At 41.0% G+C, this 112,736-nt stretch carries 120 protein-coding genes (2 of these 120 running past the window's edge); 60 read left to right on the forward strand and 60 right to left on the reverse strand.

Annotation, left to right across the window (positions count from 1 at the left end):
* The 9 genes from ACFOWS_RS05270 to pyrF form a co-directional block, all read left to right on the forward strand.
* Positions 1-497 carry the 3' end of an AIR synthase related protein gene (locus tag ACFOWS_RS05270; protein ID WP_379762912.1) on the forward strand. Its footprint begins 682 nt before the window's first position, so only the last 497 of its 1,179 coding nucleotides appear in the window; its start codon lies off the left edge, out of view; the stop codon is at positions 495-497.
* Between the two features lie 46 nt (positions 498-543).
* Positions 544-984, forward strand: a complete 441-nt coding sequence (locus ACFOWS_RS05275) for a QcrA and Rieske domain-containing protein (RefSeq protein WP_379762913.1) — start codon at positions 544-546, stop codon at positions 982-984.
* A gap of 19 nt (positions 985-1,003) precedes the next feature.
* Entirely contained in the window at positions 1,004-1,441 is a 438-nt protein-coding gene (locus tag ACFOWS_RS05280) for a thioredoxin family protein (RefSeq protein WP_379762914.1), read from the forward strand.
* Positions 1,442-1,476: 35 nt separating this feature from the next.
* A complete protein-coding gene (locus ACFOWS_RS05285; RefSeq protein WP_379762916.1) occupies positions 1,477-2,436 on the forward strand; it encodes an FAD:protein FMN transferase in 960 nt (319 codons plus the stop codon).
* A gap of 9 nt (positions 2,437-2,445) precedes the next feature.
* Positions 2,446-2,658, forward strand: a complete 213-nt coding sequence (locus ACFOWS_RS05290) for a DUF4266 domain-containing protein (RefSeq protein WP_366587595.1) — start codon at positions 2,446-2,448, stop codon at positions 2,656-2,658.
* A 92-nt stretch (positions 2,659-2,750) separates the two neighbouring features.
* The gene (locus tag ACFOWS_RS05295; protein ID WP_379764476.1) at positions 2,751-3,989 is read left to right on the forward strand and encodes a DUF3570 domain-containing protein; all 1,239 of its coding nucleotides are present in this window, start codon (positions 2,751-2,753) and stop codon (positions 3,987-3,989) included.
* Between the two features lie 64 nt (positions 3,990-4,053).
* Entirely contained in the window at positions 4,054-5,130 is a 1,077-nt protein-coding gene (prfA, locus tag ACFOWS_RS05300) for a peptide chain release factor 1 (protein WP_379762918.1), read from the forward strand.
* A 29-nt stretch (positions 5,131-5,159) separates the two neighbouring features.
* A complete protein-coding gene (locus ACFOWS_RS05305; protein WP_379762920.1) occupies positions 5,160-5,501 on the forward strand; it encodes a hypothetical protein in 342 nt (113 codons plus the stop codon).
* A gap of 25 nt (positions 5,502-5,526) precedes the next feature.
* Positions 5,527-6,351, forward strand: a complete 825-nt coding sequence (gene pyrF, locus ACFOWS_RS05310) for an orotidine-5'-phosphate decarboxylase (RefSeq protein ID WP_379762922.1) — start codon at positions 5,527-5,529, stop codon at positions 6,349-6,351.
* Between the two features lies 1 nt (position 6,352).
* On the opposite strand, the gene ACFOWS_RS05315 is transcribed toward pyrF, so the two are convergent.
* The gene (locus ACFOWS_RS05315; protein WP_366587603.1) at positions 6,353-6,547 is read right to left on the reverse strand and encodes a hypothetical protein; all 195 of its coding nucleotides are present in this window, start codon (positions 6,545-6,547) and stop codon (positions 6,353-6,355) included.
* A gap of 206 nt (positions 6,548-6,753) precedes the next feature.
* Between ACFOWS_RS05315 and ACFOWS_RS05320 the strand changes: the two genes are divergently transcribed.
* Positions 6,754-7,257, forward strand: a complete 504-nt coding sequence (locus tag ACFOWS_RS05320) for a hypothetical protein (protein ID WP_379762923.1) — start codon at positions 6,754-6,756, stop codon at positions 7,255-7,257.
* A gap of 211 nt (positions 7,258-7,468) precedes the next feature.
* On the opposite strand, the gene ACFOWS_RS05325 is transcribed toward ACFOWS_RS05320, so the two are convergent.
* Both ACFOWS_RS05325 and purU read right to left on the reverse strand, forming a co-directional pair.
* Positions 7,469-8,173 (reverse strand): DUF4197 domain-containing protein, encoded by a 705-nt coding sequence (locus tag ACFOWS_RS05325; RefSeq protein WP_379762924.1) that lies wholly within the window; start codon positions 8,171-8,173, stop codon positions 7,469-7,471.
* A gap of 70 nt (positions 8,174-8,243) precedes the next feature.
* Positions 8,244-9,092, reverse strand: a complete 849-nt coding sequence (gene purU, locus ACFOWS_RS05330; protein WP_379762926.1) for a formyltetrahydrofolate deformylase — start codon at positions 9,090-9,092, stop codon at positions 8,244-8,246.
* A gap of 142 nt (positions 9,093-9,234) precedes the next feature.
* Here purU and ACFOWS_RS05335 point away from each other — a divergent pair, with 142 nt between their 5' ends.
* On the forward strand, positions 9,235-12,693 hold the full coding sequence (locus ACFOWS_RS05335; RefSeq protein ID WP_379764478.1) for a methylmalonyl-CoA mutase family protein: 3,459 nt from the start codon (positions 9,235-9,237) through the stop codon (positions 12,691-12,693).
* A gap of 7 nt (positions 12,694-12,700) precedes the next feature.
* Here ACFOWS_RS05335 and ACFOWS_RS05340 read toward each other — a convergent pair whose 3' ends face one another.
* Positions 12,701-13,102, reverse strand: a complete 402-nt coding sequence (locus tag ACFOWS_RS05340; protein ID WP_366587611.1) for a hypothetical protein — start codon at positions 13,100-13,102, stop codon at positions 12,701-12,703.
* Positions 13,103-13,224: 122 nt separating this feature from the next.
* On the opposite strand from ACFOWS_RS05340, the gene ACFOWS_RS05345 reads away from it, so the two are divergent.
* Positions 13,225-13,677: an Lrp/AsnC family transcriptional regulator gene (locus ACFOWS_RS05345; protein ID WP_366587613.1), complete on the forward strand. Its 453-nt coding sequence runs from the start codon at positions 13,225-13,227 to the stop codon at positions 13,675-13,677.
* A 67-nt stretch (positions 13,678-13,744) separates the two neighbouring features.
* Entirely contained in the window at positions 13,745-15,160 is a 1,416-nt protein-coding gene (locus ACFOWS_RS05350) for an alpha/beta hydrolase (protein ID WP_379762927.1), read from the forward strand.
* Here ACFOWS_RS05350 and ACFOWS_RS05355 read toward each other — a convergent pair.
* Entirely contained in the window at positions 15,147-15,881 is a 735-nt protein-coding gene (locus ACFOWS_RS05355; protein ID WP_379764480.1) for a DJ-1/PfpI family protein, read from the reverse strand. The two genes, ACFOWS_RS05350 and ACFOWS_RS05355, sit on opposite strands and share 14 nt — an antisense overlap.
* Before the next feature lie 62 nt (positions 15,882-15,943).
* On the opposite strand from ACFOWS_RS05355, the gene ACFOWS_RS05360 reads away from it, so the two are divergent.
* Positions 15,944-16,582, forward strand: a complete 639-nt coding sequence (locus tag ACFOWS_RS05360; RefSeq protein ID WP_379762928.1) for a DUF1684 domain-containing protein — start codon at positions 15,944-15,946, stop codon at positions 16,580-16,582.
* 62 nt (positions 16,583-16,644) lie between these two features.
* On the opposite strand, the gene ACFOWS_RS05365 is transcribed toward ACFOWS_RS05360, so the two are convergent.
* The 4 genes from ACFOWS_RS05365 to crcB form a co-directional block, all read right to left on the reverse strand.
* Positions 16,645-17,703: an outer membrane beta-barrel protein gene (locus ACFOWS_RS05365; protein ID WP_366587619.1), complete on the reverse strand. Its 1,059-nt coding sequence runs from the start codon at positions 17,701-17,703 to the stop codon at positions 16,645-16,647.
* 132 nt (positions 17,704-17,835) lie between these two features.
* Complete coding sequence (locus ACFOWS_RS05370) at positions 17,836-19,116, reverse strand: ammonium transporter (RefSeq protein ID WP_366587621.1); 1,281 nt, start codon at positions 19,114-19,116, stop codon at positions 17,836-17,838.
* Between the two features lie 30 nt (positions 19,117-19,146).
* Positions 19,147-19,485 carry a P-II family nitrogen regulator gene (locus ACFOWS_RS05375; RefSeq protein WP_067037582.1) on the reverse strand — a complete coding sequence of 113 codons (339 nt, stop codon included), beginning with the start codon at positions 19,483-19,485 and terminating at the stop codon, positions 19,147-19,149.
* Between the two features lie 269 nt (positions 19,486-19,754).
* Positions 19,755-20,129, reverse strand: a complete 375-nt coding sequence (gene crcB, locus ACFOWS_RS05380) for a fluoride efflux transporter CrcB (RefSeq protein WP_379762929.1) — start codon at positions 20,127-20,129, stop codon at positions 19,755-19,757.
* Positions 20,130-20,667: 538 nt separating this feature from the next.
* Here crcB and ACFOWS_RS05385 point away from each other — a divergent pair.
* Positions 20,668-21,054, forward strand: a complete 387-nt coding sequence (locus ACFOWS_RS05385) for a pyrophosphohydrolase domain-containing protein (protein ID WP_379762930.1) — start codon at positions 20,668-20,670, stop codon at positions 21,052-21,054.
* A 34-nt stretch (positions 21,055-21,088) separates the two neighbouring features.
* On the opposite strand, the gene ACFOWS_RS05390 is transcribed toward ACFOWS_RS05385, so the two are convergent.
* The gene (locus ACFOWS_RS05390; RefSeq protein ID WP_379762931.1) at positions 21,089-22,156 is read right to left on the reverse strand and encodes a branched-chain amino acid aminotransferase; all 1,068 of its coding nucleotides are present in this window, start codon (positions 22,154-22,156) and stop codon (positions 21,089-21,091) included.
* 106 nt (positions 22,157-22,262) lie between these two features.
* On the opposite strand from ACFOWS_RS05390, the gene ACFOWS_RS05395 reads away from it, so the two are divergent.
* The 10 genes from ACFOWS_RS05395 (at position 22,263) to ACFOWS_RS05440 (ending at position 31,741) form a co-directional block, all read left to right on the forward strand.
* Positions 22,263-22,733, forward strand: a complete 471-nt coding sequence (locus ACFOWS_RS05395; protein WP_379762932.1) for a DUF4920 domain-containing protein — start codon at positions 22,263-22,265, stop codon at positions 22,731-22,733.
* A gap of 2 nt (positions 22,734-22,735) precedes the next feature.
* Positions 22,736-23,398, forward strand: coding sequence for a tRNA (5-methylaminomethyl-2-thiouridine)(34)-methyltransferase MnmD (gene mnmD / locus ACFOWS_RS05400; RefSeq protein WP_379762933.1), 663 nt, complete (start codon positions 22,736-22,738; stop codon positions 23,396-23,398).
* Between the two features lie 137 nt (positions 23,399-23,535).
* The gene (locus ACFOWS_RS05405; protein WP_379762934.1) at positions 23,536-24,498 is read left to right on the forward strand and encodes a TIGR01777 family oxidoreductase; all 963 of its coding nucleotides are present in this window, start codon (positions 23,536-23,538) and stop codon (positions 24,496-24,498) included.
* A 132-nt stretch (positions 24,499-24,630) separates the two neighbouring features.
* Positions 24,631-25,206, forward strand: coding sequence for a nucleotide exchange factor GrpE (locus tag ACFOWS_RS05410; protein WP_366587641.1), 576 nt, complete (start codon positions 24,631-24,633; stop codon positions 25,204-25,206).
* Positions 25,207-25,212: 6 nt separating this feature from the next.
* Positions 25,213-26,331 carry a molecular chaperone DnaJ gene (gene dnaJ, locus ACFOWS_RS05415; protein WP_379762935.1) on the forward strand — a complete coding sequence of 373 codons (1,119 nt, stop codon included), beginning with the start codon at positions 25,213-25,215 and terminating at the stop codon, positions 26,329-26,331.
* A gap of 183 nt (positions 26,332-26,514) precedes the next feature.
* On the forward strand, positions 26,515-27,453 hold the full coding sequence (locus tag ACFOWS_RS05420; protein ID WP_379762936.1) for an ABC transporter ATP-binding protein: 939 nt from the start codon (positions 26,515-26,517) through the stop codon (positions 27,451-27,453).
* Entirely contained in the window at positions 27,443-28,774 is a 1,332-nt protein-coding gene (locus ACFOWS_RS05425; protein WP_379762937.1) for an ABC transporter permease, read from the forward strand. Before ACFOWS_RS05420 ends, ACFOWS_RS05425 begins: the two co-directional genes overlap by 11 nt.
* A gap of 4 nt (positions 28,775-28,778) precedes the next feature.
* Positions 28,779-29,666: a mechanosensitive ion channel family protein gene (locus tag ACFOWS_RS05430; protein WP_379762938.1), complete on the forward strand. Its 888-nt coding sequence runs from the start codon at positions 28,779-28,781 to the stop codon at positions 29,664-29,666.
* A gap of 114 nt (positions 29,667-29,780) precedes the next feature.
* Positions 29,781-30,566: a DUF6268 family outer membrane beta-barrel protein gene (locus ACFOWS_RS05435; RefSeq protein ID WP_379762939.1), complete on the forward strand. Its 786-nt coding sequence runs from the start codon at positions 29,781-29,783 to the stop codon at positions 30,564-30,566.
* Positions 30,567-30,577: 11 nt separating this feature from the next.
* Positions 30,578-31,741 carry a sigma-54-dependent transcriptional regulator gene (locus ACFOWS_RS05440; RefSeq protein ID WP_379762940.1) on the forward strand — a complete coding sequence of 388 codons (1,164 nt, stop codon included), beginning with the start codon at positions 30,578-30,580 and terminating at the stop codon, positions 31,739-31,741.
* On the opposite strand, the gene ACFOWS_RS05445 is transcribed toward ACFOWS_RS05440, so the two are convergent.
* On the reverse strand, positions 31,742-32,455 hold the full coding sequence (locus ACFOWS_RS05445) for a hypothetical protein (RefSeq protein ID WP_379762941.1): 714 nt from the start codon (positions 32,453-32,455) through the stop codon (positions 31,742-31,744).
* Positions 32,456-32,636: 181 nt separating this feature from the next.
* On the opposite strand from ACFOWS_RS05445, the gene ACFOWS_RS05450 reads away from it, so the two are divergent.
* Together ACFOWS_RS05450 and ACFOWS_RS05455 are read left to right on the forward strand one after the other, a co-directional pair.
* Positions 32,637-33,518, forward strand: coding sequence for a PPK2 family polyphosphate kinase (locus ACFOWS_RS05450; RefSeq protein WP_379762942.1), 882 nt, complete (start codon positions 32,637-32,639; stop codon positions 33,516-33,518).
* Complete coding sequence (locus tag ACFOWS_RS05455; RefSeq protein WP_379762943.1) at positions 33,518-34,915, forward strand: M28 family peptidase; 1,398 nt, start codon at positions 33,518-33,520, stop codon at positions 34,913-34,915. Before ACFOWS_RS05450 ends, ACFOWS_RS05455 begins: the two co-directional genes overlap by 1 nt.
* Before the next feature lie 9 nt (positions 34,916-34,924).
* Here the strand turns inward: ACFOWS_RS05455 and ACFOWS_RS05460 are convergent, their stop codons facing one another.
* Both ACFOWS_RS05460 and ACFOWS_RS05465 read right to left on the reverse strand, forming a co-directional pair.
* On the reverse strand, positions 34,925-35,353 hold the full coding sequence (locus ACFOWS_RS05460; protein ID WP_379762944.1) for a DUF1801 domain-containing protein: 429 nt from the start codon (positions 35,351-35,353) through the stop codon (positions 34,925-34,927).
* 32 nt (positions 35,354-35,385) lie between these two features.
* Complete coding sequence (locus tag ACFOWS_RS05465; protein ID WP_379762945.1) at positions 35,386-35,991, reverse strand: PepSY domain-containing protein; 606 nt, start codon at positions 35,989-35,991, stop codon at positions 35,386-35,388.
* 301 nt (positions 35,992-36,292) lie between these two features.
* On the opposite strand from ACFOWS_RS05465, the gene ACFOWS_RS05470 reads away from it, so the two are divergent.
* A complete protein-coding gene (locus ACFOWS_RS05470) occupies positions 36,293-37,225 on the forward strand; it encodes a peptidylprolyl isomerase (protein ID WP_379762947.1) in 933 nt (310 codons plus the stop codon).
* A 465-nt stretch (positions 37,226-37,690) separates the two neighbouring features.
* Here ACFOWS_RS05470 and ACFOWS_RS05475 read toward each other — a convergent pair whose 3' ends face one another.
* Both ACFOWS_RS05475 and ACFOWS_RS05480 read right to left on the reverse strand, forming a co-directional pair.
* Positions 37,691-37,885: a cold-shock protein gene (locus ACFOWS_RS05475; RefSeq protein WP_036379291.1), complete on the reverse strand. Its 195-nt coding sequence runs from the start codon at positions 37,883-37,885 to the stop codon at positions 37,691-37,693.
* Between the two features lie 87 nt (positions 37,886-37,972).
* Entirely contained in the window at positions 37,973-38,611 is a 639-nt protein-coding gene (locus ACFOWS_RS05480; RefSeq protein WP_366587672.1) for a peroxiredoxin, read from the reverse strand.
* A 165-nt stretch (positions 38,612-38,776) separates the two neighbouring features.
* Here ACFOWS_RS05480 and ACFOWS_RS05485 point away from each other — a divergent pair, with 165 nt between their 5' ends.
* On the forward strand, positions 38,777-39,319 hold the full coding sequence (locus ACFOWS_RS05485) for a YfiT family bacillithiol transferase (protein WP_379762948.1): 543 nt from the start codon (positions 38,777-38,779) through the stop codon (positions 39,317-39,319).
* A gap of 1 nt (position 39,320) precedes the next feature.
* Here the strand turns inward: ACFOWS_RS05485 and ACFOWS_RS05490 are convergent, their stop codons facing one another.
* From ACFOWS_RS05490 to ACFOWS_RS05515, 6 genes are all read right to left on the reverse strand, one after another.
* Entirely contained in the window at positions 39,321-39,848 is a 528-nt protein-coding gene (locus tag ACFOWS_RS05490) for a GNAT family N-acetyltransferase (RefSeq protein WP_379762949.1), read from the reverse strand.
* On the reverse strand, positions 39,845-40,168 hold the full coding sequence (locus ACFOWS_RS05495; RefSeq protein ID WP_379762950.1) for a cupin domain-containing protein: 324 nt from the start codon (positions 40,166-40,168) through the stop codon (positions 39,845-39,847). Before ACFOWS_RS05495 ends, ACFOWS_RS05490 begins: the two co-directional genes overlap by 4 nt.
* A gap of 11 nt (positions 40,169-40,179) precedes the next feature.
* Positions 40,180-40,740: a thioredoxin family protein gene (locus tag ACFOWS_RS05500; protein WP_379762951.1), complete on the reverse strand. Its 561-nt coding sequence runs from the start codon at positions 40,738-40,740 to the stop codon at positions 40,180-40,182.
* Between the two features lie 61 nt (positions 40,741-40,801).
* Positions 40,802-43,330: a M14 family metallopeptidase gene (locus tag ACFOWS_RS05505; RefSeq protein ID WP_379762952.1), complete on the reverse strand. Its 2,529-nt coding sequence runs from the start codon at positions 43,328-43,330 to the stop codon at positions 40,802-40,804.
* Between the two features lie 85 nt (positions 43,331-43,415).
* Positions 43,416-43,790: a PUR family DNA/RNA-binding protein gene (locus tag ACFOWS_RS05510; protein WP_379762953.1), complete on the reverse strand. Its 375-nt coding sequence runs from the start codon at positions 43,788-43,790 to the stop codon at positions 43,416-43,418.
* A 78-nt stretch (positions 43,791-43,868) separates the two neighbouring features.
* Positions 43,869-45,620 (reverse strand): ABC transporter ATP-binding protein, encoded by a 1,752-nt coding sequence (locus ACFOWS_RS05515; RefSeq protein WP_379762954.1) that lies wholly within the window; start codon positions 45,618-45,620, stop codon positions 43,869-43,871.
* 180 nt (positions 45,621-45,800) lie between these two features.
* Between ACFOWS_RS05515 and nusB the strand changes: the two genes are divergently transcribed.
* From nusB to ACFOWS_RS05535, 4 genes are all read left to right on the forward strand, one after another.
* Positions 45,801-46,748: a transcription antitermination factor NusB gene (gene nusB / locus ACFOWS_RS05520; protein ID WP_379762955.1), complete on the forward strand. Its 948-nt coding sequence runs from the start codon at positions 45,801-45,803 to the stop codon at positions 46,746-46,748.
* A gap of 38 nt (positions 46,749-46,786) precedes the next feature.
* Positions 46,787-47,266, forward strand: coding sequence for a DUF1573 domain-containing protein (locus ACFOWS_RS05525; protein WP_366587690.1), 480 nt, complete (start codon positions 46,787-46,789; stop codon positions 47,264-47,266).
* Between the two features lie 12 nt (positions 47,267-47,278).
* Positions 47,279-47,569, forward strand: a complete 291-nt coding sequence (gene yajC, locus ACFOWS_RS05530; RefSeq protein ID WP_366587693.1) for a preprotein translocase subunit YajC — start codon at positions 47,279-47,281, stop codon at positions 47,567-47,569.
* Positions 47,570-47,655: 86 nt separating this feature from the next.
* Positions 47,656-49,005 (forward strand): Gfo/Idh/MocA family protein, encoded by a 1,350-nt coding sequence (locus tag ACFOWS_RS05535; RefSeq protein ID WP_379762956.1) that lies wholly within the window; start codon positions 47,656-47,658, stop codon positions 49,003-49,005.
* A 171-nt stretch (positions 49,006-49,176) separates the two neighbouring features.
* Here the strand turns inward: ACFOWS_RS05535 and ACFOWS_RS05540 are convergent, their stop codons facing one another.
* The 6 genes from ACFOWS_RS05540 to pepT all read right to left on the reverse strand — a co-directional run bounded on the left by ACFOWS_RS05540 (position 49,177) and on the right by pepT (position 53,396).
* Positions 49,177-49,791 carry a hypothetical protein gene (locus tag ACFOWS_RS05540; RefSeq protein WP_379762957.1) on the reverse strand — a complete coding sequence of 205 codons (615 nt, stop codon included), beginning with the start codon at positions 49,789-49,791 and terminating at the stop codon, positions 49,177-49,179.
* Between the two features lie 181 nt (positions 49,792-49,972).
* Positions 49,973-50,575 (reverse strand): short chain dehydrogenase, encoded by a 603-nt coding sequence (locus ACFOWS_RS05545; RefSeq protein ID WP_379762958.1) that lies wholly within the window; start codon positions 50,573-50,575, stop codon positions 49,973-49,975.
* Entirely contained in the window at positions 50,572-51,018 is a 447-nt protein-coding gene (locus tag ACFOWS_RS05550) for a GNAT family N-acetyltransferase (RefSeq protein WP_379762959.1), read from the reverse strand. Before ACFOWS_RS05550 ends, ACFOWS_RS05545 begins: the two co-directional genes overlap by 4 nt.
* A 43-nt stretch (positions 51,019-51,061) precedes the next feature.
* Positions 51,062-51,367, reverse strand: coding sequence for an ArsR/SmtB family transcription factor (locus tag ACFOWS_RS05555; RefSeq protein WP_449267389.1), 306 nt, complete (start codon positions 51,365-51,367; stop codon positions 51,062-51,064).
* Positions 51,368-51,573: 206 nt separating this feature from the next.
* The gene (locus ACFOWS_RS05560) at positions 51,574-52,164 is read right to left on the reverse strand and encodes a YdeI/OmpD-associated family protein (RefSeq protein WP_379762960.1); all 591 of its coding nucleotides are present in this window, start codon (positions 52,162-52,164) and stop codon (positions 51,574-51,576) included.
* Between the two features lie 2 nt (positions 52,165-52,166).
* Positions 52,167-53,396, reverse strand: a complete 1,230-nt coding sequence (gene pepT, locus ACFOWS_RS05565) for a peptidase T (protein WP_379762961.1) — start codon at positions 53,394-53,396, stop codon at positions 52,167-52,169.
* A gap of 99 nt (positions 53,397-53,495) precedes the next feature.
* Here pepT and ACFOWS_RS05570 point away from each other — a divergent pair, with 99 nt between their 5' ends.
* The 4 genes from ACFOWS_RS05570 to ACFOWS_RS05585 all read left to right on the forward strand — a co-directional run bounded on the left by ACFOWS_RS05570 (position 53,496) and on the right by ACFOWS_RS05585 (position 56,515).
* Complete coding sequence (locus tag ACFOWS_RS05570) at positions 53,496-53,915, forward strand: hypothetical protein (protein WP_379762962.1); 420 nt, start codon at positions 53,496-53,498, stop codon at positions 53,913-53,915.
* 54 nt (positions 53,916-53,969) lie between these two features.
* Entirely contained in the window at positions 53,970-55,010 is a 1,041-nt protein-coding gene (locus ACFOWS_RS05575) for a quinone-dependent dihydroorotate dehydrogenase (protein WP_379762963.1), read from the forward strand.
* Positions 55,011-55,086: 76 nt separating this feature from the next.
* Complete coding sequence (locus ACFOWS_RS05580; protein WP_379762964.1) at positions 55,087-55,950, forward strand: hydroxymethylglutaryl-CoA lyase; 864 nt, start codon at positions 55,087-55,089, stop codon at positions 55,948-55,950.
* A gap of 70 nt (positions 55,951-56,020) precedes the next feature.
* Positions 56,021-56,515, forward strand: a complete 495-nt coding sequence (locus ACFOWS_RS05585; protein ID WP_379764482.1) for a hypothetical protein — start codon at positions 56,021-56,023, stop codon at positions 56,513-56,515.
* An 8-nt stretch (positions 56,516-56,523) separates the two neighbouring features.
* On the opposite strand, the gene ACFOWS_RS05590 is transcribed toward ACFOWS_RS05585, so the two are convergent.
* The gene (locus ACFOWS_RS05590) at positions 56,524-56,874 is read right to left on the reverse strand and encodes a DUF6686 family protein (protein WP_379762965.1); all 351 of its coding nucleotides are present in this window, start codon (positions 56,872-56,874) and stop codon (positions 56,524-56,526) included.
* 144 nt (positions 56,875-57,018) lie between these two features.
* Between ACFOWS_RS05590 and guaB the strand changes: the two genes are divergently transcribed.
* Together guaB and ACFOWS_RS05600 are read left to right on the forward strand one after the other, a co-directional pair.
* Entirely contained in the window at positions 57,019-58,491 is a 1,473-nt protein-coding gene (gene guaB, locus ACFOWS_RS05595; protein WP_379762967.1) for an IMP dehydrogenase, read from the forward strand.
* 100 nt (positions 58,492-58,591) lie between these two features.
* A complete protein-coding gene (locus tag ACFOWS_RS05600; protein WP_379762968.1) occupies positions 58,592-61,069 on the forward strand; it encodes a hypothetical protein in 2,478 nt (825 codons plus the stop codon).
* Here ACFOWS_RS05600 and ACFOWS_RS05605 read toward each other — a convergent pair whose 3' ends face one another.
* From ACFOWS_RS05605 to lysA, 3 genes are all read right to left on the reverse strand, one after another.
* Positions 61,070-61,585, reverse strand: coding sequence for a thioredoxin family protein (locus ACFOWS_RS05605; protein WP_379762970.1), 516 nt, complete (start codon positions 61,583-61,585; stop codon positions 61,070-61,072).
* A 68-nt stretch (positions 61,586-61,653) separates the two neighbouring features.
* Positions 61,654-62,067: a DUF3995 domain-containing protein gene (locus ACFOWS_RS05610; RefSeq protein ID WP_379762971.1), complete on the reverse strand. Its 414-nt coding sequence runs from the start codon at positions 62,065-62,067 to the stop codon at positions 61,654-61,656.
* Between the two features lies 1 nt (position 62,068).
* Positions 62,069-63,307, reverse strand: coding sequence for a diaminopimelate decarboxylase (gene lysA, locus ACFOWS_RS05615; protein ID WP_379762972.1), 1,239 nt, complete (start codon positions 63,305-63,307; stop codon positions 62,069-62,071).
* Positions 63,308-63,468: 161 nt separating this feature from the next.
* On the opposite strand from lysA, the gene ACFOWS_RS05620 reads away from it, so the two are divergent.
* The 4 genes from ACFOWS_RS05620 (at position 63,469) to ACFOWS_RS05635 (ending at position 66,547) form a co-directional block, all read left to right on the forward strand.
* Complete coding sequence (locus ACFOWS_RS05620) at positions 63,469-64,107, forward strand: LON peptidase substrate-binding domain-containing protein (RefSeq protein ID WP_379762973.1); 639 nt, start codon at positions 63,469-63,471, stop codon at positions 64,105-64,107.
* A 129-nt stretch (positions 64,108-64,236) separates the two neighbouring features.
* On the forward strand, positions 64,237-65,430 hold the full coding sequence (sucC, locus tag ACFOWS_RS05625; RefSeq protein ID WP_379762975.1) for an ADP-forming succinate--CoA ligase subunit beta: 1,194 nt from the start codon (positions 64,237-64,239) through the stop codon (positions 65,428-65,430).
* A gap of 171 nt (positions 65,431-65,601) precedes the next feature.
* A complete protein-coding gene (locus ACFOWS_RS05630) occupies positions 65,602-66,003 on the forward strand; it encodes a TerB family tellurite resistance protein (RefSeq protein WP_366587737.1) in 402 nt (133 codons plus the stop codon).
* Positions 66,004-66,121: 118 nt separating this feature from the next.
* Positions 66,122-66,547 (forward strand): Hsp20/alpha crystallin family protein, encoded by a 426-nt coding sequence (locus ACFOWS_RS05635; RefSeq protein ID WP_366587739.1) that lies wholly within the window; start codon positions 66,122-66,124, stop codon positions 66,545-66,547.
* A gap of 123 nt (positions 66,548-66,670) precedes the next feature.
* Here ACFOWS_RS05635 and uvrB read toward each other — a convergent pair whose 3' ends face one another.
* Genes uvrB through ACFOWS_RS05655 form a run of 4 tightly spaced genes read right to left on the reverse strand, consistent with a single transcriptional unit; the run spans position 66,671 to position 72,216 of the window.
* A complete protein-coding gene (uvrB, locus tag ACFOWS_RS05640) occupies positions 66,671-68,659 on the reverse strand; it encodes an excinuclease ABC subunit UvrB (RefSeq protein ID WP_379762976.1) in 1,989 nt (662 codons plus the stop codon).
* A gap of 50 nt (positions 68,660-68,709) precedes the next feature.
* Entirely contained in the window at positions 68,710-70,446 is a 1,737-nt protein-coding gene (locus ACFOWS_RS05645) for a T9SS type B sorting domain-containing protein (protein ID WP_379762977.1), read from the reverse strand.
* Positions 70,447-70,473: 27 nt separating this feature from the next.
* Entirely contained in the window at positions 70,474-71,307 is an 834-nt protein-coding gene (locus ACFOWS_RS05650; protein ID WP_379762979.1) for an ABC transporter permease, read from the reverse strand.
* A gap of 12 nt (positions 71,308-71,319) precedes the next feature.
* Positions 71,320-72,216 carry an ABC transporter ATP-binding protein gene (locus tag ACFOWS_RS05655; RefSeq protein ID WP_379762980.1) on the reverse strand — a complete coding sequence of 299 codons (897 nt, stop codon included), beginning with the start codon at positions 72,214-72,216 and terminating at the stop codon, positions 71,320-71,322.
* 244 nt (positions 72,217-72,460) lie between these two features.
* Between ACFOWS_RS05655 and ACFOWS_RS05660 the strand changes: the two genes are divergently transcribed.
* The gene (locus ACFOWS_RS05660) at positions 72,461-73,537 is read left to right on the forward strand and encodes a hypothetical protein (protein ID WP_366587749.1); all 1,077 of its coding nucleotides are present in this window, start codon (positions 72,461-72,463) and stop codon (positions 73,535-73,537) included.
* A gap of 96 nt (positions 73,538-73,633) precedes the next feature.
* Here ACFOWS_RS05660 and ACFOWS_RS05665 read toward each other — a convergent pair whose 3' ends face one another.
* From ACFOWS_RS05665 to ACFOWS_RS05690, 6 genes are all read right to left on the reverse strand, one after another.
* The gene (locus tag ACFOWS_RS05665) at positions 73,634-74,692 is read right to left on the reverse strand and encodes a nucleoid-associated protein (protein ID WP_379762981.1); all 1,059 of its coding nucleotides are present in this window, start codon (positions 74,690-74,692) and stop codon (positions 73,634-73,636) included.
* 78 nt (positions 74,693-74,770) lie between these two features.
* Complete coding sequence (locus tag ACFOWS_RS05670) at positions 74,771-75,268, reverse strand: IS1096 element passenger TnpR family protein (RefSeq protein WP_366587753.1); 498 nt, start codon at positions 75,266-75,268, stop codon at positions 74,771-74,773.
* Positions 75,269-75,311: 43 nt separating this feature from the next.
* Positions 75,312-76,325, reverse strand: coding sequence for a COX15/CtaA family protein (locus tag ACFOWS_RS05675; protein ID WP_379762982.1), 1,014 nt, complete (start codon positions 76,323-76,325; stop codon positions 75,312-75,314).
* The gene (locus ACFOWS_RS05680) at positions 76,322-77,752 is read right to left on the reverse strand and encodes a CCA tRNA nucleotidyltransferase (protein ID WP_379762984.1); all 1,431 of its coding nucleotides are present in this window, start codon (positions 77,750-77,752) and stop codon (positions 76,322-76,324) included. Before ACFOWS_RS05680 ends, ACFOWS_RS05675 begins: the two co-directional genes overlap by 4 nt.
* Entirely contained in the window at positions 77,753-78,313 is a 561-nt protein-coding gene (locus ACFOWS_RS05685) for an L-threonylcarbamoyladenylate synthase (RefSeq protein ID WP_379762985.1), read from the reverse strand.
* 3 nt (positions 78,314-78,316) lie between these two features.
* On the reverse strand, positions 78,317-79,132 hold the full coding sequence (locus ACFOWS_RS05690; protein ID WP_379762986.1) for a zinc-binding alcohol dehydrogenase: 816 nt from the start codon (positions 79,130-79,132) through the stop codon (positions 78,317-78,319).
* 66 nt (positions 79,133-79,198) lie between these two features.
* Between ACFOWS_RS05690 and ACFOWS_RS05695 the strand changes: the two genes are divergently transcribed.
* Positions 79,199-80,032: a glycosyltransferase family 2 protein gene (locus tag ACFOWS_RS05695; RefSeq protein ID WP_379762987.1), complete on the forward strand. Its 834-nt coding sequence runs from the start codon at positions 79,199-79,201 to the stop codon at positions 80,030-80,032.
* Here the strand turns inward: ACFOWS_RS05695 and ACFOWS_RS05700 are convergent.
* Both ACFOWS_RS05700 and ACFOWS_RS05705 read right to left on the reverse strand, forming a co-directional pair.
* Positions 80,014-80,817 (reverse strand): glycosyltransferase family 2 protein, encoded by an 804-nt coding sequence (locus tag ACFOWS_RS05700; RefSeq protein ID WP_379762988.1) that lies wholly within the window; start codon positions 80,815-80,817, stop codon positions 80,014-80,016. The genes ACFOWS_RS05695 and ACFOWS_RS05700 overlap by 19 nt on opposite strands.
* A gap of 268 nt (positions 80,818-81,085) precedes the next feature.
* Positions 81,086-81,901: a 2,3,4,5-tetrahydropyridine-2,6-dicarboxylate N-succinyltransferase gene (locus tag ACFOWS_RS05705; protein ID WP_379762989.1), complete on the reverse strand. Its 816-nt coding sequence runs from the start codon at positions 81,899-81,901 to the stop codon at positions 81,086-81,088.
* 100 nt (positions 81,902-82,001) lie between these two features.
* On the opposite strand from ACFOWS_RS05705, the gene ruvX reads away from it, so the two are divergent.
* Genes ruvX through ACFOWS_RS05720 form a run of 3 tightly spaced genes read left to right on the forward strand, consistent with a single transcriptional unit; the run spans position 82,002 to position 83,504 of the window.
* Positions 82,002-82,412 carry a Holliday junction resolvase RuvX gene (ruvX, locus tag ACFOWS_RS05710; RefSeq protein WP_379762990.1) on the forward strand — a complete coding sequence of 137 codons (411 nt, stop codon included), beginning with the start codon at positions 82,002-82,004 and terminating at the stop codon, positions 82,410-82,412.
* A 3-nt stretch (positions 82,413-82,415) separates the two neighbouring features.
* Positions 82,416-83,006: a peptide deformylase gene (gene def / locus ACFOWS_RS05715; RefSeq protein ID WP_379762991.1), complete on the forward strand. Its 591-nt coding sequence runs from the start codon at positions 82,416-82,418 to the stop codon at positions 83,004-83,006.
* 54 nt (positions 83,007-83,060) lie between these two features.
* Positions 83,061-83,504, forward strand: a complete 444-nt coding sequence (locus tag ACFOWS_RS05720) for a DUF5606 family protein (protein ID WP_379762993.1) — start codon at positions 83,061-83,063, stop codon at positions 83,502-83,504.
* On the opposite strand, the gene ACFOWS_RS05725 is transcribed toward ACFOWS_RS05720, so the two are convergent.
* Genes ACFOWS_RS05725 through ACFOWS_RS05735 form a run of 3 tightly spaced genes read right to left on the reverse strand, consistent with a single transcriptional unit; the run spans position 83,505 to position 86,640 of the window.
* Positions 83,505-85,079, reverse strand: a complete 1,575-nt coding sequence (locus ACFOWS_RS05725; RefSeq protein ID WP_379762994.1) for a family 20 glycosylhydrolase — start codon at positions 85,077-85,079, stop codon at positions 83,505-83,507. It abuts the gene before it with no gap.
* 15 nt (positions 85,080-85,094) lie between these two features.
* Positions 85,095-85,739, reverse strand: coding sequence for a GDSL-type esterase/lipase family protein (locus tag ACFOWS_RS05730; RefSeq protein ID WP_379762995.1), 645 nt, complete (start codon positions 85,737-85,739; stop codon positions 85,095-85,097).
* 25 nt (positions 85,740-85,764) lie between these two features.
* Positions 85,765-86,640, reverse strand: a complete 876-nt coding sequence (locus ACFOWS_RS05735; protein ID WP_379762996.1) for an alpha/beta hydrolase — start codon at positions 86,638-86,640, stop codon at positions 85,765-85,767.
* Positions 86,641-86,802: 162 nt separating this feature from the next.
* Here ACFOWS_RS05735 and mazG point away from each other — a divergent pair, with 162 nt between their 5' ends.
* Positions 86,803-87,576 (forward strand): nucleoside triphosphate pyrophosphohydrolase, encoded by a 774-nt coding sequence (mazG, locus tag ACFOWS_RS05740; RefSeq protein WP_379762998.1) that lies wholly within the window; start codon positions 86,803-86,805, stop codon positions 87,574-87,576.
* A gap of 87 nt (positions 87,577-87,663) precedes the next feature.
* On the opposite strand, the gene ACFOWS_RS05745 is transcribed toward mazG, so the two are convergent.
* Positions 87,664-88,935, reverse strand: coding sequence for an AbiH family protein (locus ACFOWS_RS05745; RefSeq protein WP_379762999.1), 1,272 nt, complete (start codon positions 88,933-88,935; stop codon positions 87,664-87,666).
* A gap of 300 nt (positions 88,936-89,235) precedes the next feature.
* Between ACFOWS_RS05745 and ACFOWS_RS05750 the strand changes: the two genes are divergently transcribed.
* From ACFOWS_RS05750 to ACFOWS_RS05765, 4 genes are read left to right on the forward strand one after another with little or no spacing between them, the layout of a single operon-like run.
* A complete protein-coding gene (locus tag ACFOWS_RS05750; protein ID WP_379763000.1) occupies positions 89,236-90,636 on the forward strand; it encodes an MATE family efflux transporter in 1,401 nt (466 codons plus the stop codon).
* Between the two features lie 3 nt (positions 90,637-90,639).
* Positions 90,640-90,867: a hypothetical protein gene (locus tag ACFOWS_RS05755; protein WP_366587797.1), complete on the forward strand. Its 228-nt coding sequence runs from the start codon at positions 90,640-90,642 to the stop codon at positions 90,865-90,867.
* Positions 90,867-91,436 carry a phosphatase PAP2 family protein gene (locus ACFOWS_RS05760; protein WP_379763001.1) on the forward strand — a complete coding sequence of 190 codons (570 nt, stop codon included), beginning with the start codon at positions 90,867-90,869 and terminating at the stop codon, positions 91,434-91,436. The genes ACFOWS_RS05755 and ACFOWS_RS05760 overlap by 1 nt, the downstream gene beginning before the upstream one ends.
* The gene (locus tag ACFOWS_RS05765; RefSeq protein ID WP_379763003.1) at positions 91,433-93,091 is read left to right on the forward strand and encodes an ArnT family glycosyltransferase; all 1,659 of its coding nucleotides are present in this window, start codon (positions 91,433-91,435) and stop codon (positions 93,089-93,091) included. The genes ACFOWS_RS05760 and ACFOWS_RS05765 overlap by 4 nt, the downstream gene beginning before the upstream one ends.
* Here the strand turns inward: ACFOWS_RS05765 and ACFOWS_RS05770 are convergent.
* Genes ACFOWS_RS05770 through meaB form a run of 3 tightly spaced genes read right to left on the reverse strand, consistent with a single transcriptional unit; the run spans position 93,088 to position 95,979 of the window.
* Positions 93,088-93,957 carry a lysylphosphatidylglycerol synthase transmembrane domain-containing protein gene (locus tag ACFOWS_RS05770; RefSeq protein WP_379763004.1) on the reverse strand — a complete coding sequence of 290 codons (870 nt, stop codon included), beginning with the start codon at positions 93,955-93,957 and terminating at the stop codon, positions 93,088-93,090. The two genes, ACFOWS_RS05765 and ACFOWS_RS05770, sit on opposite strands and share 4 nt — an antisense overlap.
* Positions 93,938-94,900, reverse strand: a complete 963-nt coding sequence (locus ACFOWS_RS05775; RefSeq protein ID WP_379763005.1) for a glycosyltransferase family 2 protein — start codon at positions 94,898-94,900, stop codon at positions 93,938-93,940. The genes ACFOWS_RS05770 and ACFOWS_RS05775 overlap by 20 nt, the downstream gene beginning before the upstream one ends.
* 35 nt (positions 94,901-94,935) lie before the next feature.
* On the reverse strand, positions 94,936-95,979 hold the full coding sequence (gene meaB / locus ACFOWS_RS05780; protein WP_379763006.1) for a methylmalonyl Co-A mutase-associated GTPase MeaB: 1,044 nt from the start codon (positions 95,977-95,979) through the stop codon (positions 94,936-94,938).
* A gap of 208 nt (positions 95,980-96,187) precedes the next feature.
* Here meaB and ACFOWS_RS05785 point away from each other — a divergent pair, with 208 nt between their 5' ends.
* The 4 genes from ACFOWS_RS05785 to ACFOWS_RS05800 all read left to right on the forward strand — a co-directional run bounded on the left by ACFOWS_RS05785 (position 96,188) and on the right by ACFOWS_RS05800 (position 99,310).
* A complete protein-coding gene (locus ACFOWS_RS05785; protein ID WP_379764484.1) occupies positions 96,188-96,613 on the forward strand; it encodes an organic hydroperoxide resistance protein in 426 nt (141 codons plus the stop codon).
* A gap of 151 nt (positions 96,614-96,764) precedes the next feature.
* Positions 96,765-97,307, forward strand: coding sequence for an RNA polymerase sigma factor (locus ACFOWS_RS05790; protein WP_366587808.1), 543 nt, complete (start codon positions 96,765-96,767; stop codon positions 97,305-97,307).
* Positions 97,291-97,896, forward strand: a complete 606-nt coding sequence (locus tag ACFOWS_RS05795) for a hypothetical protein (protein WP_379763007.1) — start codon at positions 97,291-97,293, stop codon at positions 97,894-97,896. The genes ACFOWS_RS05790 and ACFOWS_RS05795 overlap by 17 nt, the downstream gene beginning before the upstream one ends.
* A complete protein-coding gene (locus ACFOWS_RS05800; RefSeq protein WP_379763008.1) occupies positions 97,868-99,310 on the forward strand; it encodes a hypothetical protein in 1,443 nt (480 codons plus the stop codon). Before ACFOWS_RS05795 ends, ACFOWS_RS05800 begins: the two co-directional genes overlap by 29 nt.
* Before the next feature lie 99 nt (positions 99,311-99,409).
* On the opposite strand, the gene msrA is transcribed toward ACFOWS_RS05800, so the two are convergent.
* The gene (gene msrA, locus ACFOWS_RS05805) at positions 99,410-100,102 is read right to left on the reverse strand and encodes a peptide-methionine (S)-S-oxide reductase MsrA (RefSeq protein WP_379763009.1); all 693 of its coding nucleotides are present in this window, start codon (positions 100,100-100,102) and stop codon (positions 99,410-99,412) included.
* Between the two features lie 406 nt (positions 100,103-100,508).
* Here msrA and ACFOWS_RS05810 point away from each other — a divergent pair, with 406 nt between their 5' ends.
* On the forward strand, positions 100,509-100,745 hold the full coding sequence (locus ACFOWS_RS05810; protein WP_366587818.1) for a hypothetical protein: 237 nt from the start codon (positions 100,509-100,511) through the stop codon (positions 100,743-100,745).
* 157 nt (positions 100,746-100,902) lie between these two features.
* Here the strand turns inward: ACFOWS_RS05810 and ACFOWS_RS05815 are convergent, their stop codons facing one another.
* The 7 genes from ACFOWS_RS05815 to ACFOWS_RS05845 form a co-directional block, all read right to left on the reverse strand.
* The gene (locus ACFOWS_RS05815) at positions 100,903-101,877 is read right to left on the reverse strand and encodes a sensor histidine kinase (RefSeq protein ID WP_379763010.1); all 975 of its coding nucleotides are present in this window, start codon (positions 101,875-101,877) and stop codon (positions 100,903-100,905) included.
* A gap of 410 nt (positions 101,878-102,287) precedes the next feature.
* Entirely contained in the window at positions 102,288-105,650 is a 3,363-nt protein-coding gene (gene secA, locus ACFOWS_RS05820; RefSeq protein ID WP_379763011.1) for a preprotein translocase subunit SecA, read from the reverse strand.
* Between the two features lie 135 nt (positions 105,651-105,785).
* Positions 105,786-106,010: a DUF2795 domain-containing protein gene (locus tag ACFOWS_RS05825; RefSeq protein WP_013551418.1), complete on the reverse strand. Its 225-nt coding sequence runs from the start codon at positions 106,008-106,010 to the stop codon at positions 105,786-105,788.
* A gap of 125 nt (positions 106,011-106,135) precedes the next feature.
* Complete coding sequence (locus tag ACFOWS_RS05830; RefSeq protein ID WP_379763012.1) at positions 106,136-106,693, reverse strand: cob(I)yrinic acid a,c-diamide adenosyltransferase; 558 nt, start codon at positions 106,691-106,693, stop codon at positions 106,136-106,138.
* Between the two features lie 254 nt (positions 106,694-106,947).
* Entirely contained in the window at positions 106,948-107,448 is a 501-nt protein-coding gene (locus tag ACFOWS_RS05835; RefSeq protein WP_379763013.1) for a hypothetical protein, read from the reverse strand.
* 3 nt (positions 107,449-107,451) lie between these two features.
* A complete protein-coding gene (locus tag ACFOWS_RS05840; protein ID WP_379763014.1) occupies positions 107,452-109,323 on the reverse strand; it encodes an ABC-F family ATP-binding cassette domain-containing protein in 1,872 nt (623 codons plus the stop codon).
* Between the two features lie 23 nt (positions 109,324-109,346).
* Positions 109,347-110,510 (reverse strand): lipoprotein N-acyltransferase Lnb domain-containing protein, encoded by a 1,164-nt coding sequence (locus tag ACFOWS_RS05845; RefSeq protein ID WP_379763015.1) that lies wholly within the window; start codon positions 110,508-110,510, stop codon positions 109,347-109,349.
* 100 nt (positions 110,511-110,610) lie between these two features.
* Here ACFOWS_RS05845 and ACFOWS_RS05850 point away from each other — a divergent pair, with 100 nt between their 5' ends.
* Together ACFOWS_RS05850 and ACFOWS_RS05855 are read left to right on the forward strand one after the other, a co-directional pair.
* A complete protein-coding gene (locus ACFOWS_RS05850) occupies positions 110,611-111,342 on the forward strand; it encodes a CDP-alcohol phosphatidyltransferase family protein (protein WP_379763016.1) in 732 nt (243 codons plus the stop codon).
* Between the two features lie 4 nt (positions 111,343-111,346).
* The gene (locus ACFOWS_RS05855; protein ID WP_379763017.1) at positions 111,347-111,766 is read left to right on the forward strand and encodes a PH domain-containing protein; all 420 of its coding nucleotides are present in this window, start codon (positions 111,347-111,349) and stop codon (positions 111,764-111,766) included.
* Here the strand turns inward: ACFOWS_RS05855 and lptB are convergent.
* A complete protein-coding gene (lptB, locus tag ACFOWS_RS05860; RefSeq protein ID WP_207097074.1) occupies positions 111,763-112,503 on the reverse strand; it encodes an LPS export ABC transporter ATP-binding protein in 741 nt (246 codons plus the stop codon). The two genes, ACFOWS_RS05855 and lptB, sit on opposite strands and share 4 nt — an antisense overlap.
* A 57-nt stretch (positions 112,504-112,560) precedes the next feature.
* Positions 112,561-112,736, reverse strand: partial view of a carboxymuconolactone decarboxylase family protein gene (locus tag ACFOWS_RS05865; RefSeq protein WP_067033472.1) — the end only. It continues 178 nt past the right edge of the window; only the last 176 of its 354 coding nucleotides appear in the window; its start codon lies off the right edge, out of view; the stop codon is at positions 112,561-112,563.

Consider the following 112,736-nt stretch of genomic DNA (forward strand, 5'->3'; position numbering starts at 1 on the left):
CGGAAAGCTATGATGCCTCTGTTCCAGCAGAATTGGTCTATTCCGGAAAATCAAAATTGACCGATGAAGTTCCAGGCTCTCCATTGGATGCCGGGAAATTGGTGCTATCGCCAACCCGTACCTATGCACCCATCATCAAAAAAATATTGGAGCAACACAATTCAGAGCAAATCCATGGTATGGTGCATTGCAGTGGTGGGGCTCAGACCAAGATTCTTCATTTTGTAGATAACCTACACATCATAAAGGATAACTTATTTGAGATTCCTCCACTTTTTAAGCTCATACAGGAGCAATCTGGTACCGATTGGAAAGAAATGTACCAAGTCTTTAATTGTGGTCATCGCATGGAACTTTATGTGAATGAGCAAGTTGCTGAAGACATTATTACTATTTCCGAGAGTTTTAATGTTGATGCGCAGGTTATTGGGCGCGCAGAAGCCTCGCCAAATAAGAGATTGACCATACAAAGTACGTATGGTAAGTTTGAATATTAGCATACGAATCAGTGTATTTTAACGTTCTTTCTATAAACCTCTCGCTATGGAAAGAAAAGAATTTCTAAGAAGTTTGGGTGCAGGCGCTGCTTTTGCCCTTACTTTTCCTTGCCTGCACGGCTGCTCTAAAGATGAAATTGACGGTAACATTGTTGAAGAACCCACTGGAGTGGACTTTACTGTGGACTTGACATCTCAGGAAGCCCAAGCCTTGGTTCCCAATGGAGGTTTTATTCTAAAGAATTTAGTTGTCATCGCGAAAAACTTGGATGGGGAATATGTAGCTGCAAGTCAGGTTTGTAGTCATGAATCGTACGATCAAGTCCGTTTTGTGAATCAAAACGGTGGGATTTTCTACTGTGATGTCCATGGTTCCCGTTTTGATCAAGATGGTACTCCCTTGAACCAAGTTGACAGTAATCCGGCAAGACAATTAAAAGTTTACAATACCGAACTCAATGGCTCCATTTTGCGGGTTTTTGAGTAATCAGACCGGCCCAAATCATATGAAAAAGGTCTTGACCATAGCATTTTTATCCCTAATTGGAACCATTCATGCCCAAAAATGGCAGAATAGTTTCGATGAAGCTGTGGATTTGGCCAATAAAGAAAATAAGCCTATTATCTTGGTTTTTTCTGGGTCTGATTGGTGTGCACCGTGCATCCGGTTAAAACGAAGCATTTTGGATTCTGACGAATTTAAAAGCTATGCTTTTTCCAATTATGTGCTTTATAATGCCGATTTCCCCAAAAAAAAGAAGAATCAACTTCCCGAAGAAAAATTATCGGTCAACAAGACCCTAGCCGAAAAGTACAATCCAAAAGGATACTTTCCATTGGTTGTAGTTTTGGATAAAAACGAGACCGTTTTGGGGAAAACCGGTTTCCATGTAAAAACATCTCCCAAAAAATATATTGCTACCCTCAACGGATTTGTAAGATGAGAATGTTAACGGTCCTTTTTTGCAGCTTATTGTGTATGCTGTCGCAAGGACAGTTGATGCATAGGGATATTACGGTAAAAAAGACCCTAAAACTCATGGGGACCCGGTTTGAGATTACCGTGGTAGCTCCAAATGAGGAAATTGGGTATTTGGATATTGATGAGGCGGTCTCCGAAATTGAGCGAATTGAAAAGATGATCTCCTCATGGGATGAAAACTCGGAAACCTCCAAAGTCATCAAAAATGCGGGAATAAAACCCGTAAAAGTAAGCCCCGAGTTTTTTAGGTTGATTGAACGCTCCATAAAAATCTCTGAGATTACCGATGGGGCTTTTGATATTACCTATGCTTCCATGGATAACATCTGGAAATTCGATGGCAGTATGGACCGTATGCCATCTGAAGAAGACATTCAAAAATCCATTTCAAAAATAGGCTACAAGAAAATAATATTGGACCCCGATGCACAAACCGTTTTTTTAAGTGAACCGGGTATGCGGATTGGATTTGGAGCCATTGGTAAAGGCTATGCAGCTGACAAGGCTAAAGAACTCTTGACCTCCAAACAGGTCAAAGGGGGTATCATCAATGCTTCCGGCGACCTCACCACTTGGGGTACAAAAGCAACCGGAGAAAAATGGTTGGTAGGCATTGCCAATCCCTTGAGTAAGGATAAAGTGTTCAGTTGGTTGCCCATAGTGGAATCTTCAGTGGCCACCTCGGGCAATTATGAAAAATACATCACCCTAAATGGAAAAAAATACTCACACATCATTGACCCGCGAACAGGCTATCCCACAAGGGGGATGAATAGTGTATCTGTCTTTGCAAAGCAAGCGGAATTGTGTGATGCTCTGGCCACAGCAGTCTTTATTATGGGCAGGGATACGGGTATTCACATGATCAACCAGATGGATGGGGTGGAGGTAGTGGTTGTGGACTCCGACAATAAAATTCATAAGAGTTCGGGAATCATTTTCGATACGAATCAGTAAATTTACTGCATGGGAAAAGCTGTTTTTTTTCTTCTCTTTTTAGTACTGTTCTCCAGTTCATGCGTAGCGGTCCGGGAATATGAAAAAGTGTATGTCAATGATGTTGAAATGCAACTCGGTGCGAGACCATCTGAGCGTTTTGAAACCAATTTCCAGATTTATAGAGAGGCTTCATCAGGGGCCAATGGTGGTAAAACGGGCGGCGGCTGCGGATGTAATTAAAGCGACGAGTTCCCATGACCACAAAAAACCAAACCTCGTCACCGCGCAAAACACTACAAAAATTAATAACATGTACTCTTTGTCTGTTTGCAATGGTTTCTGGAAGGGCACAACAGACGGATACTTCCTATAAAAAAAGAGCCTTGGAAACCAGTGAAGTTGACATGCTGTTCAGTTTTTACAATCAAGATGGGCAAAACGCTGCTGTTACAGGTGGCGAAGGTACTGAGGAATTAACCGACGCCACGTCATCAATCGTTTTACGGATGCCAATGAATGCAGATGATATCCTCACGGTGGATGTGGGATTATCAGCTTATACATCTGCCTCTTCCAGTAATGTAAATCCATTGGATGGTGGAATCAATGTAACACCATTTGATGCTTCATCGGGCGAATCTCGAAAAGATTTGTTGGCCTATATCAACCCCAGCTACCAGCATAGTTCAGATGATCGAAATTCCATTTGGAGTGCCAACATTTATTTTTCTTCCGAATATGACTATTTTTCCTTTGGCTTTGGAGGGAGTTATACAAGATTGTTCAATGAAAAGAATACCGAACTTACCCTTAGTGGGCGTGTTTTTCTGGACAAATGGAACGCGATTTATCCCATTGAACTTCGTGCTGGGTTTTTTGATGACCGAATTACGGGAACCGGGACCTATAATCCCAATTTTTCGGAGTTTGGTAAGGAGAATAGAAACTCGTACACCGTATCCTTGAGTTTTTCGCAAATTTTGAGTCAGAAGTTACAAGGAGCACTTTTTGTGGACCTTGTGACGCAAACCGGATTGTTGAGCACTCCGTTTCAACGGGTGTATTTAGCCGATGCCAATGACTTTTTTATTGATGATTTTCAATTGGCCGATAACGTGGAACAATTACCAGATAGCCGATTGAAAGTGCCTGTGGGTGGTCGGTTGAATTATTATGTGAACGACTTGTTGGTGCTACGTTCCTATTACCGTTTTTATTGGGATGATTGGGGAATCATTTCGCATACGGCCAGTTTGGAAACACCTTTTAAGTTGACGGATAGGTTTACGCTGTACCCATCCTATCGCTATTATACCCAAACTGCCGCAGATTATTTTTATCCCAAGGAAACGGCCTTTTCCAGCTATGATTTTTATACTTCAGATTACGATTTGTCTGAATATGATGCTCATCAATATGGTTTCGGCATCCAGTACAAGGATATTTTTACAAGGGCCACAATTTTTAACTTCGGTTTAAAGACCATCGATTTGCGCTTCAGTCAATATGATAGGAGTGATGGACTGAATGCATTCATTATTACTCTGGGAACAACTTTTATAAGTAACTGACCCATTCAATAGAAAAAAAAATCCAATCAAATATTGTAAATTCGCAGTCTTAGCGGATGGAGATATGCTCGATAAACTTAATATTGTAAAGCAACGTTTTGATGAGGTTGCGGACCTTATCATTCAACCAGATATCATATCGGACCAAAAAAGATATGTTAAGCTGAACAAGGAATACAAAGATCTTAAAGTATTGGTCGATAAACGGGACCACTACATAGAACTTACCAATAATATCAATGAGGCAGAGGAAATCATTGCCGATGGCAGTGATGCTGAAATGGTGGAAATGGCCAAAATGCAGTTGGACGAAGCCAAAGGAGCCATGCCTAAATTGGAGGAAGAAATCAAGTTTCTTTTGATTCCCAAAGATCCCGAGGATGAAAAGGATGTAGTGATGGAAATCAGGGCAGGGACCGGAGGCGATGAAGCCAGTATTTTTGCTGGGGATTTGTTTCGGATGTACACCAAGTATTGCGAATCAAAAGGTTGGAAAACCAACATCATCGATTTGAACGAGGGAACCAGCGGGGGCTATAAAGAAATTCACTTTGAAGTTTCTGGGGAGGATGTGTATGGTACCTTGAAGTTTGAAGCTGGCGTCCACCGTGTACAGCGTGTGCCACAAACTGAAACGCAAGGAAGGGTGCACACTAGCGCCGCCACGGTCATGGTGATTCCAGAAGCTGAGGATTTTGATGTTCAGATAGACCCAAAGGATGTCCGGATTGACTATTTCTGCTCGTCAGGCCCAGGGGGACAGTCCGTGAACACTACCTATTCCGCAGTTCGGTTGACGCACGTTCCTACAGGGATTGTAGCGCAATGTCAAGATGAAAAATCACAGCACAAGAACAAAGATAAAGCCTTTAAGGTTTTACGTTCACGTTTATACGATATGGAATTGGCCAAAAAACAGGCTGAAGATGCAGCAAAACGAAATTCCCAGGTGAGCAGCGGTGACCGTTCCGCAAAGATCAGAACCTACAACTATCCACAAGGAAGGGTAACGGACCACAGAATTGGCCTTACGCTCTACGATTTACAAAATATAATTAACGGCGACATCCAAAAAATCATAGACGAACTGATGATGGTGGATAACACAGAGAAGTTGAAGGAAGCTTCGGAGATATTTTAAAAAATCAAAGCAAAAATAAACCCCACTTTATGAAAAGAATTGCAATATGGTTAAGTATTGTAATGCTGGCACAAAGTTGTCAAGTATATCGGAATGTAGAGTTATCCGAGATTAAAAAAAATAAAACCTATAGAATTCATTTAAACAATGGACAGGACATACAGGGGATATGTGAGAGTGTGGATGGAAATCAAGTGGCTTTACGTGTGAATGAGAATGTTGTGGAATTTCCCAAAACCAACATTGATAGTGCAGAAAGGCATAAGGTTTCTATATTAAAGATGGCAGGGGCAGCAGTCTTAATTACAGCTGGTACGCTATTGATGTTGGACATTGCCAAAAAAGATACAGGATCAATTAATAACCCTTAAATTAGACTGGCCTTAAAATCAATCAATGGAGATAACAAAACTCATTGAGCAAATTAGTCAGAAAAAGTCCTTTCTCTGTGTCGGTTTGGATACCGATTTAGAGAAAATTCCAAAACACCTTTTACAGGAAGAAGACCCTATTTTCGCTTTTAACAAGGCGATTATTGATGCTACCCATCCCTTTTGTGTGGCCTACAAACCAAACATTGCGTTTTATGAGGCCTATGGTTTGCAAGGTTGGAACTCTTTGGAACGTACAATGGCTTATTTAAATGAAAAGTACCCAGAAATCTTCACGATTGCAGACGCAAAACGAGGCGATATTGGTAACACTTCCACACGGTATGCAAAGGCTTTTTTTGAAGCGCTCAGTTTTGATTCAATTACAATTGCTCCATATATGGGCAAGGATTCTGTAGAACCTTTTTTGGAATTTGAGGGCAAGCACACCATCTTATTGGCATTGACCTCCAATGAAGGAGCTTTCGACTTTCAAACAAAAGAAATAGAAGGGGTTGAGCTCTACAAAGAAGTACTAAAGGTTTCCAAAACCTACAAAAATGCCGAACGATTAATGTATGTTGTAGGCGCTACAAAAGCAACGTATCTAAAAGAAATACGGGAAATAGTTCCGGAAAGTTTTCTATTGGTTCCGGGGGTAGGTGCACAAGGTGGCAGCTTGCAGGAAGTCTGTGCCTACGGAATGACCAAAAATGTAGGTCTGTTGGTCAATTCATCCCGCGGAATACTGTACGCTTCAACCGGCGATGACTTTGCAGAAGCTGCTACGAAAGAGGCCCAAAAAATTCAAGCTGAAATGGAGATTCAATTGGAAAAAATCCACAACTGATCTATCCCAAGCTTTCCAATACTTTTTTGATGCTCTGTGCCTTTCGCTTGAAAAATTCAACCAAGTGCGTATCGGCATTGGATACGTTGGCCGCTTTCTCAATAAAATTTTTATATCTGAACTCCAAAATGGTAATCGCTTGGCTTCCGCTAGTGATTGGAGTTACTGTTCCTACTCTACAATATTGATTGTTCATAACTCAAGATTTGTTATACCAAAGATACGTTGAAAAGTGAGCGATGGATTATGCGATAGTGGGGTATACGTCTAGAAATCAGGTTATTTATCTAAAAATTAACAGTATCGCTGCCTTTTTCACCGCAACCTTACTATTTGCATATGAAAAATTAACGTACTTTTAAAAGAATGGCCTTGTGCTTGGCAAGGCGCAAATGGTATGAGATGAAAAAACTTTTATTGATGTCTGCTTTGTTCGCCTTTGCGTTGGTGAATGGTCAAGATAGTTCAAGCTGTAATTGCTGTTCAGAGAATCAGAAAGCTTTCGACTTTTGGATAGGGGATTGGGAAGTAACCAGTTTAACCAATGGGGCTGCAGCCGGGACGAGTAAGATAAGCAGGGAAGAAGATGGTTGTGTTATTCGCGAAAACTGGACCAGTGCAACTCCAGGGTATACTGGAACCAGCTTGAACTTCTACAATTCACAAACGAACCAATGGGAACAGTTATGGGTAGATAATACAGGGGCACATCTAAAGCTCAAAGGAAATCGGGAGGGTAACCAGATGATTTTAACTTCAGATGAATTTACAAGAGATGATGGCAAAACCTACAGAAACCGTATTACTTGGACCAAAAATGACGATGGAACCGTGAGGCAACATTGGGAAGTGCTCCAAGGCGAAGAAGCCACTACTGCATTTGATGGACTTTACAAGCCACAATAGCATTTTCTACAACAAAAAAACCGGTGCGAACACCGGTTTAAACTAACTAACTCAAAAAAATGCTAACTCAGATAATTTCTGTGACAAAATTCCTGTTTAACCTTCAGGTCAAGGTTAATTTAACTTTAGGAATTTGTTATAATTGTCTCGATTAATTGATTTTATAACGATAAGATTTTCAACTTATTGCACTATTCTGAAAAAATTATGATTAATCTTGAAGAGCAAACACTTTTTTTAACAAATCTGTTGTTCGTGAAGAAATTTTTGTGCGGATTTCTTGCTCTTCCACGGCTATCATGGTATAGACGCCTTCAAGCGCTTGATTGGTGGTATAGTCCGTTAAATCAGGGTTGACATCATTGGTAAGTGGAAGGTTGTTGTACCGGGTAATGATGTTGCTCCAGATTTGGTCGGCACCAACTTTTTGAAATGAATTTTTAATGATAGGATTGAACTTGTTGTACAGTTGGGTCTTTGTTGAATTCTCCAAATATTGAGTTGCCGCATTATTGCTTCCCAAAAGAATTTGGCGCGCGTCATTAAAAGTGATTCCCTTTACGGCATCGACAAAAATGGGAGTGGCCTCGCCAACAGCATCTTCCGCCGCTCGGTTGATGATTCGGAGACCTTCATCGGCCAAATTGCCAAGGCCCACATCACGTAGGGTTTTGTCTACTTTCTGAAGTTCCTCCGGAAGGAGAATTTTAACCAATTCATTTCTAAAGAAGCCATTTTCCAAGGCCAGTTTGTTCACTTGTTTTTCAATGCCCATATTCAATGCTTCTCTCAGTCCTTGGGCAATTTCAGCATTACCAATTCCAGTGGGGCCTTGGGGCAATTGGTTCACTACTTGTTGCAGTTCTGTACAAGCAACCAGTTGAAAAACCAATACCAATAGCAGTGTTCGTTTCATGGTGAATTTTTTATAGTTCGACTGAAATTTAGGTAGAAACGGTAAAAAATTGCTTTTTTATTCGATATAATTAAGAGAAAATAACGGTCTTGTTATTATAGACCATGGTTTTACGGGCCACATGGAGCTGCACGGCCCGCGAAAGTACAATCCGCTCTAAATCCCTTCCTTTGGCTATGAAGTCTTTAATGGAGTGTGAATGCGAAACTGCCGTCACGTCCTGTTCAATAATGGGTCCGGCATCCAGTTCTGAGGTCACATAATGACTAGTGGCCCCAATAATTTTCACACCACGCTCAAAGGCAGCATGGTAAGGTTTGGCACCCACAAAAGCCGGAAGGAAAGAATGGTGGATATTGATGATTTTCTGCGGATACACGTCAATCAGCTTAGGGGACACAATCTGCATGTATCGGGCCAATACAATGAAGTCCACCTCGTGTTTTTTGAGCAATTCCAGTTGTTTCTCCTCTGCTTCTTCTCGGGTATCTTTGGTAACGGGTACATGATAGAATGGAATCTGAAACTGTTCCGCGACATATTCCAAATCTCTATGATTGCTCAAAATAAAAGGAATGTCCACAGAAAGTTCCTCAGAATTGTATCGACTCAACAAATCATATAGGCAATGGTTATATTTCGATACAAAGATGGCCATTTTGGGTCGGTAGGCACCCAAATAAATATCCCACTCCATCTGAAACTGTTGCGCCAATTCTTGTTCAAATCCTTTTTTAAAAGCCTCCAAAGAAACTTTTTTTTCAAACTCACTCTCCAATCGCATGAAAAATACACCCACCTGCTTGTCTACATGTTGATCTAAATAAACCACATTGCCCTCTTGCTGATGCACAAAAGTGGTTACAGATCGTATAATACCGGATTGGTCAGGACAATGGATGAGAATGGTAAGCTTCATACTATATTTTTGGCCGCGTAAAATTAGGGCATTCAAAAAAGGAAGGCCAAGGTTTTTGAATTTTTTGTAATATCCTGAACAAAATCGAATTTGACTTGCATTTTCTGTAAATTGCATGGCGAAAACAGACCTTTTATTGCAAATGGAACAACAGAAGCCTTACAAGCCCAAACATAAAATAAGGATAGTGACAGCTGCCTCACTCTTTGATGGTCATGACGCTGCCATTAATATTATGAGACGTATTATCCAAGCCACTGGGGTTGAGGTGATTCATTTGGGGCACGATAGGAGCGTAGCGGAGGTGGTGGATTGTGCCATTCAAGAAGACGCCAACGCCATTGCCATGACCTCTTACCAAGGGGGGCACAACGAATATTTCAGGTATATGTTCGATTTGCTGAAGGAGAGAGGTGCAGGCCACATCAAAATTTTTGGTGGTGGTGGCGGGGTTATCCTTCCTGAGGAGATAAGGGAGCTGATGGAGTATGGCATCGAACGGATTTATTCTCCAGATGATGGCCGTGAAATGGGGTTGCAGGGGATGATCAATGATTTGGTGGAACGATGCGATACTGCCGTTCCCAATTTGCAAATACCTAAAGACGAAAGGTTGGAAGGTTTGCTGCCTGAAAAAGACTCCAATACTGTTGCCCGTTTGATTTCCCTTGCTGAAAACCGACACGAGGAATTCGAAAAGTATGTAGATGCGATAAGCAGCTTGGAAAAAGAGGTTCCCGTGCTTGGAATTACAGGTACCGGCGGTGCTGGAAAATCCAGTTTGGTGGATGAACTCGTACGCCGTTTTTTGATTGATTTTCCCAAAAAGCATGTGGGCATTATATCCGTAGACCCCTCTAAACGAAAAACGGGAGGTGCATTGTTAGGAGACCGCATCCGTATGAATTCCATTAACAATGAAAGGGTGTACATGCGCTCGTTGGCAACCCGACAATCCAATTTGGCCTTGTCCAAACATGTTTCCGAAGCTGTTCAAGTGCTCAAATCGGCTAATTATGACCTAATTATTTTGGAGACTTCGGGAATAGGGCAATCCGATACCGAAATCCTGGAACATAGCGATGTTTCACTGTATGTAATGACACCCGAGTTTGGCGCGGCAACCCAATTGGAGAAAATTGATATGCTGGATTTTGCGGATTTGGTGGCCATCAACAAGTTTGATAAAAGGGGAGCTTTGGATGCGCTTAGAGATGTAAAAAAACAGTACGCACGGAACCATGGATTGTGGCACGCAAATGAGGATGAGTTGCCTATTTATGGTACGATTGCTTCGCAATTCAATGACCCGGGGATGAACAACCTATACCGAAAAGTGATGGATACGCTGGTGGAAAAAGCAAACTCCAAATTGGTCTCCACTTTTGAAGTTAGTGAGGAAATGGCGGAGAAAATCTTTGTCATTCCACCTTCGCGAACACGATATTTATCCGAAATAGCTGAAAACAACAGGTCTTATGATGACAAGGCTAAAGAACAATCCAAAATTGCACAACAGTTGTATGGTATTTTCTTGACCATTTCTTCAATTTTACAACTGGATTCAGGGAAGGCTGAGGAACAACTCTTGGATAAGTCCGGTTTGAATGAGGATACGGTTTTTTCCAAAGCCAAAAATGCCGAAGAAAAAGAGTTGATCAGTCTATTGGTTAAGGAATTTGATAAAATCAAAATCAATTTGCTGCCCCAGCATTGGGACACCCTTTTAAAATGGAAAGAAAAAGTAAATCGGTATAAATCTGATGTGTACTCGTTTAAAGTACGCGATAGAGAGGTGAATATTAAAACCCACACGGAATCGTTGTCCCATAGCCAGATACCCAAAGTGGCATTGCCCAAATACAAGGCGTGGGGTGATATTCTCCAGTGGATTTTACAAGAAAATGTCCCGGGGGAGTTTCCATACACAGCTGGATTGTACCCGTTCAAAAGGGAAGGGGAGGACCCAACCCGAATGTTCGCCGGTGAAGGAGGTCCGGAACGCACCAACCGACGATTTCACTACGTGAGTTTGGATATGCCGGCCAAAAGACTGTCCACCGCATTTGATTCGGTTACCCTTTATGGAAGTGACCCAGACCATAGACCGGATATTTACGGCAAAATTGGAAATGCTGGGGTGTCCATTTGTTGTTTGGATGACGCCAAAAAATTGTATTCGGGGTTTGACTTGAGCAACCCAATGACTTCGGTGAGTATGACTATCAATGGTCCTGCGCCCATGCTTTTGGCCTTTTTTATGAATGCGGCCATTGACCAAAACTGCGAGAAGTATATCCAAGAAAATGGCTTGGAGAAAAAAGTCGAGGAAAAAATTAAAGCACTTTTTAAAGAAAAAAAGACAACTCGACCAGTATATTACGGAGAGCTTCCCGAAGGGAATAATGGATTGGGACTTATGCTTCTGGGTGTTACGGGTGATCAGGTATTATCTGAAGAGACCTATACCAAAATCAAGGCCGAAACCCTAAATCAAGTTCGAGGTACCGTGCAAGCTGATATTTTAAAAGAGGACCAAGCACAAAACACCTGTATTTTTTCAACAGAATTTGCTTTGAAGTTGATGGGAGATGTGCAGGAATATTTCATTGAACAGCAAGTCCGGAATTTTTACTCTGTCTCCATATCGGGTTACCACATCGCTGAGGCGGGGGCGAATCCCATTACGCAATTGGCGTTCACCCTTTCCAATGGTTTTACGTATGTGGAGTACTATTTGAGTCGGGGCATGGACATTAATAAATTTGGTCCGAACCTGTCCTTCTTTTTTTCCAATGGGGTTGATCCTGAGTATGCCGTTATCGGTAGGGTGGCACGAAGAATTTGGTCCAAGGCTCTCAAAGAAAAGTATGGGGCCGACCCAAGGGCACAAATGTTGAAATATCATATTCAAACTTCGGGTAGAAGCTTGCACGCCCAAGAAATTGATTTTAATGATATCCGAACGACTTTACAGGCACTGTATGCCATCTATGACAATTGTAATTCCTTGCACACCAATGCTTATGATGAAGCTATAACCACACCAACAGAAGAATCGGTGAGGAGGGCGATGGCCATTCAATTGATCATTAATAAGGAGTTGGGGTTGGCCAAAAATGAAAACCCCATTCAAGGTTCATTCATTATTGAGGAGCTTACCGATTTGGTGGAAGAAGCAGTTTTGTTGGAGTTTGACCGAATCACGGAACGCGGTGGTGTGTTAGGCGCCATGGAAACCATGTACCAGCGCTCCAAAATACAGGAAGAAAGTTTACATTATGAGACTTTAAAGCATTCGGGGGATTATCCAATCATTGGGGTGAATACTTTTTTAAGCTCAAAAGGTTCTCCGACCATTTTACCTGCGGAGGTCATTCGGGCGACAGAAGAAGAAAAGAAAAATCAAATCAAGACCCTTCTAAATCTGCATCAGCGAGAAAAAGAAAGAGCCGAAAAGCAGTTAAAAGAATTGCAGCAAACGGCCATCAACAATGAAAATATCTTTGAGAAGTTGATGGAAGTGACCAAATATTGTTCATTGGGGCAAATCACAAAGGCCCTATTCGAAGTTGGAGGACAGTACAGAAGAAATATGTAAAAAGAGCTTAATCGTTTCTGTTGTGAAATGACTTTCTCCATTTTTTAAAGGAAGTTCTGAAGATTTTGATTTCCCTTCGGAGTAGGTTCAGATACTCTTTTTCTTTGACACCATCACGCTCCAAACCATTGCAATAGGCCAAAATATTTCGGGTCATTATATTGATGAAGGTCAAGCTTCGCATCCGAACAGAATAGGAATTGCTTAACGCTGCTTGCTCTATCTCTTTTGTGATTAGGGAAGCATCATTCATCAAGGATGCAGTGATGTCATCACGAAAACTATCAATTTTTCGCCACGACAATTTTTCCCGATTGTGCGAGAAATAAGCGGCCACAGCTTCGCTCATATCGCGAAGGGCCAACGATTTGCGGTAAACGACCAAAGAATTTAGAGAGTTTCTCTCCATGTTTTCAAAGCAATTTTGAATACTAAAATTACATATGAATTGAATATTTCAACTTTTGTTTTGAAATTGAAAAATAGATTATACCTTTAAAATTAAAATTTTAATGTGTAATTTCTTTTAATATGAAGATAGATGCACTGAATTGGCAAATACTGGGTCATTTGCAAAAGAATGCAAGGGAATCTTTTTCCCATATTGGCCGAGAAGTGGGCCTTACGCCGCCCGCTGTAGCCGAACGGGTAAAGAAGATGGAGGACCTTGGAATTATTGAAGGTTATGGGGCCAAAATCTCTTATGTGAAAGCAGGACATCAGTTTAAGGCGATTATCATGTTGCGGGCCTTCATGGGGAAACTGAAACCCTTTTTGGATAAGGTGAAATCACTGGAAGAAGTGGTTAATTGTTATCGAATTACTGGGAACGAGAACATAATTATGGAGGTGGTGCTTCGGGATCAATCCCACTTGGAAAAGTTTATCGATGAGCTTATTGTCTATGGCGAGTGCAGAACCCACATTGTATTATCAAACGTGGTTGCCCACGCGCCCATAAAGAGTGGAATTAAAAGCAAGTAAAAATCCATTAACTTTAGGGGACTGGAACAAAGAATTGTTTTGGCCAGATTTTTGCTATGAAAGAATTATGAAAAAAACACATCTACTATTTTTTCTCTCCCTGGTTTGTTTGGCTTCGACTTCGGCACAACAAAGGGTACTTAAAAAGGGAGAGATTATGGACTCCATTGCTGTTCAAGATTCCTTATCCAGTGCTTATTCCTTGTACTTGCCCCGTGATTTTACTACGGATAAAAAATGGCCTTTACTTCTTATTTTCGACATGGAGGGCAGAGAAAGACAGGCAGTTTCCATATTTGTGGGTCCTGCCGAGGAGGAGGGCTATATTTTGGCGGCACCAAAGGTGAAGGACACGGTATCATTGACCACCAATATGATTATGACCAACAATGTGTTGGAAGAAATAGTAAATATATTGCCAATTCAAGCGGGGCGGGTGTATACTGCAGGTGCTTCCGCTGGGGGGCGTTTTGCAGGTCTGGTGCCGATTTTTATTAAAGGGATAAATGGTGTCATTTCCATGGGAGCATCCTTGACCAATACCGACCTATTGAATGTGAGACGTCCATTCCATTTCATTGGTATGGTCGGTAAAAAGGATTACAACTATACCACCATGCTGGATGACGAGAAATTGTTGGATCGGTATAAATTTCCCAATCAAGTATTGTTACATGATCAAAATAGTGCCTGGCCAGATGTCGCCTATCTACAAAAAGGACTACAACTGTTCACCTTGGCCGCCATGGGCAGAAAATTGATTCCCAAAGATTCCATGTATGTGGAAAATGCCTTTAATGAAGATTTGGCCAAAGTAAATCTCTTGAAAAATTCGGGTGAGTTGATTTGGGCCGAACAATACATGGGAGAAATGATGTCCATGTATGGCGCCCACAAGAATCTGGATTCTCTTCGAGAAGTACAAAAAGAATTGCGTAGGGACAAACAGTTTAGAGCTATGCGCCGTGCTGAGAATGCAGCTTTTTCCAAGGAAATATTGATGAAGGAGAATTATCAGTACGACATGGAGGAAGATATGTTTGCCCATAACTTTAAGAATTTGGGGTGGTGGAACTACCAGATGGATGAGTTGGATAAGTTGATTAATGGTTCCAATATCCATGAACAGGAAATGGGTCATCGTCTAGTGGGCTTCTTGAATGCTTTGGCGGAGGACAATATTGCTCTAGTGAAGTCTGGTCAGATGATTGATGAGGATGCTTTGGCCTTTTTATATATGCTCAAGACCATCTTGGATCCTGATGATTTTGAGTTTTACCTGAAAACGATTTCTCTGAGCGCCAAGAACGAGGACTTTGGAACGGCCTTGTTTTATTTGGAAGAGGCCCTCAAACGGGGGTTTAAGGATAAGGACAAGTTGTACAATTTGGAAGACACTGCCCTGTTACGTATCACGCCAGAGTTCAATAAAGTAGTTGAAAAATACCTTGAGGATTCCCGATACGAAATTATTGAGCAATAAATTTAGGAACATCGCTCAAATTCCAGTCGATGACCAATCCGCCAGCGATGGATTCTGTAATTTCTTTACCGTATAAATACTCGCAGAGATAAAGAGCAGCCTCAAAACTTTTGGCTCCGCCTGCGGAAGTGATGTATTTGCCATCGTGCACAAATAGCACACTATCCTTAACGTTCAGTTGGGGGAACATCTTCCTGTAAGTTGAAATATCGCTTGGAAACGTAGTGGAAGCTACTTCGTCCAAGAGTCCAGCTTTGGCCAAAACAAAGGCACCATCGCAATGCGAAGTGACAAAAAGGGCGTCTTTGGCCACTTTTTTCACAAAATTCAGCATAAGGGTATCCTGTAAATCTGAATCCAAATGATGCTCCGCACTGGGGACGACCAAAATATCAATATCAGGGATGGAATCTTGGGTGTAATCAAAGTCAGGGAGGATTCTAACCCCTTCAAAAGTGGTGATAGGCTCCAATGTATTGGCCACGGTAAAGGTATTCATGGCCTTGATGCCTTCCCGGTATTGGGTGTGTTGAAAAATATCAAAAGGAGCAGTGAATTCGGTGTTGAAGACGCCATCCATTATCAAAAATGCCGTGTTGTAACGGTTGGGTTGTATGTTGGACAACGTTCGCGCAACAGTTTTGGTGGGCTCATCGGCTGTTTTCTTTTCTGAACAGGCAGAAAGGAGTGCAAGGCAACTAAATAGGAGTGCTTTTTTCATCATCATGTTGCTAAGGTAGCATTAAGAATGATTTCTACTAATTTTGTTGTAAAATCACGCGCATGAAATATCCATTTTTGATTTTAGTTTTGATAATGCTCTCCTGCGGAAGAGGGAAGAAGTATCATGATGAAACAGCAGCAGAGCAACCGGAATCTGAATTGATTGCCGATATTTTAGTGTATCAGAATGAACAAAACGAAAGTTTCAAAGACCCTGTAACCTCTCCGTTACCGGATAGATTTCGTAAGGATTTTGAGAGCCTGGATTTTTTTGAGCCGGATACGTCCTATGTGGTCAAGGCTAGATTTGTGCGCACTCCAGATGCGGTACCCTTTTTAAATCCCACTACAACTGAACGAAAAACAGAGGAAGTGGTCTACGGCATTGCCCATTTTACGTTGAATGGGGCCGAACATCAATTGGAAGTATACCAAAGTTTGGATTTGTTGGATCAGGACGAATATGAAGATTATCTGTTTTTACCCTTTTTGGATGAGACCAACGGAAATGAAACCTATGGTGGTGGGCGTTATATTGATTTGACCATTCCCGAGGGCGATACCTTGGTCATTGACTTTAATAAGGCCTACAATCCGTATTGTGTGTATAATAAAAAGTACTCCTGCCCTCTAGTGCCAAGGCAAAATTATTTGAGAACTAATGTGAGAGCAGGAGTGAAAAACTTTTTAAAAGACTAAAAAAGCCTTAATCCCGAAGGAGTAAGGCTTTCTATTAGCATTAAAATTTAAATTTCTTGGGCCTAGAAAGAGTAGATTGCAGCAAACAATACAGAGGCCAAGCTTCCGGTTGGGTCCATGTCATTGTCAATGAATGCATCTTCAGCAGAGCTATCCAAACGAATTTCTGGCTTAAGAATTAAATCTCCGATAGTTGCACTACCTGTTAGAGTGACGGCAAAAACGCTTCCATCTCCATCAGCGTCTGAACCAATTCCAGCAGCATCACCAAAGAAATCACCGGTCATAAAATATTCACCTCTTAGACCAATAGTAAAATTTTCAGAAGTGGCCAATTGTGGGTAAAGGGCAACACCTGTAAAGCTTCCTCCATCATCTTCTTGGCTAAAGTGGGCGGCATTGATTCCCAAGAAGAAATCTTCCGAAACATCAAATCCACCTGTATAATCTACTTCAAATCCACCTTGGCTGTACAAGAAGTTCAAGAATTGTCCTGAGTACCCTAGTTGAGCACCTACGGCATAATCGCCAGTTCCGTTCAATTCGGTCAAATCAGTTGGATTCATAACGGCTAACATAGCAGACCAATCGCTTCCCAAATCAAAATCAGCTTTTAAACCAGTGTGGCTAAAAGGACCATAGGAGAATAGATAAGAGGTGCTGTAGTTAAAGTTGGCTACGGGAGAAATAACTTCGTATCCCAAGAACGTATTGAAGTTACCAAATGTCAACGTTACAGCATCACTTACATTCCAGTACACGTACAATTGGTTAACAATGTCACCGGTTGCAGAATACATGGGAGAAGCAAAAATAGCGTCCGTACCTCTAGGGCCAAAGACCAAATCAGCAACAAAACCTACTTTTTCACCTTCATAAGCTCCAATTATGTTGGCCATACCAAGGGCAAAACCATCAAGATTGGCAAAAGAAGACCCAGGTGCTATGGCATCCTCTCCGTTAGGGGCCGTTAAATTAGTTCTATAATAGGCATCAACGGAACCGCTGAAACTAAATTTTGGAGTTTCTTCCTCTTCCTGTGCAAAAGCACTAACAGAAATCAATGCCAATGCGGCGAAAGCTAAATTTTTTACGAAATTTGTTTTTATAATCGTTTTCATATCATAATCATTTTAAGTTGTCCTTGTTTTAGGACGGTGATGTTTACTAGTGAGTTGTGTTTGAAAAGGTTATTTAACGGAGCGTTCTGCCAAACGCTCCGTTTCCTTTTATAATGAGTTGTGTTTGAATTTTTATTTGTCTTGGGAAATGTGCTCAGGATAAGCTTCAATTCCGTGCTCATGAATATCCAATCCTTCAACTTCTTCTTTTTCAGAAACGCGAAGTCCGATGGTTTTCTTCAAGATGAACAATACAATGAATGAAGCAGCGGCTGCCCATAGAATGTAGGACAGGGAGCCGTAAGTCTGTACCCAAAGGAGTTTTGCTCCTCCTCCGTAGAACAATCCACCATCCAAAGCAAATAGTCCGATCAATACAGTTCCTAGGAAACCACATACACCGTGTACGGAAATGGCACCCACAGGATCATCGATTTTCAATTTCTTATCAATGAACTCGATGGACAATACCACTACAATACCACATAGAAGTCCTATGGCCAACGCGCCCCATGCGTTAACAGCACCACAACCGGCGGTTATACCTACCAACCCGGCCAGGGCTCCGTTCAAGGTCATGGAAATATCAGCCTTACCATATTTTGCCCATGTAAAGAATAGGGCTCCTATGGCACCAATAGCAGCAGCTAGGTTAGTGTTGATGATTACGCTGGTTGCGCCAACGGTATCACTTCCACCCCAAGCCAATTGAGATCCTCCGTTAAATCCGAACCATCCCAACCAAAGGATGAACACACCCAAGGCGCCAAAAGCCATATTGTGACCAGGAATAGCCTGTGCTTTTCCATCCACATATTTTCCAATTCGCGGGCCCACCAATATGGCAGCTACCAAAGCAGCAGCACCACCTACGGCGTGTACCACGGAAGAACCGGCAAAATCAACGAACCCGGCAACATTTAACCAAGCATCGTCATCAAAAGGCCAGTACCAGCTACCTGAGATTGGGTAAATGAGAGTAGTCAATACTGCTGAGAAAATTAAATACGTTGAAAATTTTGTTCTTCCAGCGATGGCTCCAGAAACAATGGTTGCAGCTGTAGCACAGAAAACCGTTTGGAAGAATAGGTTATACCAATCATCGGCACTAAAAAATAGGTAGCCCTGATCACTTGGACTGCTGCGGAAAAATCCACCACCAACTAAATCGCTGCCATACATAATAGCATATCCAACGGCCCAGAACATTACGGAACCTACGGCGAGGTCCATTACGTTCTTCATAATAATGTTACCTGTATTCTTACTGCGGGTAAATCCTATTTCCAATAGAGTGAACCCTGCTTGCATGAAGAATACCAAAACGGCTGCTATGGTAATCCACAAAGCACCCATATCGCCGGTGATTGCTTCAACGGCTTTATCTATCGCTTCTTGTTCTTGTACAATCATAATCTAAGTTTTTAAGTTTTTGGTTATACTTTAGTTGATTCCAGCACTTCCGCTTTCCTTGGTCCTTATTCTGTATGCTTGAATCACATCTGAGACGAAAATTTTTCCATCTCCCACATTACCTGTGCTTGCTGTGTCCAATAATACATTTACAGTTTTGTCCAGAAAGTCATCGGATACCACGATAACCAAATACCTTCGCTGTATATCACTAGTACTATAAGAAATACCTCGATACACATGCCCTTGTTTCTCATTCCCAACTCCGGTTACATCCCAGTAGCTGAAGAAATTAACCTCAATTTGATGGAGGGCTTTTTTCACCTCATCAAATTTGGATTTTCTAATAATTGCCTCGACTTTTTTCATAATTAAGTAGTTAATTGATGTCCCAAATATAGATTAATTCAATCAAGACCTTATAAAATAGGAGGGTATTGATTAGATTTTTATCGTTATAAAAAAAATACCCCTCATATTTTAGGGGTATCTGATTTTAAAGTATGGTTTGTTAAAAATTTTTTGATTTTTTCTTAGCACTTACGTTATACGCATTATGATTTCTCACCAAAATCAATGATTTTGGTGATTTTTGTTTAGATTTTAACAAAAATTAACTACGAAAATGAAAATTATAACTATTCTCCCAGCTTAGAGAGCCATAATCCCAAAACCACTGCCAAAATACCTACGACAATGCTGGAAATCATATAAATGGAGAAATGTAGGAGTTCGCTGTTTCTTAAAAGAAAGTGTTTTTCAAAAGCAAACGCAGAGAATGTGGTGAACCCACCGCAAAAGCCGGTGGCCAAAAATAAAGTGCTGTTGGTGGATAGGACATTTCCTCGGGCGGACAGACCTAAAATGAGCCCAATAAGTAAACAACCAAAAATATTTACCAAAAAAGTCCCAAAGAAGAAATTAGGGGATACTATGTTTAAGGGTTTGGAAATTAAGAAGCGAAGAACGCTGCCAAATCCCCCACCCAAAAAAACAAGAAAAGCCTGTTTCATACCCTAAAGGTACAAACTAAACTGCTTCCTTGTATTCAGTTTCAGAGGCTTCGCGGGGGAGAAGTTTTGTAATCGAGGTCTCTGAAATTCTTTGAATTGGTTTTTTAAACCTTTCACCAGCTCCATTGACACTAAAAATCAACAGAATTGCATTAATTGCAAGCAAAATGAAAAGAAGGCTGAAAAATGTTGTCATTTGTTGCGCTAGGTTAATGTTAAGCAAAAGTACGTTTTTTCCTATAGTTTACGTATTCAAGCAACATTTTAGTTGTGAAAGGCTTCATTTTTGTTGCGAATGCAAAGCCAGCGTTAATTTTTGAGAAAGTGTTTGATCAAAAACAAGATTATTATGAAAGTCACAAAAGAAATTAACACCCATGCCACACCTTTATAATTTTTTTTGTGCAATTTTTTATCCTTTTTATATGATAAAGAGATGATTATAATAAAAACTATGACAAAAAGCGCTGCAAAAATTAACTGCCCGGTGCTGAACATATTTTATATTTTTACGCAAAGCTAAATCAAAATATGTGTAATGGAAAGTAAAATAAAAGCGGTAGAACTCTTTCACAATTCCTTTGGGCTTGGTGTTGCCCAAGAGCCTATTGCGGATTTAGGTCCGGAAAAGAATCAACTGCGTTTCAATTTAATGGATGAAGAAAACAAAGAGTATCTGGAGGCCGCTAATGAAGGTGACTTAATTGAAGTGGCCGATGCATTGGGAGACATGCTGTACATTCTTTGCGGCACCATCTTGGAACACGGAATGCAATATAAAATTGAAGAAGTCTTCGAGGAAATCCAACGTAGTAACATGAGCAAGCTTGGAGTTGACGGAAAACCTATCTATCGTGAGGATGGGAAAGTCTTAAAGGGACCGAATTATTTTAAGCCAGATATTCAAACCATAATGGATAAATAAAAAAAGCACCTTATATATAAGGTGCTTTTTTTATTTAGACGACTTCGTGTCGCCATCCAAATTTGTCTTCTGCTCTATTATATTGAATATCGGTAATGCGTTTTTTCAACAACGAAGCATAACTGTCTTCCAATTCGGGAAGATCATAATCAACCCCCTCATAACCAAAAGCTGATATAGGAGATACCACCGCAGCGGTACCAGCACCGAACATTTCTTTTAGGGAACCGTTCTTGGCGGCTTCTACCACTTCTTTTACTGAAACTTTGCGAATCTCGGTCTTTATACCTTCATCTTTGGCAATGTCCAAAATGCTTTTTCGGGTGATACCGTCCAAAATTCTATCATTGGTAGGAGCGGTCAACAACATATCATTTATTCTGACGAAGACATTCATGGCACCGGCCTCCTCAATATACTCATGGTTATTGTCATCGGTCCAAATTACCTGTTGGTACCCTTTTTCCGCTGCCAAACGTGTTGGGTAAAACTGACCTGCATAATTTCCGCCGGTTTTGGCAAATCCAACACCTCCATTGGCTGCACGTGAATATTGTTTCTCAATCAATACCTTCACCTTTCCGGAAAAATAGGAGCCTGAAGGAGCCAATGCGATAATGAATTTATACTCATCAGCGGGGGAGGCATGAAAACCATTGCCCGATGCAAACATAAATGGTCTAATATATAAGGAGCTACCAGCACTTTGTGGAATCCAATCACTATCTACTTGCAAGAGTGTAGTGAGCCCATCCATAAAATAGGATTCGGGAAGTTCTGGCATGGCCATCCTTTTGGCCGATTTGTTCAAGCGTTTAAAATTTTCCAAGGGTCTGAACAGCCAAACACTGCCACTTTCATCCTTGTACGCCTTCATGCCTTCAAAAATGGATTGTCCATAATGAAAAATTTTCGAAGACGGGTCCAGGGTAATGGGTTGATAAGGAACCACTTTTGGAGCTTGCCACTGCCCATTTTTGTAATCACAGACGAGCATATGGTCGGTATAAATACTTCCAAAGGAAAGGTTGTCAAAATCTACATCTTTAATTTTAGATGTTTTTGCTTTCTCGATCGTTACGTTGTTCATCACTGCTTCCATATCAAAAACTTTTGGAAGGTTAAAATTAGCTATTTATCGCTAGTTTTCGTTATTTCATGATTCTAATTTCAATTCTTGGTCAAGAATTTCTCAAAAGCTGAAAAAAATGAGACCATTTAACATATTTCCTACCGTTTTCTTACTGTTTTTGGTAAATATGATAATGGCCCAAGAGGTCATAACAGGAAATTATTTTGGTGAAACGTTCACCATTGAAGAAGAAATTCACAAACAAGAACTCGTGTTTGACCAACTTGCTATAACCGATACGGTTATGACGCAGATGACTGGAAAAATTAAAGAAGTCTGCCAAGCCAAAGGTTGTTGGATGAACGTTGCTTTGGATTCAGGCGATGAGGTTTTTGTGCGTTTTAAAGATTACGGTTTTTTTGTACCCAAGGATGCTGCAGATAAAACTGTTTATATGAACGGATTGGCCTTTTTAGAAGAAATGTCGGTTGAGGACCAAAAGCATTATGCAAAAGACAGTGGTGCTTCTGAGGTAGAAATAGCAAAAATTACGGAGCCTGCCCATATTCTTCGTTTTCAAGCGGATGGCGTACTCATCAAAGATTAAGTTTGAAACGAAGGATAATTACCACCGGAGACGGGTCAAAAACTATTCACATAGAGGATTGGAACGAGCAGTACCATTCTAAGCACGGAGCTATTCAAGAAGCCTATCATGTTTTTATTGATTGCGGACTGAGGTTATTCAAAAAGGACCATGTCCACATTTTGGAAATTGGGTTTGGAACAGGACTCAATGCTTTTATTACATTTTTGGAGGCTCCAAAAAAAGAATTAAAGGTAGATTATGTTGGAGTGGAGGCCTTTCCGGTTTCTATGGATGAAGCAAACGAACTCGACTACTGTACACAACTCAATGCAGATGACTATCAAAAGGTATTTGCAAGAATGCATCAATCCCCTTGGGAAGAACGTCTTTTAATTTCCGAGGACTTTTCGTTGCTCAAGCAAAAGAAGGATTTTTACGAGGTAAATGAAGCCGATTTGTTCAACCTTATCTATTTTGATGCTTTTGGCGCCCGTGTTCAGCCTGAATTATGGACAGAGGAACTTTTTGAAAAAATGTTCAAAGCGCTCAAAAAGGAAGGGGTTTTGGTGACTTATGCGGCAAAAGGCAGTGTGCGTAGGGCGTTGCAGACCGTGGGTTTTACGGTGGAACGGCTTCCGGGACCTCCGGGCAAGCGGGAGATGCTCCGGGCCATAAAAAAATGAGGGTTTGCCAATGTTGTGTTAATAGCTTATTCACTCACACTCTTAAAATCACCTAAAGTTTAAACATTTGTGTTAAACCTAAATTAACGCCTCAAAAACAGCCACTTAAACTTGTAACTTTGTATTAAAATGATTGTATGAAGGTGTTGATAACAGGGGCAACTGGTTTGGTGGGACAAGCAATTGTGCGCGTCTTACATAACCAAGGTATTGCTGTAAATTACTTAACTACACGGAAAGATAAAATATCCAATTCAGAAACATACCAAGGGTACTACTGGAACCCTAATAAGGGTAAAATAGATTTGGAGTGTTTTAAGAATGTAAGTGCTATCATCAATTTGGCTGGAGCCAGTATTGCCGAACGATGGACGCCTCTTCGTAAAAAGAAAATACTTTCCAGTAGAATAAACAGTCTTCGGACGTTGTACAGGGGCATGCAGCAAGTGGATATTTCACTGGTTGACTCATTTGTCTCAGCATCCGCCATAGGCATTTACCCCAATTCTCTATCTAAGTTTTATGATGAAGACGAAACCGAAGTAGACAAAAGCTTTGTAGGTGAAGTGGCGAAAAAATGGGAGGCAGAAGTCGATTCTTTTACTAAGTTTGATATCAATGTGGCAAAAGTTCGAATAGGTATTGTTTTATCCACTGAAGGAGGAGCTTTACCCCAAATGGCGGCACCCATCAAGAATTTTATAGGGGCTCCGTTGGGTAGTGGAGATCAATGGCAATCTTGGATACACATTGAAGATTTGGCCCAAATGTTCGTATTTATTCTGGAGAACAATCTAAAAGGTGCCTACAATGCAGTAGCTCCAAACCCGGTCACCAATACCAAAATGACAAAAGAGCTGGCAAGAGTTATGGATAGGCCCTTATGGATGCCCAACGTGCCTAAGTTCGCCCTAAAATTGCTTCTGGGGGAAATGGCGTATTTGTTGTTTTCCAGTCAGCGGGTAAGTAGTAAAAAAATAGAGAACGAAGGTTTTGTTTTTCAATACCCCAATATCTGTGTGACGTTTCAGGACTTATACACTGAGAATGAAGGAAAGGAAACTGCTGCATTGGAATCCACAAAGAAGGAATTTGTTTAAGTACTGTTGGTACAGTTGAATAGATATAAAATCCGCTTAGGCGGATTTTTTCATGTTTTGTGGTGACATTTTGACATTTTTATACAATTGGCAGTACTTTTGCCACTTCAAAAAGAATAAAATAAAACGTATATGAGCAAGAAAAGTAAGGTTGAGGAAATGGATGAGGCAACGCAAGATGCCCAAACTGTTGAAAATCCTGAGCTGAACGAAGAACATATAGAGGCAGAGAACGCATCGGACGAAAAGGAGGAAATTTCAGTTGAAGACCAGTTGCGTGAGGATTTGGCCAAAGAAAAGGATAAGTTTTTGAGGCTTTTTGCTGAATTTGAAAACTTTAAGCGTAGAACATCCAAAGAACGAATGGAATTGTTCAAAACAGCGGGGCAGGAAGTAATGGTATCGTTGTTGCCTGTTCTTGATGATTTTGAACGTGCATTGAAAGAGCTGTCCAAATCCGAGGACAAGGAAATGTTCAAAGGTGTGGAGCTCATCAGTAATAAATTTAAAGAGACCCTAAAGGCCAAAGGATTGGAGCAAATTGAAGTAGGAGAGGGCGATACCTTTGATGCGGAAGTCCATGAGGCCATCACCCAGATACCTGCACCCAATAAAAAGTTGAAGGGGAAGATTATCGATGTGGTGGAAAAAGGATTCAAACTGGGTGACCGTATCATTAGGCACCCTAAGGTAGTTGTTGGTAACTAAGATTTTATGAAAGAGGATTATTACGACATACTGGGAGTTTCAAAAGGAGCATCTGCAGCTGAAATAAAAAAGGCCTATCGGAAAAAAGCCATTGAATACCACCCTGATAAAAACCCAGGTGATGCCAAGGCAGAGGAGATGTTCAAAAAGTCGGCCGAAGCCTATGAAGTATTGAGCAACCCGGACAAACGTGCCAAGTATGATCAATTTGGCCATGCAGCTTTTGACGGTAGTGGTGGTTTTGGTGGCGGCGGAATGAACATGGATGATATCTTCAGTCAATTTGGGGATATTTTTGGCAGTGCGTTTGGTGGCGGATTCAGCGGTTTTGGTGGCTTTGGCGGTGGCGGACAACGTCGGGTAAAAGGAAGCAACCTTCGTATCCGTGTAAAACTGACTTTGGATGAAGTAGCCAATGGAGTCGAGAAGAAGGTAAAGGTCCGCAGAAAGGTTCAGGCTGAAGGGGTAACCTATAAAACGTGTCCAACCTGCAACGGTAGTGGTCAAATCACCAAAATTACCAATACCATTTTAGGACGGATGCAGACGGCAACTACCTGTACCACCTGTGGAGGTTCGGGTCAAACCATAGATAATAGACCTTCCGGTGCCGATGCTCAAGGATTAAAAGTGGAGGAAGAGACCGTTTCCATTAAAATTCCGCCAGGGGTTGAGGACGGAATGCAGTTGAAGGTGGCCGGTAAAGGTAATGGAGCTCCCGGGAACGGAGTCCCCGGAGATTTATTGGTAGCCATTGAAACCGTTGAACATGATACCTTGAAAAGGGAAGGAGACAACCTTCACTATGATTTGTATGTCAGCATTTCCGAAGCAGTTTTGGGCTGTTCCAAAGAAATAGATGCCGTTGGAGGAAAGGTCCGAATTAAATTGGAGCCGGGAATCCAGTCAGGAAAAATATTGCGATTACGAGGTAAGGGAATCACCAGTATTAACGGATATGGTAGTGGAGATTTGCTGGTGCATGTTAATGTATGGACTCCAAAAGAACTAAATAAGGAGCAGAAAGAGTTTTTTGAACGGATGCAAAACGATGAAAATTTTATTCCAAAGCCCGAAAAATCAGATAAATCCTTCTTTGAGAAGGTAAAAGACATGTTCTCGTAACAATAAAAATATTTCTGTTTAAATAAAAAACGTATATTTGAAACTGATGTTGGGTAACCAATATCTAATTTTCTTTTTCATAGCAATTTTTTTCCCATCCTTGAAATTTTTAAGGGTGGGTTTTTGTTTTTAGAGGATACTGCCTTTTTTGACCAATTACATATCTTTGAAAAAATAGTTTACATGGATCATATCCTTGTTGCCAAAAATGTTTCCAAAACGTACGGAAACTATACTGCGTTGAGCAACATTTCACTCAATATACCCAAAAATTGCATTTACGGCCTTTTAGGTCCCAATGGTGCCGGAAAAACCTCTTTTATTCGGATTATCAACCAAATCATTTATCAAGATTCCGGTGAAATTTTGTTCGATGGCGAACCCTTGGCGCCAAAGCATATATCCCATATTGGCTACCTGCCCGAAGAACGCGGTCTCTACAAAAGCATGAAGGTGGGTGAGCAGGCTTTGTACCTTGCTCGTTTAAAAGGGTTATCCAAAGCTGAGGCCAAAACCAAATTAAAATATTGGTTTGATCGTTTGGACATTGGTGATTGGTGGAACAAGAAAATCCAGGAACTTTCTAAAGGAATGGCCCAAAAGGTGCAGTTTATCGTCACCGTGCTGCATCAACCTAAACTCTTGATTTTTGATGAACCTTTCAGTGGATTTGACCCCATAAATGCCAATATCATCAAAGATGAAATCCTTCAGTTGAAGGAACAAGGTACTTCCATTATTTTTTCAACCCATAGAATGGAGTCCGTGGAAGAGCTTTGTGAATACATAGCCTTGATCCATAAATCTGAGAAAATTTTAGACGGAAAGTTGTCCGAGATTAAAAAGGCGTACAAGAACAATATTTTCAATGTTGGACTTCAGGTTCAGCAAAATGGCGAAGCCCTCACAAAAACCTTGGCCGAAAGGTTCCAGATAATGACCCCAAAGTATATTGATACAGAACATCAGTTGGATTTTAAAATTCAATTGCCCACTGAAGAGACATCTGGTGTATTGGCTGAATTATCCAAAATAGCCAATGTCAATCGATTTGAGGAGACCATTCCATCGGCCAACGATATATTTATCCAAACCGTAAATAATAAGGACAATGGGAAATAAGCTCGGTCTCATTATAAAAAGAGAGTATTTGGCCAAGGTTCGAAACCGTTCCTTTATTGTTATGACCATCTTGAGTCCATTGCTCATCGTTGGGATGATCGTGCTTATTGCTTATCTCACCAAAATAAATTCAGATGAGGTTCGGGTGGTCTCAGTGCTAAATGAAAGCAGTTTCTTTCAACATGAGTTTAAGCCTGCCAAAGGAATTTCCTATCTCTATTTGGATGGTATTAGTTTACAGGAAGCCAAAGATTCTACCAATACATTAGGGTATTATGGTCTTTTGCACCTTCCCAATAAGAAAAATGTGGAGCAGGTGGCGAAATCGGCTTATCTCTTTACAAAAGACAACCCAAACACGGCCATTATTCAACAATTGGAATCAATATTCCAAAGACAGTTGCGGCAAGACCGATTGCAAAGACTTGGGGTTTCCTCGGACCAATTCTCCAAGGTGGAGCAACCGTTTGATCTTCAATTGGCCACTTTTGATGGCGAAAAAAGTGTGAAGGGCGTTAATGAGATCAAGGCCTTCATTGGAGGAGGATTTGGCTATGCCATTATGATGTTCATTATTATTTATGGTGGTTTTGTAATGCGGAGCGTCATCGAGGAAAAGACGAGCAGGATTATTGAAGTGATCATTTCTTCGGTGAAACCCTTTCAATTAATGTTGGGGAAAATTATTGGGACTTCCTTGGCAGGCATCACACAATTTACCATTTGGTTTATCTCGGCATCCGTTCTCATGTTATTGGCTGTTACGTTTTTGGGTATTGATTTGGGGGAACTGTCCGGTAACTCCACTCCCATGCCAGGAATGACTCAATATGCAGCAATGGATAGTGATATGATAATGTATGCCAAAGAAATTTTGGACATTCCATGGGCTTTGTTGATTATTTCATTTTTTATTTACTTTATTTTGGGCTATTTGATTTATAGCTCCATTTATGCGGCCATAGGCGCGGCAGTGGACAATGAAACCGATACACAACAGTTTATTTTTCCCATAATATTACCACTGATGTTAGCCATCTACGTTGGTTTCTTTTCAGTTTTTAGTAATCCACATGGTCCTATTGCTGTTGGATTTTCGTTATTTCCCTTAACTTCACCTATTGTAATGCTCATGCGCCTACCTGGGGGAATAGGGGAAGGGGGAGTGCCTTTGTGGCAGTTTCTGTCATCTATTGCACTGCTCATTTTGACTTTCTTGGGAATTGTGTCGCTGGCTTCACGAATATATAAGGTGGGAATTTTAATGTACGGCAAAAAACCTACCTACAAAGAACTGGTCAAGTGGTTAAGATACAAATAAGGATATGCAGCAAGATGGAAAAGAAATAAAGGAAATCATTGAAAAAGATATCTGGGGAACCATTAAGGAATTCTTGGATTTGGGGTTTCATCTTGGTTCAGGTGAAAAATCTATCCATTTGACCGTTGGATTGTTGCTGTTACTGACCTTGGCTCTTTTTGCAGCCAATTTCATTTTAAAATGGCTAAGGTATTTACTCACCCGAAAAATGGAACGGGAAGACAAACAGAAGTTTGTCAGCATTTTTAAGTTTATCCATTACGTGGTCTATTTGGTGGCCGTTTTGGTGACACTTAGTGCAGCGGGTATTGACATTACTTTGATCATTACCGCCTCTGCTGCCCTTTTTGTGGGTTTGGGTCTGGCCTTGCAGGAGCTTTTCAAGGATATTTTGGGAGGTATTTTTATTATTGTCGACAAGTCCCTGCAAGTGGGAGATATTGTGGAGGTAGATGGCAAAGTTGGAAAGGTTTTCGAGATAAAGCTTAGAACCACCCGTGCCATTACCCGAGATGACAAAGTATTGATTCTCCCGAACCATAAATTTATAAGCGACATTGTCTACAATTATACCCAAAACCATAAAACAACCCGTGAAAAGGTAAGTGTTGGGGTGGCCTATGGCAGTGATGTGGAACTGGTGACCCAAATTTTACAGCAAGTTGCCACGGAACAAAAGCAAGTGCTTAAAAACCCCAAACCGTTCGTACTTTTTGATGACTTTGGGGATTCAGCCTTAGTATTTTCCATTCACTTTTTTACGAACGATAGTTTTAGCGATCCAAAGATAAAAAGTGAAATGCGCTATAAAATCAATACCAAATTCAAAGAGAATAACGTTACTATTCCGTTCCCGCAACGCGACGTACATATTTTTCAGCAAAAATCATAAGAAATAAAAACCTCAATATATCATACTGCAACCAGGGGACTGTTGGTCTTCCTTGCAATACTCTATAGCCATTTTGTAAGTGGGCAGAGCACTGATATTTTCAGGATAGATTACATGAATATCCCTGAAAATGATTCGGGAATAAAAACACAACGCTACAAGCTACTTTTTAACTTGCCCATCAAATTAAATGAGAAGAAGGATTACCTCATCACTGGTATGGAATACAATAGGTTTGATGTAGGATATTCCCGGGACTTTTCGTTTGATAAAAGTGAACTGATTCGTTTTCATGTGGTAGATATGAACTTGGGTTTTATTACCAGATGGAATGAAAATTGGAACTTTGTTACTATACTTACCCCTCGAATGGCATCTAACTTTACCAGCGGAACCATAACCGATGACTTTTTTATGAATGCCACGGCGGCATTGTGGAAGGAGCAACCCAATGCAGATAGACCTTTTAGAATTGTTTTGGGTTTAACGTACAACAGTACAACAGGATTGCCAGTCCCGTTGCCATTGATCAGCTATTACCGCAAGTTCCATCCCAAATGGTCCTATACCCTTGGAATTCCGCGTAGTACCTTTAAGCACCATATCAATAAAAGGCACGCTTTGGAAATGGCATTATTCTTGGATGGGTATTTTATAAATATCCAGGACAATATAGTTTTGCCCGATAGTCAGATTGCATCCAAAATATCATTCACTGCTTTGGTGGCCACGGTCGGCTATCAGTATAACCTTTCTAAGAACATGTCACTGTTTCTTATGGCCGGACGCTCACTTGAACAGGAAGGAAAGCTACGAAATGATGATCAAGGGGATGTTTTTTTGTTGAATGACGAGTCAAATCTTTATATTAGGACTGGGTTCAAAATAGGAATTTTTTAAACGTAAAGAGTATGCCGAAAATATTGGTTATTGAGGACGAATCTGCTATACGACGGGTTTTAGTGAAAATTTTGGTGGAAGAAAGTGATACCTATGAGGTGCAGGAGGCAGAAGATGGACTCAGTGGTATCGAAACCATCAAAAAAGATGACTTTGATTTGGTGCTCTGCGACATAAAAATGCCCAAAATGGACGGCGTGGAAGTTTTGGAAGCTGCCAAAAAAATAAAGCCTGAAATTCCCTTTATCATGATTTCGGGTCATGGTGATTTGGATACCGCCGTAAATACCATGCGGTTGGGGGCTTTTGATTATATATCCAAACCCCCAGACTTAAACCGATTGTTGACCACGGTTCGTAATGCATTGGATCGAAAGGAACTCGTAGTAGAAAACAAAATCTTGAAAAAGAAGGTGTCCAAAAACTATGAGATGATAGGTGAAAGTGACGGGATTGGAGTCATCAAAGACATGATTGAAAAAGTAGCCCCAACGGATGCCCGGGTTTTGATTACTGGCTCCAATGGTACGGGGAAAGAGCTGGTGGCCCACTGGCTACATCAAAAAAGCAACCGTTCCTCAGCTCCTTTTATTGAAGTGAACTGCGCTGCAATCCCTTCGGAATTAATTGAAAGTGAGTTATTTGGACATGTAAAAGGTGCTTTTACCTCAGCGGTAAAGGATAGGGCGGGAAAATTTGAGACCGCCAATAAGGGCACCATTTTTTTGGATGAGATAGGGGATATGAGCCTATCGGCCCAAGCTAAGGTGCTTAGGGCACTTCAGGAAAACAAAATTTCGCGCGTTGGTTCAGATAAGGACATCAAAGTTGACGTGCGAGTACTGGCTGCAACCAACAAAGATTTAAAAAAGGAAATTGAGGATGGCAAATTTAGGGAAGACCTGTATCACCGCTTGGCCGTTATCTTGATCAAAGTACCTGCGTTAAACGAAAGACGGGATGACATTCCATTGCTCATTGAACACTTTTCGGCCAAAGTTTCTTCCGAACAAGGAATTGCACAAAAAAACTTTTCCAAAAAGGCTATAGAATTGCTCAAAGGATATGACTGGACCGGAAATGTTCGGGAACTTCGCAACGTGGTGGAACGATTGATCATCCTTGGAGGTAAGGAAGTTTCAGAGGAAGATGTAAAGCTTTTTGCCAGTAAGTAATTACTTTGAAGAACAATCTCCCAATCGCTCCAAGGCATCTTGGGCCAAGACCAAAACACGTTGGTGGTATTGCTTTTTGTGCTCGGAAAGTTCTGTGTTGAGCAGTACCAATCGGGCTTCTTCGTAGATATTCTTTACAAATCGTTGGGCTTCATCACATTCAACTTCTTTGACAACTTTATCCAATGAAGATTCAAACCCCAAAAGACAACTGTGTACCTGTTCACGTACACTGTGTGACGGGGTCAAGAAGATATTGTCTTGGTTATTGAGGGCATCTTGGGTATTTAGGACAAGAATGTCATTTCCATAATTACTGGAAACTTCCTGTTCAAAAATACGCAGTACTTTTATTCCGATCAAGGTGTTTTCCAACGCCAAATTCAAGGATTTTTTGGACGTTTCCAAGCTCTCGGCTTTCGTTGCTTGTTTTAATTCATAAGAAGTGCCCTCCAAACTTTCAATGGCGCCTTCACAACCACAATCCTCAAAATTGGCTCGGGTTTTTTCTATGCCGTTCAAGGCCTTATAGGCATAGTATTTTGCCATTTCCAATTCTTTGGCCACTATGGCTTCTTGAATCTTACTCTTAATATACTGTAGGTTGGAATTGGCATACTCACAGGCATTGCGAGCGGTGAAGGATGACATGAACCATAAGAAAATGATGCCTATAACAAAGACAGCAAGTAGGATAACTTTTCTAGTTTTCATAACGCTAATGGATTTGGGACAGTGCGTCATTGATTATCACTAAGTTATATTGAGGAGTCGTCAAAGGATTAATAAATTCGATGAAAATACCTACAATAACCATAAGTGGTAAAAATATCGATGAACTGCACTTTCAGATTTAGGGTTGAAGGAGTTGCCAAAAAGGATTATATTCATTCCTATGGAAAAAATACACCTTGGTTCATATCAGGTTGAGAACGGGATTGAACTAGCGAAAAGAAACACCTATGAAGATTTTGGGGCTTCAAAAAAGGAGCTCAAGAAAGAATTAAAGAATATCCGCAAAAAATTGGGGGATTTCCAAGATACGCTCTATGCCCATGGAAAGTATGGGGTTCTGCTTTGTCTTCAGGGCATGGATACTGCGGGAAAGGACAGTCTAATTCGCGAGGTCTTTAAGGATTTTAATGTTCGGGGAGTGGTTGTCCATAGTTTTAAGGTGCCCACTTCCCTGGAACTAAAACACGATTATTTGTGGAGGCATTACATTGCCTTACCCGAACGTGGCAAGTTTTCCGTCTTTAATCGAACACATTATGAAAATGTTTTGGTCACCAAAGTGCACCCAGAATACATATTGAATGAAAACATTCCGGGAATCGAGTCGGTTTCAGATATTGATGCATCTTTTTGGGAAAAACGATATCAGCAGATCAATGCATTTGAACAACATGTAGCTGAAAACGGGACCATTATCTTTAAATTTTTCCTTCATCTGTCCAAAGAGGAACAACGTCAGCGTTTGCTGAGAAGAATAGACCTGAAACGAAAAAACTGGAAATTCTCCCCTGGCGACCTTAAAGAAAGAAAATTATGGGAAGCCTATGAGAAATGTTACGAAGAGGCTCTGAAGAAAACATCAAAAGAGCACGCTCCTTGGTATGTCATTCCGGCCGATAATAAAGATGCGGCACGTGTAATAGTGGCTTCTATCCTGTATGAAGCGTTAAAAAAGTACAAAGATATTGAGGAACCTGAGCTTGACGATGAAATAAAGGCTAATTTAGAAACCTTTAAACAAGAACTGGAAAAAGAGAACTAATGAGAAGAGTTTTGTTGTTGGCCCTTTTGTTGGCGACTACCCCCTTTTTAGCGCAATCCGATGATGAAAAGCAAATAAAGGCCATTTATGATATGGCCCTAATCGATAGTAAGGCCTATGAATGGCTAAACTATCTCTCCAATCAGATAGGGGGAAGGCTTTCAGGTTCAGTTCAGGCCCAAGAGGCTGTGGAATACACTAAAGAACAATTGGAGTCTTTGGGATTGGACCGTGTGTGGCTGCAACCCGTTATGGTCCCTAAATGGGTGAGAGGTACCCCTGAATTTGCCTATATGGAAACCAAACCCGGACTAACCACCAATTTGCCCATCTGTGCTTTGGGCGGGTCTGTAGGTACGCCAAGTGGCGGTTTAAAAGCAAATATTGTTGAAGTACAAGGTATTGAAGACTTGGAAAAACTGGGTCGTAATAAAATAGCGGGTAAGATTGTTTTTTATAATCGGCCCATGGAAGCAACTTTGGTAAACACCTTTGCCGCATATTCCAATTGTGTGGACCAACGCTATTCGGGTGCTGCTGAAGCTGCAAAGTATGGTGCTTTGGGCGTAATAGTGCGGTCGATGAACTTACGTTTGGATGATTATCCGCATACAGGTTCCATGGGCTATGGCGATACCCCGGTAAAGGATAGAATCCCTGCTGCGGCAATCAGTACCAACGGAGCAGAACTGTTGAGCACTACCTTAAAGTTAAATCCGGATATCAAATTTTATTTCCGTCAAAACTGCAAACAATTAGAGGATGTGGAGTCCTATAATGTTATTGGTGAGATTAAAGGGAGTACCTATCCCAACGAAATAATGGTAGTTGGCGGCCATTTGGATTCTTGGGATTTGGGCGATGGTTCCCATGATGATGGCGCAGGTTGTGTTCAAAGTATGGATGTATTACGATTGTTAAAGGAAACAGGCTATAAACCCAAGCGTACACTACGTGTGGTATTGTTTATGAATGAGGAAAACGGTCTTAGGGGAGGAAACAAATATGCCGAGGTGGCCCAAAACAAAGGTGAAAACCATGTATTTGCTCTGGAAAGCGATTCAGGTGGATTTACGCCCAGAGGTTTTTCTTTTGATTGTTCCGATGAGAATTTAGAACAAATACAAAGCTGGAAAGGCTTGTTTGAACCCTACTTGATTCACCTTTTTGAGAAGGGGTATGGTGGGGCCGATATTGGACCCATGAAGAACGAAAGTATCGTTCTTGCTGGGTTGGTGCCAGATTCGCAACGGTATTTTGACCATCACCATGCGGAAAATGACACTTTTGAGCATGTAAACAAACGGGAACTCGAATTGGGAGCGGCTACCATGGCCAGTTTGGTCTACCTTGTTGATAAATACGGAACGCTGTCTACGCAAAAAATTAAAGGATAATTGGAAAAGCTACATACCCAAGGTGGGTAGATGTTTTACTTTATGGTATCGAAGCGCTGCACCGATACAGCTTTTCAGTTCATCGACGGGAACGGTGCCATCCATTTCAAATAAAATAGCCCGGCTTCCTTCAAAAGTGAACAGGTTGTTATAGATCATTTTAAACGTGGGCACCAATTTGCTGGTACATTGAAAATACATGGCGTATTGGTTTGGGTTTTTAGATTTCCAATCAATTCTAATGGTACTTCCAATAGGAGTTATATAGCTCGGCTCTCCCCACTTTAAGGTTTCACCCAATTGGGAGATTTCTTTGATTTCTTCGGCGGTTTCAATAATTAGATTTCTTAAAAAGTCCAATTTTTTCCGAACATGATCCGGGTAATTGTTGAAAATAGTTATTACTTCAGGTTTGGTGCTTACTTTAAGAGTTTCCATAAACATGCTATTTCACCATAGTGTAGTTAAATTTAAGAAACTGTACCCATAGTGTTCTTTTGGGATGGATTTTGGCTACTCCTGCCGGATTGCCTCATGCGTTTTGGGCCGTACCACAGCCAAAACCCGGTAATGGTGAACATTAACAAGGAGATTCCCATTATTGAGGTGTATATCAGCTTTATGATTCCTGATGTTCCCAAATACCGGTCAAGAATGGAACCATCATGAACATTTTCAAGAAAATCAGATTTTCTCTGTCCTACCGAAAGGACATCTCCTGTGGCTCCGTCCAGTTGCACCTCGTAATATTGGTCCACAAATACAAATTTTACCATACCCTTGTCCTTTCTGATATCAATTCGGTCCAATTCCAGGGATAGATTTTGAGAAACGGAGTTGTGTAAAGTGGTACAAGCAATGGTATGTAGACTGTCTACGGAAAGCCACTCCACCAATTCTGTAGAAGTACCTTTCTGGGATTCGGGCAAGATGGCCCCGTTGGTATTTTTTTTCCACCCCAATAACAATCCGGTTATGGATATAAAAAAGAAAAAAATAAACAACAATGCTCCTGTGGTTCGGTGAATCTTTCTAAAAATACGTAATACTTTGGCCTGCTTCTTTCTTTTGCCCATGCTCGGTTCAACTGTCAATAGGTAACAAGCGCCTAAGATCGACAAAAAGCGGTGAAAGAAGTGTTCAAGTTTTGTTAAAGACCCTTTGCATTAAAGAATAGTGAACAATTCTTCTTTACTGATACACATTTCAATCTTTTGGAATCCGGATTTTGGCCAGTTCTAACCTGAATAATATATGAATACACCTCGCCGATTAATTTGGTGTTTTCTCATTTTTTTTACCCTTGCTCATAATGCCGTATCTTTGCAGCCTTAAAAATGGATGTCGAGCTATCGTCTATCCCATAATACAAAAAAGATGCAAGACGGAATCTACGCAAAATTCAATACCTCAAAAGGAGAAATTCTAGTAAAACTTACACACAATAAAACCCCAGGTACCGTGGGCAACTTTGTGGCCCTCGCCGAAGGGGATATGGAAAACTCTGCCAAACCTCAAGGCAAGCCTTACTACAACGGACTCAAGTTCCACCGTGTAATCCCAGATTTTATGATTCAGGGTGGTTGTCCCCAGGGAACCGGAACCGGAGATCCCGGCTATAAGTTCGATGACGAGTTTCATCCGGACCTTACCCATGAAGGCCCCGGAGTACTTTCCATGGCAAATGCAGGGCCAGGTACCAACGGCAGCCAATTTTTTATTACCCATGTGGCTACACCTTGGTTGGATAATAAGCACACCGTTTTTGGTCATGTAGAGCACGGTCAGGAAGTAGTGGATGCCATAGCCCAAGGTGATGCTATTGAAAGTTTGGAAATTGTTCGTGTGGGAAAAGATGCTGAAAATTGGAACGCTATTGAGGCTTTCAGAACATTTGAAGGTGCCCGTGAAAGACGAATCGCTGAGGCTAAAGCCCAAGCAGAGGCAGAAATGGAAGAGCTGGCAGCAGGTTTTGAAAAAACCAACAGTGGATTACGATATAAAATCATCCAAAAAGGAAGTGGAGCCAAGGCCCAAAAAGGGAAAACAGTTTCGGTGCATTACGAAGGCTGCTTAGCTAACGGTCAGGTTTTTGATTCATCTTATAAACGGAACCAACCCATAGATTTTACCATTGGTGTAGGGCAAGTAATTCCTGGTTGGGACGAGGGAATAGGAATGTTGCAGGTTGGTGATAAGGCCCGATTGGTAATTCCATCGCACTTGGCTTACGGAAGTGCTGGTGCCGGAGGGGTTATTCCTCCCAATGCCACATTGATTTTTGATGTGGAACTGATGAATGTAAAATAGCATTAAATAAATAGGAGGAAAAAAGAAAGCTTCCAGAAATGGAGGCTTTTTTATTTTGTTCTATTCACACTTACCAAAAGAAGACAAAGGTTAAGGGCAAGCAAAAAGAATAATATGCTGAAAAACGTATTCATTGGGTATAGGTCTTTTTGTTGATAACACTTCAACGTAGAAAAACCCTACCATATTGCCCTTATTATTGTGAAAAGGTTCTAATCTTTTTCAAAAAAGCTGCCTTTGGAACCGTTCACACTTAAAATTAGCAATAGTACATTAATGATCAAAAGAAGCAGGAGTACTCCAAAGAATGTGTTCATTAGGTTGCATTTAATGGTTGTGGGGAACAAGTTGTTTATAGACTAGATATGAAAATGAAAAGAGGTTGCGTTGAGAAGTAAAAAAAATGCAAACAAAAAACCCGGGCGATTTGCCCGGGCCTGATCTATAAAAAAGTATACGGTTACCTTAATCTATAACTTGTACATTTACGGCGTTCAATCCTTTTTTACCTTGCTGTAGTTCAAATTCTACGGCATCACCTTCCCTAATTTCATCGATTAAACCTGAAACGTGTACAAAGTGATCTGTTTGCGAACCTTCTTCTGTGATAAAGCCATAGCCTTTAGAATCGTTGAAGAATTTTACTGTTCCTTTACTCATAATAAAAATTAAAAAATTAAATAAAGCGCAAATGTACGTTTAATTTATTGGGAATTAGGGTTTTTACACTTTTTCTTGAAAAATAAATTATGCTGTGGGGTCTGGAGTCAATCGCAAATACGGCTTAACCTCCTCAACCCCTTTGGTAAAGATTTTCTTTGCCTCGTCTGTTGGGATGGCCGGACTAACCACAACTTTTTCGCCATTTTTCCAGTTGGCAGGGGTGGCCACCTTATGATTGGCTGTCAATTGAAGGGAATCCACAACACGTAGCAATTCATAAAAATTACGTCCTGTTGAAGCCGGGTAGGTCAATATCAATTTTATCTTTTTGTCTGCACCCACAATGAATACAGAACGTACTGTTAAGGTGTCATCCGCATTGGGGTGGATCATATCATAAAGATCGGAGACCTTTCTGTCCTCATCCGCAATAATGGGAAAATTGACATTGGTTCCTTGGGTCTCGTTGATGTCTTTAATCCATTCCTTGTGCGATGCAGCGCCATCCACACTCAAGGCCATCATTTTTACATTGCGCTTCGCAAATTCATCCTTGAATTTGGCCGCTGTTCCCAATTCGGTGGTACAAACCGGTGTAAAATCCGCTGGATGGGAGAAGAGAATACCCCAACCATCCCCTAAATAGTCATAAAAATTTAATTTTCCTTCTGAGGTTTCCGCTGTAAAATCTGGAGCGGTATCCCCTAGTCTTAATGTTGCCATATATGTTGTTTTTTTAGATTGTTGAATGATTACCCTACAAAGTTAGTAGATAAATCAATGTAGTGATTTTAACACAGTTAAAACTGTATTAAAATTACATATTGGTTTAGGGAATATGGGCCTGGGTGGAATTAATTTTAGGCTGAAGTTCACTACCTTTAATGCATGGAAAAAGAAACTTTGGAACAACTAAAATATCCCATTGGGCTATTTGAAGTACCAGAAAGAATTACCGATGGGCAGTTGGAGGAATGGATTACCATTTTAGAGACATTGCCCCAGCGACTAGAAACCATGGTTAGCCCATTATCAGCGGTACAATTGGAAACGCCTTACCGCCCTGGGGGTTGGACGGTTAGACAATTGGTGCACCATATTTCGGATAGTCACCACCATAGTTATATTCGGTTTAAATGGGCTTTGACCGAAAGTAATCCGGTGATTAAACCCTACAATGAAAAGGCATGGTCAGATCTTTTTGATGCCAAAACAGCTCCCATTCAAATTTCTTTGGATCATTTAAAAGTGGTTCATGCCAAATTAGTGTATCTACTTCGTGGATTGTCTAGGGAAGAATTGCAGCGTAAATTCACCCATCCAGAGGGTAACACAGAAACCACCTTGGCCGTAAATGTGGGACGCTACGCATGGCATGGAAGCCATCATTTTGCACACATCAAGAATTTAATTCAACGCGAAGGGTGGTAACCTAGAGTTGCTTGGTCAATATCCACATGGCTTTTTCAGATGGTTTGGCACCAGGAAGGCGGAGTTCACTCTCCCGTTTGATTACATATCCGTTTTTTTGATAGAATTGAATCGGGCCTCTTTTTTGCATGGTATCCAGCCAAACTACTTTTTTGTTCAATTTTCGAGCATAGTCTTCAATGAGCTGTAACACTTTTTTTCCAATGCCCATCCCGGCATATGCTTTTAGAAGGTAGATTTTTTGTGCCAATAAGGAATCTTTTGGCGATAGTTCATCCAAGGATTGATCCCTGATAAGTTTAACAATGCCCACTACAGCATCTCCCATCTTAACCAAATAGTTGATTACATTGGGATCGGCCAACTCAAGTTTCACGACCTGCGGTGTAAAGCTTTTGGAAATATACGGGGTGGGATCTTCATTTTCCCAGAGATGGAGATAGTGCTCCCGATACGATTTTTTGCCAACAGAAATATACGTTTCTACAGTCCATGCAGTTACTTCTTCCAATAGTATTTCTTGGTTCATGAGTCCTTTTCTCCTCCTTCAGGGCCATAAAAAAATACCCAAGTGGCAAAATCATCTGTAAAGTTTTCAAACCTATGCTCTACTCCAGCCGGAACAAATAGGAAATCACCTGGAGAGAAAGAGGTTCGTTTGTCCCCATTCAAAAACTCACCACTACCCGAAACCACTACATAAATCTCATCTCGGGAATGAGGTTGTTGCAAGTCCACTTTTTCAGGTTTGTAAATTTCAACGGATAGCGAACCGTGTTCAAAGAGGGCCAAAAATGGGGAGTCTTGCTCCGAAAGCTTCTCCAATGCTGTTTTTGGACTTATTTTCATAGCCCAGTAAGTTAGGTCTCAATCCATTTGATGTTACAACCAATGCTTGGTTTTTGGTCGGCACTGATGGCACTTCCCTCCAAGAGAGCATCCATGGCATTTCTGAGGTCAGACCCGGTAAGCGGCACCCCATTTCCCGGTCTTGAATTATCCAACTGACCGCGATACACCAATTTTAAATTGCCATCAAAGAGATAGAAATCGGGGGTGCAAGCCGCATCATAGGCTTTGGCCACTTCTTGGGTTTCATCGTACAAATAAGGGAAGGTATAGTCCATTTCTTGGGCTTTTTCCTTCATCAAGTGCGGAGCGTCCTGCGGGTAATTTTCCACATCGTTGCTGGAAATGGCCACAAAGTTGATGCCTTTGGGTTGATATTCCCTACCCAGCTTAGAAATCTCTGGATTCACATGGATTACAAATGGGCAATGGTTACATATAAACATAACTACGGTCCCTTTTTCACCCTTTAGTTGATTTAAGGAAAGCTTTTGGTCGGAAACCGTGTCCAATAGTTCAAAATCTGGCGCCTTGGTGCCGAGGGGCAACATGTTGCTTGGTGTTCTGGCCATTGTTTTTGTTTTTATGATTATAGCATTCTTTACAAAGTTAGTTGAAGCAGGGTTTGATCCCTTACATCATCTGTCCAAAGAAAATAGCGTTCATCAATAATTTGTTGGTACCGTACCAAAATGCACGGAAATTGGTGTTGTCGGTAAATAGAATTACCCTTCCCTTGCCCAAACGCTGTACCTTAAAAGGTACACTATTTTTGATGAGCTCTGCATTTTCTTCAGAAATATAACCGCTCAACAAGGGATCATTGGTATACTGAATGGGATTGTCGTAACTGTTTTTTTCCGGCTCCAAGTAAATATTGGTATTTCGGAAAAGGGCCAGTTTATCATTTTTATAACCGTAATTAATGGGGTGGGAGCGGTCCAAATTGGCTTCAAAAATAGCACCACCTGTAACCTGTGCCCCTGTAAAGTCCTCTTTTTGGTCAAAGGCAATATTTTTCGCTACCAAAGTATCTTTTCGCATATTCAGGCTCATGAATTCGTTGCTGTTGAACCAATTGGCCGTGGTTCGGTAACCGATGACCGTCCCTCCATTTTTAACCCATTCCTTTATTTTTTCGGCGCCTTTTTTGTCGAGCATGGTGCCACCGCCCCAGCCTGTACCGGGCAATATCAAATCTGTATAAGAATCCAAGTCAACGTTGTTGAAATATTCTGTACCGATTTTGGTGATTTTAATGTCATAGCGGGTATCAAACAAATGCCAAATTTCGCCAGCATCATACGAGCGGGTGCCCTCACCAACCAATAAGGCCACTTTTTGCTTTTTGATGGGTTCAAAGTCCCCACTCCCTAAATCTATGCCTTCGGCAACGCCGGTAGATACCCCATGGATGGTCACACCACTTTCTTGGGCAAGCCCGCTTAAAAAAGTGTGGAGCTCATTGGCATCCAACGCTTGATTTTGAACCGGAACCATTATGGAACCATAGTCGTAACGGGTGCCTTCCAACGTAAATGGTGTTCTTGCTGTTTTGGCTCGAAGGCCTTTCTCCAAGATAGCGTTCAAAACTTTAGGGGTATAATATTCATGCCATTCAAATACATAGGCATAATTGCTCTTTTGATTGACCCTACCAGTCGGACGCTGAAAATTCACGACCTCTGGCCCTGCATTGGACAATGATGAAAGTTCGGCATAATCCACGTTGAACGCCAATGGAAAAGTCCAAGCAGAGATATCGTAAAACAAGCTATCGGTAAAGGTGGTTCGCTTCTCAAACATTGCTTTGATGAGCCTAGGGTTCTTTTGGTCCATGGGCACCACGTAGCTGTAGCCTTTTTTGTAAGCTTTTCCTCCAATTGTGGCATCTGAGGCCAATTCATGGAACTTGATTTTATGCCTGTTTAAAATTTCCGCTAAATGCCATGTTTTAGCGGCATCCTTGCTATCACCAAAAACCAGGGCTTTTGTTTTACTTCTCGAATTTTCGCTGCGCATATCTGCATAGAATTTTTTCTGGAAGTCCAACAGTTTTACCCGCATGTTATGGCCTGCTTCAATGGTTGATAAAGCTGTGGTAAACTGGTTTCGAATGGTAAAGGGAAAGGTCAACAGTCCATTTTCACTTTCTTGGATATGGCCCCGAGAACTGCCCTGTTCAAACAAAATACCAATACTTCCGTTCACATCGGGAAAGGTAGAGCCCTTGCCATAATAGTAATCGTCATAGTTCTCCTCGGAAAAATACAGCGAACCGATTTTATCCAAAGCTTTGGCATGATATGTTCCAATTTCTGCAGTAAGCTCTTGGGTTATTTTGGGGGTCAAAGGGTGTACCCGTGTTGGCTCACCAGGTTGAAAAAAGAAAGTGGAATTGGTACCCATCTCATGGTGGTCTGTTACAATATTGGGGAGCCACTTGTGAAAGGATTCCACACGCGCCCGACTTGCAGGCAATTGTGCCGGTAACCAATCACGGTTAAGGTCGAACCAGTAGTGATTGGTTCGTCCACCTGGCCACACTTCATGGTATTCACGCTCGTTATTGTCTGGATTTAGATTTTGACTTTTATGGACATTGGCCCAATAGGCAAATCGCTGCAAACCATCTGGATTGAAACTGGGGTCCATGAGTATGACCATATTATCGAGCATGGCATCAATTTCAGGACCCTGTGCCGCCGCTAAGTAATAAGCATATGCCAATCCAGCATTGGCACCGCTGGGTTCATTTCCATGGATGGAAAACCCTTGGTAGACCACAATGGGCATATCAGCGGTGTTTGTATCCGAGTTTCCTTCGGAAAGAGCAATGTGCTGTTGCCTTATGGTTTCTATATTTTGATGATTTTTGGGGGAGGTTACCGTGAGTAGGAGTACTGGCCTGCCCTCGTAAGTGCTTCCCCGGTTCTCAATAGTGATTCTTTCACTGGATTCCGCAAGTTGGTACATATAGTGCACCAATTTATCATGGGTCACATGCCACTCCCCAACCTCATGTCCTATAATGTCCGCAGGTTTGGGAATGTTTGGGTCGTACGAAATGCCATCAGGTAAATAATAGTTTAAGGTTACTTCTTGGGCAGTAAGGTTGAAGCCGCCCAATACCATTAAGAAAAGGAGGATGCTTTTTTTCATGAGGTGAACATTGAGTTAGTAGTGTTAAAAATAAAAAACGACCTGCATTGAACAGGTCGTTTTTCATTATTTTTAAGAGTGATGTTTAAATGTCATCAAAATCTACATCAGTGAAACTATCTGGAGCACTTCCATTTTCACTGAACTTGTCGTTTTCTTCTTTCTTAAAATCTTTTTGGTGGCGTTCAGAGATTACTTCATGTCCTTTTTCATCAATAATGTAGTCCATCATTTCCTCCATAATTTCCCTGAAAGCTTCAAAATCCTCTTTGTAAAGATATATTTTGTGCTTTTTGTAGTGGAAAGAGCCATCATCATGCGTAAACTTTTTGCTTTCTGTGATGGTTAGGTAGTAGTCACCGGCCTTGGTGCTTCTTACGTCAAAAAAGTAAGTTCTTCTTCCTGCTCGTAAGACTTTCGAATAAATCTCTTCCTGATCCATTATATCTTTCTCGCCCATTTGGTCTCGTGTGTTTTAAACTTTGGTTGTATCTTCTCCCAAAAATGTAAAAAAAAAGCTAATCCAGCAACTTTTTTATCATTCTTTACCTGAGAGTTGGTTGATGTAGAGTTCTTTATAGTACCCTTCAACGTTGTTCAATTGCTCATGGGTACCCTCTTGGATGATACTGCCATTTTCCAATACAATGATTTTATCAGCGTTTTTGGCCGAAGATACCCGGTGGCTGACAATCAAGGTGGTTTTATCTTGAGATTCGCGTTTTAGATTGTTCAGGATTTCTTCCTCGGTTTCCGTATCAACAGCAGAGAGGCAGTCATCAAACAAATAAATCTTTGGGTCTTTAAGCAATGCCCGCGCAATGGATACCCGCTGTTTTTGTCCACCACTCAATGTAATGCCACGCTCACCAAGAATGGTGTTGTATTTTTTGGCAAATCCTTGAATGTTTTTGTGAACAACTGCTTTTTTTGCGACTTCAACGATTTCATCATGGGTGGCATTTTCATTTCCAAACCGAATATTGTTCTCAATAGTGTCCGAAAAAAGGAAGGCGTCTTGGGGTACGGCCCCAATGGAACTCCGTAGGTTATTGAGGTTCAAGTTTTGTAGCGGGGTGCCATCAATCAATATTTCACCAGAAGTGACATCATAGAGACGGGCTACCAAATCCAGAATCGTGGACTTACCCGAACCTGTTTTTCCCAAAAAGGCCACAGTTTCGCCCGCTTTTATGGAAAACGACACATTGTGGAGCGCCGTAATTTCGGTATCCTCATAGGTGAACGTAACGTTTTTGAATTCGATATTTCCATTAATCGGAGTTTCTTGGTTTACATGGTTTTTTATGGAAGGCACTTCTTTTAAAAACTCATTGATACGTTTTTGGGAAGCTTCCGCCCGTTGAATGATGGAAGTAAGCCATCCCACAATGGCCACGGGCCAGGTAAGCATGTTTACATAAAGAATGAACTCCGCGATAATACCAATGGATTCAATCTGACCATTGATGTATTGTCTACCTCCAATGTAGATCACAAAAATGTTACTGATTCCTATCAAAAGAATCATCAGCGGGAAAAACCACGCGTTCACTTTGGCCAACGCCATACTGGTGTCTTTTCCCTCTTGCGCCAAATCCCTTAATTCCGAATTGATTTTGGGTTCCAGACTGTACGCCTTGATCACGGCCACCCCAGAGAACGATTCTTGCGTAAAGGTGGAAAGTGTGGATAAGAACTCCTGTACCTTGGTACTTCTTTTATGAATGATTTTGCTAATCTGATAAATCAAAACAGATAAAACCGGCAAAGGAAGCAATGTATAAGCTGCTAAGGTTGGTGCTTTAATGAACATCAACGGAATTAGACAGGCAAATAAAGTCAAGGTTTGAATCCCGTACATAATGGCAGGTCCTCCATACATCCGTACTTGGTTGATATCCTCACTGATTCGGTTCATGAGGTCACCAATCCTATTTTTTTTGTAAAAATTGAGGCTGAGCAGTTGGTAATGGTCAAACACCTCATTTTTTAGGTCATACTCAATGTAGCGGGAAACGTTGATGATGGTCTGCCGCATTAAAAAAGTAAAAAGCCCGGATAACAGGGCTGCACCGATAATAATCAGGATGTACTCAAAAAGGTTGGTCTTGGCCTCTGTGAAAGATATGGTCTTGGCATAAATGCCCTCCAGCACATCGATGGATTTCTTTACATAAGACGGCATTACAAGTGAAAAAACCCGGGCAATGATGGTAATCAAAATTCCCATCAACAGCTTAAACCAGTATTTTTTGAAGTATTTATTTAGGTGTTTTAGTTCCTTCATGAAAGGGAAAGGTGGTTTGTGAACGTCATTTTTAAGCAGACAATCCAGCAAATATATACTATCGAAAACAAAGTAAATGTTATAAAACTGATAAGAAAACAACTTTGGTAGGTAAGATTGAAATATAAGATTACTTTTGCGGGGTGAAAGCCAATAAACGACTTTAAAGTTCTTTAAAACATGCTTACCCGCAGGCATATCAGAGTAAAAGTGATGCAATGCATTTACGCATTGATCCAATCCAAGGACGACTCCTTGGAAAAACAGGAAAAGTTCCTAAAAGTGAGTATAGAGAACATGTATGTGCTCTATTTACTTGTTTTGAGCCTTTTGGCAGAACTCCATCAATTGGCCAACAGGCATGTGAACCGCACCTCAAAAAAATATCTTGCTACCGAGGAGGACCACTATCCCGACCGAGAAAAATTCGTAAAAAACAGGTTGTTGTTGCAAATTGTCAACAATGAATCGCTAAAGGCAGCTTTGTCCAAAAGAAAGCTCAACAATTGGTACCTGAACGAAGAATACGTGAAAATTATCTACAAGGAAGTGGTCAGCAGTACTATTTACAAAGACTACATGACCAATGGCAGGGATGATTATGAGGATGATCGTGAAGTGATCTTACAACTTTTCAAGAATATCATAGCCCCCAATGATAAGATCTACGAATATTTTGAGGATGACAAACTCACCTGGGTAGATGACATTCCCATCGTAAACACCTATTTAATGAAACGTTTGCGAAAGGCGAATGAAAATTCCAATGATAAATTTTTTCTTCCAGCTTTGCTGAAGGATGAGCAAGATATGGAGTATGCCAATGACCTGCTCACCAAAACCTTGCTCAACGATGCCAAATGGGAAAAGGAAATTGAGGGCAAGACCCCAAATTGGGACAATGATCGTATCGCCGAGATCGACTCCATCATTCTTAAAATGGCCATTTGCGAGTTGCTCAACTTTCCATCCATTCCAGAAAAAGTAACCTTAAATGAATATTTGGAGATTGCCAAAGAATACTCCACACCTAAGAGCAGCATCTTTATCAATGGGGTCTTGGACAAGTTGGCCAAGGAATATAAATCCACCGGAAGACTACAAAAAATAGGTAGGGGGCTGCAATAAACAATATTTGTTTAATTTTGGGAAAACAAATTTTTATCATGAAAAGAATAACAACAATTTTAACTTTATTCCTAGCAGTGGGATTAGTGAGTGTTTCCTGCAAGGACAAAGCCTCAAAAAAAATAGTTGCTGACAATGTTGAAAGTGCTACCAGCAGAGATGAAGCACAAAAGCAACTTCCGGTGATGACCTTTGAAAAGGCAGAGCACGATTTTGGAACTATTGCTCAAGGAACCCCCCAAGAGACTTCTTTTAAATTCACCAATACGGGAGATGCTCCTTTGATCATTACCGATGCCAAAAGTAGCTGCGGATGTACAGTTCCTCAATACCCAAAGAACACCCCAATTGCTCCCGGAGAATCTGGTGAGTTGTTGGTAAAGTTCAACGGATCTGGACAAAATCAGGTGACCAAAACCATCACCGTTACCGCAAATACGGAAAAAGGAACAGAAATGCTTCGTATTAAGGCTTTTGTTAACCCCAAGGAAGCGACACCAGCTGGTCCTGTTAAATAGTTTACAACCTGAATGGAAAACCTAGGACAGTTTTTACCTCTGATATTGATTTTCGCCGTGGCGTATTTTTTTATGATTCGCCCACAGATCAAGCGTCAGAAGGATGAGAAAAAATTTACTTCGGAGTTAAAAAAAGGAGATAAGATCATCACCAAAAGTGGACTTCACGGCAAGATTGTGGAATTGAACGACAAGGATTTTTCCTGTGTAATTGAGACCATGGCCGGACGTCTCAAGTTTGATCGCTCTGCCATTTCCATGGAGATGAGCAAAAAACTGAATGCTCCCGACGAAAAGAAGTAAAATAGATATATAATTTTTAGAGGCGTCCTTCGCAATTCAAATTGCGAGGGACGTTTTTTTGTATCTTATCCCAAATTTAAAAAGATATGGGTACAAGAAGACAGTTTGTAAAAAGGGGATCCTTGTTTATGGCCGGAATGGGAGCTACCATGGTTCTTCCAATGGAAGTATTGGGCGCTATACGGAAAACCGTGAGCCCGAATGATAAAATCCAAGTTGGAGTTATAGGGTGTAAAGGAATGGGGTTTTCAGATTTGTCTTCCATGCTCAAGAACAGCGAAGTGGAAGTGGTCGCGCTTTGTGATGTGGATGAAAATGTACTCCAACAACGTACCGCCGATTTGGAAAAAGCAGGCATCAAGAAACCCAAATGGTATTCAGATTACAGAAAATTATTAGAGGATAAGGATATCGATATTGTCATCATTGGCACACCGGACCATTGGCATTGTTTGTTGTTGGTAGACGCCATTGATGCGGGAAAAGATGTCTATTGCGAAAAACCCATTGCCAATTCCATCACGGAATGCGATGTCATGTTGAATAAAGTCAATGCCAGCGACCGTATGGTGCAGATTGGACAATGGCAGCGCAGTCAACCCCATTTTGTAGATGCCATCAATTATGTACATTCTGGGAAATTGGGTCAGATACGTTTGGCCAAAACCTGGGCCTATCAAGGATGGATGAAATCCATTCCTCCCGTTCCCGATAGTCCCGTACCTACCGGAGTGGATTATAAAATGTGGTTGGGCCCGGCTCAGGACCGACCCTTCAACAAAAACCGTTTCCATTTTGATTTTAGGTGGTTTTGGGACTACGCCGGCGGATTGATGACCGATTGGGGCGTACACTTGATAGACTACGCGCTTTATGGTATGAAAGCTTCCACGCCCAAGTCGGTGATGGCCATGGGTGGAAAGTTTGCCTACCCCGATGATGCCGCAGAAACTCCAGACACTTTGCAGACCGTATACGAATTTGATGGATTTTCCCTGTTGTGGGAACACGCCACCGGTATTGATGGTGGCAACTACGGCCGAAACCACGGTATCGCCTTTATTGGCAACAACGGAACCTTGGTGTTGGACCGTGGTGGATGGGAAGTAATCCCCGAGAGAGACCGTCCCAATTGGAGTCAGGATAACGGCCCTAAAATAGAGCCGGTGCCACTACAACAAGTGGACGCCAACGGATTGGACTTGCATACCACCAATTTTTTGGATGCGGTTAAATCTCGGGACAAGTCCATTCTCAATGCACCTATAAAAGTGGGCTATGATGCCGCTGTGGTAAGCCATATGGGGAACATAGCCTATAAAACCGGGGAACGCTTGTTCTGGAATGCTGACGAACACCAATTTACAAATGCCACAGCCAATGCGTATTTACGAAATGAATACCATAATGGGTGGGAATTGCCGAAGGTGGGGTAGGGAGTTATAAAAGAGTGGTTTTTGGGATTGCACTTATCGGTCTTGTATAACAATCAGTTGCGGATTGGTTGAAAACTAAGATAGCTAAAATTACCGACTTTTATGCTTGCGCGGTTGTGTCCGCAGGACACAAAGCCGCAATTGTTGTTATACGGTGTTGTAAACTGGCTTTTATGCGACTCTTTCAATTCGGCAATTTTCACATTCAGGATGAGTTTTTACAAAGTCAGCAATCGATTCATTGATTTTCTCAAATGATTCTCCATAAAAATATAATCCAGTTTCTGTATTTCCTTGCCAATATCGAAGAACATTATCTTTTATATTCGCTAATCGTCTAATCTCTATAGCTAAAGCTTCAGAGTCAGAATTTTTATAAACTTCATCAGACAGATTTATCCCGTCAAGATAAATTCCTAAACCTTCCTTTTTTCCAAATTCAATTTTTTGTTCCGTTTTCTCAATTGTCAGTTTAGAACCTTTTGGTGCTCCAAGCTCTTCAAGTTTCTCAATGATTGATTTAATGTGATTTTCATTAATGTCATCAGAATTTAGTTGGATTTCTACGTCACAGTATTCTAATTCTCCAGATTCTAATTGCATAGTTCCTCCACCAGTAACTTCTCCAATTTCATTAGCTTGAAGAAATTCATTTAACGGGTCTTCATAAATTTCTCCTCTATCAATTGGCATTACTTTATCATTTAGAGTTGCGACAATAAAATTCCCAGAGTATTCTTCTTCCTCTTTTTTATTTAATCTGAAAAGTTTTTTAATTAATTTCATATGTTGGTTTAGCTTGTTTACAACGTTAAAAGATATGATTCGTTTTTAAATGAATTATATCGACCGATAAGTGAAGTTAGGATTTTTAAAAGAAAAAATCCAGCTAGAATTGACGGATTACTGTGGAAGATTCATGGATATCGAAAACCTACCGATATGCATCATTCAATCCACCCTTTTTTTAATCATATACTCTAATTATTTGTCCATTTCCCTTTCCGTTTACGCTCCTAACATACCCGTTAATTACTTTTTTCATCGGTATTGGATTATGCCCTGGGAAATAGTCTTTATACTTCTCATATGCGTCTTCCACCATTCCAGACGAAACAGCATTCACTCGTATGCCATTCTTAATTTCGAGTGCAACAGCCTTGACAAAACTGTGTATTCCCCCATTCACCATTGAAGCACTGGTTGTTTTTACCACTGGGTCATCCGCTAAAATTCCTGTGGATAAGGTTATGGAACCATTGGGATTTAGATAGTTTTGACCAATACGAACCAGATTTACTTGTCCCATTAGTTTGCTCCTCAAACCAATGAAATAATCCTCTTCCGAAAGTTTATGGAAATCATCCCATTTTGCTTCTCCGGCAATACAGATAATTGCATCAAGTTTTCCAATGGTTTCAAACATTGCTTTAATAGAGTTGATGTCAGCGATATCAACTCTTACATCTCCACTTGTCCTTGCTGCTATTAAAACTTCATTGTCTTGTTTAAAATGGGAAACGATCTTTTTTCCTATAGTTCCGTTTCCTCCAATAATTACTATTTTCATATTCTATCTTGATGTAGTTTTTGTTCAAAATGAAATCCAAGGATTTTAAAGCTTTGGTTAAAATAGAATTTATGGGAACGTTCATTTTGCACATATGTATTTAATCCAATGGATTGGTATTCATTAGTAAATGCCCATCTTTTTATCTCATCAATAAAATATTTGCCAAAACCTTTAGATTGAATTCTTGAATCAATAATCACATTGTCCAGTTCCAATTGCTTGCCGCAATAGATTCTTACCGTTGTCCAACCAGATGATATGCCTATTAGTTTTTGCTCTTGAAAGAGACCAAAGCACCTGTAATTTGATAGTTGGGACATCTGACGTAATAACTTTTCTATTTGACTATCTGTCATTTCTGGATTTAGGAGCTTGAGAAGATAAAGTACTTTCTCAAGATTTTTTATAGGGTCTATAAGTTCAACGCATACGTTTTTCATATCTTTATTTCGGTATATGTAGATGTATTAAATTAAATGAAAGTTAAATTTTAAGAAAATGACAATACTGTTCAATCAATTCTTCATTTCTCTTTAAATAGGACCATTTTCCATGTCTTGTGGAAATTAAAAGTCCGCACTTTTCCATATTGGTCAAGTAGGTTGAAATTGTTGATTGGGATAGTCCTGCTTTTTCTTGAATATAGGTCACGCAGACGCCATCATTAAAATGCTTTAAAGTCTCGTGTGGAGGAAAATGTTTGCCAGGTTCTTTCAACCATTCCATTATTTGCACTCTGGTTTGGTTAGACAAACATTTCCCGATTTCGGTTGCGGCTTTCAAATCCATAAGGCAAATATATCTATAATTCTAGATATATAAAAGTATTTAGGGAAATTTATGGATTTATTCAATTTTAGGCTTGTTTCCAAATGAGATAAGATCTCATTCGTTTGATTGAATAATAGCGACCTGTATATGCCCATTGACGGGGTTTGACTAAAGTTGGAATCTATAAATGAAAATATTGGGCTAAAACAGTATGACATCAAAACTTACCGATATCCATCATTCAGCCCAACCCCTTTTTCAATTAGAGGCAGGATTTTTTCCAGTCGACGCAATTTGGTGGCTTCTTGTTTGGCTTCGGCAATGTACTCGCAGAACTCTTTTTGTTTGTAGGGGGTAAAGTTTGCAAAAGCGGTTTTTAGGGTGGTATTCTTTGCCAATTCGGCTTGTAATTGTTCGGGAATGGCAATTTTTTTAGTCTTTTCAGCCTTCACTTCCAGTCCCTTTTTTTGGTTTTCCAAGGCCTCGTTCATATAGGCCAACACCTCTTTTTTATCAATTTCTTCCAAAGATTGAAACTTCCAGTGCCGCATGCCCTTGGTTTTGCCTTCCTGCGCATTTTCCAAAACTTTTTTGGGGTCTTTTAAAAAGACTCCATTAAAAAACCATACCCCAAAATGCTGTTTGAACTTACAAATCCCAAACACATTTTTACCATTGAGGGTATACACGGGAATGCTCCACTTAAAGTCTTCCTTCGCCTCGGTTTTTAGCGCAATTTCCCTGAGTTTTGCAATGCCTTTTTTAAAGGTGTGCTCTTTTTGGTAGTAGGCCGCTATTTTTTCGGATTTTTCCATAACTACTTGATTTGACTAGCCGTAAGTTCGCAAATTTTTACGATTACCTTCACCGCTTTCTCCATACTTTCCAAAGGAACATATTCATATTTCCCATGAAAATTATGACCGCCCGCAAAAATATTGGGGCAGGGCAATCCCATAAAACTGAGTTGGGAGCCATCCGTTCCCCCACGTATGGGTTTAATGATGGGTTCTATACCAAGTTGTTTCATCGCTTCTTCCGCAATCTCAACAATATGAAACACCGGCTCTACCTTTTCACGCATGTTGCGGTATTGGTCTTGGATTTCCAGCACAACATAGTCACCATGTTTTTTGATGAGTTTTTCGGTGATGTCTTCCAACAGCTCTTTCCGGGCTTTAAAATGGATGGCATCATGATCACGAATGATAAGCTCTATTTCTGCTTTTTCGATTTCGCCCTTTATTTTATGCACATGAAAAAAGCCTTCCATCCCTGAGGTATGCTCGGGAACTTCCCTAGGTGGCATCAGACTTAAAAATTCATTGGCAATGCCAATGGCATTCACCATTTTATTTTTGGCATATCCCGGGTGGACGCTCTTTCCCGTAATGGTAATTTTGGCCTTGGCGGCGTTGAAATTTTCATATTCCAATTCGCCCACTTGACTTCCATCCATGGTATAGGCCCAATCCGCACCGAATTTCTTCACATCAAACTTATGGGCACCCCGACCAATTTCCTCATCCGGGGTAAAGGCAATGCGAATTTTACCGTGTTTAATCTCTGGATGTTGCACCAAATACTCCATCGCCGTGATAATTTCCGCGACTCCGGCCTTGTCATCAGCGCCCAAAAGTGTATTGCCATCCGTAGTAATCAAGGTCTGCCCTTTGTAGTGCAGCAAGTCTTCAAAATAATCAGGAGATAGCACAATGTTCTTCGCTTTATTGAGCACAATATCTTTCCCATCATAATTTTCCACGATTTGTGGCTTCACATTTTTCCCGCTAAAATCCGGGGAGGTATCCATATGACTGATAAAACCGATGGTGGGCACTTTCTTTTCCGTATTGCTGGGTAATGTGGCCATGATGTAGGCATTCTCATCAATGGAAACCTCGTGCAAACCAATTTGATGTAACTCCATCACCAGTTTTTTGGCCAAGGTCCATTGCGTTTCGGTGCTGGGGGTGGTTTTTGAATAAGGGTCACTCTGCGTATCCGTAGTCACATAGTCAAGAAATCGGGGTAGTAGTTGTTCCATATTGGGCGTTTGCTCAAAAATAATGCATATTCAAGAGCGATTTTAACAATCTAACCACATTTACTGTTATCTTTCGTTGTTTTTTCAAACCCCATACTTTTGAAAGCGGCTGTTTTTTCTCTTTTACTGCTATTGAATTTCTCGGTTTTTGCCCAAGAGGATTGTCTTCTTGGTGTTGGTGGAAAAGATGATGAAGTCATTGCTGAAGTTTTTCAACTCAATGAAGAACAGCAGGAACAACTTAGAAATTGGAGCGCCGAGCTCAAAATAAGAAATGGGTGGCTAAAGGAGAAGGCCGAATATCTACTAAAAAAGCATGAGGAAAGCTCTGTTGATGAACTGTTGAAAGTATCAGAGGAGTACCAGAAAATTCTGGACAGCATGAAACAAAATGTCCGGATGATGGACAAAAGGTTGCTGACCATCCTCAATCCAAAACAATATGAGTTCTATACCGAACTCTGCACTAAACTTTCCTTGCGTCCTATCTATATAAATAGGTCAGTTGACGAAAAATGAATCTTTTCATACATACTGTTTTAAGAGTTTTTATTTTTGTCCAAAACCAATTGAATGTACAAAATTCTCATTCGGCCTGTCCTCTTTTTATTAGACGCTGAAGCCGCACACCATTTTTCTTTTTGGGCCATTGGGATACTTTCAAAACTGCGATTTGGACCTCTGTTCAGGGCTGCCTTTGATGTTAAGGACGAGAGATTGGAGCGAGAAGTTTTTGGCCTGAAATTTAAAAATCCCGTAGGTCTTGCAGCCGGATTTGATAAAGATGCCAAGTTGTACAACGAATTTTCAAATTTTGGTTTTGGTTTTGTTGAAATAGGAACCTTGACTCCAAAACCGCAATCGGGAAACCCTAAAAAGCGCTTGTTTCGTTTACGGGAAGATAAGGCCATCATCAACCGTATGGGATTCAACAATAAAGGCGTTTTTGAAGCCGTGGAGCAGCTGAAGAAGGAACACAGGGTAATTATTGGGGGCAATATTGGGAAAAACAAAGTTACTCCCAACGCAGAGGCCATCAAGGATTATCTTATCTGTTTTGAGGCATTGTTTGACTACGTGGATTATTTTGTGGTAAATGTAAGTTCGCCCAACACGCCTGGACTTCGGGAGCTTCAAGATAAAGAGCCCTTGACCAAATTGTTGAAAAAATTAAAAAGTCAGAATGGCAAACAGGCAAAAAAGTCTAAAAAGAAAGAAAAACCTATCCTCTTAAAAATAGCTCCAGACCTTACGGATGCCCAATTGTTGGACATTATTGACATTGTAAAGGATACCCATATTGATGGGGTAATTGCCACCAATACAACCATTGCCAGAAATGGACTTAAAACCCCTCTTTTCGTTACTGAGGAAAAAGGAGGATTAAGCGGAAAACCCTTAACACAAAGAAGTACCGAGGTTATTCGGTTTTTGGCAGAAAAGAGCAATAAAGCATTCCCGATTATTGGGGTGGGAGGTATCCATTCTTCAGAAGATGCATTGGAGAAATTGGAAGCTGGTGCTGATTTGGTCCAACTCTACACTGGATTTATTTATGAAGGCCCCGGTCTTATCAAAAAAATCAACAAAGCCTTATTGGAGGGTAAAGCTTGACCCTTATCGCTGTACCGATTCAGAAGTATTTTCCCCATTGCCATCAGATAAATAATGGTAATTTTACGGTCGGCCTATGTCAAAGATAAAACTCATAGAATGTCCTAGGGATGCCATGCAAGGCATTAAGACCTTTATTCCTTCAACGGAAAAGGCAAGATATATTCAATCTTTATTAGGCTGCGGATTCGATACCATTGACTTTGGCAGTTTTGTCTCTCCCAAAGCCATTCCGCAAATGCAGGACACCGCAGAAGTTTTGGATTTGTTGGACCTGTCCAAAACCCAGAGTAAACTTTTGGCCATTGTGGCCAACCTAAGAGGAGCTGAGGATGCATGTCAACACAAAGCCATCGATTATTTAGGGTTTCCCTTTTCCATTTCAGAGAATTTTCAAATGCGAAATACGCACAAGACCATTGCGCAGTCCGTAGAAACCTTGGACGGCATATTGGAATTGGCCAATACCCATAACAAAGAGGTTGTCACCTATATCTCCATGGGTTTTGGGAATCCGTATGGGGACCCTTGGGATGTGGAGATAGTAGGGGAGTGGACTGAAAAATTGGCTGCCATGGGAACCCGAATTTTATCCCTCTCTGATACTATAGGAAGTTCCACGCCAGAGGTGATAGATTACCTGTTTTCCAATCTTATTCCAAAGTATCCCAAGATTGAATTTGGAGCCCATTTGCACACTACGCCCACCAAATGGCATGAAAAAGTGGATGCCGCCTATAAGGCTGGGTGTCGACGTTTTGATGGTGCTGTACAAGGATTTGGCGGGTGCCCTATGGCCAAGGATGAGCTTACAGGAAACATGCCCACAGAGAAAATGCTTTCCTACTTTACAGCAGCCAAGGCAGATACCGGGGTAAACTGGATGGTCTTTGAGGCTGCATATAACAAGGCTACAGAGCTTTTTTCAGTATATCACTGATTCATTTTTACCAACCTTATTTGGATTGAGTCTAAATTGGTATATTTGACGGCATTTTAAACCTTCCATGATGACTTACAACGGGGTATTGACCACTTTCCCAAAAGAAATCAGAGTATTTATCGTATCATTTGTCATTATCCTCTCCGTAGGTTTTTTTACAGGGCTTCTTTTTATTAGGGAAACCGAATCCACTACACCAGCAGGAATCGAGGAAAATTATATGGGGAATGAAGACGATGAGACAGCTGAAGTGATGAAATTTAAAAAAGGAGACCGTGAAATGCTAACCATTGTGCATACCCATATCCTTTCCATGTCTATGATTTTCTTTTTGTTGGGTGGATTGGTCTGGATGACAGATTGCTCCAAAAAATGGAAGCTATTCTTGACCATTGAGCCATTTCTGTCCGTTATTCTAACTTTTGGTGGGATTTATTTGATGTGGAAGGGCATTTCATGGTTTAAGTATATCGTCATCTTTTCTGGTATTTTAATGACGCTTACATTTACTGGGTCGGCAACAATGGTTTTGTGGCAATGTTTACGTCTTGCTAGAAAATAGAAGAAAACTCAATTTTCAATGAAACGGTAGTCAATATCTTGATACTCCAAAAACTTGATGTGTGGTTTTTGGAAGGATAACAGGTGCAGTATTTCGTGAACTTCTTCTTTGTTCACGAGGATAATAAAGTGCTTTTTTCCCACTGAGATGGGGATTTTCCGTTGTTGTGTCCAATGTTTAAGCTGGTTCTCCCAATAGGGAATGTCCAACCCATTAACATACTCTTTAAAAGCTTCCAGTTCCCATTCATACAATTCAAAGCATAAATTATTGAATATCAGTTGAAAAAGTTTGGTTTTATTGCAAAAGGTCAGTATACCGTTCTTGGATTGACTCAAAATACGTAGGGAATTGCACATAAACTTTGATTTGGTATAAAGATATTAATTATTTATAATAAGTCTAAATTAAAATAAATTGAATCTGTTTCACACCAAATACAGGAAGGGCTATAAATCAATTAAAATAGTGGTATATTTGCACGCAATTAATCCGTAATTGCAATGGAAGCCCACCTAAATAAAATTGTTGGCGAAGGACTTACTTATGATGACGTCCTACTTGTGCCAGCGTATTCCGAAGTACTCCCAAGAGAAGTCAATATCCAATCCAAATTTACGAGGAACATTACCATTAATGTGCCCATTGTTTCTGCGGCCATGGATACCGTTACAGAGTCGCGTATGGCCATTGCCATGGCACGTGAAGGAGGTATTGGTGTACTGCATAAGAACATGAGCATTGAGCAGCAGGCCATGAAGGTTCGAAAAGTGAAACGAGCTGAAAGCGGTATGATTATGGACCCTGTGACCCTTCCGTTGGAGTCTCGGGTGCGTGATGCCAAGGCCAATATGAAGGAACATAGCATAGGAGGGATACCTATTGTTGATTCGGAAAATAAACTATTGGGAATCGTGACCAACCGTGACCTTCGGTTTGAGAAAAATGACAATAGGCCCATCGCAGAAGTTATGACCTCAGAAAACTTGGTCACTGTGGGTGAAGGAACTTCTTTGCAACAAGCCGAGGTGATTCTTCAAGAAAATAAGATTGAAAAGCTTCCCGTGGTCAATGAAAAAGATGAGCTGATTGGACTCATTACTTTTAGGGACATCACTAAATTGACACAAAAACCCATTGCCAACAAAGATCAATACGGACGTTTACGGGTAGCCGCAGCCGTTGGGGTGACCGCAGATGCCGTGGAACGATCAGGAGCATTGGTGGCGGCAGGTGTGGATGCCATAATCATTGACACCGCCCACGGTCACACCAAAGGTGTGATTAGTATTTTAAAAGAAGTCAAAAAGAATTACCCTGAGTTGGAAGTGGTTGTCGGTAATATTGCCACAGCCGAAGCGGCCAAATATTTGGTGGAAGCCGGTGCAGATGCGGTCAAGGTGGGCATTGGCCCAGGTTCCATTTGCACTACCCGTGTGGTAGCAGGCGTTGGTTTTCCTCAGTTTTCCGCAGTATTGGAAGTGGCGGCGGCCATTAAAGGTTCTGGTGTTCCCGTGATTGCTGATGGCGGAATCCGATATACCGGGGATATCCCCAAAGCCATTGCTGCTGGGGCTGATACCGTGATGTTAGGCTCATTGTTGGCCGGGACCAAAGAATCCCCCGGGGAGACCATCATATATGAAGGTAGAAAGTTCAAATCCTACCGCGGTATGGGTTCTGTTGAAGCCATGAAACAGGGTAGCAAGGACCGTTATTTCCAAGATGTGGAAGATGATATCAAAAAATTGGTCCCCGAAGGCATTGTAGGTCGGGTACCGTATAAAGGCGATCTATATGAAAGCATGCACCAATTTATTGGTGGACTCCGTGCTGGAATGGGCTATTGTGGCGCCAAGGATATTGCCGCTTTAAAGGAAAATGGTCGCTTTGTAAAGATTACCTCCAGCGGTATCCACGAAAGTCATCCGCATGATGTGACCATCACCAAGGAAAGCCCTAACTATAGCAGGTAACAATCTATTTCATTTGAAAGAATAAACTTACTGTTTTATCTAAAAATACTTTTGTGTTTGGTAGATAAAAGGTATCCTTGTGCTTTTAAATGTAATGACCATGCTAAGGCAAACCTCACTTGTTTTTTTCTTTTTGATTCTTTTTAGTTGTAGTAGTGATTCGGATGGCCCAGAGGAGGAAGTAATAGTAATTGAACTTCCTTCGGTGACTACTGGAACTGCCACGAACATTACAATAAATTCAGTTGAAATTAATGGGAACGTGACCAACGATGGTGGCGGACAAGTAACTTCTAGAGGATTTGTGTGGGATACCAGTTCAACTCCTACGATGGACAATAATATAACCACCAACGGGACGGGTGAAGGAGTATTCAATACCACCATATCCAATCTTGAAGAGAGTACAGAATATTTTGTGAGAGCCTATGCCACGAATTCTGAGGGAACTTCCTATGGGAATGAAGTCAGTTTTGAAACGGGTTCCTCTTCGATAGTATTGACAACCCTTGAAGCTACTGAAGTTAGTGAAAGCTCAGCAGTTTCTGGAGGTTCAATTACCATAAATGGAGAAATTACAATTAATATCAAAGGTTTGTGTTGGAGTACAGAACCCAATCCTACAATAGAGAATGATAAAACCGAACAGGGAGACAGTGCTGATGAGTTTCAAACTACAATAAATGGATTGTCGCCAAACACAACATATTACGCTCGTTCATACGTCATAAGTGGTGAAGATGTTTACTACGGTAATCAAATTAGTTTTACAACTGAGCCCGGAATGATCCTGTTGTCAACAAAGGAGATAATTGAAATTGGAGAGACAACAGCAAAGGGTGGTGGTACCATTACGGATACGGGAGGAACTACTATTATTGCTCGTGGGGTTTGTTGGAGTACAGCTCCCAATCCTACAGTTGATGATAGTAAAACTGAAGATGGGGATGGAGATGGAGAATTTGAGAGCACCTTAAGTGGTTTGTTGCCCTATACAGAATATTATGTTCGAGCATACGCTACAAATTCTGAAGGAACGGTTTATGCAAATGAGGTTACTTTCACAACTCTAGAAGGTGCACCAAAGATTTTTGATGGGGATGTTGTACTGGAATCTCAACAAGAAGTGGATGATTTTGGTAATCAAGGGTATAGCGAAATAACGGGATCCCTTTTTATTGGGAAGGCAATTGTTACAGGTCCATCTGACGCATCGGATATTTCAAGTTTAACACCGCTATCCAATTTGGAGACCATTGGCTCTACATTTACCATTTATTTTAATCCAGACATAACAGGCTTAGATGGATTATTGGGTTTGACAACTATTGGCGGGGACTTGGTTGTAAGATTCAATAATTTTATTAACAATCTAGATGGATTAAATGGTTTAACTGAAATTGGTGGCAAGCTGGAAATACAGGGAGAAGACTCTCTATTAAATATAAATGGACTTTCCAATGTACTTTTTATAGGTGGATCAATATCCTTTCAACGAAATGATTCTCTTGGAAGCATAGCTGGATTGCAAAATCTAACAGAAGTCAATGGTAGTTTGGAATTATTTCAAAATCCTTTACTTACCAACCTTGATGGTTTGCTAGCGCTTAGAAACGTAAAAGGTGATTTTTGGATTAATGGATCAGCACTGGATAATCTTACTGCATTGAATAATCTTGAAACCGTGGAAGGGAACCTTCGTATTGAAACTTTGGCTAATCTAGAGGTGATAAATGGATTTGACAAACTTACCTCTGTATCCGGTGATTTAAGAATTAATGGAAATGCCTCCTTACTAAATATTCAGGGTTTCTCTAACCTCAATGATGTAGAAAGTATGCGGATAGATAACAATCCCTTGCTTGCTGAAATAAATGACTTTGATGCACTTTCCCAAATTAACGGAGACCTTTATGTCTTTGCAAACTCTTTACTAACCAATATTGATGCTTTTCAGATGATTACTTCCATTGGCGGGAATGTAAGGTTGTCTTCCAATCATTTGCAGGAATTGGGCTTTATTTCCAATCTTACAACAATAGGGGGAAATTTAAATATTGAATCGGAGTACTTTCTGCCCAATATTAACGAATTGAACAATTTGGAGACTGTCGGAGGGAGCTTAGTATTGATTGACACGCAGTCCGTTAATGTGAGCTTTGAGAATTTAAACCAAATAGGAGGTTCATTGATTATACGTGATAACGGATGGTTATTCGGAGTTGAGATGCCCAGTTTGGTTTCTGTAGTTGGGAATGTGGAAATAATACGAAATCAATCGACCTCTTTTAACTTAGATGTACCGTGGGGATTAACTTCAATAGGAGGGGATTTGATGATTAATTTTAACAATTCAGAGTTCAATTCTCTTCAAGGTCTTTACGTAATTCATGCTTTTGAAAATCTAAATAATCTAAGTGGTGATATAGAAATTACATGGAATGGTGGTTTAGAAAACCTTTGTGGATTGCAGCCTTTACTTTTGAACGGATATTCGGGAAATTACTTGGTTGAATATAACCGTAACAATCCCACCCAACAAGACATCATTAATGGCAACTGTAGTATTTTCCCTTAATTACTTCCCAGCATACGTCTGCCAGTCCTTATCCTTGTAAATGTTGTCGCCAAAATAACGGGCAATCTGAAGAAATGGCTCCACTTTTTGGTAACCAGGAACAGGAGAGAGCATATTCAATTGTTCATCCAAAAAGACTACAGTGGGATAGCTCAATTTGCCTTGCAACAGGGCAGCGGCCAATTCATGATAGCCTCGTCTTCCAGAAGGAACATACTTAAAGGTCTTTCCTTGGTATTGAATGGGGTCTTTACCTTCGGCATCCAACTTTACCATATAGAAATTATCCTGCATGTATTGGGAAACTTCAGGGTTTTGAAAGGTATCCTTATCCATTTTTTTGCACCACCCACACCAATCGGTGTAGACATCAATGAACATTTTCTTGGGCTGTGCATCGGTTTGGGCTAGTTCCACGGCCTCTTCCCAAGAAATCCAATTAATCTCCTGGGCCTGGGATTGAAATCCTACAAGCAATAAAAAAAATAAACTGATTTGGGTAAAAATAGCGCGCATAGTTCCTTTTTTTGGACATTGGTCGTCCTATCCATACAAAAATAACGAAAATTGTGCCAGAAAAGTATCTACTCCAAAAACTCCAAAATAAAGATAAGCGTTCCCAATAGTAGGCAGAGTGGAGAGTAATATCGCGTGTCCAAAGCTGAAAATTTGCTGTTCTTCGCAGTTTTGAAAAAGCCGATATACTTAAAATCCCCAAAAGCCCGTAAAATAAAAATGATTCCAATGACCATTGGGACATAGCTTAACCAAGGCTTGTCTAGATAGATAAGAACTTTATTGATGAAGACAAAGGCGAAAAATAAGAGTATGATTCCCACCAAGACTGCCATTAGTTTTCCTGGGGATTTTACTTTGGAACTGCCCACTTTGGTCGGCAACACCGCTTCCGGTTCCTTGATCCCAAAAACAGCCCAATAGAAATGAAGTCCGGCCAGGAAAATAAACACTATGGACAGTAAAAGGGAAATGATTTCCATGCTACTTCACAGCTTCTTTTTTAGGTGCTTCAAATAGCTCTTTTACATCTACCTGATTTCTTAGGATGTCATCAAAAGTTTCGCGTTCTCTAATTAAATGGGCCTTGCCATTGTACCAAAGCACCTCGGCAGGCCGAAATCTTGAGTTATAATTACTTGCCATGGTAAAGCAATACGCACCAGCGTTTCTAAAACAAAGAATATCTCCTTCAGAAATTTCATTGATTCTACGGTTGCTGCCAAAAGTATCGGTCTCACAGATATACCCCACCACGGAATAATAGCGCTCCCTGCCCTCTGGGTTTGAAATATTGACAATCTCGTGGCTGGCCCCGTAAAGCATTGGCCGAATTAAATGGTTGAAACCGGAATCAATACTCGCAAACACGGTGGATGTGGTTTGTTTTACCACATTTACCTTGGCCAAAAAGTGTCCTGCTTCACTGACCAAAAACTTACCAGGTTCAAAAGCCAACGTCAGACTCTTCCCATATTCCTCGCAGAACTGATTAAAACGAGTGGTCAATTTTTTGCCCAATTCCTCTATGTTGGTCTCAATATCTCCTGTTTTATAGGGAACCTTGAATCCACTTCCAAAGTCAATGAATTCCAAATCCTTGAAGTTTTTTGCGGTTTCAAACAAGATTTCAGAAGCGTATAGGAACACATCAATGTCCAAGATATCGCTTCCGGTGTGCATGTGAATACCATTGATGTTCATATTGGTCAACTCCACAATACGTAATAAATGTGGAATTTGATGGATGCTGATTCCAAATTTGGAATCGATATGTCCTACCGAAATTTTGGAATTACCTCCAGCCATCACATGCGGATTAATGCGAATGCAAACAGGAATATCAGGGTGCTTGCTGCCAAACTGCTCCAAAATGGAAAGGTTGTCAATATTCACCTGTACACCAAGGGCTGCAGCTTCCTCTATTTCTTCCAAAGAAACTCCATTGGGCGTGTAAATAATGGATTCGGGTTTAAAACCTGCCATGAGTCCCAGTTTCACTTCTTGAATGGAAACCGTGTCCAAACCACTTCCCAGATGGTTCATCAACCTGAGAATGCTAATATTTGAGAGTGCTTTGGCCGCATAATTCAACCGTAATTGGGGCACCCCTTCAAAGGCTTTGGTCAATCTTTGGTATTGTGAAGCAATTTTGTCGGCATCATATACGTAAAGCGGAGCTTCAAATTGCTCCGTTAGTTTTAACAGGTCTTTGGAGTTCATTGCGTTTAGTCTTTCGCGCAAATCTAAAGGATGTACGCGGGTTCTACAAGAATAAAAAACAAATTCATTTATTTATAACAAATTGTTTCAGAAATAACAATTAAAAACAAAGGTACTTGCGGCTTTGCATTTGGGATTGTACATTTAGGCAAACTTCAACAATGAAATTACCTTTATTTCCCTTGCAATCGGTTTTTTATCCAGGTGAAACAGTGCCCTTGCATATTTTTGAGGAGCGTTACAAGCAGTTAATTTCTGATTGTAGGAAAGAGGCCCTTACTTTTGGGATTCCGGTGTTCATCAACAATGCCATGTCATATGGAACCGAAGTGCAGTTGGTGGAGGTTGTGAATACCTACAAAAATGGAGAGATGGATGTGGTCTGCGTGGGAAGACAGGTATTTAAGGTGTTGTCTTTTGAGCATCAAATGGAGGGTAAATTGTATTCTGGAGGAGAAGTGGAGTTCTTGGATGTTGAGAATGATGCGGATGAAGACCTCCGAGAAGAGGTATTGCAGAAAGTTGAGGTATTGTACGACTTGATGGATGTTCCTTTCACGAAAACCTCTCCAAAGCAGTTTAATAGTTATTCCTTGGCCCACAAAATGGGGCTTTCTTTTGAGCAGGAATACGAATTGCTTCAAATTCCCCACGAAAAAGACCGTTTGTTGTACATAAAAGAGCATTTAGACTCCACAACATCGCTGTTGAGTCAGGTGAATCGGACCAAGGCGGTCATTGAAATGAACGGCCACTTCAAGAATTTTGATCCTCTGGACTTTGAGGATTTTAAAATGTAGCATCCGATTTGTTACAAATTATACCACCTTTCTTTCAAGTGCATACCTTAGAGCTAATTAATCCCCTTTCACCTAGAATTTGTCAATGGGGTTTTCTATTTTTGTCGGCAAACAAAAGTTAATTCACAGATGAATCTTCACGAATATCAAGGAAAAGAAATTTTGGCCAGCTTTGGGGTTAGGATACAACGAGGAATCGTAGCCCGAAATGCAAAAGAAGCGGTTGATGCCGCAAAACAACTGACACAAGAAACCGGAACCGGTTGGCACGTAATAAAGGCTCAGGTACATGCTGGTGGCCGTGGTAAAGGTGGTGGTGTTAAGTTGGCCAAAAACTTGAAGGAAGTTGAAGAGTTGGCAGGGAACATTATTGGGATGAACCTAATTACCCCTCAAACCTCTGCGGAAGGTAAAAAGGTACATCAAGTTTTGGTGGCTGAGGATGTGTATTATCCTGGCGACAGTGAAACCAATGAATTTTATATGTCCGTACTACTGAATAGAGCTACGGGAAGAAATATGGTAATGTACTCCACCGAAGGCGGGATGGACATTGAGGAGGTTGCGGAAAAGACGCCTCATCTGATTTTTACCGAAGAAATTGACCCTGGGACTGGGCTTTTGCCTTTCCAAGCGAGACGTATTGCTTTCAATTTGGGATTGTCTGGAACTGCATTTAAAGAAATGGTGAAATTTGTCTCTGCTCTATACAAAGCTTATGAGGAAAGTGATGCCAGTCTTTTTGAAATCAATCCGGTTTTAAAGACTTCAGACGATAAGATTATGGCCGTGGATGCCAAAGTTTCCATTGATGATAATGCGCTTTACCGTAGAAAGACCTACGCTGAAATGCGCGACCTTCGTGAAGAAAACCCCATCGAGGTTGAAGCACGTGAGGTCGGACTGAACTATGTGGATTTGGATGGAAATGTAGGTTGTATGGTTAACGGTGCCGGATTGGCCATGGCCACCATGGATTTGATCAAAATGGCCGGTGGTGAACCAGCCAACTTCTTGGACGTTGGAGGTACTGCAGACGCCAAAAGGGTGGAGGAAGCCTTTCGTATTATTCTGAAAGATCCTAACGTAAAAGCAATATTGATCAACATTTTTGGAGGTATCGTGCGTTGCGACCGTGTGGCGCAAGGTGTTGTAGATGCCTACAAGAACATGGGTGATGCCATTAAGGTGCCTATCATAGTCCGACTTCAAGGTACTAATGCCGAGTTGGCCAAGGAAATCATAGACAATTCTGGATTGGCGGTACATTCTGCCGTTCAATTCCAAGAAGCGGCTGATAAAGTAAAAGAAGTATTGAACTGATAAAACTTATATACAGACTTATAAAGGGCGACATAAATATGTCGCCCTTTTTTATTTGCGAACAGGAAAAACAGCGTGTTCGGGCAACGCAACAAAATTCAACCATTCCTGATGTACTAAAAAGAGGTGTTTTGGAGTTATCTATACAGAAGTTACACCAAAACCTAACCCATGGGCACCTACGAGGAAAAATTGAGCATCCTTTCTGAAATGATAGCCTTTGCCAGGGTGGACCATTCCCTCAAGGAATCGGAATATGGTTTTTTACTTAAGGTTGCTTCAAACTTGGGAGTGGACAAGGAAACTTTTGAAGGTCTTTTAAAAGAAAAATCTCCCAAAGTAGTATTAAAATCCCAAGCCGAGCGTATTGTGCAGTTTCACCGATTACTGCTCTTAATGAATGTCGACCGGGAACAGCACAAAAAGGAAGTGGATACGCTCTACAACATTGGACTTAGAATGGGACTGCCACCCGCGGCCATAAGTCAGGTTTTACAGGTCATGCATAAGTATCCGAACAATGTCATACCGCCCGATGTGCTCATCAATATCTTCAAGGCGCATTACAACTAATGTCATTTTGACATAATTTTCTGTTAAAACAATGACATATCGACATGATTTTTGTGTTGGTACATGATTTGTCTATGGTATGGTGATTTAGAAGTTTAATCTTAAAACATATAATACCATGAGTTTAGTAAAAAGAAATAGCCTGTTTTTTCCATCAGTAATGAATGATTTTATGGGACCTGATTGGTTCGGTGGAACCGAAAAGTGGAACACCTCCGTTCCCGCTGTAAACATTAAGGACAATGAGAAAGGTTTTGAATTGGAACTTGCTGTTCCTGGCATGAAGAAGGATGATTTCACCGTTGAAGTTGACAACGATGTATTGACTATTTCCAGTGAGATTAAATCTGAGAATGAAGAAACCAAAGAGAATTACACCCGAAAGGAATTTTCGTATTCTTCATTTAAAAGAGCTTTTACATTGCCTGAAACCGTTGACGGTTCCAAAATCGATGCGAAATATGAGGATGGAATATTGAAATTGACCTTGCCAAAAAAACAAGAGGCATTGCCAAAACCAAAACGATTGATTTCAATCGGATAAAAAATTAAAGAGCACACCATTTTAGGTGTTTCATGATGCCTGTCTGATGGCAGGTAGGGTTGATTAGTTAGTTGGTTAGTTTGTTTGCGCGCTCCTTCAGCAATGTAGGAGCGCGCTTTCTTTTTAATCCTGTTCTTGAAGTTGTTTTATTTCATCACGTAGCTTGGCAGCTTCCATAAAGTTAAGTTCCTTGGCTGCTTTTTCCATTGCCTTGCGCTTTTCTCGAATCAATTTTTCGCGTTGATCTTCGGTCAGGTATTCCAAATCAGGTTCAGCGGCCCGCAATTCCTCTTTTTGAAAGTGATAGGTGGATACGGAGTTTTTTGCCAGTGCACTATCCAAACTTTTATTCAGTGCCTTTGGAGTAATATTGTTTTCTGTATTGTAGGCCAACTGTTTTTCCCTCCTGTAGTTCGTCTCATCAATGGTCTTTTGCATGCTTTCCGTAATGGTATCCGCATACATGATGGCTTTACCGTTTAGGTTACGTGCAGCTCTACCCACGGTCTGGGTCAAGGAGCGGTTACTTCGTAAAAAGCCTTCTTTATCAGCATCCAAAATAGCAACTAGGGAAACTTCGGGTAAATCCAAACCTTCGCGTAATAAATTGACTCCGATTAAAACATCAAAAAGACCTTTACGTAAATCCTGCATAATTTCAACACGCTCCAAGGTATCTACATCACTGTGAATGTAGCGGCAACGAACATCGATTCGGGCCAAATACTTGGCGAGTTCCTCCGCCATCCGTTTCGTCAAGGTAGTCACGAGCGTTCGTTCATCCAGCTCAACCCGTTGTTGAATTTCCTCTACCAAATCATCAATCTGGTTGGCACTCGGACGTACCTCAATTACAGGGTCCAACAATCCAGTAGGCCGTATCACCTGCTCCACGTACACGCCTTGACTCAATTCCAATTCATAATCTGCCGGAGTGGCACTTACATAAATGGCTTGGTTTTGAAGGGCTTCAAATTCCTCAAACTTTAAAGGTCGGTTGTCCATGGCTGCCGGTAACCGGAAGCCATATTCCACCAAATTTTCCTTTCGGGAACGGTCGCCACCGTACATGGCATGCACTTGCGGAATGGTAACGTGACTTTCATCAATCACCATTAAATAATCATCTGGGAAATAATCCAGCAAACAAAACGGGCGTGTTCCGGGTTCCCGACCATCCAAATAGCGGGAATAGTTTTCAATTCCAGAGCAGTAACCCAATTCGCGAATCATTTCCAAATCAAAATTGGTGCGCTCTTCCAATCGTTTGGCTTCCAGTGGTCGACCTATCTCTTTAAAATAGTCTATTTGCTTGACCAAATCATCTTGAATCTCTCGAATGGCGTTTTGAAGCACATCAGGAGAGGTCACAAACATATTCGCTGGGTAGATGTTCAACGAGTCATAAATTTCGATGACTTTATTGTTGAAAGGGTCCAACGCCTCAATTTCCTCAATTTCATCCCCAAAAAAATGAATTCGGAATGCGTGATCGGCATAGCCTGGGAACACATCCACAACATCTCCCTTTACCCTAAAGTTTCCATTCCTAAAATCCGCAGTGGTTCTGGAATACAGACTTTGTACGAGTTGTTTCAGGAATTTTGTTCGGGAAATAACCTGATCTCTGTGAATGGAAATCACATTCTTTTGAAACTCGACCGGATTTCCAATACCGTACAAGCAAGAAACTGAGGCCACCACCAGCACATCCCTTCGCCCAGAAAGTAGGGAAGAGGTAGCACTCAACCGTAATTTTTCAATATCCTCATTGATGGAAAGGTCTTTTTCAATATATAATCCGCTGGAGGGAATGTAGGCTTCTGGTTGGTAGTAATCGTAGTAGGATACAAAGTATTCCACGGCGTTTTTCGGAAAAAACTGTTTGAACTCGGAATATAATTGGGCAGCCAACGTTTTGTTGTGCGCCAGAACCAAGGTTGGTCGTTGCACGGATTCCACCACATTGGCCACTGTAAATGTTTTTCCAGAACCCGTCACGCCCAGAAGGGTCTGGTGCCGATCGCCTGCTTCAATGCCCTCCACCAATTGTTTGATGGCCTGTGGCTGGTCGCCAGTAGGTTGGAACTTTGATACTACCTGAAATTTCATCTGATAAAAATAGTAAAGGGAAGTGCCAAATTAAAGCAAAGGGGAAAAGATTATCGCTTTAGCGAAAAATGACCTTTGATTTCCCGGTTTGATTCATCCACAGCATGAAACCAATAATCCCCTGCAGGAAGAGGTCGTCCTTGGAAATTGCCATCCCAGCCTTGTGAATTTTGGGATATTTCCTTTAGGAAATGGCCATACCGATTAAATATTCGAATGCTTTGCAGCACTACAAATTCTCCATTGGGTGGCTGTATGAATTGCCAAAAATCATTGATGTTGTCCCCATTTGGAGTGAAAAATTTAGGAAAACCTTCCAACGTCAAATCCTGTACAAATCTTTCTTCCACAATGCCACAACCACTTTTATCCCGAACGTAAAAGGTGTGGGTGCCAGGCTCCAGATTGCTAAAGGTGTTGTTGTCAGAATACGGTCCATCCCGATTGTCCACAGCATATTCATATTCTCCATCGCCCGAAACTTCTACGGTAATTTGCAATTGGTCAATACCGTTGCCAGCTACTCTTAATCGCGTGATGACGGGAGCTTCGGACGAAACAACGGTAAACTCTTGTGTTGATGGGCATTCGATGATGTTCCCCGATTGGGATACCAGATTGTAGGCTTCATAGCGATACCTTCCGTTCTCTTGAATGGAGACTTCTTGCGTTTGGGAAATAACTGTTTCATTATCGAATTGGTCAATTTGGTACCATCGATAGCCATCGGCACTATCATCAGAAGTGATAATCAAGGGGGATTCGTTTTCACAAAAGGACAGCGTTTCGGGAAAATCAATTCCGGGATTTAAGGTCACAAACTCCCCTGAAGCCAAATCTAAATAGGGGCCACAACCCAATAGTGTGGAAAAACTTTCTTGAGTGCACACCTGTGCGGGACCTGCATCATTGAAGGGAACTATGGTGATGAAAAATGTCTGGTTAGGGACAAAATTAAGTACGGGCGTGGAATTGGTAAAAAAGGTGGCATTGTTCAATATATCTGAACTGTTGGGTGTTGATCCAATGGTAATTCGATACCCTGTTGCCCCAGAAACCGCATTCCATTCCAACACTGGGGACAAAGGCACATTGATTTCACCATTTTGCGGATAGATCATATTGGTGCAACTGGGTAAAGGCGAGACTTCACTCGTTGTAAAGCTTTCCGATGCACAGCCTAAAGCCACACCAATATTGTTATATGGGGTTATGGTAACGTGGATGGTCTGTTCTGATGGAAGGTCTCCCGGTGGGTTGAAGCTGAGATTGTTCCCAACATCGAAATTGTTAACAATGTCTGTTCCGCCTGACATTGTACCCAAACTTACAAAATAGCCTATTGCGCCATAGGTATATTCCCAAGAAATTGTTGAAGCTGGATTTACATCAATTGCCATGTCCGTTGGAAAGGTCATTTGGGTGCACGCGGGTGCACTTGTCAATGTCTCAGTGATAAAGCTTTGACTGTTACAGACAATATCGGATTGATTAAAAAAAAATAATGTTATTGTAACAAAAATCTCAGTATTTTCAGGTAGCCCTTTAGGAGGTTGATAGGTAGCTAGATTACTCACATTTTGATTTGAAAGTATGTCATCTCCCCCGGGGTATGTGCCTAAATCAATAATATAGGCAGGCACTCCATCCACGGCTTCCCATGAAATTGCGGTATCGACGGCTACATTAGTGGCGCCATTGGTGGGAGCCAATAAATCTGGACATTGTTGTGCTTTTCCCCAAAAGGAGATGGAGATTACAACAAAAAGGAGCAATTTTTTTAACACTTGGGATGATTAAATCCCTTCAATATACTACAAATCGCGCTTTTTCAATAATGCGTAGGACAAGTAGATAAAAACTGCCGTCCAAAAGATGACGATCAAAAACTCGTACCAGTAGGTGTGGTAGTCAAAACGCATATTTTCCCCAATTTGGTCTCCAATATTCTGTACAGCGGAAAGTCGGGTAAAAGGTTCTTTAATCAAATTCATCATGGATTCCAATGGGAAGAAGTCCTTCACTCTTTTTGCGGCAGGCCAGCTCATTACTTTCCACCCCAACAATCCAAAGACAACTTGTTCCAAAATGGTCCAAAGAATTAGAAACCCTAGGGCAAAAGCGGACCTCTTTACAAAAATTCCCAAAAAGAGACAGAAAGAGAAGAAACCTACCAATTTCACAAAAAAGGCCAGTAAAAACTCAAGGTCTGAAAAGATGATGGACAGTTCATTGTAATCTGAATATACCAAGCCTAAAATCATGGAGACCACAAAGACAAAAACAGTGGAAACCAATGCAAACGAAATGACGGTCAGTACCTTGGATAGTATAAATTCTTTCTTGGACAATCCATCAATCAAGTTTTGTTTAATGGTCTTGTTGCTATATTCGTTGGACATCATGGAAACGATGACAATGGCCAAAAACAATTTAAAAATTGCGGTGACAAAGGTGTTGAAATGCCAGATGTACGGAAAATTAAAAATACCTTGATCGGCCAAGTGGAACTGTACTGGTCCAATATCGAACTTGATTGCCGCAATTAGTGCAATTGAGGTGAGCAGTACAAAATAAGAGGTGATTAAAATCTTACTGGCCCTGTTGTTCCAAAGTTTTATGAATTCTATTTGAAGTAGACGTACCATTCGCTTTTTTGATTAGTTGTTTTTGGTCAGAGTTAAAAATTGTTCTTCCAGACTTTCTTTTCGTTTGACCAGATGGGAGAGGACAATGCCTTTTTCAAACAATAGTTTGTTCAGTTCTTCGGCATCCATCTCTTCTTTTAAATAGGCGGTGATTGTTCCGTTGAAGCTTTCTATTTTTCCGAAACTGGCGCTTTTTTCCAAAAGGGCCTTTAGTTGGTCCATATCCGCTGTGCGAAGTTCAAAAAAACCATGACTGGCCATCATACTATCCACTGGGCCTGAATATAATTTTTCACCTTTCCGAAGGATGACAACATGGGAACATACTTTTTCAACCTCGTCCAATAAATGGGATGCTAAAAGTATAGTGGTGCCCTGATTCGCAATTTTTTTGATGATTTCCCGAATCTGGTGGATGCCCTGGGGATCTAACCCGTTGGTAGGTTCATCAAGAATTAGGATTTCTGGGTCGTTGAGTAGGGCAGAGGCAATGGCCAAACGTTGCTTCATTCCAAGAGAATAGGTCTTGAACTTACTATTTCTTCGGTCCCACAACCCGACCAGTTCCAATTTTTCCTGAATACGCGTCTCTGGAACTTCCTTGATCTTACAGACCAGCTTCAGGTTTTGAATGGCCGTCATGTACGGGTAGAAATTAGGGCGCTCTATAATGGCCCCAACTTTTTTCAGAGCTTCGTGGGTGGATGTATTGCCATCAAACCAGCTAAAATCCCCAGAAGTGCGGTTGACAACATTTAAAATAATGCCCAAAGTAGTTGATTTACCACTCCCATTTGGCCCCAGAATGCCATAAACATTTCCCTTTTCAATGGTAAATGAAAGGTCTTTTACGGCAGTGAGGTATCCAAACTTTTTGGTAAGATGGTTTACGGTCAGTATAGTTTCCAAGATGGAATCGTTTTTTGATTTGTTTATAGTAACTTGACGAGGTATTATGGAATTTGTTACAATAAAGCAAAAATATTGACTGAAGAAGTTAAATGTGGAAATTTTAAAGTCAGAAGTCAGAAGTCAGAAGTCAGAAGTCAGAAGTCAGAAGTCAGAAGTCAGAAGTCAGAAGTCAGAAGTCCTTCTGGTGTCCAGTTTCCATTATCTAGCGTCTTATGTCCAATATCTTGAATCTTGAAGAAAAATGACTGAGGAAAAATTGATGTCCAAGAAAAAACCGGCCTATCCGGTCCAAAAAAAATTGGATGCGTACTTGGAGCGATACAACCGAAAAATAGAGATTCCTATTTTTTACGAGGACTTGCTACGTTTTGCCGGGTCGGTGGTTGTTTATGACAATGATGGGGAGGATACGCTTTGGGTGAGGGTGTATTATTCGGACTCTGACCGAAAGGAAATCGACATGAGCTTGAAACAGGTCTATTCCATTTTGCATTCTGATGGAAGTAATCGTATTGTGGAATATCTTAACGTAGATGCCGTTGATTTTTGCACGTTTGGGAACTCCCAACCCTTCCGCATTAAGGTGAGGAACATTTTGAATGACAATTACACCTATTTCTATGTAAAAAAAACCGATGCCTCCCGTATTTATGGTTTAGAGTTGGAGCACATGCTGTCTCCCTATAATCTTAACTTTTTGGTCTATAAGGACACGCTAATTGAAGAACACATTGCTGGAATCCCTGGGGATATGTTCATCAAGGATGTTTTGCCAAAGTGTTCAGAGTCCGAAAAGGCACAATTGGCCAAGGAGTTTGTAAAGTTCAACGAGCGTTGCATGATTCGTTTGTTGGGGGATATGCGCTCGTACAACTACGTGATTGTTCCGGTCCATGATTTTGACCACGTTGTATACCGCATCAGGGCCATAGACTTTGACCAGCAATGCTATGAGGGCAAGTTCAAGGTATATTTGCCGCAGTTCTTCAAGGAAAATATTAAAATGGTGGAGTTGGTCACCAATAAGCTTCAGGAATATTCGGTGGATCAATATAAGATTGAAGAGCGTTCCATTGTGGCAAAGCGAATCATCAGTTCGGGAAATCGAATAAAACGCTTGATTAATAGCGTTAAGGTTGATGAAATATCGGTCCACGAAAATGTAGAGCGCCTGAAAACGGAACTACAGGAATTCACCCACGATATGGAATTCAAAAAATGCGAGAACATGGGCCAAGTGTTGGCCACGGCCCTCGATTTTGTGAAACGAAATTACGAGGATGTAAGTATGAAGCAGATAATTGAAAAGAAGTTTTAATCAATGTTCAATTATCAATGTGTAATGAACAATGACATTTCTTAGTGATCAAAGTTGTCGACTAGTACAATTGTGTATTGTCCATTGATAATTGAGCTAGCTCTTCTGTTCCTTGTTGAAATACACTAAATAGTAATACATCTGCCGTTCCTCGTCCCAACCCTTTTCCACAAATTTTTGAGCAGAATCGGGGTTGATGAAATCCAATTTTATTTGGATGTTGGTATCAAGGTTGATGACATTCTTGATTTTCTTCCGAGCATCGGAAACCGCTTTATTGGCAATGTCAAAGTTGGAAACGTCCTCAATGCTATATTTTGGCCCTTTTTCAACTTTGTAGTGTTTAAACTCGGGAATCAATTCTGGGTTTTCCATGACCTCATTTAAAAAAGAGGTTTCTTCAAAATTGTCATTTTTGGCAAAGTGGTTAACCGCCCGGTTCATAAAGAGTACTTCTTGTTGCTTGTCCTCAGCTGGGAGCACCACGTCCTTGGCAAAATTTTGACAGAACTTCAGATAGTTTTTGGTATAAAAGTTCTCATCGGTTAATGGAATCAACCCTAAAAAATTCTCTAACCAATACTTGGCATCGTAGCGATTGCTGTCCACCGACAACACTTTGTAGCCCTCCTCTTTTTGAGTATTGAAAACGATGCAACCTTTATCCAATTTATTGATGTTGATCCCTTGTCGAATCAAAATCTCCAAATTTTGTTCTTTTTCCTTGAATTGAAGAAAATCGTGTTTCAACTCGCTCTTAAAAATCCCAACGGCATCCAATTTTTGGTTATCCATGACCATATCCGAAAAATGCACTACGTACACCTCTCCGCTTTTAATGTGCGGGTGGTTGGATTGTTCAAATAGGTGGGTGGTTATTTTTTTGGAAATCTCATGTGTCTTTGAGTTGTCTAAAAAAATCTCCGAAACGGCATTGTAGATTTCATTGAACTCCAAATCCACATCATTGTAAAACTTATAATAGTTCTCTTCTTTCTCTCGGAAAGGCTTAAAAAAATATTCCTTTAGCAATCCGGCCATTTCATCATTTAATGTAAAAGGCTCCGCGGATATAAATGCTGCTTCGTTCTTGCTCTTGTTGCCTGCACGGTGAAGTGAAATCCGTTCTATTTGGGCGTTGTATAAATTCAGCATAAGGGTAAAGGGTTTAGGGTAAAAGGTGAATGGTTTTCGGTAATGGATAAAAGGTAAATGGTTATGGGTAAAGGGTTTTTAATTCCAGTTTTCGTCAAAATCCATGTCGTCATAACTGTCTAGATAATCATCATCAAATTCGGTAGACGGCTTGGATTCGAAGTTTTTCTCCGGCGGAGAATCAGGCAATTCACCAAAGCTGAACAGCACATTGGGATAGGGTCGCCCATCCTCTTTTTCAACAATATCGGCCAATTCCACAAAAAAGGTCCACATGCTGAAAAAATCATACACATATATCATTTTGGGATTGTCCTCGGTCAATACATCATCCAAAATGGTTTCGTTCATCAATCGGATATCAGAACCATTGTCGCTCATATCAAACAACGCAATTTCTTCATCTTGGTTCCATTCTTCGTCGCACGTATAGAAGGACGCCATCTCAGAACCTTCAAAGCCAAAGGCTTGGGTTATGGCATTATGAAATTCTTCCAAGGTACTGTTATCCTCAATTTCAACATCCCTAAAGATATCTTCCTCAGCATCAAGAATAATCCTGATTTTGTAAATCATCCATCAAATTTTAGAGTGGGCACAAATTTACGACAATTCAATCTTATTTGGAGAATCGATGAAGGGTAAACGTCATAGCAGCCAACAAGAAAAATGCCCCTATTTGATGGGCTACACCCAACCATAGTGGAACGGCGTAAATTATGGTCAATACACCCAATACAAATTGGAGAAATACCAAAAAAACCAAGGATTGCAATCCTTTTTCCTGTAGGGGAGTCCGCTGAATTTTTCGTGATCGTACCCAAATTAGAGCGATGAAACCTACGACGATATAGGCCATATACCTATGAACGAACTGTACACCACTTTTTCCCTCAAAAAAGTTCTTGATGACGGGCTGTTGCTCAATATACACCGTTTCGTGAATCAATTTTCCCTCGCTCATCAGTGGCCAGTGGTTATGGATAAAGCCAGCATCCAGCCCAGCGACAAAAGCACCCCAGATAATTTGGAGCAGCAGAAGCGCATAGGTGATGCGAATCAAGTTTCGAATAGGCTTCTTAATTTCTTTTTGGGTTGGATAGATAAGGTCTAGCGCAACCCAAAGACTATATGCAAACGTGATAAATGCAGTGGTTAAATGTGCCGCCAACCGAAAGTGGGATACATCTGGGCGGTCTACCAGTCCACTTTTTACCATGTACCAGCCCAAAAAACCTTGAAATCCGCCTAAAAAAAGCAGCGCCAAACATTTTTTGATGGTAGGCCTGTCCAATTTTTTGGTAAAAAGAAAGTAGAGGAAGGGCAGGATAAAGACAATTCCAATAAATCGTCCGATGACCCGGTGTAACCATTCCCAGAAATAAATCTCTTTAAAATCCTCTAAGTCAAAATGGGAATTTAGTTTTTGATATTCGGGATATTGCTTGTAGAGTTCAAAAGCTTCCTCCCAAGCTTGTTCGTTCATGGGGGGCAAGGTGCCCTGAATCAGTTTGTAATCTGAAATAGAAAGTCCCGAATGCGTGAGTCGCGTGATTCCACCTACCAAAACCATAATGAAAATAAGCACACAGCCGGTCAATAACCAGTACACCACATATTTGTTCTTTTTCATTCTGAATGGACTTTTAGATTCAGTTGTTTGCCTTTTTCCAACATAAATTGATAGGCGGCTTCATATTCATTGGGGATTTCACCTTCCAGAATAGCTTCCTTGATGGCATCTTTTATGATTCCGATTTCCTTGGAAGGCTGAAGATTGAACGTCTGCATGATTTCCTCACCAGAAACCGGGGGTTGAAAATTTCGGATATGGTCACGTTCTTCAACCTCTACTATTTTTTGACGTACCAACTGAAAGTTATTCTTGTATTTTCGCTGTTTCCTTGGATTTTTGGTAGTGATGTCGGCCTCGCATAAGGTCATAAGGTCATCGACATAATCCCCGGCATCAAAGACCAATCGCCGTACCGCGGAATCGGTGACATGTTCTTCGGCCAAAATGATGGGTCGGGAACTCATCAACACCATTTTCTGAACGAACTTCATCTTGTCATTCAGTGGCATCCGCATGCGTTTAAAAAGTTTGTATACCATTTTTGATCCCACGAACTCATGTCCATGAAAGGTCCAACCGATTTTTTTATGGAATTTTTTTGTTGGTGCCTTGCCGATATCGTGTAACAACGCCGCCCAACGCAGCCAAAGGTTGTCCGTGGTTTCCGAAATATTGTCGACTACTTCCAGCGTATGCCAAAAATTGTCTTTATGGCGTTGTCCTTCTACCTCTTCAATGCCTTGTAGTGCAGTCAATTCGGGAAGAATAAGGGGCAACAACCCGGTTTGGTGCATTAACTTAAAACCTATAGAGGGTTTGGAACTCATCAAAATTTTATGGAGTTCATCCACGATACGCTCCTTGGAAATGATTTTGATGCGGTTTTTGTTTTCAGTAATGGCTTGGAGCGACTTCAGCTCAATGGTAAAATGCAGTTGCGTAGCAAAACGGATGGCTCGCATCATACGCAGCGGGTCATCGGAATAGGTGATGCCGGGCTCTAAAGGCGTGCGTATTATTTTCTTGTCCAAATCATCCAAACCACCGAAAGGGTCCAAAAGTTGTCCGAAATTGGCACTGTTCAAAGACAAAGCCATGGCATTGATGGTAAAATCCCGCCGGTTTTGGTCGTCTTCCAGCGTACCGTCCTCCACAACAGGTTTTCGGCTATCACGATGGTAGCTTTCCTTTCGAGCACCCACAAATTCAAGTTCCAGACCTTGGTGTTTGATCATGGCGGTACCAAAATTCTTGAAAATGGCAACTTCTGGTTTGCCTTTTAGTTTGGAAGCTACTTTTTTGGCCAATTGAATACCGCTGCCTACAGCTACCACATCAATATCTTTCGGGGTTCCTCTTTTTAAGAAATAGTCGCGAACAAATCCACCAATCACATAGACATCTACCCCCAATTCATCGGCGGTTTGGCCAATGAGCTGAAAAATAGGGTCTTGAATGGCATTTTTGTGGAACTCCTCCGTCATTTATTCCCGAATTACCTTCACCTGTCCGTCATTACTCAATTTAATGATGGAAGATGGGGAAGGGTCTTGTTTTTCATCCTGCAAATTTACCACATAGTCCACTCCTTTTAAAATTTCGGGACTGATATCCTTGAACCTTTTTGGGGTCGGTTCTCCTGAAATGTTCGCTGATGTGGATACAATGGGTTTTCCAAATTTATTGATGAGGTATTGACAGAATTTGTCCGATGCCACCCGAATGGCCAGCGTATTGTCTTCAGCAATTAGATTTTGGGCCACGTCCTTAGGTGCATCAAAAACAATGGTGGTGGGTTTGGTGGCTAAATCCATGATGTCGTAAGCCATTTCGGGCACTTCTTTTACGTGGCGCTCCAGCATGGCTTGGTGCGCTACCAAACAGATGAGTGCCTTGGTATCTTCCCGTTTTTTAAGGGCATACACTTTTTTAACTGCCTCTGGGTTGGTGGCATCACAGCCAATACCCCAAACCGTATCGGTAGGGTAGAGGATTAGGTTTCCGGCCTTTAATTCTTTAATGCAATGGTTGATTTCTTCGGTCAAGGGCTAAAATTTAAGTTTAAAATAATCGGTAAGGGCCTGCCACTGGGTTCTATTTTTGTCTCCTTCAATATTGGATTTTTTCAAGGAGACCTTTTGCGATCCCCAAATAGGAATTGGTTCTTTTGTGTGGTATTTGGATTTTATAGATAGCGTTCCTTTCAATAAACCCATAGCTTTAAACCATAGGTCGTCTGCTTTTGGAGTTAATTTTAGAAAAAGTTCTTGGTCCAAAACTCTATTATCCAACACATTTGGTGGGTAAAGGGTTCCTCCAGCGCCTATGGGAAGCACGGTGTGGGGGTTGGGACATGAATTGGTTCCAGAGCTCCAGTTTTTGTAGGGAAGCAATTTATTTTTAGCATCATAGCTGATACATCGGGTTTGATTTCCGATGATACAATTAGGGGTGTCTAAATGGGCCCTGTACAAATTTGACAGCCAATTTTTGCGATATATCATATCGTCGTCACAGGTAATGATTACCATGTTGGGGAATATTTGAAGAGGCTCCACCAGTTTTCTGTGTGAACTGGAATAGCTGGTAAACTTGATGGAAAACCGATCTCCTGTCAATTCGGAGAGTTTTTTGGGAATACGTTTCTCCAAATCCTGATGGAGCCATAGGATTATTTTTTCGGGCAGCACAGTTTGGTCGAGGACGCTCCGTATGGTAATATGAACAATTCCTAGCCGAGATGGGATGGAGGCCAAAGAGACGATAACAGGGATGACTTCTTTGCCGCTCTCCAGTTTTTTTTGTGATTGCCAAGTAAGTCGCGCTTGATTGAATAGTGAAACCGGAATTTCTTTGACCTTCATTATAGAATTTTGGATAAGCTAAAATAAGGATATGCGATAACATTTAATATTTCTATTTTTGCCAAGATGAACCAGAACGAACGGGAAACACCCAAGATATCTGTAATTATTAGTACCTACAATGCCGAGGAATGGTTGAAGAAGGTGCTATGGGGATTTAATTGTCAGATATTCAGGGATTTTGAGGTTGTAGTCGCAGATGACGGGTCTGGACCCAAGACCAAGGAGCTGTTGGAGAAAATGTCCAAAGAGGTGTTTTACCCTATAGTTCACGTATGGCAGGAGGATGACGGTTTTCAAAAATCAAGAATTCTCAATAAGGCTGTGGAAGCCTGCAATGCGGAGTACATTATCATGACCGATGGGGATTGTATTCCCCGGGAGGATTTTGTGGAGGTACACTATATCAATAAGGAACAGGGCTACTTTATTTCTGGCGGGTACTACATGCTCCCTATGAATATTTCCAAATTGATCACTTTGGAAGATATTGAAAAGCAGAATTGCTTTAACATCCATTGGCTCAAGGAAAAAGGGGTTCCAAAGACCTTTAAGAACAACAAACTTACCGCCAGCGGGTTTATATCCAAGTTATTAAACACATTTACCCCTACCAATGCGAGTTGGAACGGTCATAATTCCTCAGGTTGGAAAAAGGACATTTTAAATGTAAACGGTTTTGATGAGCGGATGCAGTATGGCGGTCAGGATCGGGAGTTGGGTGAACGTTTGTTCAATTTTGGAATTAAATCGAAACAATTGCGCTACAGTGCTGTCTGTGTGCATTTAGACCATAAAAGAGGATACAAAACCCCAGAATCCATTGCAAAAAATCAGGCTATCAGAAAGGAGACTAGGTCTGGTAAAGTGGTCTGGACCCACTATGGCATTACCAAATAATAAGCAAGCTCATTTTTCTTTTCCAAGCGCTTCAGCTCTCTGTATCGTTCCAAAACGCCCAACGCATTCAAATAACAAATGGTAACTCCTTTTTTGCCATCTAAAATGCCAAGTCTTAAAATATAGTGGTTGAAAAATTTCCACAAAGGCTTTATCAACATCAATACGTAATTAAAATGCTTTTCCTTGTAGAAATCTTCTTTGGCCTTGAGTTGGCCATATCGGAGCATTTTACCCTTATAATCCTCGTAGTTTTTATAGCAATAATGGGTAAGCTTTTCTTTAAGAATGCAAGATTTACCGTCCACTTCCAAAGTTTCATGAACAATCTTCCTATCTGTAAATTGGGCTTTACTTTTCCTAAAAAGTCGGTGGTTCTTATCTGTTTGCCAACCACTAAAATTCAAGGTGCTATTTTTGAACATGAATTTGCGGTAGAACCAATAGGCTTCGCAGGCATTTGGATTGTTGATGGTCTCCACAATTTCCATTTGCAGCGCTTTGCTCACCACCTCATCAGCATCCAAAAATAGAATCCAATCGTTTGAAGCTTGCTTTAACGTGAAGGACTTTTGGGCCGTAAAATTCTCAAAAGGATTTTGAATCACTTTTACCTTGGGATGATTCATTAAATACTCATAAGTGCCATCCTTACTGTAGGAGTCAACAACGATGATCTCATCTGCAAATGAAACAGAATCTATACATTTTTCAATGTAACCCATTTCATTGTAGGTGATAATGAGTGCTGATATTTTTTGCTTTGGGGTGCTCAATCCAGCCATAATTTATTGGGTACGCGGTTTGGTTTTACAAAACTATAACAAAAAAACAGGGCAAAAATTGTTTAGCCGCTTATTTTTCTTACAACAATCAAAAATGTCAAATCCCTACTTTTTTCATGTTAAAATTGAAAAAATAAAGGACGTTGTTCCACTGAATAGAGTAGTATGACTAAGATTGGTTGCTTTTTTTGATGAAAAAAATCGACCAAAAACCAGTAAATGCGAATGGATTTTAAAAAGACTATTGGTAAACTTCTAAACAATAGGCTTATACGGCAACATCATGTTCCCTTAAAGCATTGTTTAAAGAGGTTTTCTTGTCCGTACTTTCCTTGCGTTTTCCAATGATCAAGGCACAGGGCACTTGATATTTCCCTGCGGCGAACTTTTTGGTATAGCTTCCAGGAATGACCACAGACCTGGCCGGAACTCTACCTTTTAATTCTACCGGCTTATCTCCGGTGACATCAATGATTTTGGTAGAGGCCGTCAAGACCACGTTGGCACCCAAAACGGCTTCTTTCTCCACCCGTACACCTTCAACCACAATACAACGTGAACCAATGAAAGCATTATCTTCAATAATGACTGGTGCAGCTTGCAAGGGCTCTAGAACACCACCTATACCAACACCTCCGCTCAAGTGGACATTTTTGCCAATTTGGGCACAACTACCTACGGTAGCCCAGGTGTCCACCATGGAACCCTCGTCTACATAAGCGCCAATATTCACATAGCTGGGCATAAGAATGGTTCCTTTGGAAATATAGGCACCATGCCGGGCAACGGCATGTGGAACTACACGAACCCCTTTCTCTTGATATCCTTTTTTCAACGGAATTTTATCGTGATACTCAAAAATGCCAGCTTCCAATACTTCCATTTTCTGTATGGGGAAATACAGCACCACGCCCTTTTTCACCCACTCATTGATTTGCCATCCATCTGCAGTGGGTTCTGCGCAACGCAATTCGCCCCTATCAATTAAATCAATTACTTCTCTTATGGCTGTTTGCGTCTTTTCTTCTTTTAACAATTCCCTGTTGTCCCAGGCTTTTTCAATAAGTCCCCGTAAATCTGTCATTTTTCTTAAAATTTGGACAAAGATAGTCCCCTTGTCAGAATAATGGGGCTTATTTTAAGGGCATAACATTTTTAAGGTTATTTTTGCCAAAAATTTTGGTTTGGCTAGAATCTTGGCGTTGGATTATGGAAAGGTAAGAACTGGAATTGCAGTAACTGATGAACTGCAATTGATTGCTTCTGGATTGACCACGGTTGAAACCAAGAACTTGATTCCCTTTCTTGTAGATTATTTTGAAAAGGAATCCGTGGAACGAATTGTGGTGGGATTACCCAAACAAATGGACAATACACCCTCGGAATCCGAAGCATTGATTCAACCTTTTTTAAAAAAACTGGCAGGGAGGTTTCCCAAAATACCTGTGGAGCGCCAAGACGAAAGGTTCACTTCCAAAATGGCATTCCAGTCCATGTTAGACGGTGGAGTGAAAAAGAAAAAACGCCGAGATAAAAGCTTGGTAGATGAAATAAGTGCCACGCTCATTTTGCAGGCATATCTTAACAGAATGTAGTTTATGATTTTACCCATTATTGCATACGGGGACCCCGTTTTACGAAAAATGGCAAAGGATATTACTTCAGAATATCCAAAATTGGACGAATTGATCACCAATATGTGGGAGACCATGTACAATGCCCATGGAGTGGGATTGGCCGCTCCCCAAGTGGGATTACCCATTCGTTTGTTTTTGGTGGACACCACCCCTTTTTCGGATGATGAGGAGTTGAGCAAGGAAGACCAGGAAGCGTTAAAGGGTTTTAAAAAGGTTTTCATCAATGCTAAAATTGAAGAGGAAGTAGGAACCGCATGGGATTTTAACGAAGGTTGTTTGAGTATTCCAGATATTCGTGAGGATGTGAAAAGAAAACCAGAGATTACCATTACTTACTTGGATGAAAACTTTGAACCCCATACCGAAACCTATGATGGCTTATTGGCAAGGGTCATTCAACATGAATATGACCACATTCAAGGTGTTTTGTTCACGGATAAACTTTCTTCTTTAAAAAAACGCTTACTGAAGAGCAGGCTGGAGAAAATTTCAAAAGGGAAAATCGCAGTGGACTACAAAATGCGGTTCCCCAATATCAAAAAAGGACGTTAAAAAAATTGGCGTTTCCGAGAATACTATATTTTTGCGCCCATAAAATTATTTTGAATGGCATTGGACAAAATTTTATCAATTGGCGGTAAGCCCGGACTTTACAAATTATTGACCCAGACAAGAAGTGGTTTTGTTGGGGAATCCCTTTTGGATGGAAAACGAGTTACCGTTGGGATGAGAAGTAATGTCAGTGTCCTTTCCGAAATAGCCATCTACACCTTGGAGGAAGAAGTGCCCCTTCGTGAAGTTTTCCAAAAGATAAAGGAAAAAGAGGACGGCAAAAAAACCAGCATCAGCCACAAGGCCGAAAAAATTGAATTGGAGGAATATTTCTTCGAAATTCTGCCCAACTATGATGAAGACCGTGTGTATGGCAGCGATATTAAGAAAATCATCCAATGGTACAACATCCTCATCGATAACAATATTTCAGACTTTGTTACAGAAGAGGATACTGAGGAAGAAACTACTTCCGTGGCCTCTGCAGAAGAAGAATAATTATTCTTCCTTCCAGTCTACCAAAGGACTTGGATAATAGTTTATTTCCATTTGATTTAAGTACGGAACCTGTTGGGCCAAGCGCTGCTTGTAATCGTCCCAATTGCAATGCTCAGCTGGGGACCAACCCAATTCTGCAATTCCGATGACGCGTGGAAAGGCCAGATATTCCAATTCCGAGCTATTGCTGATGGTCTCTGACCACAAAGGAGCCTCAACGCCTAAGATGCTTTCCCGCGGTAACCCTTCCACATAAGTTTCGGGATTCCAATTATAGGCCACATCAACTGGAATAAACCCTGCCCATGTGAGTCCATATTCAGAAATGGAATCGTATTTCATATCCACATAAGTCCGCTCGGATGGGGAAAGAATCACTTTCAATCCATTTTCAGCGGCTTTTATGGCACTATGCGATTCGTTCCAAAGTTGTGCCACAGAAGATGGATCCAATTTGGCTTGGGCAATCTCGTTCCATCCAATCATTTTTTTACCATGCTTTTGGACAAGCTCTTCCACTTTTTCTACGAAATAGATGTAATCGCTCTTTTTGGTGGCATGGGTTTCGTCTCCACCTGCATGAAAGTAAGGACCAGGTGTAATGGCTGTGATTTCACCAATAACATCATCCAAAAAGCTATAGACAGTGTCCTTTCTCGCGTCAAAAGTGCTAAAGCCAACCCGAGTTCCCGTGTAAGGTTTTAGTGGTTTCCCATTTCCATTGAGAAACGGATAGCTCAGGGAAGCGGCATTGGTATGGCCGGGCATATCAATTTCAGGAATCAGGGTCATGTGCCTATCTGCAGCATATTGGACTAATTCCTTATACTCATCTTGGGTATAAAATCCGCCTTCACCACCGCCAACTTCGGTTTTGGCACCAACCTCAGTGAGCTTGGGCCACGACTTTATCTCAATACGCCATCCTTGGTCGTCAGATAAGTGCAAATGAATACTGTTGTACTTATAATAGGCCAGAATATCGATGTACTTTTTCACCTCCTCAACAGTAAAAAAATGACGAGCTACATCCAGCATAGCACCACGATATTCAAATTTTGGAGCATCCACAATTTTACCGGTTGGAATCAACCAAAGTGGGTGGTCCGTAAGCGTATCATTACTTTTTTCCGGGATAAGCTGTCGCAACGTTTGGATGCCACGGAACGCTCCGGCAGCGGTTTTGGCATTGACAAAAATGGAATCTTTTTTAATGTACAATTGATAGGACTCTGGAGTTTCCAAATCCGTACTATCCAATTGATTGATATAGATCAACCGCTCCAATTTTTCGGAATCCGAAGCATTTACTGCAAGGTCCAACCCTAGTTTCCCTTTTATTTTTTCCGAAAGAAATTGTCCCACTTTCTCAAACGCAGGGTCCTGTGTTGTGGTGTAAATGACGGTATTGGAATCCAATCCGAAGGCACTGTGGGTGGCCACGGTTTTTACGGGTTTTGGAATCAGCGGAACCGTTGCTAGGTCCGTTTTGGGGAATAGGATTTCTTTTTTTTCGGGTTGGCAAGCCGCTATGCAAACAATAACGGAAAGGAGCAGTAAGGTTCTTGTGATCACAGTTTTCTTGATTAGTTAATTGACATGGTTTTTCAATACCTCGTACCAGATATCGTAGCCTTTGGTATTCATATGTAGGCCATCTTCAATGAAAATGTCCTGTTTTACTTTTCGTTTGTCGAGCATGGGGTACCACACATCAATAAAATCAACCCCATCGGTTTTTTTTGCAAGTCGACTCAGTTTTCGGTTTAACCGTCTGTACTTTCCTCTCAATTTCCATCTAGAAATGCTGGGTTTGGGGGAAATCAGCACAATCTCCATTCCCTGTTTTTTTTGTTGAAGAACACTCAATATGCGCTCCGAGGTATCCACAATGGTCCTGAGCCTGACTTTGGCACTGACATCATTGTCCCCTTCATAAATAAAGACTTTGACTGGGTTGTAGTTGAGGATTAATTCATCCAAATACAATTCCAGGTCCGAGAATTGGGAACCACCGAATCCAGTATTTAATATCTGTTGGTCAGGAAACCTTTCCTGTAGATCTTTCCACATTCGAATACTGGAACTGCCTGTGAACACCAATGTGGGCTTTGAAGCATCCCAAACGGAATCGTTCTTTTTTTGGATCTCCAAGACCTCGTCGTCAAAACGATTGGGAGCTTGGGTAATTCCGAAATAAGGTAGAAATAAGAGGAGTATGAGTAATTTTTTCATGCCGACGTGTTTTTTGTGATAGGGATTAATAGTCACTGACCAAATCTTGTGTTTTGCTCCAGTCATAAAAACGCTCTATCCACGAATCGGACGGTAACCCTTGTTTTCGCATTCCAAACCCATGTCCGCCCTTGCTGTACATGTGCAGGGCCACCGTTTTTCCAGCTTCAAGCCATGAAGAATACAGGGCTATGGTTCCCGGTGCCAATCCCAAAGGATCATCCGAAGCACAGACCAAGAACATGGGTGGGGCATCTTCCTTGGGTTTTTCCAAAGGAACCACACTGGACCAATAGTACACAGGCACCAAAAAATTGGGTTTACTTTCCTCGGTATAGTTGTAGCCCACACCAACCGTTACAGCTCCGCCTGCTGAGAAACCCATAAATCCTATTTTATTCGGATTGATTCCATAGGTATCTGCATTTTCGCGAACGTGTTTTACGGCGTTGAGTCCATCTTTTATGGAATAGGGAAGCACCGTGGTAACCCGTTCCATAAATTTTTCGGGTTCTTTGGAAGCATCGTTCTCGATTTCTGCCACTGCATCTTGTCCAGTGGGTACCAACCGATATTTCAATACAAAAGCGGTGATGCCTTTTTCATTCAACCATTTGGCCACGTCATTACCCTCACTGTTGATGCTTAGGGCAAACAATCCACCCCCAGGCGCTACAATTACTGAAGTCCCGGTATTGATTTCATCTTTGGGTCGAAAAACCTGCATGGTGGGTTCCGATACATTGGTGACGACTTGGGTATTCCAGATGTTTGAAAAGTATTCGTTTTCTGCGGTTTCCCAAGTTACGGGGGGTGTTTCACTGTTGGGCAGTTTTATAATTTCCTGTGCATTCAAGAAAAGCCCACAACATACTAATGTTAAGAATGAAAGTGTTTTCATGTTATTGGTGTTTCTTCAAATGTACAATTTTCACCACCGCACTATTGTTAATGCCGCTACCCTTACTTTGTTATTTTCTATGATTCACAGTCTTTATAACTATGGATAAAAAATCAGCCTCTGCTATTTACGGTCTTTGTACTTTTAAATAAAATTTTATAGATGAACGCTAGATCTGAGCAGCTGAAGGCAGTGGAACGACTTCTAAACATCATGGACGAATTGCGGGAACAATGCCCCTGGGATAAAAAGCAGACCATGCAAACACTTCGCCATTTGACCATTGAAGAAACCTATGAACTTGGTGATGCCATTCTGGACAATGATTTGGAGGAAGTAAAAAAGGAATTGGGTGATTTGCTTTTACATATCGTTTTTTACGCCAAGATTGGCTCGGAAACCCAAGATTTTGATATTGCGGATGTTGCCAACGGAATCTGCGAGAAATTGATCAACCGACACCCCCATATTTACGGCGATGTAAAGGTTCAGGACGAAAATGAAGTCAAACAAAATTGGGAGAACATCAAGCTCAAAGAAGGGAAAAAAAGTGTTTTGGAAGGGGTTCCCAACAGCTTGCCCGCTTTGGTCAAGGCCAACCGAATCCAAGAAAAAGTGGCAGGAGTTGGATTCGATTGGGAACATCCTGAGCAGGTCTTTGAAAAATTAAAGGAAGAGTTGGGGGAACTGCAGGTTGAGGTGGAGTCCAACAACGCTGATAAAATTGAATCCGAGTTTGGCGATGTGCTCTTTTCCATGGTGAACTACGCCCGGTTTTTGGACATAAACCCCGAAAATGCCTTGGAACGCACCAACAAAAAGTTCATCAAACGCTTTCAATATTTGGAGGGGAAAGCCAAGGAATCTGGCAAAACCCTAAAAGAAATGACCTTGGCCGAAATGGATGTTTTTTGGGAAGAGGCGAAAATGCGATGATGTAAAGCGTATAGATCTTTATACAAAAGGGTAGAAAATCGGGTGAAATTTTGGTATTGCACTTATAGCCATTGTTGCCAGCTGGCTTTATTTTAATGGTTCACAATAGTTTTTATTTACAACTCTATCTCTCATTTTTGCTTTATCATTAAAGTTTCTTGAGATGTTCCGAACTATATCACTATAGTTGTCATCTTTTTCGTTTTTTTGATGGTAAAACACTTTGATAGAAGCACAATTATCGTGTTCGAACATTGTATTTAATAATGTTCTGTCAGAAACACCACAAGAATGACCAAATATGAATATTTGATAATTACCACTATTTATGTACTCGAGTAGTTTTTTATAATTATCTGTTTCAAGATAATTTATAGACTTTATATTTTCTAGATATTCATTATTGTTCAATTTCTCAATTCGTTTGTAATCATCATCTAATTCGTCTCCAAATCCGAATATTATCGGATTGTTGTCTCGTTCCTCAACTGTTCCGTGAATTCTTATTGATTTGACAGAAGAATATTTTCTATCGTTAAATTGGTCAAACTCTCTTGAATTGCTGTAGATTTTATCTGTAAAAGTATAATTAAAATTCAAAAATAAAATTTGGTCAGGTATTAGGTCGAAGTAGTTTATAGCAGAATCTGATTGTAGTAATTTTTTAATTTCGGATAATGGATTCTTTGTGTCGATTCTCTGGATTAACCTCTTTTTTGTTTCATTTAGTTCATCCATCGTAATTTGGTCATTCGCAAGTGCCTCAATATCCTTTTTAATTAAATTGTATTCCAATTCAGCTTTTTGATTTAACGAAGTTTCTGAAAAATCTTTTAATTTGAAAGGATGATAAATTTTATGACCTATTATGTTCTTAGTTCTCAAATAATCTGTCCCAAGTGATTTATCAAATTCATTTTCTATAAATTTCAAATATTCACCAAGTTTTGTTTTGATTTTTTCAAAGTCATTATTTAGTTCTTTTACATCATAATCATTTCTAGGAAACCTAGCCTTATCAAATGATTTAATTAATAAAGAATAGTATTCGTTCTCAACGTCAACCCATTTATCAATAAACGCTTTTTCTGTTATTATTTTAAGAAATTTATTTTTATAATCAATGTTAGTCTTAAAATTTTGTAGAGATTCCATAAGTGACTTATAATTATTTTCACTTAAAAATCCTCCAGGTGAACGTTGAATTTTAAATTCCTCATTTTCAAATGGTCTATTGTGGTAAACATTTTTAATTGCGGAAGTAGTATTTTTCCAATAATCATCAATAAAATGCTGATAACTAGTTTGCATTCCGTGAGCTAAATCAAATCCATTTCCTATTAAAATTATTCTATTCATTTAAATTCTAAGTGCTTTTTTTCAGCTTGTTGCCAACGTGATAAGATATGATTCGTTTTTAATACTTCGACTGCGCTCAGTACAAAGTGAATTATATCGACCGATACGTGAAGTTAGGATTTTTAAACCAAAAAATCCAGATGGTATTGGTGAATACACCTGCCTGATTAACCCATAGAAAAAGCTTTTTAGGTGACCATATCTTGTTTTTTATAAAGTTAACCCGTTCAGAAAGAAATCAAAAAAACACATTTTAAATCTTGCCAATCCAGCTATCTTTGTGCTCTTTAAGTTACCGTTTTGTTCCAACAATATACCAGAGAATTCGCATACAACCTTAGGCTTGCCTATCCCGTAATTTTGGGGATGTTGGGGCATACGTTTGTGGCCTTTGCGGACAACATTATGGTTGGGCAGTTGGGTACCGCGGAATTAGCAGCGGTCTCTTTGGGCAATAGTTTTGTATTTATCGCCATGTCCTTGGGGATTGGCTTTTCCACAGCAATTACCCCTCTGGTGGCCGAGGCGGATGGCGCAGGCAAGCCCGGTGATGGCAAAAAGGCCCTAAAACATGGACTGGTGCTTTGCACCCTATTGGGCGTTTCCCTTTTTATCATCATTTTGTTGTGTAAACCTTTGTTGCATCACATGGAACAACCCCCCGAAGTGGTGGAATTGGCCATCCCTTATTTGGAACTGGTCGCTTTTTCCTTGGTGCCGCTGATCATATTTCAGGCTTTCAAACAATTTTCCGAAGGCTTATCCCAAACCAAATATCCCATGTACGCCACTATTTTAGCCAATGTGGTCAATATAACCCTTAATTACCTTCTCATTTTCGGTTCTTTCGGGTTTCCAAAGTTGGGTATTGTGGGAGCAGCCATTGGTACCTTGGCTTCGCGCTTTATCATGGTGGGGTATATCTGGTTTTTGTTGAAACGCAAAGAGAAATTTAAGACCTACGTAGCCAACTTCAATTTTAAGGTGATTGAGAAAAGAGTCATGCATAAAATCATCAATTTAGGGTTTCCTTCGGCTATGCAGATGTTTTTTGAAGTGGCCATTTTTACGGCAGCCATTTGGTTGAGCGGGGTACTCGGAAAAAATGCGCAAGCTGCGAACCAAATTGCCTTAAACCTGAGCAGTATGACCTTTATGGTGGGCATGGGCCTCAGTGTTGCCGCTATGGTTAGGGTTGGGAATCAGAAAGGATTGCAAAATTTTAGGGAACTTCGGCGGATTGCAGAGTCCATCTTCTTTTTGACATTCATTTTGGAAGTGGCCTTCGCCATACTCTTCCTTTTGGGAAGACATTGGTTCCCCACCATTTATTTGGATGTGGATGACATTGCCAACCAGGCAGACAATACCGAGGTGATAATAATCGCCGCCAAGTTGTTGTTGGTAGCCGCATTTTTTCAAATTTCCGATGGATTGCAGGTGGTGGTCCTAGGAGCATTGCGGGGGTTGCAAGATGTTAAAATACCCACTTTTATCACTTTTGTGGCCTATTGGTTGATTGGCTTCCCAGTATGTTACTACCTCGGATTGCATACCAGCTTTTCAAGTACGGGAATTTGGATAGGATTGTTACTGGGGTTGACAGCATCGGCGGTATTGTTGTATCTTCGATTCCACTATTTGACCAAGAAACTCATCAAAACTGAACATGACTCCCAACTAATGGGACCCAATGCATAATTTATGGAACTACCCAAATTTCTTTTGGCCGATAATACGGATTTTCCTGATGCCATTTTTATTGTCCATACCGAATACCCCCGATTTATTATCAATCTGGAAAATGATGAGGTGGAGTGGATGGAAGAGTTCTCCAAAGAAGATGAAGCGGACTTAATGGACGAAACCGAGAGTTTGATTGAAGCTGCAACAGCATTTTATGATAGAGAGGTTTCAAGATATGATGCGTAATGCTTGAGCAACTCCTACAGCACGATAAAGATCTCTTTTTATTCCTCAACGGACTCGGCACCCCAACTTGGGATGGTTTTTGGATGTTCATGACCAATACCAAAAGTTCGTTTCCGCTATATGTACTGTTGCTGTATCTCTCCATTAAATTTTATGGTTGGAAACGTACCGGGATTATTTTGGTTTCAGTCGCGTTATTGATTACATGTACAGATCAACTTTCCAACTTTTTTAAATACGGACTTGGGCGGTTACGCCCCTGCCACGACCCAGAGGTTAGTGGTGTGATGCGTTTGGTGAAAAGCTATTGTGGGGGACAGTACGGTTATTTTTCGGCACATGCTGCCAATTCATTCGGCCCTGCCGTCTTTTTTTCGATTTTATTTCGTGGAAAGGTTAAGTTTATTGGGATTGCCCTACTACTTTGGGCCTGCGTGGTGGCGTATAGCCGGATTTACATTGGGGTTCATTATCCGTTGGATGTGCTCACAGGCGCCCTAGTGGGCGCTTTGTTTGGATGGTTGTTTGCCAAGTTGGCTATATTTGCATTCCAAAAATTGGGTACATGATCTCTACGGCCAGATACTGGTTTTTACTTGCCCTTATTGTTCTGGTGTACATCGCCGGAATGTTTGTCACCCTTTTTGAAAACGATTCTGCTCAATTTGCGGTCATGGCCATGCGTATGGTCCAAGAGAATGATTGGTTCACATTGATTAAGGGAACCGAAGAGTATCTGGATAAACCCCACATGCATTATTGGCTGGCTGCGCTTTCTTATAAAATTTTTGGTATTCACGATTGGGCCTACCGAATTCCCGGTATTTTGGCCACCTTGTTGGGGGCTTACAGCTGCTTTGGTCTCGGAAAATTGCTCTACAACAAGGATGTTGGTCGTTTTGCCTCGTTGATTTTTATGACAGCACAGACCATTGTTTTGGCCAATATCGATGTCCGAACCGATGCTGTTTTAACCGGATTTGCCATTTTCGCCATTTGGCAATTGGCGGCTTATGTTGAAAAAAATTCATTGAAGCATCTTGTTTTGGGAGCATTTGGAGCGGGAATGGCCTTTTCTACCAAAGGGCAGATAGCCTTGGTGGTCATTGGGGTTTCATTGCTCTGCCATTTGGCCTACACTCGAAAATGGAAACGATTGCTCAGTTGGAAGGTTCTTATTGCCCTGTTGGTCTTTGGAATCACCATCGCGCCCATGTTGTATGCCTATTATCTTCAGTTTGATTTACATCCGGAGAAGGTAATTCGAGGTAAAGACCACCGAAGCGGGATCTTCTTTATTTTTTGGGAACAAAGTTTTGAACGGATGAGCGGCGAAGGGGTAGGAAAGAACAGTAGTGACTTCTTTTTCTTTTTCCACACCTTTTTATGGGTGTTTTTACCATGGACCGTTTTGGCATTAATCGCTTACTGGACCCGATTGAGGACTTTTTGGAAGCAGAAATTTGCATACAATCAAAAAATGGAATTTTTGACTTTGGGAGGTATCACCATTCTGTTTGGACTGATAAGCTTCGCCCAGTTCAAGTTACCCCATTACATGAATATTCTTATTCCGTTGTATGCCATTCTTTCAGCGTCCTATCTCTACCATTTACAAGAAAAGCAAAAGCGGAGTGTGGCCAGGGTAATTTTGGTTTTTCAGTATTTTATATTGAGTCTGGTCTTCGTTTTTACCGTTTTAGTGTGTTTTTACGTTTTCAAATTCAAATATTACCATGGCTATTTTGTGTTGGTTGCCATACTTGGGGTAATAACCTATTTCTGTTTGAAACGTGAAGCGTTGTATCTGCGGATTATAACCATATCCGTTTGCAGTTCGTTGTTATTGAACGGACTGTTGAACACCCATTTTTATCCCCGATTGCTACAATACCAAGGCGGCTCCACCATGGCTGAAAAAGTAGTGGAACACGATATTCCAGTGGATAAAATCTTTAAAATTTCGGAGCGGCATACATGGGCCTTGGACTTTTATAACCAAAAACCCATAGAAATTCTCCCTGTTTCCGATTTGGAGAATCAGAGTGGCATCTGGATTTATGCTACCGATCAAGAATTAGAACAACTTGTCAACAATGGGTACCACTGGCACGAACAAATCACCGTGGATCAATTTAGAATCACCCGATTACAGATCAAGTTCTTAAACCCCAATACCCGTCAAAAGAAATTGGAACAGGTACACTTGGTACAACTGGATTAGATAGTTTTTAGTTCAGGTTTTCTAAAATGATAGACAATCCCCATAAGAGAAATTAAGGCGGTAATCAAAAAGAAGGTAAAACTGATTCCGATGGAGGTGCTCGCATCCAACCCCAGCCATTTTGCACCATATAAGAAGGTCACTTCCCTACTTCCAATACCGCCAATGGTCAGTGGAATTACTGATACAATGGAGGAAATTAAAAACACAAAGAGATATTCAATGACGTCTAAAGTTATGGAAAGCGATTGGAGAATACAGAGAACGCATATCAATTGTGCCAGTTGTACCAAGGCCGAATAACTAATGGATTTCAAAAAAATGGGAAGGGTATAGGAAAAGAACTTCCAGTTCATCCACCAAAAAACCACTAAACTCAGTGGAATAGCAGCAATAATTAATCCCATAATCCCATTGAAAAATGGATTAGTTGAAATCAGTGCCAAAACACAGGCGTAAAGAAAAAGCAGCAACATCCCACTCAATCGGTCCAAAAGCAAAACGGAGACCACTTTTTTTGTTCCGGTCTTATATTCTTTTTGGATGACGTACCCTTTGTACGCATCGCCACCAATCCCTCCCGGTAGAAAAAGGTTGTAGAACATCCCCTGCAAATACAACTTTAGATTGCTCATTTGGGTGATTTTCGCCCCAATTTGATGAAAATACAGGTTCAGGCGGAGTGCGGCCAAGCCTTTGGAAAGTACAAAGAAAACTAGGGCCAAAATCAGATAAAGGGGGTCGCTTTTCCGCAACGTCTGTAAAACGTCTTGTAGATCTATTTTGGTGAAGATAAAGTAGATCAGAGCTGCACTGATGATAAATTTCAGTGCTGTGATGAGCTTTTTACGCATCTTTTCCGTCACCTACAGTAATTTTTTTGATGCGATAAGGCCTTTTCTGCTGAGATTCGTAGTAGGTTCGGATAAGCAGTTCCATTACAATACCAATTGTGAACAACTGAATACCCCCTAAAATGAACATCATCCCAAAAATCAACAAAGGTCGACTACCAATATCTTCTCCAAAACCAAGCTTCACAATCAACAAATAGATATTGATGAAGATGCCGAGAATGATCAAGAGCACCCCGAAAATCCCAAATAAGTGAATGGGTCGCTGGAAATACTTTCGGATAAAGAGCAGCAACATCATATCGGCCACTACCTTAAAAACCCGTTCCAGACCATATTTGGAAACCCCTGCATGGCGAGCATGGTGCTTTACGGGCACCTGTTTGATTTGTCCACCTTCCAAATACGCCAAAAGTGTAATGAAACGGTGCATTTCACCATAAAGATTCAAGCCCTTGGCAATATCCTTGGTGAAAACCTTGAGGGCGCAACCATTGTCCTTAATGTCCAACTTGGTCACTCTTCGCACCAAGAAATTGGCAATTTTGGACGGTATTTTTTTGACCAAGGAATCCTTTCTCTTCTGACGGATACCTGTGACCACATCATATTCTCCGCTTACAGCGTATTGTAGCATCTGAGGAATATCCGAAGGATCATTTTGCAAATCGCCGTCCATAGTGATGATATATTCCCCCTCGGCATAATCAAGTCCGGCGGCAAGAGCCAAACTTTGGCCGTAGTTCTTTTTCAATTCAATCAAATGAACCTTATCATCATCCATTTTCTTGACCCGCTGACGTGTTTTATCCGTAGAAAAGTCGTCCACATATACAATTTGGTAGTTGTACCCATCAAGACTTTCATGAATCTTTTGGGTCAACAGGACCACGTTGTCCTCTTCATTGTACAAAGGAACCACTATGGATAGGAGGGAATTGGTAACGGTGCTCATTCGGATATTGATCTGTGCAAATTTATTGCTTTTATTTAAAGTTTCTTGGTGATTTTGTCCAAGAGGAGTTTAGCGGCATAAAAAGGGGAGATTTCATTTTTTTCGATAGCGGAGAGCATCTTAGCCTGTTCCTTTTTGAAGGACTCCTTTTGGTGGAAAAATTGCTTTAAATGCTCATCAACCGTCTGAAGGAACCAGTTTTTATTCTGGGTCTTTCGGTTTTTTTCAAAATGACCGTTTTCCTTATTTTGTGCGACGAAATCCTCCACCATTTCCCAAATTTCCCTGATTCCTGTATTCTCGGTGGCCGAACAGCGCACTACTTTCGGCACCCAGCCATTTTTTTTGGGTGGATACAAATGGAGTGCTCTTGAAAATTCAGTTTCGGCCAGCTTGGCTCGTTCCAGATTGGTACCATCAGCCTTATTGATAGCAATTGCATCGGCCATTTCCATAATGCCCCGTTTAATGCCTTGTAGCTCATCTCCTGCGCCGGAGAGCTTCAGTAATAGAAAGAAATCCACCATACTATGCACGGCAATTTCGCTCTGGCCCACGCCCACGGTTTCCACCAAAATCACATCATAGCCCGCTGCTTCACATAGCATAATACTCTCCCGTGTCTTTTGGGCCACACCACCCAAAGAATTCCCCGAAGGGGAAGGCCGAATAAACGCATTGGGATCTTTGGAAAGGGTCTGCATGCGGGTTTTATCACCCAAAATACTGCCCTTGCTCAATGAGCTAGTAGGGTCCACCGCCAAAACAGCCACCTTTTTACCCATGGAAGTCAATGTGGTGCCCAAGGTTTCAATAAAGGAACTTTTTCCCACCCCAGGGACCCCGGTAATGCCCAACCGAATACTGTTGTTGGGTACGGATAGGCATTCTTCAATTACAGCATTGGCCTTTTCATAATGTTCGGCTTTGGTACTTTCCAATAGGGTAATCGCCTTCGCCAACAGGGCTTTGTCATTGTTAAAAATGCCTTTGGTAAGGGCTTCAACGGAAATTTCCTGTTTACGAAGTGCCTTTATTTTGGAAACAGTATCAGGTGGTGTCGTTTTTTTGGTTGCCAAGGGTAACGGTCATCGGATTAACCACTAAGGTATAAAGTTTTTGTGGGTTATGGTACAGGAGGATTCAAGCAGTCTTGTCCCGTTTTTTCATTTCACAAAAATTTAATAGCAGATTTGGTGGTGTTCCAGAATCAAAATGGTATTTTACATCTTAGGTATGGTTGATTTTGGTCAACCGGTACATTTTGAACCTTATAAACATTAGATGATGAAGACAATTTTTGAAGCAAAAGCCACAAATACAGGAGGAAGGGCAGGACATGTGCAAAGTGAGGACGGTATTCTCGATTTTGATATCAGCATGCCCAATTCCAAAGGAAAATCCGACCCAAAATCCACCAATCCAGAAGAGCTTTTTGCCGCTGCCTATTCCACTTGCTTTGCGGGTGCGTTGGAGGTTGTGGCCAAGGAACATGGAGTGGATGACCTTGGGGATTTTAACGTAACAGCGACCATAGCATTTAATAAGGAAGAAGAAGGGTTTTTCTTAGAGGCCACGTTGGACACGTATTTACCCACGGTAGATAAAAAAATGGGGGAAAAAATAATCAATGCAGCGCACGAAATATGTCCGTATAGCAAGGCTACTCGGGATAATATTACGGTGCATTTAAATTTGTTGATGGACGAATAAATTCAGTTAACACCTTGAAAAATAGAATCCCGTTGATGTATCAGCGGGATTTTTTTGTTAAAAATCAATATAAAATCCAAAATTCTGAAACGTTCCATTTTTTTCGTCGTCTTTAAGGAGAACCACTACGAACCAAAACAGCAAACTGACCGTGTTTCAAATTGAACTGGTAGAAAAATGTAAGCGCAACGACCGAGAGGCGCAGTTAAAACTGTATCGTCAATATTGTGATGGTATGTTTGGTGTTGCCATGCGGTTTTTGAAAAATTCAAACGATGCGGAGGATGTGGTTCAGGAGTCATTTATTAAGGCATTTCAACGAATTGAACAGTTCCAGGGCGAAGTAACTTTCGGAGCTTGGCTAAAACGGATTGTGGTGAATGGGAGCATCGATTTTTTAAAATCAAAAAATCAAAGAACGGTGGAATTGAACGAGAGCTATTTGCACATTACCGATGAGGCCGATTGGCATGTTGATGAAGGTATTTCCTTGGAAGAGGTTAAAAAGACCATTGAAGAGCTGCCTGATAAGTATAGGTATGTGGTTCAACTTTTTCTGGTGGAGGGGTATGACCACGGTGAGATAGCCCAAATATTGAAAATAACGGAAGCGGCTTCGCGCACGAGATTGTTACGGGGCAAGCTACAATTAAAGGAATCATTAAAAGAGAAAACGTATGGCACGGGATCTTAGAAAATTGTTCGCGGAGGAACGGGAGGAAAAGACCTACGCAATGAAAAAGGGGCATGAGGCCCGGTTCCTATCCAAGTTGGATGAGAAGATACCATCGGAGGAACCTACTAAGGAGAAGGAAGGGTATTCTGTTTGGTGGCAGATAGCAGCATCGGTTGTGGTTGCTTTGGGGATAACCTTCTACTATTTTTCAAGCAAGGAGGGTGATATAAAAACCACTGATTCCCAAGTTGTGGAAACGAATAATGGCAAGGGTGGATACGAGGGCATTTCTTTGGGAGACCTTTCGCCAGATTTAAAGAAGGTAGAGAATTATTACCTCACCAACATCAATCTTGAGTTGTCCGATTTGGAGATTGATGCCAATAATAAGGAGGTTATGGACAGTTATATGGAACGCTTGGCCGAATTGGATAGGGAATATCATCGATTGAACAAAGAATTGAATGAAATGGGACCCAATGACCAAACCATTGGGGCACTGGTTAAAAATCTACAGTTGCGCTTGCAACTGCTACAAAAATTGAAATCAAAGTTGAACCAATTAAAATCATCAAAAAATGAACAGGAATCATCGAATATTATTTAGTGGGTTTCTCTTGGTGCTGACAGGAATGGTCTGTCAGGCGCAGGAGAAATCAAAAACCTACACGGAAACCTTCAATGTGGAGAAAGATGCCGTCATCGACATTAATACAAGTTATGCGGACATTGAGTTTGAAACTTGGGACAAAGACCAAGTGGTTGTTACCGCTGTGGTGGAGTTGGAAGGTGCTACGGATGAGGAGATCAAATCCTATTTTGAGAAAGATCAGGTGGCCATCAAAGGAAATAGCAAAGAAATTACCATCCGCACTGCAGGGGAGACTTTTTGGGGGGGTAACGCTTCGTTTGTCTATGATTTTGATATGCCGGATTTTGATTTTGTAATTCCAGAAATTCCTGAAATCCCAGAGCTTCCAGAAATCATTGTGATGCCAAATTTGCCTCCAATGCCGCCCATGCCTCCTATGCCACACATGGATTTTGATTATGATGCATACAAAAAGGACGGCGACAAATATTTGAAGGAATGGAAAAAGGACTTCGACAAAAATTTTGACAAAGAGTATAAAGAGCGTTTTAAGGAGTGGAGCGAAACCATGGCGGAAGTGACCAAGGAACATGCCGAAAATAGAAAGCATATTGAAGAGGACCGGAAAGAACTTATGGAAGAACGCAAAGAGATGATTGAAGAGCAGAAGGAACTTCGTAAAGAAGCCCGTGAAGAGATGCGAAAGCAACGAGAGGAAGTTAGGAAGCAGCAGGCGGAAGTGAGACGACACGTAATCAGTATTAATAATGGTGAGCCCAATGTGTTTTATTTCTCATCGGATGGTGGTGAGGGAAAGAGATACAAAGTAAAAAAGCGCATCAAGATTAAAATGCCCAAGAGCGTCAAACTAAAAATGGATGTACGGCATGGTGAGGTAAAATTGGCTGCCAATACAAAGAACATCAATGCAAGCTTGTCATACGCAAGCTTGCATGCTTCTACCATTGATGGCGATAAAACCAGCATCCAGGCCTCATATTCGCCCGTTGTGGTGCAACAATGGAATTACGGACAGTTAAAAACGGATTATTCGGAGGAGGTAAATCTTAAAGAAGTAAAAGAATTGAAATTGAATTCGGTCTCTTCAAACGTGGTCATTGGAAGGTTAGCAGATAATATTTTGGTGACCAGTAGTCTGGGGGCGCTGAACATCGGTTCCGTAGCCGAAGGGTTTTCCAACATTGATATAACGGTAGAAAATGGTGAAGTGGACTGCAAGGTGCCCAACGTTCCCTTTAAAATCTATGTCAATGAGACCTCATCAGAATTTACCTATCCCAAGAGTATATCCATAGGAACGTCAAAAAATTTCAACACCAATGTGCACAAAGGCTATCATATGGCCGATAAGAATGGTAAATCCATTACCATCAATTCCAAGTACAGTGAGGTGGTCTTAAAGGAGTAATAGGCCTTGCACTCTTGTCCCAAACTAAACGCCTACTTCTTTCCTATGACCAAATCCTTGGTCAGCAAATAATTACAACACCTTTTCTTACTGATATCCTTAATGCGTGTCCTCTTTAAGGTACGATTGAAAATTGGCTTTAAACCGGTTCAATCTGGGAATGGAAACGTTTCTGATATAGGAATTGTTCGGATTGTTTCTTTCGTAATCCTGATGGTACTCTTCGGCCATATAAAATGTATCAAATTTTTTTACTTCCGTAACAATGGGTCTGTCATAAACCATTTCTTCTTTTAACTTGACCATGTAGTTGGTTATGATTTTTTTCTCGTCCTCATTTTTATAAAATGCTATGGAACGGTATTGTGGCCCTCTATCAGGTCCTTGTCGGTTTAGGGTGGTTGGGTCATGGGAACCAAAGAACACCTGTACCAATTGGGTGAATGAAACCACTTTAGGGTCATAATAAACTTCTACAGCTTCGGCATGGGTGGTCCTGCCATAGGAAACCTGCTCATATGTTGGGTTTTTTTCGGTTCCGCCAGAATATCCGGAGTAGACTTCTTTTACTCCCTTTACGCTTTCAAAAATAGCCTCTACGCACCAAAAGCATCCACTGGCAAAATAGGCGGTTTCATATTCCTGCAGTTGGGATGCGGTGAGCGATTCTTTTTTTGGCACTTCCAGGTGTTCTTGTTGTACAAGCTCTTGATTTTTGGATTTGTCTTTGGATTGACACCCGTAAGAGGTGAAAAGCAATAGTAGTAAAAATGGAATTCCCACAATTTTCATTTTAGCGTTTTTTGTTTAGTGGGAAGAAGTTAGCAACAATTACTTGAAATGCTGTTAAATTTTGTTAATCGGAATGAAAACAGAGTAGGCTGGCCAGTAATCCGAAAAGTGTTTTGAAGGATAATATGCAATGAATCACTACAGCTAATTCCTACTTAAAGTACTCTTTTTCCTACAAATACCAAGCTTTATATCAGTAAGTTACAGATGAACGGTCATTTCAATGATCGATGAAATGCACATGTCGTCGCCATGCTGTATTTGGACCCAAAAACGTTCATCGAGGATAAAATGCACTTAATCCTGAGCGGAGCATTTCCACCGACAGAAAAGTGGATTTGGCCGATATATCTCCCAATCTGAGGGCATCTGAGGGTAGCTTTACATTGTAAATAAAACCCAAATCATGAAAACAATTTTAACCATCATCGCAGTAACATTTTTCGGAACAATGGCCATGGCTCAAGATATTTCTAAAGAGGTAAAGGTTGAAACCAATACTGCTGATGTGGAGTTGAATATTGCAATTGAGAAGGAAATCAAGAAGGACAGAAAAATGACCAGATTGTACAAATTCAAAAACTCTAGGGTTAAAAAAGAACTTTCTTTCACTACAAAAAGAAACAAAGCAAAATTGGCTTAATCATGATAATGGGGCTGTTACTACCTTTTGCAATTTTCCTAAGTTTGGCTTTTGTTGTTGCGTCGCTGATCTTTTCGATGCGCACCAGAAAATTTATGTAATTCTTCCCAAGGTTTTTGAATCGGCTTTTGGCAAGCCAGCAAGTAAGGAAGTGGAACTAATCTACAGAATTGAACTCTTCTATGACTTCTTCGAATTCAATACGGTAATAGGTACCCTTTTTTTCGTAGTCCCTTGTTATGGTGCCGCGTAGTTGACGGGCCAGGTTATAAATCAATTTTAAACCAAGGGAATTGGAGGTTCTTGGGTTGATATCCTCGGAATATCCAACGCCATTATCACCCAGATACATTTCATATCGGTTATTGGGCAATTTGTGCAATGAAACATGTATTTCTCCACCCTGTCCTTCCGAAATACCATATTTTAAGGCATTTGTAATGGTTTCATTGATAATAAGCCCCAAAGGAATTACCGTATCTATACTGAGCTTGTAGTCGTCAATATCCAAATCTACCTTTACACTGTTGGTGTTGCCTTTAACTGAACGTACCAAATAATCACACAATTCTTTTACATAGGGCTGCAATTCTACTTTGGAAAGGTAATCATCCCGTTTGTACAGCATTTCATGGACCATAGCCATGGAAACCACCCTATTTTGACTGCTTTTTATGATATTGCTGATTTTTTCATCAGCAATGGCCCTGGATTGCAGGCTCAACAAGCTGGAAACGGTCTGTAGATTATTTTTAACCCTGTGATGTACTTCTTTCAAAAGAATTTCCTTTTCCTCAATACGTTCCTGAATCTCATTTCTAGATTTGTACAACTTATGATGCGCCCTCAATAGATTTTTTCCAAAGACACCTCCCAATAAATACACAGCAAAAACAGCGCTCAAAAATGCAAACCAACTTTGGGATTCCAAAGGAATAGTGTTTTCAGAAATCCGAAAATCACCAGTATCGTATAAAAACAAAATGGCAAGTACAGAGAGGTTAACGATGAGATAGAGTTGGCCAAAGACCCTTGTGGTCACGTACCCGGCAAAGACCACAATGGCCAGAACAAAAACGAAAGGACTCTGTATGCCACCACTATATACGGTAACAATGGTTGCCCCGATCATGGCGAGGATTGAGGTGAGATTATACGTGAATATTAAATTCTCGTGCTGCTTATAAAGTAGTGTGTTTACTAGGTTTAAGAAGGCAAAACTAAAACAGGCATACGGAATAATACCTTCAATGTTTAAAAAAAACAGGCAAATGAGGCCCAAAATGAACGCAAATAAAGAAGAGCTATAGTTAACCTTTAGTATCAAATCGATTTTGTCTTGCAAAAGTTGTTTATCCTTGACAGGAGCCTTCATATACTGCGCTTGATTGTTCTGCTCTACTACACTAAAGGTTGAAAAATGGAGTAGTAAAAGTAGCTTATTACGGGGTGTTTCGGATGTAAATCTAAATATGTTTTTTGATATAATCAAAAGCGGCAGCTATAATTAGCTGCCGCATGCATTTCTTGAATTCAAGGGAATTAGTCCTCAACAAGCACCCATTCACCTTTGTCAATTAGGGGTTCCGCTTGTTTGTACTTGCAGGTTTTGCTCTCCCCAGACATGACATTTTTGATGGTAACACGATCGTTTCTACCAATTTTTGGTTTTTCACGAACTATGGTTTCCGTAACCTGTGGCCGTTGGCGCTGGGTTTGTCCTGCTGCTCTGTTCTGTGCGGCCAACTCGTCACTATTTGGAATCTCCTCCTTGGATGTCTTCAAATTTTCCTTGGGTCTTCGAACGCTTCTTGCCTCTTGGATTTGATTGGTGTTTTCTGAAGGCAATTCACCCTTGAACAGGAACGAAATAACTTCTTTGTTCACTTTGTCAATCATCTCCTTGAAAAGTTCAAAAGCCTCGAACTTGTAAATCAATAGTGGGTCCTTTTGTTCATGGACGGCTAACTGGACGGATTGCTTTAATTCATCCATTTTACGCAAATGGGTCTTCCAAGAATCATCAATGATGGCAAGTGTAATGTTTTTTTCAAAGTCCGTTATCAACTGTTTGCCATTGGTGTTGTAGGCTTTCTCCAGATTGGTGACTACATTAAGGGTCTTTATGCCATCAGTAAAGGGCACCACAATACGTTCAAACTTATTGGTTTGATCCTCATATACCTTTTTGATGACCTGAAACGCCACAGTGGCACTACGCTCCATTTTCTGTTTGTAGTAATCGTAGGCCTCATCATTGATTTTGTTGGCGATTTGTTGGAAGCTCATTTTTTTGAACTCTTCTTCACTGATGGGCGAGGTAATGGAGAAGTATTTAATAAGTTCAAACTCAAAATTCTTGAAGTCATCTGCCATTTTGTTGGTCTCAGCAATGACCTCACACGTATCGTAGATCATGTTGGCGATGTCTACTTTAAGTCGTTCTCCTTGCAGAGCGTGCTTTCTTCGTTTATAGATGACCTCCCTTTGGGCGTTCATTACATCATCGTATTCCAACAAACGTTTACGGATACCAAAGTTGTTCTCCTCAACTTTTTTCTGGGCCCGCTCAATGGATTTGGTCATCATGGAGTGCTGAATGACTTCGCCTTCTTCCAAGCCCATACGGTCCATCATTTTGGCCACTCGGTCCGAGCCGAACAACCGCATCAGGTTGTCTTCCAAGGAAACATAGAACTGCGAACTTCCTGGGTCACCTTGTCGTCCAGAACGACCACGTAACTGTCTATCCACACGGCGTGAATCATGTCGTTCTGTGCCCACAATGGCCAAACCACCAGCTTTTTTCACTTCTGGACTCAATTTAATGTCGGTACCCCTACCGGCCATGTTGGTGGCAATGGTCACAATACCAGATTTACCCGCTTCAGCAACAATATCAGCTTCCTTTTTGTGCAATTTGGCGTTCAATACATTATGGGGCACCTTACGAACGCTCAACAATTTGGATAGCAACTCTGAAATCTCTACCGAGGTTGTACCGATCAATACAGGTCGACCTGATTGGGAGAGTTTGGTAACTTCATCTATGATGGCGTTGTATTTTTCACGTTTGGTCTTATAGATCAAATCGTGTCGGTCATCTCTGGCAATAGGTCTGTTGGTAGGAATTTCCATCACATCCAACTTGTAGATTTCCCAGAACTCACCTGCTTCGGTAACAGCTGTACCTGTCATTCCCGCAAGCTTGTTGTACATTCTAAAGTAATTCTGCAGCGTGATGGTGGCAAAGGTCTGGGTCATGGCCTCAATCTTCACGTTTTCCTTCGCTTCAATGGCTTGATGCAATCCATCTGAATAGCGTCTACCGTCCATGATACGGCCAGTCTGCTCGTCTACGATCATCACCTTATTGTCCAAGACCACATATTCCACATCTTTTTCAAAGAGGGTGTAGGCTTTCAACAATTGGGTCATAGTGTGGATGCGTTCACTTTTTACAGCAAAATCCTTGAACAGTTCTTCCTTGAGTTCGGCTTCTTTTTCAATTTCAAGGTCTTGATTTTCAATCTTGGCGATTTCACTGCCAATATCCGGCATCACAAAGAAATCCTTGTCCTGATCCCCGGAAATATAATCAACACCTTTATCGGTCAATTCTATCTGGTTGTTCTTCTCATCAATCACAAACAACAAATCGGCATCTACCTTGGGCATTTCCCGATTATTGTCTTGCATGTAGAAGTTTTCCGTTTTCTGCAACAACTGTTTTACCCCCTCTTCACTCAAAAATTTAATGAGTGCCTTGTTTTTAGGTAGTCCACGGTGTACCCGAAGCAAGAGGAACCCTCCTTCTTTGGTATCTCCTGCGGCGATAAGTTTTTTTGCCTCGGCCAAAACGCCTGTTAAATGCTGTCTTTGCTTTTGAACGATGTCCGAAACCTTTGGTTTGAGCTCGTTGAATTCATGTCGGTCACCTTCTGGAACGGGACCGGATATGATCAAAGGGGTACGGGCATCATCGATCAATACGGAATCCACTTCATCCACAATGGCATAATGATGTGGTCGCTGCACCAAATCTCCTGGGGTATGTGCCATGTTATCACGCAGGTAGTCAAAACCGAACTCGTTGTTGGTTCCGTAGGTAATATCGGCATTATAAGCGGCCCGTCTTCCGTCGGAATTGGGTTGGTGCTTGTCAATGCAATCCACGGATAGTCCATGGAATTCAAAAATGGGAGCCATCCATGCACTGTCCCTTTTGGCCAAGTAATCGTTCACGGTCACCAAATGGGCTCCTTTTCCGGCCAATGCGTTCAAATAGAGTGGGAGGGTAGCCACCAATGTTTTACCCTCACCCGTTTGCATCTCGGCAATTTTTCCTTGGTGGAGACATATACCACCGATCAACTGCACATCATAATGAACCATATCCCAAGTGACTTCCTTCCCTGCGGCATCCCAGGAATTATTCCAAATGGCTTTGTCGTCTTCCAAGTTGACGTAATCCTTGGTTCCCGAAATGGCACGGTCGAACTCCGTGGCGGTAACCGTAAGGGTTTCATTGGCCGCAAAGCGTTTGGCGGTTTCTTTTACCACCGCAAAGGCTTCGGGAAGTATGGTGTTGAGGGTCTTTTCTGAAATTTGGTAGGCTTCTTCGTTGAGCTTGTCTATTTCAGCATAGATTTCTTCATTGCGGTCTATGTCATTGGAGTTTTCCACTTCGTGCTCCAGTGCTGCAATCTTATCATTGATTTCTTTGCAATCTTCGGCAATCTGGGCTTTGAAGGAAACGGTTTTCTGTCTTAGTTCATCGTGGCTCAATCCTTCGAGTGCTTGCTCAAAGGATTTTATCTCTTTTACCAAAGGTTGTAGGGCCTTAACGTCCTTTTCTGATTTATCTCCTACAAAAACCTTCAGTACGGAATTAATCAAACTCATGAAATGTCTTTTCGTTAGAATGGCAAAAGCTGTTCCATTGATGAGAATAAGGTGGAATTCTTTTGCTGGGCTGTCAAAATTACATAAAAAAAAGCCTCAAAAGAGACTTTTTAACGTGCTTTGTGTTTTCCGAAATTAATATTCATCCTCATTCCAAAGATAGTCTTCTTCGGTAGGATAGTCGGGCCATATTTCCTCAATGGACTCATATATCTCGCCGCCCTCTTCTTCCATGGATTGGAGGTTTTCCACAACTTCCAATGGTGCTCCGGTACGGATTGCGTAATCTATCAGTTCGTCTTTGGTGGCTGGCCAAGGCGCATCACTTAAATATGAGGCTAGTTCTAGTGTCCAGTACATAGTAACGGTTTGATTTTAAATTTTTTGCAAAAATAATTTTTAAACTCAATTAGTCAAGTAAAAACAGTATTAATTAAAAATTATTTTGGAGTTGACAAAACAATTGCGTTAAAAAAGCGATTTTTTTAGTCCTTCTCCTTTGGAATCCACTTGACTTCTTGGGCTTTTAAGTCGTTTGACAACTTCCGTGCCAATACAAACAAATAATCGGAAAGACGGTTGATGTAGGACAGCAACGAGGCTGGGACGGGTTCATTTTCGTGTAAATAGGATACCATTCGCTCTGCCCGGCGGCAAACGGTTCTGGCAATATGACAGTATGACACGGTCGTGTGGCCCCCGGGTAGGATAAAATGTGTCATTTCTGGAAGACTTTCGTTCATTTGGTCCATTTCTTTTTCCAAAAGTTCGATGTCATCCTCACTGATCCGAGGAATCTTGAGACGATGATCTCTTTTGGGCTCTGTGGCCAAAATGGAGCCCACAGTGAACAGTTTGTCCTGAATCAACATCAATATTTCTTTGGTATGGGTGTCCATCTCTTGATCACGAAGCAATCCCAAAAACGAATTAAGTTCATCAATGGTGCCGTAGCTTTCAATACGGATGTGATGTTTGGGCACGCGGGTCCCTGTGAACAATGCCGTGGTGCCTTTATCTCCAGTTTTGGTGTATATCTTCATTTAGGTGTAAGGAGTTAGGGGTATTGATTATTGTCCATTGATAATTGATTATTGTTCACTGCCCATTGTAAATTGTTTATTGTTGATTGTCCCGGTCATGCATACGTTTCCCTTCCATGAATCTGCGGGATTTCCTGCGACGGGTAGCTTTTTTATTTCGGAATAAAATGATCAAATAAATAAGCCCCAAAACTACGAGGACATACCAAATGGTGTTGTCTGTTGTTGCACTTTCCATACTTAAAAATACTTTTTTAAATCCGAATGGTGAAATGTTCTTTCACCTGTTCCCTCCTTACGAATAGGGCTCCGCAATGGAACATATCAATGCTAACGGTGATATTGGGCAAAGCAACCAAACTTTCCCAAGCTTGCTTTTTCTGTCTGTCTTGATGAATCCCGTTGATTAAAATCATGCTGTCGTTATGAAGTTTTTCTTTAGTAAGAAGCTCAAGAAAATCTGATGCACTCATAGAATCGGTATAAAGCATGTCCAAGAGGGTTACATCAAAAGAAATGTTTTCAAAGGTGTTTCCAACTAGTGTTTCAATCTCTGGAAAGGTATTGATTTGGATATTTTCACAATTAAAGTAACCAATGCTCTTCAATAATACATCAATGCTTTTGTTGCTATGAAGCTTCTTTTTTGAATACAAACATTTTGTTACAAAATTGAACACAAAAGGGGAGTGTACCCCATGCTCATTGGTGGATTTGAGGAGAAATTTGAGATAGGAAATAATTTTAAACCACATTTTTTACCCCTCTAATATGGCAGAAAGTTCAAACCAGCGTTCTGTTTTTGTTTCAATACCATCTTCAACTACTTTGAGTTCGATGGATAAATTGCTGATGGCATCACCATCCAAATCGGGATCCATGAACTTGTTTTGGAGCTCTGCTTTCTTTTCTTCCAATTTTTGGATGTCCTTTTCGAGTTGTTTGTACTCCTTTTGTTCCGAATAGGAGAGTTTACCCCCGCTGGTATCCCGCCAATTGTTTTCTGTTTTTTCCGAAGAAGTGGTTTTGTTTTCTCGCTCTTCAACGACCTTACTGTTTTCGTAGACACGGTAATCGGTATAATTTCCAGGGAAATCCTCTATCACCCCATCGCCTTTAAAAACAAATAAATGATCTACAATTTTGTCCATGAAATACCGGTCGTGCGAGACCACGATCAGGCAACCCGGGAAATCCAGCAGAAAACTTTCCAGTACATTTAGGGTAACGATGTCCAAATCGTTGGTGGGCTCATCCAGAATCAAAAAATTGGGATTTTGAATGAGTACGGTGCAGAGGTAAAGTCGTTTTCGTTCTCCACCACTGAGTTTTTCAACAAAGTCGTACTGTTTTTTTCGGTCAAACAGAAAGCGTTCCAACAATTGCTGAGCTGAAATTTGCTTTCCTTTTTTTAGTGGAATGTAATCCCCAAACTCGCGAATGACATCAATGACCTTTTGGCCTTCTTTTGCAGGAATACCCTTTTGGGTATAGTATCCAAATTTTAGGGTATCACCCACTACCACTTTTCCGCCGTCCACAGCTTCGCGTTGGGTAAGTATATTCAAAAAAGTGGATTTTCCCGTACCATTTTTTCCAATGATACCTACTCGCTCCCCTTTGTTAAAATTGTAATCAAATTTGTTGAGAATGACTTTGTCATCGTAGGATTTGGACACATTGTGAAGTTCCAAAATCTTACTGCCCAAACGCTCCATATTCAGTTCCAATTCAACTTTGTGGTCTTTTCGGCGTTGGTGTGCCCTTTTCTTGATTTCAGTGAAATCATCAATTCGGGATTTGGATTTTGTGGTACGTGCCTTGGGCTGTCTGCGCATCCAATCCAGTTCCTTTTTGTATAGCTGTTTGGATTTGTGTTGTTCTACAGCTTCGCGCTCCAGTCGAGCATCTTTTTCTTGCAAATAATACGAATAGTTGCCTTTGTACGTGTACAACTGATTGTTGTCCAGCTCTATGATCTCATTACAGACCCGGTCCAGAAAATAACGATCGTGCGTCACCATAAAGAGCGTAATATTCTCCTTGGAAAAATACGCTTCAAGCCATTCGATCATTTCCAAGTCCAAATGGTTGGTGGGCTCGTCCATAATGAGCAAATCTGGTTTGTTCAGGAGCACATTGGCCAGTGCCAAACGTTTTTTCTGTCCCCCAGAAAGGGTGTTGACCTTGGCATCTAGCTTGGTCAGTTGCAATTTGAACAGGATTTGCTTGTATTGGGTTTCAAAATCCCACGCACTATGACGTTCCATCGCCTCGAAAGCTTTTTGGTAACGGTTTGTATCCTCAGGATTTTCCATGGCCTTTTCGTAAGCAGCAATCACCTTAAGTATTTCGTTGTCCGTTGTGAAAATGGTTTCTTCAATGGTGAGGTTGGGATTCAGGTTGGGTTCTTGTTCCAAAAAAGCTACTTTGGTGTCCTTTCTAACGGTTACTTGACCTGTTTCCGAGGCGTCCTTACCCGACATAATATTGAGAATGGAGGTCTTACCGCTTCCATTTTTGGCAATCAATGCAATTTTTTGGTCTTTATTTATTCCGAAGGAAATATTGGAAAACAGGACCAGTTCCCCATAAGATTTAGATATGTTTTCTACCGTAAGTAAGTTCATGGGTAATCAATTAATTGCCAATTCTACAATTTGGAATATAGAATTAGATAAATGTATCGGACGGCCAAGGTCAAAAGTAAGGGAATCACTACGAGTGAAAAAATCTGTACGTGGAATATCCACAGCACCACCATTAATCCTATAAGGCCCAACATAGCGTACATGTATTTCGGAGACCAGTCAGGTAACTTGTCGTCAAATACGAAGATAAAAGCCACAATGGCATTGAGCGGAAAGGCCCATAGTACATTAAAGTTGTTCGGGGTAGAGGTATGGTCGGTGGCCAACCAGAGAAACAGCAAAAATATTCCAATCAAACCTGTGATGAGAAACAACGAAAAGTCCAACCATCGACTTCTTACCTTGTGTTTGTAATCGAAATAGGTGACAATACCTGTAAAAATCAAGAGTAATATAAACCAGAACAGTGGTGTAAGGGGGAAAAAATGCTGTTTTGTATGCTCAGCATAATCCAAGATGGTCCGCTCTCGTTTCAACAAAGGTTTTCCGTCTTTTGTGGTATGCCGTATTTGAACCATGGCGTAATAGGGTAGGAACATGTGTTCTTGCACGGTTGCGGTTCTGTCTACTTTAGACCCGAAGGCTAAATCAATACCAAACATGGACCATGAATTGGTATCAAGAAACTGCCTTACCAGTTGTCTAAAACTATAGCGTTCTTCCAAATGGGAATCTTCAAAAACAATGGTATCGCCATATTGTTGTTTTAAAATGGTTCCTGTAATGCTGGAGCAATTGTTCAATAACGGGTCGTATAGATAATCTCGATTTTGAGGCAGGTAATTTTCTTCAAAGAAAGCGAGCATCTGGTTTCTTTCTTCTAGGGTTAGGTCAAAAATTTGTTCTTTGACCCATCTTTTTTCCAACTCATACTCAAAAAGGAAATCATCAAAACTTCTACGTGAGAGCGAATAGATCATTCGACCTTTAACAAAATTGAGGTAGAAATTGGGTTGGTTAAAATCAAAGGTTCCGTAGTTGTAGACAACATCGACACCCAAAACGGGATCCTGAACGCGAAACGCACTGTGTCCAAAGGCGTAATATAATTCATCACCAGCTGCACACGTGAGCAGACTTATTTGGGATTTCTCTGAAAGTTGTGGTGCTTGGGAAAATGCCCAAGATCCAACCAAGAGTATGATGAGGAAAAGCCTTTGTCTCATTTTTATTGTTGTCTCGCAAATATCAGAATAAATACAATGCAGCCGAATATCAAAATTCAACAGTTTGTTTTTTCTCTTATTTTTACGGAAACCGAACTTTATGAAGTCCTATATTCCCAATTTGCTAACCTTGTTCAATGTTTTTAGTGGTTGTGTGGCCACTGTTTTTGCCGTGCTTAACCATTTGGAACTGGCAGTGCTCTTTGTGTTCATCGGCATATTTTTTGATTTTTTTGATGGATTGGCCGCAAGAGCCCTTAAAGTCCAGAGTGAAGTTGGGGTGCAGTTGGATTCTTTGGCCGATGTGATTACCAGTGGATTGGTGCCTGGTATTGTTATGTTTCAATTGTTGAATATGGCCGAACGCGGCGGATGGAACCTCGGCTTTTTTGGACATGATGATGAAATGACCGTATTACCGTTTTTTGGATTCTTGATTACACTTGCTTCTGCATACCGATTAGCCAAGTTCAATGTGGATGAAAATCAGGTTTCTTCGTTCAGGGGATTGCCTACACCGGCCAATGCACTATTGATTCTTTCACTTCCTTTGATTTTGCTGTACCACAACAATGAAGTGTTGAGCAATATAATTCTTAATCAATGGTTTTTGATGGGCTTAACGGTGGTTAGTGCCTATTTACTGAATTCTTCCATTGAACTTTTCGCTTTAAAATTCAAGAATTGGAGTTTTAAGGATAATGGGGTTAAGTATCTGTTCTTGATTGGAAGTTTGGTGATGCTATTGACCTTAAAGTTTTTGGCTATTCCCTTGATTATTATTTTCTATATTCTTGCGTCAGTACTTATTCCTAAAAAAGGTGGAAAATAAACAAATGAAGGTATATCCTTCAAAAGTAGGATGGGGGTTACTTGTACTCGTGCTTGTGAGCTTTGGAGTAGGTATCTATTTTACTTTTGAAGCCGGGAAGTGGATTGATTTCGCCATACAAATAGGCATTTTACTTGTTGTAGTTCTTCTTTTCAATTCAATATCATACAAAATCGATGACAAGAATTTGGTAGTAAAAACATTCTTTTGGTTCAAAAAGGAAATACCTGTTGATTCCATTACCGGAATAGTGGAAACGAATACCTTGATATCAGCACCAGCCGCATCATTGGACCGTTTAGAGGTACTTTACGGAAAATACAAAAGTGTTATCATCTCCCCAAAAGATAAGATGGGGTTTATTGAACATTTAAAATTGCTGTCACCTTCAATAGTGGTAAAAATGAAGAAGAGAAAGGATTAAAAATCCAACTTCTTTTTGCGGAGCTCGAAGTTTTGCCCCAAATATACTTTACGAACCATTTCATCCACCGCCAGTTCCTCTGGAACACCTGCTTTTAGGATGCCACCTTCAAACATTAAATAGGAGCGTTCGGTAATGGCCAAGGTTTCCTGTACATTGTGGTCGGTAATCAAAATACCGATGTTTTTGTTCTTCAATTGGGCCACAATGCGCTGAATATCCTCCACGGCAACAGGGTCAACTCCAGCAAAAGGCTCATCCAATAAGATGAATTTAGGGTCAGTGGCAAGGGCACGCGCGATTTCGGTACGCCGTCGTTCCCCTCCCGATAATAGGTCACCACGGTTCTTACGAATATGTCCCAGACCAAACTCGTCAATGAGCGATTCCATTTTCATGTGTTGCTCTTTCTTACTCAAATTGGTCAACTGGAGGACACTGAGAATGTTTTTTTCAATACTCAACTTACGAAAAACGGAAGCCTCCTGTGCTAAATAGCCAATACCGTTCTGTGCTCTTTTGTACATGGGGAAAGAAGTAATGTCCATCTTGTCCAAATAGATGTTACCCCCATTGGGCTTTATCAGCCCCACGATCATATAAAATGAGGTAGTTTTTCCGGCTCCGTTTGGACCCAAAAGCCCTACAATTTCCCCTTGATTAACCTCAAGCGATATACCCTTAACAACTTTTCGGCCGCGGTAGGCCTTCATGATATTTTCTGCGCGTAGCTTCATAGGAATTTGCCAAAACTAAACATATTCTCCTTCAACAAAAGGGTCTTTGGGATTTTTTTAAGCTTCGTTTTCTTCCAAGGCTTCCCAAAATTCATAGGCTCGGCGTAGATGGGGAACCACAATGGTACCGCCCACCAAAGTAGCGATGCCCAAAGTTTCCATGACCTCCTCTTTGTTGGCGCCTGCTTTTTTGGAGCTTTCCAGATGGTATTTTACGCAGTCGTCACAGCGGA

The sequence above is a fragment of the Flagellimonas marina genome, assembly GCF_042651185.1.
In the GTDB taxonomy this organism is placed as follows: domain Bacteria; phylum Bacteroidota; class Bacteroidia; order Flavobacteriales; family Flavobacteriaceae; genus Flagellimonas; species Flagellimonas marina.

What these genes read in the sequence shown, in the direction of transcription:
- ACFOWS_RS05275 (WP_379762913.1), top strand. Translation starts at nt 544, where the DNA reads ATGGAAAGAAAAGAATTTCTAAGAAGTTTGGGTGCAGGCGCTGCTTTT.
- ACFOWS_RS05280 (WP_379762914.1), top strand. Translation starts at nt 1,004, where the DNA reads ATGAAAAAGGTCTTGACCATAGCATTTTTATCCCTAATTGGAACCATT.
- ACFOWS_RS05285 (WP_379762916.1), top strand. Translation starts at nt 1,477, where the DNA reads ATGCTGTCGCAAGGACAGTTGATGCATAGGGATATTACGGTAAAAAAG.
- ACFOWS_RS05290 (WP_366587595.1), top strand. Translation starts at nt 2,446, where the DNA reads ATGGGAAAAGCTGTTTTTTTTCTTCTCTTTTTAGTACTGTTCTCCAGT.
- ACFOWS_RS05295 (WP_379764476.1), top strand. Translation starts at nt 2,751, where the DNA reads ATGGTTTCTGGAAGGGCACAACAGACGGATACTTCCTATAAAAAAAGA.
- prfA (WP_379762918.1), top strand. Translation starts at nt 4,054, where the DNA reads ATGCTCGATAAACTTAATATTGTAAAGCAACGTTTTGATGAGGTTGCG.
- ACFOWS_RS05305 (WP_379762920.1), top strand. Translation starts at nt 5,160, where the DNA reads ATGAAAAGAATTGCAATATGGTTAAGTATTGTAATGCTGGCACAAAGT.
- pyrF (WP_379762922.1), top strand. Translation starts at nt 5,527, where the DNA reads ATGGAGATAACAAAACTCATTGAGCAAATTAGTCAGAAAAAGTCCTTT.
- ACFOWS_RS05315 (WP_366587603.1), bottom strand. Translation starts at nt 6,547, where the DNA reads ATGAACAATCAATATTGTAGAGTAGGAACAGTAACTCCAATCACTAGC.
- ACFOWS_RS05320 (WP_379762923.1), top strand. Translation starts at nt 6,754, where the DNA reads ATGAAAAAACTTTTATTGATGTCTGCTTTGTTCGCCTTTGCGTTGGTG.
- ACFOWS_RS05325 (WP_379762924.1), bottom strand. Translation starts at nt 8,173, where the DNA reads ATGAAACGAACACTGCTATTGGTATTGGTTTTTCAACTGGTTGCTTGT.
- purU (WP_379762926.1), bottom strand. Translation starts at nt 9,092, where the DNA reads ATGAAGCTTACCATTCTCATCCATTGTCCTGACCAATCCGGTATTATA.
- ACFOWS_RS05335 (WP_379764478.1), top strand. Translation starts at nt 9,235, where the DNA reads ATGGAACAACAGAAGCCTTACAAGCCCAAACATAAAATAAGGATAGTG.
- ACFOWS_RS05340 (WP_366587611.1), bottom strand. Translation starts at nt 13,102, where the DNA reads ATGGAGAGAAACTCTCTAAATTCTTTGGTCGTTTACCGCAAATCGTTG.
- ACFOWS_RS05345 (WP_366587613.1), top strand. Translation starts at nt 13,225, where the DNA reads ATGAAGATAGATGCACTGAATTGGCAAATACTGGGTCATTTGCAAAAG.
- ACFOWS_RS05350 (WP_379762927.1), top strand. Translation starts at nt 13,745, where the DNA reads ATGAAAAAAACACATCTACTATTTTTTCTCTCCCTGGTTTGTTTGGCT.
- ACFOWS_RS05355 (WP_379764480.1), bottom strand. Translation starts at nt 15,881, where the DNA reads ATGAAAAAAGCACTCCTATTTAGTTGCCTTGCACTCCTTTCTGCCTGT.
- ACFOWS_RS05360 (WP_379762928.1), top strand. Translation starts at nt 15,944, where the DNA reads ATGAAATATCCATTTTTGATTTTAGTTTTGATAATGCTCTCCTGCGGA.
- ACFOWS_RS05365 (WP_366587619.1), bottom strand. Translation starts at nt 17,703, where the DNA reads ATGAAAACGATTATAAAAACAAATTTCGTAAAAAATTTAGCTTTCGCC.
- ACFOWS_RS05370 (WP_366587621.1), bottom strand. Translation starts at nt 19,116, where the DNA reads ATGATTGTACAAGAACAAGAAGCGATAGATAAAGCCGTTGAAGCAATC.
- ACFOWS_RS05375 (WP_067037582.1), bottom strand. Translation starts at nt 19,485, where the DNA reads ATGAAAAAAGTCGAGGCAATTATTAGAAAATCCAAATTTGATGAGGTG.
- crcB (WP_379762929.1), bottom strand. Translation starts at nt 20,129, where the DNA reads ATGAAACAGGCTTTTCTTGTTTTTTTGGGTGGGGGATTTGGCAGCGTT.
- ACFOWS_RS05385 (WP_379762930.1), top strand. Translation starts at nt 20,668, where the DNA reads ATGGAAAGTAAAATAAAAGCGGTAGAACTCTTTCACAATTCCTTTGGG.
- ACFOWS_RS05390 (WP_379762931.1), bottom strand. Translation starts at nt 22,156, where the DNA reads ATGGAAGCAGTGATGAACAACGTAACGATCGAGAAAGCAAAAACATCT.
- ACFOWS_RS05395 (WP_379762932.1), top strand. Translation starts at nt 22,263, where the DNA reads ATGAGACCATTTAACATATTTCCTACCGTTTTCTTACTGTTTTTGGTA.
- ACFOWS_RS05405 (WP_379762934.1), top strand. Translation starts at nt 23,536, where the DNA reads ATGAAGGTGTTGATAACAGGGGCAACTGGTTTGGTGGGACAAGCAATT.
- ACFOWS_RS05410 (WP_366587641.1), top strand. Translation starts at nt 24,631, where the DNA reads ATGAGCAAGAAAAGTAAGGTTGAGGAAATGGATGAGGCAACGCAAGAT.
- dnaJ (WP_379762935.1), top strand. Translation starts at nt 25,213, where the DNA reads ATGAAAGAGGATTATTACGACATACTGGGAGTTTCAAAAGGAGCATCT.
- ACFOWS_RS05420 (WP_379762936.1), top strand. Translation starts at nt 26,515, where the DNA reads ATGGATCATATCCTTGTTGCCAAAAATGTTTCCAAAACGTACGGAAAC.
- ACFOWS_RS05425 (WP_379762937.1), top strand. Translation starts at nt 27,443, where the DNA reads ATGGGAAATAAGCTCGGTCTCATTATAAAAAGAGAGTATTTGGCCAAG.
- ACFOWS_RS05430 (WP_379762938.1), top strand. Translation starts at nt 28,779, where the DNA reads ATGCAGCAAGATGGAAAAGAAATAAAGGAAATCATTGAAAAAGATATC.
- ACFOWS_RS05435 (WP_379762939.1), top strand. Translation starts at nt 29,781, where the DNA reads ATGAATATCCCTGAAAATGATTCGGGAATAAAAACACAACGCTACAAG.
- ACFOWS_RS05440 (WP_379762940.1), top strand. Translation starts at nt 30,578, where the DNA reads ATGCCGAAAATATTGGTTATTGAGGACGAATCTGCTATACGACGGGTT.
- ACFOWS_RS05445 (WP_379762941.1), bottom strand. Translation starts at nt 32,455, where the DNA reads ATGAAAACTAGAAAAGTTATCCTACTTGCTGTCTTTGTTATAGGCATC.
- ACFOWS_RS05450 (WP_379762942.1), top strand. Translation starts at nt 32,637, where the DNA reads ATGGAAAAAATACACCTTGGTTCATATCAGGTTGAGAACGGGATTGAA.
- ACFOWS_RS05455 (WP_379762943.1), top strand. Translation starts at nt 33,518, where the DNA reads ATGAGAAGAGTTTTGTTGTTGGCCCTTTTGTTGGCGACTACCCCCTTT.
- ACFOWS_RS05460 (WP_379762944.1), bottom strand. Translation starts at nt 35,353, where the DNA reads ATGGAAACTCTTAAAGTAAGCACCAAACCTGAAGTAATAACTATTTTC.
- ACFOWS_RS05465 (WP_379762945.1), bottom strand. Translation starts at nt 35,991, where the DNA reads ATGGGCAAAAGAAAGAAGCAGGCCAAAGTATTACGTATTTTTAGAAAG.
- ACFOWS_RS05470 (WP_379762947.1), top strand. Translation starts at nt 36,293, where the DNA reads ATGCAAGACGGAATCTACGCAAAATTCAATACCTCAAAAGGAGAAATT.
- ACFOWS_RS05475 (WP_036379291.1), bottom strand. Translation starts at nt 37,885, where the DNA reads ATGAGTAAAGGAACAGTAAAATTCTTCAACGATTCTAAAGGCTATGGC.
- ACFOWS_RS05480 (WP_366587672.1), bottom strand. Translation starts at nt 38,611, where the DNA reads ATGGCAACATTAAGACTAGGGGATACCGCTCCAGATTTTACAGCGGAA.
- ACFOWS_RS05485 (WP_379762948.1), top strand. Translation starts at nt 38,777, where the DNA reads ATGGAAAAAGAAACTTTGGAACAACTAAAATATCCCATTGGGCTATTT.
- ACFOWS_RS05490 (WP_379762949.1), bottom strand. Translation starts at nt 39,848, where the DNA reads ATGAACCAAGAAATACTATTGGAAGAAGTAACTGCATGGACTGTAGAA.
- ACFOWS_RS05495 (WP_379762950.1), bottom strand. Translation starts at nt 40,168, where the DNA reads ATGAAAATAAGTCCAAAAACAGCATTGGAGAAGCTTTCGGAGCAAGAC.
- ACFOWS_RS05500 (WP_379762951.1), bottom strand. Translation starts at nt 40,740, where the DNA reads ATGGCCAGAACACCAAGCAACATGTTGCCCCTCGGCACCAAGGCGCCA.
- ACFOWS_RS05505 (WP_379762952.1), bottom strand. Translation starts at nt 43,330, where the DNA reads ATGAAAAAAAGCATCCTCCTTTTCTTAATGGTATTGGGCGGCTTCAAC.
- ACFOWS_RS05510 (WP_379762953.1), bottom strand. Translation starts at nt 43,790, where the DNA reads ATGGGCGAGAAAGATATAATGGATCAGGAAGAGATTTATTCGAAAGTC.
- ACFOWS_RS05515 (WP_379762954.1), bottom strand. Translation starts at nt 45,620, where the DNA reads ATGAAGGAACTAAAACACCTAAATAAATACTTCAAAAAATACTGGTTT.
- nusB (WP_379762955.1), top strand. Translation starts at nt 45,801, where the DNA reads ATGCTTACCCGCAGGCATATCAGAGTAAAAGTGATGCAATGCATTTAC.
- ACFOWS_RS05525 (WP_366587690.1), top strand. Translation starts at nt 46,787, where the DNA reads ATGAAAAGAATAACAACAATTTTAACTTTATTCCTAGCAGTGGGATTA.
- yajC (WP_366587693.1), top strand. Translation starts at nt 47,279, where the DNA reads ATGGAAAACCTAGGACAGTTTTTACCTCTGATATTGATTTTCGCCGTG.
- ACFOWS_RS05535 (WP_379762956.1), top strand. Translation starts at nt 47,656, where the DNA reads ATGGGTACAAGAAGACAGTTTGTAAAAAGGGGATCCTTGTTTATGGCC.
- ACFOWS_RS05540 (WP_379762957.1), bottom strand. Translation starts at nt 49,791, where the DNA reads ATGAAATTAATTAAAAAACTTTTCAGATTAAATAAAAAAGAGGAAGAA.
- ACFOWS_RS05545 (WP_379762958.1), bottom strand. Translation starts at nt 50,575, where the DNA reads ATGAAAATAGTAATTATTGGAGGAAACGGAACTATAGGAAAAAAGATC.
- ACFOWS_RS05550 (WP_379762959.1), bottom strand. Translation starts at nt 51,018, where the DNA reads ATGAAAAACGTATGCGTTGAACTTATAGACCCTATAAAAAATCTTGAG.
- ACFOWS_RS05555 (WP_449267389.1), bottom strand. Translation starts at nt 51,367, where the DNA reads ATGGATTTGAAAGCCGCAACCGAAATCGGGAAATGTTTGTCTAACCAA.
- ACFOWS_RS05560 (WP_379762960.1), bottom strand. Translation starts at nt 52,164, where the DNA reads ATGGAAAAATCCGAAAAAATAGCGGCCTACTACCAAAAAGAGCACACC.
- pepT (WP_379762961.1), bottom strand. Translation starts at nt 53,396, where the DNA reads ATGGAACAACTACTACCCCGATTTCTTGACTATGTGACTACGGATACG.
- ACFOWS_RS05575 (WP_379762963.1), top strand. Translation starts at nt 53,970, where the DNA reads ATGTACAAAATTCTCATTCGGCCTGTCCTCTTTTTATTAGACGCTGAA.
- ACFOWS_RS05580 (WP_379762964.1), top strand. Translation starts at nt 55,087, where the DNA reads ATGTCAAAGATAAAACTCATAGAATGTCCTAGGGATGCCATGCAAGGC.
- ACFOWS_RS05585 (WP_379764482.1), top strand. Translation starts at nt 56,021, where the DNA reads ATGACTTACAACGGGGTATTGACCACTTTCCCAAAAGAAATCAGAGTA.
- ACFOWS_RS05590 (WP_379762965.1), bottom strand. Translation starts at nt 56,874, where the DNA reads ATGTGCAATTCCCTACGTATTTTGAGTCAATCCAAGAACGGTATACTG.
- guaB (WP_379762967.1), top strand. Translation starts at nt 57,019, where the DNA reads ATGGAAGCCCACCTAAATAAAATTGTTGGCGAAGGACTTACTTATGAT.
- ACFOWS_RS05600 (WP_379762968.1), top strand. Translation starts at nt 58,592, where the DNA reads ATGCTAAGGCAAACCTCACTTGTTTTTTTCTTTTTGATTCTTTTTAGT.
- ACFOWS_RS05605 (WP_379762970.1), bottom strand. Translation starts at nt 61,585, where the DNA reads ATGCGCGCTATTTTTACCCAAATCAGTTTATTTTTTTTATTGCTTGTA.
- ACFOWS_RS05610 (WP_379762971.1), bottom strand. Translation starts at nt 62,067, where the DNA reads ATGGAAATCATTTCCCTTTTACTGTCCATAGTGTTTATTTTCCTGGCC.
- lysA (WP_379762972.1), bottom strand. Translation starts at nt 63,307, where the DNA reads ATGAACTCCAAAGACCTGTTAAAACTAACGGAGCAATTTGAAGCTCCG.
- ACFOWS_RS05620 (WP_379762973.1), top strand. Translation starts at nt 63,469, where the DNA reads ATGAAATTACCTTTATTTCCCTTGCAATCGGTTTTTTATCCAGGTGAA.
- sucC (WP_379762975.1), top strand. Translation starts at nt 64,237, where the DNA reads ATGAATCTTCACGAATATCAAGGAAAAGAAATTTTGGCCAGCTTTGGG.
- ACFOWS_RS05630 (WP_366587737.1), top strand. Translation starts at nt 65,602, where the DNA reads ATGGGCACCTACGAGGAAAAATTGAGCATCCTTTCTGAAATGATAGCC.
- ACFOWS_RS05635 (WP_366587739.1), top strand. Translation starts at nt 66,122, where the DNA reads ATGAGTTTAGTAAAAAGAAATAGCCTGTTTTTTCCATCAGTAATGAAT.
- uvrB (WP_379762976.1), bottom strand. Translation starts at nt 68,659, where the DNA reads ATGAAATTTCAGGTAGTATCAAAGTTCCAACCTACTGGCGACCAGCCA.
- ACFOWS_RS05650 (WP_379762979.1), bottom strand. Translation starts at nt 71,307, where the DNA reads ATGGTACGTCTACTTCAAATAGAATTCATAAAACTTTGGAACAACAGG.
- ACFOWS_RS05660 (WP_366587749.1), top strand. Translation starts at nt 72,461, where the DNA reads ATGACTGAGGAAAAATTGATGTCCAAGAAAAAACCGGCCTATCCGGTC.
- ACFOWS_RS05665 (WP_379762981.1), bottom strand. Translation starts at nt 74,692, where the DNA reads ATGCTGAATTTATACAACGCCCAAATAGAACGGATTTCACTTCACCGT.
- ACFOWS_RS05670 (WP_366587753.1), bottom strand. Translation starts at nt 75,268, where the DNA reads ATGATTTACAAAATCAGGATTATTCTTGATGCTGAGGAAGATATCTTT.
- ACFOWS_RS05675 (WP_379762982.1), bottom strand. Translation starts at nt 76,325, where the DNA reads ATGAAAAAGAACAAATATGTGGTGTACTGGTTATTGACCGGCTGTGTG.
- ACFOWS_RS05680 (WP_379762984.1), bottom strand. Translation starts at nt 77,752, where the DNA reads ATGACGGAGGAGTTCCACAAAAATGCCATTCAAGACCCTATTTTTCAG.
- ACFOWS_RS05690 (WP_379762986.1), bottom strand. Translation starts at nt 79,132, where the DNA reads ATGAAGGTCAAAGAAATTCCGGTTTCACTATTCAATCAAGCGCGACTT.
- ACFOWS_RS05695 (WP_379762987.1), top strand. Translation starts at nt 79,199, where the DNA reads ATGAACCAGAACGAACGGGAAACACCCAAGATATCTGTAATTATTAGT.
- ACFOWS_RS05700 (WP_379762988.1), bottom strand. Translation starts at nt 80,817, where the DNA reads ATGGCTGGATTGAGCACCCCAAAGCAAAAAATATCAGCACTCATTATC.
- ACFOWS_RS05705 (WP_379762989.1), bottom strand. Translation starts at nt 81,901, where the DNA reads ATGACAGATTTACGGGGACTTATTGAAAAAGCCTGGGACAACAGGGAA.
- def (WP_379762991.1), top strand. Translation starts at nt 82,416, where the DNA reads ATGATTTTACCCATTATTGCATACGGGGACCCCGTTTTACGAAAAATG.
- ACFOWS_RS05720 (WP_379762993.1), top strand. Translation starts at nt 83,061, where the DNA reads ATGGCATTGGACAAAATTTTATCAATTGGCGGTAAGCCCGGACTTTAC.
- ACFOWS_RS05730 (WP_379762995.1), bottom strand. Translation starts at nt 85,739, where the DNA reads ATGAAAAAATTACTCATACTCCTCTTATTTCTACCTTATTTCGGAATT.
- ACFOWS_RS05735 (WP_379762996.1), bottom strand. Translation starts at nt 86,640, where the DNA reads ATGAAAACACTTTCATTCTTAACATTAGTATGTTGTGGGCTTTTCTTG.
- mazG (WP_379762998.1), top strand. Translation starts at nt 86,803, where the DNA reads ATGAACGCTAGATCTGAGCAGCTGAAGGCAGTGGAACGACTTCTAAAC.
- ACFOWS_RS05745 (WP_379762999.1), bottom strand. Translation starts at nt 88,935, where the DNA reads ATGAATAGAATAATTTTAATAGGAAATGGATTTGATTTAGCTCACGGA.
- ACFOWS_RS05755 (WP_366587797.1), top strand. Translation starts at nt 90,640, where the DNA reads ATGGAACTACCCAAATTTCTTTTGGCCGATAATACGGATTTTCCTGAT.
- ACFOWS_RS05760 (WP_379763001.1), top strand. Translation starts at nt 90,867, where the DNA reads ATGCTTGAGCAACTCCTACAGCACGATAAAGATCTCTTTTTATTCCTC.
- ACFOWS_RS05765 (WP_379763003.1), top strand. Translation starts at nt 91,433, where the DNA reads ATGATCTCTACGGCCAGATACTGGTTTTTACTTGCCCTTATTGTTCTG.
- ACFOWS_RS05775 (WP_379763005.1), bottom strand. Translation starts at nt 94,900, where the DNA reads ATGAGCACCGTTACCAATTCCCTCCTATCCATAGTGGTTCCTTTGTAC.
- ACFOWS_RS05785 (WP_379764484.1), top strand. Translation starts at nt 96,188, where the DNA reads ATGAAGACAATTTTTGAAGCAAAAGCCACAAATACAGGAGGAAGGGCA.
- ACFOWS_RS05795 (WP_379763007.1), top strand. Translation starts at nt 97,291, where the DNA reads ATGGCACGGGATCTTAGAAAATTGTTCGCGGAGGAACGGGAGGAAAAG.
- ACFOWS_RS05800 (WP_379763008.1), top strand. Translation starts at nt 97,868, where the DNA reads ATGAACAGGAATCATCGAATATTATTTAGTGGGTTTCTCTTGGTGCTG.
- msrA (WP_379763009.1), bottom strand. Translation starts at nt 100,102, where the DNA reads ATGAAAATTGTGGGAATTCCATTTTTACTACTATTGCTTTTCACCTCT.
- ACFOWS_RS05810 (WP_366587818.1), top strand. Translation starts at nt 100,509, where the DNA reads ATGAAAACAATTTTAACCATCATCGCAGTAACATTTTTCGGAACAATG.
- ACFOWS_RS05815 (WP_379763010.1), bottom strand. Translation starts at nt 101,877, where the DNA reads ATGATCGGGGCAACCATTGTTACCGTATATAGTGGTGGCATACAGAGT.
- secA (WP_379763011.1), bottom strand. Translation starts at nt 105,650, where the DNA reads ATGAGTTTGATTAATTCCGTACTGAAGGTTTTTGTAGGAGATAAATCA.
- ACFOWS_RS05825 (WP_013551418.1), bottom strand. Translation starts at nt 106,010, where the DNA reads ATGTACTGGACACTAGAACTAGCCTCATATTTAAGTGATGCGCCTTGG.
- ACFOWS_RS05830 (WP_379763012.1), bottom strand. Translation starts at nt 106,693, where the DNA reads ATGAAGATATACACCAAAACTGGAGATAAAGGCACCACGGCATTGTTC.
- ACFOWS_RS05835 (WP_379763013.1), bottom strand. Translation starts at nt 107,448, where the DNA reads ATGTGGTTTAAAATTATTTCCTATCTCAAATTTCTCCTCAAATCCACC.
- ACFOWS_RS05840 (WP_379763014.1), bottom strand. Translation starts at nt 109,323, where the DNA reads ATGAACTTACTTACGGTAGAAAACATATCTAAATCTTATGGGGAACTG.
- ACFOWS_RS05845 (WP_379763015.1), bottom strand. Translation starts at nt 110,510, where the DNA reads ATGAGACAAAGGCTTTTCCTCATCATACTCTTGGTTGGATCTTGGGCA.
- ACFOWS_RS05850 (WP_379763016.1), top strand. Translation starts at nt 110,611, where the DNA reads ATGAAGTCCTATATTCCCAATTTGCTAACCTTGTTCAATGTTTTTAGT.
- ACFOWS_RS05855 (WP_379763017.1), top strand. Translation starts at nt 111,347, where the DNA reads ATGAAGGTATATCCTTCAAAAGTAGGATGGGGGTTACTTGTACTCGTG.
- lptB (WP_207097074.1), bottom strand. Translation starts at nt 112,503, where the DNA reads ATGAAGCTACGCGCAGAAAATATCATGAAGGCCTACCGCGGCCGAAAA.